This is a genomic window from Streptomyces sp. NPDC090108 (assembly GCF_044747185.1).
In the GTDB taxonomy this organism is placed as follows: Bacteria; Actinomycetota; Actinomycetes; order Streptomycetales; family Streptomycetaceae; genus Streptomyces.
Genome location: NZ_JBIVDQ010000005.1, coordinates 1 through 115,343, shown reverse-complemented (window position 1 = coordinate 115,343; position 115,343 = coordinate 1). Strand labels below are relative to the sequence as shown.

Sequence of the window (115,343 nt, the reverse complement as noted above, 5' to 3'; positions counted from 1 at the left end):
CCGGCAGTGTGCACGGCACGGTGCCCACCCTGCTGTTCGCCACCTTCCAGCTCACCTTCGCGATCATCACGGCGGCCCTGATCAGCGGCGCGGTGGCGGACCGCGCGAAGTTCTCGGCGTGGCTGGTCTTCGTGCCGGTCTGGACCCTGCTGGTATACGTTCCGGTCACCCACTGGGTGTGGGGGCCCGGCGGCTGGATCATGGAGCGGCTGGGCGCGCTGGACTTCGCGGGCGGCCTGCCCGTCGAGATCACCTCGGGCGCCTCGGGCCTGGCCCTGTGCCTGGTCCTGGGCCCGCGTATCGGCTTCAAGCGTGACGCGATGCGGCCGCACAGCCTCCCGATGGTGGTGCTCGGCGCCGGTCTGCTCTGGTTCGGCTGGTTCGGGTTCAACGCGGGTTCCGCGCTCGGCGCGAACGGCCTCGCCGCGGCCGCGTTCCTGAACACCCTGGCCGCCGGCTGCACCGGCCTGCTCGGCTGGCTCTTCGTCGAGCAGCGGCGCGACGGCCACCCGACCACCCTGGGCGCCGCCTCCGGCGCGGTGGCCGGCCTGGTCGCGATCACCCCGTCCTGCGGCACGGTCTCCCTGCTCGGCGCGCTGGTCGTGGGCCTGGCCGCGGGTGTCGTCTGCTCCTACGCCGTGGGCTGGAAGTTCCGGCTGGACTACGACGACTCCCTGGACGTCGTGGGCGTCCACCTGGTCGGCGGTGTCATCGGCACCCTGCTGATCGGGCTGTTCGCCGAGAAGGCGATGACCGGCGGCGCGCAGGGCCTCTTCTACGGCGGCGGGCTCGCCCCGCTGGGCAGGCAGCTGGTCGCGGTGCTCGCGGTGGGCGGATACGCGTTCGCGGTGACGTACGGGCTCGGCAGGCTGCTGCACCGGGTGATGGGCTTCCGGGCGAGCGAGGAGCAGGAGTACACCGGCCTGGACCTTACGGTGCACGCCGAGTCCGCTTACGATCACGGGGTCCTGGGCCATGGCGCCCCGGTCGGCCACTCCCTCGCCCACTCCGTCGCCCAGAAGGTCGAGCGCCAGGCATGAAGCTCATCACCGCGATCGTCAAGCCCCACCGTCTGGACGAGGTCAAGACCGCGCTCCAGGAGCTCGGCGTGCACGGCCTGACCGTGACCGAGGCCAGCGGCTACGGCCGCCAGCGCGGCCACACCGAGGTCTACCGGGGCGCCGAGTACCGTGTCGACCTGGTCCCGAAGGTCCGCATCGAGACCGTGGTGGAGGACGCGGTGGCCGACGAGGCGATCGACGCGATCGTGGCCGCCGCCCATACCGGCAAGATCGGCGACGGCAAGGTGTGGTCGGTCCCGGTGGAAACGGTCGTCCGCGTCCGCACAGGAGAACGCGGCCCGGACGCCCTGTAGCCCGGGCCCCCGTCCCCTCATCGACCGCCCGGGCCCCGGCCCGGTCCCCTCTCGGCCGACCGAGTCACCATCCGGGCCGGTCCCCTCACAACCGACCGCGTCGCCGTCCCGGCCCGGCAGCTGCCCGGCCGGGGCCGTCATCCTCCCCGGGCACTCTCGGCCGACCGGGCCGCCACCCCGCCCGGGCACTCCCGGCCGGCCAGGCCGCCACCCCGCCCGGGCGCCTCTCGGCCGGCCGGGACGGGGGGTGTGGTGGGTGAGAGACCCGGGGGTCCCGGGGGCGGAGCCCCCTGGCCGCCTCAGCCCGCGGAGACGGTCCCCCGCACCACCCCGTCCGGCGAAGCCACCAGCACCCGCGTCCCCGCACCCCCGAGATCGGCCACCGCCGCCAGATCCTCCGCCGCGACCCCCTCCACCTCACTGACCACGGCCGCCGCCTCCAGCGACTTCGCCCCGGACGCCACCGCCATCGCGACAGCCGTCCGCAGGGCACTCAGCTCCAGCGACGCCAGCGAGACCGACCCCGCGACATACGTGCGCCCGGTCTCGTCCCGTACGGCCGCCCCCTCGGGCACCCCGTTGCGGGCCCGCGCCGAACGCGCCAGCGTGACGATCTTGCGGTCCTCGGGATCAAGTTCGTTGCTCTCGCTCATGCCCAGAGCATACGAACCCGCGCCAGGTCCTCAACCGGCCACGGGATACATGGCCCCCCGCCGCCCCTCCGCGGACGCCAGCCACTCCAGCTTCGCCGCCGTGTTCGCCTCCTCCAGCGGCGTGTGCAGCACGATGGACAGATCGGGCCGCGCCGGTATCCGCATCGCCGTCGACTCCACCACCAGCAGCCCGGCGAGCGGATGCTCCAGCTCCTTGCGGATCTGCCCCGGGTCCTCGATGTCCCGCTCGGCCCAGATCCTGCCGAACTCGGGGCTGAGCGCCGTCACTTCGGCGAGCACCGCCCGGAAGCCCTCGTCGTCGGGGTTCGCCGCGCACGCGGCCCGGAACTGGGCGACGACCGTCCGGGCGTTGCGCTCCCAGCTCGCGCTGCGCGACCGGTACAGCGGGTCGGCGAAGAAGTCGACGAGGCAGTTCTGCGTGCCGTCGCGCCGCATGCCCAGGACCACCGCGGCGGCCTCGTTGTACATCACGCAGTTGTAGTACCGGTCCATGATGTGGGCCGGATACGGCATCCAGGTGTCGATCAGCCGTCGCAGCCCGTCGCACATGTCCCGCCTGCCGGGCGCCACTTCGGGCGCGGGCGGGTTCAGCCCGGCCAGTACGTACAGATGCCGGCGCTCGGCGTCGCTCAGCCGCAGCACCCGGCCGACGGCGTCCAGGACCTGCGGGGAGACGGAGATGTCCCGGCCCTGCTCCAGCCACTGGTACCAGGAGGCGCCGACCCCCGCGAGCACGGCGACCTCCTCCCTGCGCAGTCCGGGCGTACGCCGCCGCGCCCCGCCCAGCGGCAGACCGGCCTCCTCCGGTGCGACCCGGGCGCGCCTGCTCATCAGGAACTCCCGCAGTTCGCTGCGCCGTTCGCTCCTCGCCGTCCCCGGCGTCCCCGCAGCGCTCACGTCCCGACTCCCCCTCGTCGCCTGTCTGGTGGTGCCACCACCACCATAAGTTCCGACTCCCCACGCTTGTTCCGGCCGCACGAGGCTGTTGCCATGGCGATCGAGACCACCACCCGGCCAGGCGTCCGCCAGGACGCGTCACCCGACACCTCCCGGCTGTCGACGCGCGACAAGCTCGTGCTGATCGTGCTGTGCGCGGCCCAGTTCATGGTCGCGCTGGACTTCTCGGTGCTGAACGTGGCACTGCCCCGGCTCGGCGCCGACCTCGGCATGAGCCCCTCGGCCCTGCAGTGGGCCGTCACCGCGTTCGCACTCCCCTCCGGCGGCTTCCTGCTGCTCTTCGGCCGCGTCGGCGACCTGTACGGCCGCCGCGGGCTGTTCCTCACCGGTCTGGCCCTGTTCGGCGCGGCCTCGCTGCTGGCGACGCTCGCCTGGGACCCGGCGACCTTCCTCACGGGCCGCGCGCTGCAGGGGCTCGGCGCGGCGGCGATCGTGCCGTCCGGCATGTCCCTGCTGACCACGACCTTCCCCGAGGGTCCGGCCCGCGAGCGCGCCCTCGGCATCTCCGGCACGCTGCTGTCGCTGGGCTTCACGACCGGCATGGTCGCGGGCGGTGTGCTGACCGAAGCGCTCGGCTGGCGTTCCACGATGGCTCTGCTCACGGTGTTCGCCCTGCTCGTGCTGCCGCTCGCGCCGGGCCTGCTGCCGAAGTCCCTCCCCCGGGGCCGCGAGGACGGCGGAGGCGCCTCTGCCCAGGACCGCCCCCGTCTGGACGTGCCCGGCGCGGTCACCGTCACCGCGGGCCTGCTGTCCCTGATCTACGGCCTGTCCACGGCCGCCGACCACGGCTTCGGCCGCGCGGACGTCATCGCGACGACGGCCGCCGGGCTCGTGCTGCTGGCCGCGTTCACCCTGGTCGAGTCCCGTACGGCGACCCCGCTGGTCTCCCTGTCCATGCTGCGCCGCCGCACGGTGGCGTGGGGCAACCTGGGCGGACTGGTCACCTTCTCGATGATGTCGACGGTGGTCTTCGCCCTGACCCTGTACCTGCAGGAGATCCTGCGTCTGTCGGCCTTCGAGACGGGTCTGGTCTTCGGCCTCCAGGGCGTGCTGTCCGCGTTCGCCGGCACCCGTGCCGCGAGGGTCATCGGCCGGTTCGGCGCCCGCCGCACCCTGGTCGGCTCGCTGGCCGGGCAGGGCGCGCTGGTGGCGTCCCTGCTCCTGCTGGACGACGGCGCCTGGTCGGTGTGGCTCGCCGCGGGTGCGGTGTCGCTGGCGAGCATGTGCCACCTGGGTGCGATCGTCTCGTACGGCGTCACCGTCACCTCGGGTGTCCCGGACGCGGAGCAGGGTCTGGCCACCGGTCTGGTGACGTCCACCCAGCAGGTCGGCATCACCGTCGGCATCCCGCTGCTGGGGGTGCTCGCCACGACCTCCCGCGACCTGCTGTCCGGCGTCCACACCGTTCTCGCCCTGGACGCGGCGCTCACCCTCGTCGCGGCCGCCGCGATCGGGCTGGGGCTGCGCCGGGGCCGGCCGGAGGTCTGAACGGTCCCGCGCCGCACGGCCGGACGCCCCACGGGCGGTCCGGCCCCGCGGCGCGTCCGGACGTGTCCAGGAGCCTCAGGGCCGGTCCAGCCGCAGCCGCTCCGCCCTCGGCAGGCCGGCGACGACGAGGTCGTAGGAGTCCTCGACCAGTTCGCGGACGAGCCGGCCGGGCAGGGCGCCGTCGACCGTCACGGTGTTCCAGTGCCGCTTGTTCATGTGCCGGCCAGGGACGATCAGGCCCGCGTGCTCGGCGCGGAGCCGGACCGCGTCCTCGGGGTCGCACTTGAGGTTGGCCGTCAGGGGCCGCGCGCCCAGGTTCGTGAGGGCGAACATCTTGCCCAGGACCTTGAAGACGGAGGTCTCCGGGTTGAACGGGAAGTCCTCCACCACCGCCTCGAAGGACAGGCACAGGGCGCGCAGCTCCTGGGGGGTCACTCGCCGTCCCGCTTCTCCGCGGGGCCGCCGGACGGCTCCACCAGCACGGTGACGATCTTGTTCCGGCGTCCCGCCGCCGCTTCCGCCGTCAGCTTCAGGCGGCGCTCGTCGGGCAGTTCGACCTCGGCGTACGCGCCCGCGATGGGCACGCGGCCGAGCGCCTTGGCGAGCAGACCGCCGACGGTCTCCACGTCCTCGTCGTCGTACTCGTCGAGGCCGTACAGCTCGCCGAGGTCGGTGATGTCCAGGCGGGCGTTGACCCGGAAGCGGTCGTCGCCGAGGTCCTCCACGGGCGGAATCTCCCGGTCGTACTCGTCGGTGATCTCGCCGACGATCTCCTCCAGGATGTCCTCGATGGTGACGATGCCCGCGGTGCCGCCGTACTCGTCGATGACGACGGCGACGTGGTTGCGTTCCTTCTGCATCTCGCGCAGCAGGTCGCCGGCGTTCTTGGTGTCGGGCACGAAGACGGCCGGGCGCATCGCGGTGGAGACCAGGTCGCTCTCGGACTCCCGGTTGATGTGCGTCTTGCGGACCAGGTCCTTGAGATACACGATCCCGACGATGTCGTCCTCGCTCTCGCCCGTCACCGGGATCCGGGAGAACCCGGAGCGCAGCGCGAGGGTGAGGGCCTGCCGGATGGTCTTGTACCGCTCGATGACGATCAGGTCGGTGCGCGGCACCATCACCTCGCGCACCAGGGTGTCGCCGAGTTCGAAGACCGAGTGCACCATGCGGCGCTCCTCGTCCTCGATCAGCGACTCCTGCTCGGCGAGGTCGACCAGCGCGCGCAGCTCCGCCTCGGAGGCGAACGGGCCGCGCCGGAAGCCCTTGCCGGGGGTGAGCGCGTTGCCGATGAGGATCAGCAGCGAGGGCACCGGGCCCATGATCCGGGCGAGCGGCAGCAGCACGTACGCCGCCACGGTCGCCGTGTTGAGGGGGTGCTGGCGGCCGATGGTGCGCGGGGAGACGCCGACGGCGACGTAGGACACCAGGACCATGACGCCGATGGCGACCAGGAGCGCTTCCCAGGTCTGCGAGAACGCGCGCAGGCAGCCGTACGTCACCAGGGCCGCCGCCGCCATCTCGCAGGCGACCCGGACGAGCAGGGCGACGTTGACGTAACGGGTGGGGTCGGCGGCGACCTGGGCCAGCTTGGCGCTGCCGCGCCGGCCCGACTTCACGGCCTCGTCGGCCCGGAAGCTGGAGACGCGCGCGATGCCCGCCTCCGCGCAGGCGGCGAGCCAGGCGACGACGACCAGCGCGATCGCCCCGAGAACGATCTGCGGACTCATACGCCCCTCTTACGAGACGGTCGGCGCCGGGGAGGGCCCGGTCATGCCGCGCTCGGCCCGCCACCCGTCGACGATGGCGGCCTGGAGACCGAACATCTCGGCCTTCTCGTCGGGCTCCTCGTGGTCGTACCCGAGCAGGTGCAGCACGCCGTGGACGGTGAGCAGCTGGAGCTCCTCGTCCATGGAGTGCTGCGTGGGCGCCTCGGCCCCCTGCCGGGTGGCGACCTCCGGGCACAGCACGATGTCGCCGAGGAGTCCCTGCGGGGGCTCCTCCTCGTCCTTGGTGGGCGGCCGCAGCTCGTCCATCGGGAACGACATGACATCCGTGGGGCCGGGCAGGTCCATCCACTGGATGTGCAGCTGCTCCATGGCGTCGGCGTCCACGACGATCACCGAGAGCTCGGAGAGCGGGTGGATGCGCATCCGCGCGAGCGCGTAGCGGGCGATGTCGAGGATCGCCTGCTCGTCGACCTCGGTTCCGGACTCGTTGTTGACGTCGATCGACATGGTGGTGCCGTGTCTCTACTTCCCCTTGTGCCCGGTCCGGCCCCGGCCGCCCTTGTGGGAGCCGTTCTCCGTACCGTGCGTGCTGTCGTACTGCTCGTACGCGTCGACGATACGTCCCACCAGCTTGTGCCGTACGACGTCCTGGGACGACAGGCGGGAGAAGTGCACGTCGTCGACGCCCTCCAGGATCTCCTGCACCTGGCGCAGACCGCTCTTGGTGCCGTTCGGCAGGTCGACCTGCGTCACGTCACCGGTGATCACGATCTTCGAGTCGAAGCCGAGCCGGGTGAGGAACATCTTCATCTGCTCGGGGCTGGTGTTCTGGGCCTCGTCCAGGATGATGAAGGCGTCATTGAGGGTTCTGCCGCGCATATATGCCAGCGGGGCGACCTCGATGGTGCCCGCCGCCATGAGGCGCGGGATCGAGTCCGGGTCCAGCATGTCGTGCAGCGCGTCGTACAGCGGGCGCAGGTAGGGGTCGATCTTCTCGTAGAGCGTGCCGGGCAGGAAGCCGAGGCGCTCGCCGGCCTCCACCGCGGGGCGGGTGAGGATGATCCGGTTGACCTGCTTGGACTGCAGGGCCTGCACGGCCTTGGCCATGGCCAGGTAGGTCTTGCCGGTACCGGCGGGGCCGATGCCGAAGACGATCGTGTGCTTGTCGATCGCGTCGACGTAACGCTTCTGGTTGAGCGTCTTGGGACGGATCGTGCGGCCGCGCGAGGAGAGGATGTTCTGCGTGAGCACCTCGGCCGGGGTCTCCGGACCGTCGCTCGTCCCTTCCTCGCTCGCCTTCAGCATGGCGATCGAGCGTTCCACTGCGTCCTCCGTCATCGGCTGACCGGTGCGGAGCACCAGCATCATCTGGTCGAAAACACGCTGGATCAGGGCGACTTCCGCCGGACCGCCGACCGCGCTGATCTCGTTGCCCCGGACATGGATGTCGGCCCCCGGGAAGGCCTTCTCGATCACACGCAGGAGGGAGTCGCCGGACCCGAGGACCGTGACCATGGGGTGCTGGGCGGGGACCGTGAACTGTGCTCTCGCCTGCTCCTGCGCGGAGGTACGAGCTGTGGGTGTCTGAGTCATGGGCCGGCGCTGTAGGCCTGCGGTTCCTCCTCGTCACGGCCGCGTAGCTGAGGGCGGCCTCGCACTGTCCAGGGTACGACGGGGCACGGGCGGGACCGTAGGAGTTTTCGACAGCCCCGCACGCCCCGCGCGGCACGGTCCGCGAGGGGTCAGGAGGACCGCCGGAAGCCGATGGTCGGGACCGCCCGCCGCAGCGGCCACGGCCGGTCCAGCTCCCGGGGGACGAGGGTCTCCAGGAACGCGTACCGCCGCAGGGCGGCGGGGTCCTGCCCCTCCACCTCCTGCACCCTGCGCCACCACGCGCCGATCTCGGACCAGCCCGGCGCCGACAGCGATCCGCCGAACTCCTGCACCGACAGGGCCGCCGTGAGACCGGCGAAGGCCAGCCGGTCGGCGAGCGGCCAGCCGGCCAGGGTCCCGGTGACGAATCCGGCCACGAAGACGTCCCCGGCCCCGGTCGGATCGAGCGCCTCGACGGCGATCGCGGGCACCTCGGCGGCCTCCCCGGTCCGCCGGTCCACCGCGTACGCCCCGTCGGAACCGAGCGTGACGACGGCCACCGGGACGTGCGCGGTCAGGGCGTGCGCGGCGGCCCGGGGGCAGTCCGACCGGGTGTAGCGCATGGCTTCCTCGGCGTTGGGCAGGAACGCCTCGCAGTGCTCCAGGTCGGCGAGTCCGGCCAGGTCCCAGCGCCCGGTCTCGTCCCAGCCGACGTCGGCGAAGATCCGGGTGCCCTCCCGTGCGGCCTGGGCGATCCAGGGGGCCCGCGACCCCGGGGTGAGCGAGGCGACGGCGGCCCGTGCCGGGGGCGGGCAGTGCGGCACCGTCTCCTCCGGCGGCGGCTCGTGGCCGTGGGAGACCATCGTCCGCTCGCCCTCGTAGGCCATGGAGACCGTGACCGGCGAGTGCCAGCCGGGCACCGTCCGCGAGGGCGTCAGATCGATGCCCTCGCCCTGTTCGAGCGCGTCCCAGCAGTACTCGCCGTAGTGGTCGTCCCCGAAGGCGGCCGCGAGGGAGGTCCGCAGGCCGAGCCGGGCGAGGGCGGCGGCCATGTTGGCGACCCCGCCGGGGCTGGAGCCCATCCCGCGCGCCCAGGACTCGGTGCCGCGCACGGGCGCCGACTCCAGGCCGGTGAAGATGATGTCGAGGAAGACCGGGCCGGTGAGGTAGACGTCCCAGGGCGGATCGCCGGGCGCGCGCAGGGCGGCCAGCGGATCGAGCTGGGCCTCGCGGCGTGCTGCCTGGGTGAGGTGTTCCGGTTCCTCTCCGGCGATCGCGTGGGACGGGGTCACGGTGCGCTCCCTGACGTGGTGCGGATCCGGCCAGTGTGCACCACCGTCCGCCCCGCGTCCGGGCTCGCGCACCGGGAGTTGTCGCCCCCGCGGGCCCGCGCGGCTACCAGCGCGGCATCGCGGGGGTGCGCCAGCGGGGGTCGGCCGCCCGCATGGCCGCGGCGTCGTCGCGGTCGCGCATCGTCCCGTCGTCCTCGGCCCAGCGCCGGTGGAGCCGGGCCAGTTCGTCCCGGTCGAGTTCGACGCCGAGTCCGGGCGCGTCGGACACGGCGACCCGGCCGCCGGTGAATTCGATCCGTTCGGTGAGGACGTCCTCGGACTGCCAGGGGTAGTGGGAGTCGCAGGCGTGGTGGAGGTCCGGCACGGTGGCCGCGACCTGGGTCATGGCGGCGAGGCTGATGCCGAGATGGGTGTTGGAGTGCATGGACACCCCGACGCCGAACGCGGCGCAGATCGCGGCGAGCCGGCCGGTGTTGCGCAGTCCGCCCCAGTAGTGGTGGTCGGAGAGCACCACCTGGACGGCGTCCGCGGTGAAGGCCTCCCTGATCTCGCCGAAGGTGGTCACGCACATGTTGGTGGCGAGGGGCACGGAGGTGCCGGCGGACACCTCGGCCATGGCGGCGGTGCCCAGGGCCGGGTCCTCCAGGTACTCGAGGACTCCGGCGAGTTCGGCGGCGACCTTCAGCGAGGTCGGCACCGACCAGGCGCCGTTGGGGTCGAGCCGCAGGGGGTGCCCGGGGAATGCCTCGGCGAGGGCGCGTACGGCCGCAATCTCCTCGTCGGGCGGGAAGACGCCGCCCTTGAGCTTGAAGGAGGTGAATCCGTACCGCTCGGTGAACTCCTGTGCCTGGGCGACGATTCCGGCCGGGTCCAGGGCGGCGCCCCACTCGTCGGGCTCGCAGGGGACGCCCTCGGGGTGGCCGGCCCACTTGTAGAAGAGGTAGGCGCTGTACTCGACCGAGTCGCGGACCTTGCCGCCGAGCAGGGCGTGCACGGGCAGTCCGAGCGCCTTGCCCTGGGCGTCGAGGCAGGCGACCTCGAAGGCGGACAGCACGGACAGCCGCAGCTTGTCGGCGTTCTGGACGCCCCGCAGTCCGCCCGCGTCGAGGGTGTCCGCGACCCGGCTCTCGTCCACGGCGAGGTCGAGCGCGAACAGGCCGTTCACATCCATGACCGACCGTCCGGGCAGCAGGGCGGCCAGGGAGCGGGCCGGCTCCAGGTACCTGGCGTCGCCGTAGGTCTCGCCGAGTCCGGTGACCCCGTCGGCCGTCACGACCTCGACGATCAGTCGCGGGGTGTAAGGCTGGTGCACGCCCTGGGTGTTGAGCAGGGGCGCGTCGGCGACCAGGATCGGGGTCAGCCGTACCTCGGTGATGGTCAGGTCGCGGGTCACGGGGCGGCTCCTCTGCGGTCATGTATGAGAACCGAGGCTAGATACGCGAACGACGAGCCGTCAATGGGGCGCCGGGCGCGCGGCAGGGGCGGACGTGAGGGCCGGGAGCGGGAGACCGGGAGCGGGAGGCCGGGAGCGGGAGGCCGGGAGCCGGGGAAACGCGAAGAACCCCACCCCGCACGGAGCGGGATGGGGTTCTGCTGGAGCGCCGGGCAGGCCTTGCACCTGCATTTCCCCGCAGGAAGCGGGGCGTCTTTCCTTGGACCACCAACGCATTGTCAGGTTCCGGGAGTTCCGGCGACCTCGACGTGGTCAACCATAGCGCATCCGGAGCCCGATGTGATCATCCGACGGGGAGGCCGACCGGTACGCCGAGCGGTCGGGCGTGCTCTTCTACCCGGACTTCCGCACCACAAACCACATGTGACCCACATCACTGCCGTCCGGCTTCTTCTCGAACCGCGTGCTTGATACAACTTGCTCGCGCGTTCCCGTCGTTCGACGGCCGACGCCCTTCCCCCACCTCTTCCGAGCCGCTCCCTGCGAGCGCTCCTTCGCCTGCCCCGGGAACGCCCGTGTCCGCCCCCCGCTCCCTCCCCTGGCCCCTCGTCGCCCTGTTCACGGCCGGATATCTGGCCTCCTACCTGCTGCCCACCACGGTCGGCAGGCTCGACGCGGGACTTCCCCTCTCCGCCACCCAGGCCGGCGCCATCGGCAGTGCCCTGCTGCTGAGTTCGGCGACGGCCGGCTTCCTGCTGGCCTCGCGTGTCGACCGGACCGGGGCGCGCACCCTGGCCCGGCTGGGGCTGACCCTCGCGGCCGCCGGCTACGGCGGCGCGGCCCTCACCGGGTCCGTGCCCGCCGTCGTCGCGGGCGCGGTGATCGGCGGCCTGGGGTCCGGCACGGTCAACGCGGTCGCCGTGAGCGGCATCGCGGGCCGGCCCGACCCGCACCGGATCACCACGCTCGGCCTGCTCTGCGTCTCCGCGCTCGCGGGCGCCCTGTACCTGACGATCCCCCGGCTCGGTCCCGGACACGGGCTGCCGCTCGCCGCGATCGCGCTGACCGCGCTCGCCGTCTGGCCGCTCACCGGCCGGCTGCCCGCCCGGACCGTTCCGGCCCGCGCGACGGACGCGGCGGGGGGCCGGCTGCCGCATCCGCGGGCCGGACTGCTGCTCGCCTGCGCGATGCCCCTGTGGTCCCTGGGACAGAACTCCCTGTGGGGGGTCAGCGGCCGCATCGGCCTCGTCCAGGCGCACCTCACGGAGGTCACCGTCGGCGCGGTGTTCGCGGTCGCGCTCGGCGCCGGGCTGCTCGGGGTCGTGGGCGCCGGCGTGGCCGGACCGCGCCTCGGCCGGGCGCTGCCGATCGGCCTCGGCACGGCGCTCATCGCGGTCTGCGTGTGGGTCAGCGCGTCGGCCACCGGTCTGCGGTCCTTCGCGGCCGGCGAGATCGCCTGGAACCTGCTCTACCCGGTCGTGCTCTCGTACGTCATCGGGCTCGCGGCCTCCCTGGACCCGCGCGGCCGGTGGGCGGTGCTGGTGGGCGCGGCGTCCTCGCTGGGGACCGCGGCGGGCCCGCTGACCGGGAGCCTGCTCGCGGCACGGGCCGGCTTCCCGGTCATGGGCGAGGTGCTGGCCGCCGTACTGGTGGCGGTCGCGGTGCCCATGACCGCGGTGGCGCTCCGGACGCGCAGGCGGCCGCTGCCTGCCGTGGAGGTCGTGGAGGTCACCCTCCAGCCCGCCGCGGCGCCCTCCCCCGCCGGCTACGGCACCGCGGACGCCGGCGTGAGGACGGCGGCGACGGCCGCGCCGGCCGGCCGGGGCGCCTACGAGGCAGCCGGTCCGAACGTGTACGCGTCGACCTCGGCGAGGTAGCGGGCCCGGCGCTCCTCGTCGTCCTCCAGGAAGGAGGCGAGGAAGGAGTTGCGGGCCAGCTCGCGCAGCCGGTCCTCGCTCAGGCCGAGGGTCTCGCGGACGGCGTCGAAGTTGTCCCCCGCGTAACCGCCGAAGTAGGCCGGGTCGTCGGAGTTGACCGTGCAGAGCAGGCCGGCGTCCAGCATCGCGGGCAGCGGGTGGTCGGCGAGCACGTCGACGGTGCGCAGCCGGACGTTGGACAGCGGGCACAGGGTCAGCGGGATCCGCTCCCGGACCAGCCGCTCGACCAGCGCCGGGTCCTCCATGCAGCGCAGGCCGTGGTCGACGCGCTCCACGCCGAGCACGTCCAGGGCCTCGGTGATGTACTCCGGCGGGCCCTCCTCACCGGCGTGCGCGACACGGCGCAGGCCGAGGGCGGCGGCGGCCTCGTACACCTCGCGGAACTTCACCGGCGGGTGCCCGACCTCGGCCGAGTCCAGGCCGATGCCGGTGATCCGGTCGAGGTGGGGCTTGGCCAGGTCCAGGGTGCGCAGCGCCGACTCGGCGGACTCGTCGCGCAGGAAGCAGAGGATCAGCCGGGTGGAGACGCCGTGGTTCTCCTCGCTGCTGCCGAGCGCCCGCCACAGCCCGTCCACGACCGTGCCCATGTCCACGCCGCGGGCGAGGTGCGCCTGCGGGTCGAAGAAGATCTCCGCGTGCCGTACGCCCTGCGCGGCGGCGCGGGCGAGGTAGGCGTCGGCGAGGTCCTCGAAGTCCTGCTCGGTGCGCAGGACGGCCATCAGCTCGTAGTACAGGTTCAGGAAGGACTGGAGGTCCTCGAACCGGTAGGCCTCGCGCAGTTCTTCGGTGTCCGCGTAGGGCAGCGTGACGCCGTTGCGCTCGGCGAGCCGGAAAGCCAGCTCGGGCTCGAGGGTGCCTTCGATGTGGAGGTGCAGTTCTGCTTTCGGGAGGGGCATCAAAGCATCGTACGACCCTGTACCTGGGCTTTCATCCACGCTTGGGCAGCGGCACGCGCTGGAGGTCGTGCGCCACGGTCAGCTCGCCCTCGAACCCGGCCGCGCGGGCCTGCCGTTCGAACTCGGCCGGGTCGGAGTAGCGCTGGCTGAAGTGGGTCAGCACGAGGTGCCGCACCCCGGCGTCGCGGGCCACCGCCGCGGCCTGCCCGGCGGTCAGGTGGCCGTGATCGGCGGCGAGGCGGGCGTCCTCGTCGAGGAAGGTGGACTCGATGACGAGCAGGTCGCAGCCCTCGGCGAGCGCGTGGACGCCGTCGCAGAGCCGGGTGTCCATGACGAACGCGAACCGCTGTCCGCGCCGCACCTCGCTCACCTCGTCGAGGGTCACGTCCCCGAGCCGGCCCTCGCGCTGGAGGCGGCCCACGTCCGGCCCGCCGATGCCGTGCGCGGCGAGCCGTCCGGGCAGCATGCGGCGGCCGTCGGGCTCGGTGAGCCGGTAGCCGTAGGACTCGACGGGGTGGGACAGCCTGCGGGCCTCCAGCGTGTACGACGGGGTCGCCGCGAGGGTGCCGTCCGCGTCGACCGGCGCCTCGGTGAGCGCGACCGTCTCCCGGTAGGCGGTGGCGTACCGCAGCCGGTCGAAGAAGCGCTGCCCGGAGCGCGGGTAGTGCGCGGTGACCTCGTGCGGGACCTGGTCGAGGTTGATCCGCTGGATGACCCCGGCGAGGCCGAGCGAGTGGTCGCCGTGGAAGTGCGTGACGCAGATCCGGTTCAGGTCGTGGGCGGCGACCCCGGCGCGCAGCATCTGCCGCTGGGTCCCCTCACCGGGGTCGAAGAGGATGCCCTCGCCGTCCCAGCGCAGCAGGTAGCCGTTGTGGTTGCGGTGCCGGGTCGGGACCTGGCTCGCGGTGCCGAGGACCACCAGTTCACGTACGGACACGGCGACCTACCCGGGGGGCCATTCGAGGCCGCGGCCGCCGAGGACGTGCGCGTGGGCGTGCCAGACGGTCTGTCCGGCGCCGCTGCCGGTGTTGAAGACGGTGCGGTAGCTGTCGAGCTTCTCGCCCGCGGCGACCTCACCGGCCTCGCGCAGCACGTCTCCCGCGATCGCCGGCTCGGCCGCGGCGAGGGAGGCGGCGTCCCGGTAGTGGACCTTGGGGATCACCAGGATGTGCGTGGGCGCCTGGGGGTTTATGTCCCGGAAGGCGACGGTGGTGTCCGTCTCGCGGACGATCGTCGCCGGGATCGTACCCGCGACGATCTTGCAGAACAGGCAGTCGTCCTGCGGTTCTCCCGCCATTGCGCTGCGCTCGCTTTCGCCGGTGATCGTGTACGGGGCATGGTAGTCGGTCGGGTACGGGCGGGCGGGGGGCCGGTCGCGCCCACGCGGCGGAGCCGCGGACCGGTACAGCCCCGCGCCCCCCCCTTTTCAGGTGGGGAGCGTGGGCGGTGTCTTCGGGGGCCGCTCCTCCAGTGCTTCCAGGGCGAGCCTGATCGCTTCGTCGAGTTGGGGGTCGTCGCCCGCGGCCCAGTCCTGCGGGGTCTGGGGGACCTCCACGTCCGGGTCGACGCCGTGGTTCTCCACGTCCCAGCCGTACCCCTCCAGCCAGAAGGCGTACTTGGGCTGAGTGACCAGGGTGCCGTCGACCAGGCGGTAGCGGCTGTCGATGCCGATGACGCCGCCCCAGGTGCGGGTGCCGACGACCGGTCCGATGCCGAGGGCGCGGATCGCGGCGTTGACGATGTCGCCGTCGGAGCCGGAGAACTCGTTGGCGACGGCGACGACGGGACCGCGCGGGGCGTCCTGCGGATAGCTGTAGGGCCGTCTGCCGCGGGGCAGGTCCCAGCCGACGATGCGGCGGGCCAGCTTCTCCACGACGAGCTGCGAGGTGTGGCCGCCGCGGTTCTCGCGCACGTCGACGACGAGCCCCTCGCGGGCCACCTCCACGCGCAGGTCGCGGTGGATCTGGGCCCAGCCGGGCGCCTGCATGTCCGGCACGTGCAGATAGCCGAGACGGCCGCCGGACCTCTCGTGGACGTGGGCCCGCCGCCCGGCCACCCAGTCGTGGTAGCGCAGGGGTTCCTCGTCGGCGAGGGGGACCACCACCGCGTGCCGGGGCTCGCCCCCGCCCGCGGGCGAGACGGTCAGCTCGACGGGCTTGCCCGCGGTGCCGGTCAGCAGCGGCCCCGGCCCCGTGACCGGGTCGACGGGCTGCCCGCCGACCGCGATGACCGCGTCCCCGGGGCGTACGGCGACGCCGGGCGCGGCCAGCGGGGAGCGGGCGTCCGGGTCGGAGGTCTCGGAGGGGAGGATGCGGTCGACGCGCCAGTGGCCGTCGCCGTGCCGGGAGATGTCGGCGCCGAGCAGGCCCTGCCGGGGGCCGTTGCCGTAGGCGCCGTAGGGGACGACGTAGGCGTGCGAGGTGCCGAGTTCGCCCTGCACCTCCCACAGCAGGTCCACGAGGTCGTCGTGGGTGGCGAGGCGGGCCAGCAGCGGCCGGTAGCGCTCCAGGACGCCGTCCCAGTCGACGCCGCCCATGTCCGGGCGCCAGAAGTTGTCCCGCATGACGCGGCCCGTCTCGTCGTACATCTGCCGCCATTCGGCGGCCGGGTCGACGGTCTGCCGGATCCGGGACAGGTCGACGGTGATGTTCGAGTCGCTGTCCTCGTCGTCGGAGCCGCGCCGGTCGGCGGGGACGACCTTGAGCCGGCCGTCGGTTCGCAGCAGCACCCGCTTGCCGTCGCCGCTGACCTCGAAGTGGTCGGCGTCGGCGGCGAGATGCTCCAGGCGCTGCTGGGCGAGGTCGTAGCGCTCCAGCTCGGTCTTGGGGTCGGGGGCGTCGGGCGTGGCCCGGGTGGCGCCGAGCACGCCGCGCACGGGGTGACGCAGCCACAGGACGCCGTCCTTGGCGGCGCGCAGGTTGGTGTAGCGGGCGGCCTCGACCGGGAAGGGCACGATGCGGTCGGCGAGCCCGTCGAGGTCGACGCGGGTCGCCGGGGCGCCCTCGGCGTCGGGGGTCTCGTCCTTGTCCGGGGTGCCGAAGGGCCGGCCGTGCCGCTGCGGCCCGAACGGGGACGGCGTGGTCGCGGCGAGGGTGATCAGGTGGGGGCGGACGCCCTCCACGAAGGCCAGGTCGAAGACGTGCTCGTCGTAGACGGGGTCGAAGGCGCGGCTGGAGAGGAACGCGAGGTGCTTGCCGTCCAGGGTGAAGGCGGGCGCGTAGTCCTGGAAGCGCAGCGGGGTCGCCTCGGTGACCGACAGGTCGGTGGTGCGGGCGATGCGGAGCTGGGAGAGCGGGCGGGGGCCGGGGTGGGCCCAGGCGAGCCACGCGGAGTCGGGCGAGAACGCCAGGCCGGTGATGTCGCCGTGTTCGCTGCGGTCGGCCTCGCGGACCTCGCCGGTCTCGCGTTCGACCAGCAGCAGCCGTCCGTCGTGCGAGGCGACGGCGGCCCGGCTGCCGTCGGGGGCCATGGCGAGCGCCAGCACCCGGCCGAGCTGTCCGGCGGCCAGGCGGCGCGGGACGGCGCCGGGGAGCAGGCCGGTGGCGGGGGCGAACTCCAGGGCGTCGTCGCCCTCGGCGTCCGTCACCCACACCACCCATTCCTCGCCGTCGGCGCGGAAGACGCGCGGCAGCCGGGCCCGGACGCCGGGCTGCGCGGCGAGCGCGCGGGCCGGGCCGGAGCGGTGGGTGACCCAGTGGACGGCGCCGCGCACGGCGACCGCGCTGCCGCGCCCGGTGTGGTCGGGGGCGGCGGCGCCGAACCAGCGGGCCGCGGCGACGGGATGGGGCTGGAGGTCCACGCGCGGGCCGCCGAGCCTGATGTCGAGCCGGCGCGGCCGGGCGTCCGTCAGGTCGTCCAGGATCCACAGGTCGCCGGCGCTGGCCCAGACGACGCGGCTGCCGTCCCCGGCGGCGTGCCGGGCGTAGAAGCCGCCGCCGCTCCCGGCGCCCGGGGTGTCCCCGAGGGGGGTGTGGCGGCGCAGGCCGGTGCCGTCGGCGAGGGAGGAGTACAGGGCGCCGGTGCCCTCGTGGTCGGAGAGGAAGGCGATGCGGTCGCCGACCCAGAGGGGGTTCTCGATGTTGCCGTCGAGGTCCGGGTGCAGCCGGGTGAACGTGCCGTCGCCGTCCCGGTCGATCCAGAGCCTGCCCGCGGTGCCGCCCCGGTACCGCTTCCACGCGGCGGCCTCGCGGCCCATGGTGGCGGACAGCAGCACGGTGTGCGGACCGTGGGCGACGTCGCCGACCGGGCCGTAGGGCAGGGTGGTGGCCGGTCCGCCGTCCAGAGGGACGGCGCGGGCCCAGGTGCGGCGCGAACTGGGCTGGCCCTGGGTGCTGATGGCGAGGACCCGGCCGTCCGGGGTCCAGCCGCGCACCTGGGTCCGCGCGCTCCCCCAGTACGTGAGGCGCCGGGCGGGTCCGCCGGCGACGGGGGCGATGTGCACCTCGGGGGCGCCGTCGCGGGTGGAGGTCCAGGCGAGGGTGGTGCCGTCGGGGGATATCCGGGGGTGGTCCACCGGCACGTTGTCGGCGCCGGCCCGCCAGGCACGGCCGCCGTCCAGCGGCGCCAGCCATACGTCGTCCTCGGCGACGAAGGTCACCAACTCGCCGTGCACGTGCGGGAATCGGAGGTAAGCGGAACTCTCAACGCCGTGCGTGGAAGCGCCCTTGGTCACTCGGTCACCTTACGCGCGGGGCCCTTCGCGGGGGGCCCGGTTGCCGGATCACTTGCCTTCGACGGGCCAGCAGGTCGGATCGCCCTTGCACCACAGGGTGCGGGTGACGGTGACCGTCACGGTGGGCTCGGGTCCCGCCGGGGGCCGGTAGGTGGCGGGCGGGGTGAACGCGGGCGCGGGGGTGGCGTCGCAGTCGCCGAGACCGTTCACGTGGAAGACCCGGCGGCCGCCGACCGTGGCCGTGAGACTGCCGCGCACGCAGGCCCCGTCGACGGCCCGGGTGACCCTGCCGGTGACGGTGATCTTCTTGCCGTCCCGGGTCTGCCCCAGGCAGTCGACGGAGACGGTGGTGCTCTCCGTCGGCGTGGGCGACCCGCCGATGGTGCGGCCCTTGTCGCCGTAGCCGCCGGTGCAGTTCAGCCAGTCCACGTCGACGTGCTGCCGTTTCAGCGCGTCGGTCGCGGTCCTGTCGGTGGTGTACGCCACCGAGGCCGAGCCGAGCCCGCCCGGCTCGCAGGCCACCGCCCCGCCCGCGGCCAGGGCCGCGAGTCCCGCCGCGGCCGCCGCTCGCGCGGGCCGCCTCCGACACCAGATCCGCCTCAATGCCCCCATGGACGGCAGAGTGCCACCGGCACACGCGCGGCGGAAGGCCACATATGGCCACTCACCCGTTCGAAATACCACCCACAAGGGCGCACCCGATGATCTAGCGTCGCCCCATGCGCGACACACGGAGACTCAGACGTCTGGTCGGCCCGGACGGTGTGCTGTACCGCTGGCGGGTGCGGCACCGGCACACCGCGGGATCGGACTGCCGCGAGGTGCTGACGCTGTACCGCGACGGCGTCCCGCTGCGGATCGTGTTCCGCGCGGGCCCCGGACGGGTCGCGGGCGGCGGCTACCCGGGCCACACGGGGCTGGTGTTCGACGCTTCGGACCACCAGGCCAACCTGTACGAGCCCGGCGTCGTCAGGGCGTTCCTCGACGAGGCGCTCCGGCGCGGTGTCCCAGCCGGCCGGGCTGCCGAGCTGGACGGGTGGGAGCTGCTGCCCGCCGTCGCGGTCAGCCGCGCAGCAGGAGCCACTCCTGGAGCTCCACCAGATTGCCCTCCGGGTCCTTGAGGTGGGCCACGCGCATGCGGTCGGTCATGAGAGCCGGGCCGCGGAGCAGGGTCGCGCCGCGGGAGGTGATCTGCTCGCAGTAGGCGTCGAGGTCGTCGACGCGCAGCACGACCAGGGAGCGGTGTCCGGTCGCGGTCCCGCCCAGTTCGTCCAGGACCTCGCTCATCATCGCGCGGTCCTGCAGCGCGATCCCGGCGGACCCGGCGTGCGGGCTGAGCTTGTCGTACGGCCCCTCGGCCGCCCCCGACTGGGGCGTGAGGCCGAGGACCTCGGCGTAGAAGCGGTAGCAGGCGGCGAAGTCGGTGACGAGGAGCCGCACTTGGGCGAGTTCCATCGCGTGCCCCCTCAAGGCCGGGACCACCGGCCGGTGCGGCCGAGCAGCAGGGCCGCGGCGGCGGTGCCGGCGGTGGAGGTGCGCAGGACGGAGGGGCCGAGCACGTGGGCGCGGGCGCCCGCCTCCTCGAAGAGGGCCAACTCGTCGCGGGACACGCCGCCTTCGGGACCGACGACCAGCACGATCTCGCCCTTGGCGGGGAGTTCGGCGGTGGCCAGCGGGCTGCTCTCGTGCTCGAAGTCGGAGTGCAGCACGGCGGCGAAGTCGGCCCGGGCGAGAAGTGCCGCCACCTGCTTGGTCGTCGCGGTGTCCGCGACCTCGGGGAAGCGGACCCGGCGCGACTGCTTGCCGGCCTCCCGTGCGGTGGCCCGCCACTTGCCGAGGGCCTTCAGTCCGCGGTCGCCCTTCCACTGGGTGATGCAGCGGGCGGCCTGCCAGGGCACGATCGCGTCGACGCCGACCTCGGTCATCGTCTCGACGGCGAGTTCGCCCCGGTCGCCCTTGGGCAGCGCCTGGACGACGGTGATGCGCGGGGCGGGCTCGGGCTCCTCGGCGACGGACGTGGGGCGCACGACCAGCCGGTCCTTGCCCTCGGCGGCGACCACCTCGCACACCGCGTAGCGCCCGGCGCCGTCGGTGAGGACGACCTCCTCCCCGGGCTGGAGCCGCTTCACCGAGACGGCGTGCCGCCCCTCGGGTCCGTCCAGTACGAACTCGGGCCCGACGACGTCGAGTCGGTCCACCACGAACACAGGCGCGGTCATCGCGCTTCACCTCCGGCCGGCAACACTGTCCTGGCGTCGGCCAGTTCGGCCGCCAGTACCCTCACAAGTTCTCCGGCCGGCAGCGCGCGGGCCATCCGGTGCCCCTGTCCCGCGAACAGCGACATGGCCTGCGCGTCCCCGGCCTCGGCGGCGGCCTTGCGCAGCGGGCCGGTCAGGTGGCCGACCTCGGGGTAGGCCGCGGGGGCGTACGGGCCGTGCTCGCGCAGGAAGCGGTTGACCAGGGCGCGGGCCGGGCGTCCGGTGAAGGCGCGGGTCAGCTCGGTGCGCGCGTACAGGGGGTCGGTGAGCGCCTGCTTGTGCAGGGCGTGCGCGCCGGACTCCGGGGTGGGGACGAAGGCGGTGCCCAGCTGGGCCGCGCAGGCGCCGGCGGCGAGGACGGCGGCGATCTGGGCGCCCCGCATGATGCCTCCGGCCGCCACGACCGGGATGTCCACGCTCTCCCTGATCTGGGCGACGAGGGACAGCAGGCCGATGCCGGCGCCGTCGTTCTCCGGGGTGTCCCGGTGGGTGCCCTGGTGGCCGCCCGCCTCGATCCCCTGGGCGATCACCGCGTCCGCCCCGGCCCGCCGCACGGCGAGGGCCTCCTCGACGGTGGTGGCGGTGACCAGGGTGAAGGTGCCGGCCCGGCGCAGCGCGTCCAGCGTCTCCGGGCTCGGCACACCGAAGTGGAAGGAGACGGCGGGCACCGGGCTGTCCAGCAGCACGGCGAGCTTGACCTCGTAGCCGTCGTCCCGGCCGCTGTCGGGATCGCCCAGCCCGGTTCCGTACCAGGCGGCCTCGCCGGCCAGCTGCTCGGCGTAGAGCTCGACCGCGCCGGACTCGGCGTGCTCCGGCTGCGGCATGAACACGTTCACGCCGAAGGGGCGGTCGGTGAGGCCGCGCAGCTGCTTGATCTCCTGGTACATCCCGTCGGCCGTCTTGTAGCCGGCGGCGAGGAAGCCCAGTCCCCCGGCGTCGGACACCGCGGCGGCCAGCCGGGGTACCGAGACACCGCCCGCCATGGGCGCCTGCACGATCGGCAGGGGGAGGAGACCGGACGGAACGGAGGACATGACCGCATGGTGTCATGTCCTCCGGACAAGTCCGAATCGGGCACCGGGTGCCTTACGGCACCCGCCGCCCCTCGGTGTCAGCGCCCGTTGAAGGCGTCCTTCAGCCGGGAGAACAGTCCCTGCTGACCGGGCTGGAACTGCCCGGTGGGCCGCTCCTCGCCGCGCAGCTGGGCCAGCTCCCGCAGCAGCCGCTCCTGCTCGGGGTCGAGCTTGGTCGGCGTGGTGACCTCGACGTGCACGATGAGATCGCCCCGGCCGCCGCCCCGCAGATGCGTGACGCCCCGGTTGTGCAGCGGGATCGACTGCCCCGACTGGGTACCGGGCCGGATGTCGACCTCCTCCATGCCGTCCAGCGTCTCCAGCGGCACCTTCGTGCCGAGAGCCGCCGCGGTCATCGGGATGGTCACCGTGCAGTGCAGGTCGTCGCCGCGCCGCTGGAAGGTCTGGTGCGGCAGCTCGTGGATCTCGACGTACAGATCACCGGCGGGACCGCCGCCGGGGCCGACCTCGCCCTCGCCGGCCAGCTGGATCCGGGTGCCGTTGTCGACACCGGCCGGGATCTTGACCGTGAGGGTGCGCCGGGAGCGGACCCGCCCGTCGCCCGCGCACTCGGGGCACGGGGTGGGGACCACGGTTCCGAATCCCTGGCACTGCGGGCAGGGCCGGGAGGTCATGACCTGGCCCAGGAAGGACCGGGTGACCTGCGAGACCTCACCGCGGCCGCGGCACATGTCGCAGGTCTGGGCGGAGGTGCCCGGAGCCGCGCCCTCACCGTTGCAGGTGTTGCAGACGATGGCCGTGTCGACCTGGATGTCCTTGGTGGTGCCGAAGGCCGCCTCGTCCAGCTCGATCTCGAGCCGGATCATGGCGTCCTGGCCGCGGCGCGTGCGCGAGCGCGGGCCGCGCTGCGACGCCGTGCCGAAGAACGCGTCCATGATGTCGGAGAAGTTGCCGAAGCCACCCGCTCCGAAGCCGCCCGCCGCGCCGGCGCCGCCGGACTGCGAGAGGGGGTCGCCGCCGAGGTCGTAGACCTGCTTCTTCTGCGGGTCCGACAACACCTCGTAGGCGGCGTTGATCTCCTTGAACCGCTCCTGCGTCTTCGGATCGGGATTGACGTCCGGGTGCAGCTCGCGCGCGAGCCGGCGGAACGCCTTCTTGATCTCATCCTGCGACGCGTCGCGGCGCACGCCGAGAACGGCGTAGTAATCCGTGGCCACTTACGACTCCGCCAGGATCTGTCCGACGTACCGTGCCACTGCGCGTACCGCTCCCATCGTTCCCGGGTAGTCCATGCGGGTCGGTCCGACCACGCCGAGCTTGGCAACCGCCTCGCCGCCCGAACCGTAGCCGACCGAGACGACGGACGTGGAGTTGAGTCCCTCATGGGCGATCTCGTGCCCGATGCGCACGGTCATGCCCGGATCCTTCGCCTCGCCGAGGAGCTTGAGGAGCACTACCTGCTCCTCCAGCGCCTCCAGGACGGGCCGGATCGTGAGGGGGAAGTCATGTCCGAAACGGGTGAGATTGGCGGTGCCGCCGATCATCAACCGCTCCTCGTTCTCTTCGACCAGTGTCTCCAGCAGAGTGGAGAGCACTGTGGAGACCGTACCGCGATCCTCGGCCTCGAAGGACTCGGGGAGGTCCTCGACCAGTTGCGGCACGTCCGCGAACCGGCGCCCCGCGACCCGGCTGTTGAGCCGTGCCCGCAGGTCGGCGAGGGACGCCTCACCGAACGGCGCCGGGCAGTCGACCATCCGCTGCTCGACCCGGCCGGTGTCCGTGATCAGCACGAGCATCACGCGCGCCGGGGCGAGCGAGAGCAGTTCCACGTGCCGCACGGTGGACCGGGTCAGCGACGGGTACTGCACGACGGCGACCTGCCGGGTCAGCTGCGCCAGCAGCCGCACGGTCCGGGCCACCACGTCGTCGAGGTCGACGGCGCCTTCGAGGAAGTTCTGGATGGCGCGCCGCTCGGGCGCGGTCATCGGCTTCACCCCGGCGAGCTTGTCGACGAACAGGCGGTAGCCCTTGTCCGTCGGGATCCGCCCGGCACTGGTGTGCGGCTGGGCGATGAACCCCTCGTCCTCCAGGGCCGCCATGTCGTTGCGCACCGTGGCCGGGGACACGCCGAGGTTGTGCCGCTCGGTGAGGGCCTTGGACCCCACCGGCTCCTCGGTGCCCACGTAGTCCTGGACGATGGCGCGCAGCACCTGGAGTCTGCGTTCACTCAGCATCCGCGCGCACCTCCCTCAAGTCGTCCCACGGCCCACATCGCTCTCGCGCCTGGCACTCTGGACATACGAGTGCCAGCCTTCACCGGCCCAGTGTACGGCCGCCGGGTGCTCACCGGGCAAGGCCGGTCCCGCCGCGACGGCCCGCGCGGATCTCGCTTACGGATAGCGTCGCGGTATGACGGTGACTTGGGAAGACCTGGGGTGGGAGCGGCTGGCCCCAGGGGTCGGCCGGTGCCGGCTGCCCGGCTGGGACTGCACGACGGGGCTGGTTCTCGGCGAGGGTACGGCACTGTTGGTGGACGCGGGGTCCAGCCTGGCGGAGGGCTCCCGGCTGGCGGCGGCGGTCCGGGGTCTGACCGGCCGCGATGTGACCCATCTCGCGCTGACCCACCCTCACTTCGACCATGTCTTCGGTGCGGCCGCGCTGCCCGCGGCCGACGTGTACGCCGCGGTGGGCATGGAGGCGGTGCTCGCGCACGAGGGCGCGGAACTGCGCCTGGACGCGATCAGGAACGGCCTGCCGGTGGCCGACGCGGACGCGGCGGCGGCCGTGCTGCCCCGGCCGGTCCGGCCGGTCTCGGGCGAGTGGACGCTCGACCTCGGCGGCGGCCGTCAGGCGCTGCTGGCCAACGTCGGCCCGGGGCACACCGCCCACGATCTCGCGGTCCTGGTCCCCGGCACCCCGGAGGTCGTCTTCTGCGGCGACCTGGTCGAGGAGTCGGGCGAACCCCAGGCCGGCCCGGACGCCGTGCCCTCGCGGTGGCCCGCCGCGCTGGACCGGCTGCTCGCGCTGGGCGGCGAGGACGCGGTGTACGTCCCCGGGCACGGCGCGGTGGTCGACGCGGCGTTCGTACGACGGCAACGCGACGAGCTGGCGGCACGTTTCGGCGTGTCGTGAGTACGTGCCCCGCGCTTCTCCTATCGTCATCCGAATGCTCCCTCCCGTCTCCCGCCACCGCCCCTCCGACGAGAGCCCTCCGGGCTCGCGGTCCCGCGTGTACTCCCCCGACCTGACCCCGCCCTGGAAGAAGCAGAAGGCGGTTCCCGAGGTGCCGGCCGATGCCGGCCTGGTGGTGGAGGAGCCCGGAACCGGGTTCTGCGGCGCGGTGATCCGCTGCGAGGCGGGCACGGTGACGCTGGAGGACCGGTTCGGCAAGCACCGGGTGTTCCCGCTGGAGCCCCGCGGCTTCCTGCTGGAGGGCAGGGTGGTGACGCTCGTACGGCCGTCCTCGTCCGCTCCCGCGCGGCCCGCCCGCACGGCGTCCGGTTCGGTCGCCGTGCCCGGCGCACGCGCGCGCGTGGCCCGCGCCGGCCGCATCTACGTCGAGGGCCGGCACGACGCCGAGCTGGTCGAGAAGGTCTGGGGCGACGACCTGCGCGTCGAGGGCGTGGTCGTGGAGTACCTGGAGGGCGTGGACGATCTGCCCGCGATCGTCGCCGAGTTCGCGCCCGGCCCGGACGCGCGGCTCGGTGTGCTCGTCGACCATCTCCTGCCCGGCACCAAGGAGTGGCGCATCGCCGGGTCGGTGACCGGCGAGCACGTGCTCGTGGCCGGCCACCCGTACATCGACGTCTGGGAGGCGGTGAAGCCGTCGTCCCTGGGCATCCCCGGGTGGCCGAAAATCCCCCACGGCCAGGACTGGAAGACGGGCGTGTGCCGGGCGCTGGGCTGGCCGTCGGACAACACGGGCGCCGTGTGGCAGGCGATCCTGGCCCGGGTGGGGTCGTACAAGGACCTGGAGCCGGAACTGCTGGGCAGGGTCGAGGAACTGATCGACTTCGTCACGGCACAGCCGTGAGCGCGGCGGGCGGGGTGCCGTCGCGGCGCGGCTGAGCGGGCCGGGCAGGGTGCCGTCGCGGCGCGGCTGAGCATGCCGGGCAGGGTGCCGTCACAGTGCGGCTGAGCGGGCCGGGCGGGGTGCCGTCGCGGCGTGGCTGAGCATGCCGGGCAGGGTGCCGTCACAGTGCGGGCTGAGCGGGCCGGGCGGGGTGGCCGGCAGCCGCACCCACCCCGGGGGCTCCCGCTGGACGTTCCGCCCGCCGGTCCGGTCAGTCGACCAGGTCCCTGACCACCGCGTCCGCCAGCAGCCGCCCGCGCAGCGTGAGCACCGCGCGCCCCTCTCCGTACGGGGCGGGGTCCAGCAGGCCGTCCGCCAGCGCCCGGCGTGAGGCCGCGAGGCCGTCCGGCCGCAGCAGGTCCAGGGGGACGCCCTCGCGCAGCCGCAGCTCCAGCAGGATCCGCTCGACGCGCCGGTCCTCGTCCGAGAGCAGCTCGCGGCCCGCTCCCGGGGAGCGGCCGGCGGCCAGCGCCGCCGCGTAGGCGCCCGGGTGTTTGACGTTCCACCAGCGCACGCCGCCCACGTGGCTGTGGGCGCCCGGTCCGGCGCCCCACCAGTCGGCGCCGCGCCAGTACAGCTCGTTGTGCAGGCAGCGGCCCGCCTCGGAGGTGGCCCAGTTGGAGACCTCGTACCAGTCGAAACCGGCCCGGGACAGGGCCTCCTCGGCGATCAGGTAGCGGTCGGCGTGCACGTCGTCGTCGGTCATCGGGACCTCGCCGCGGCGGATCCGGCGGGCCAGCTGGGTGCCCTCCTCGACGATGAGGGCATAGGCGCTGACGTGGTCGGGTCCGGCGCCGAGCGCGGCGTCCAGGGAGGCGCGCCAGTCGTCGTCGGACTCGCCGGGGGTGCCGTAGATCAGGTCGAGGTTGACGTGCTCGAACCCGGCCGCCCGCGCCTCGGCCACACAGGCCTCGGGGCGCCCCGGGGTGTGGGTGCGGTCGAGGATCTTCAGCACGTGCTGCCGGGCGCTCTGCATGCCGAAGGAGATCCGGTTGAAGCCGCCTTCGCGCAGGGTGGCGAGGTACTCCGGGCCGACCGACTCGGGGTTGGCCTCGGTCGTGATCTCCGCGTCCGGCGCGAGACCGAACTCGTCCCGGATCGCCGCCAGCATCCGGACGAGGTCGTCCGCCGCCAGCAGGGTCGGCGTCCCGCCGCCGACGAAGACCGTACGGACCTCGCGCGGGTCGTCGCCGAGCACCTTGCGGGCGAGGCGGACCTCGTCGGTCAGCGTGTCCGCGTAGTTGTCCCGGGAGGCGAGCACGCCTCCGGTGCCGCGCAGCTCGGTGGCGGTGTAGGTGTTGAAGTCGCAGTAGCCGCAGCGGGTCGCGCAGTAGGGGACGTGGAGATAGAACCCGAGGGGCCGGTCGGCGGCACCGGTGAGCGCGGAGGCGGGCAGCGCGCCGTCGTCCGGGACGGCCTCGCCGTCGGGAAGTGCGGAAGGCATGTCCCCCATTGTCCCGTACGGCCACCGGTGACGACGACGGACGCCGGGCGCCTCCTGGTGTCACCTGAGCCACAAGGATCGCAGGGGGCTCGCGGAGCGCGGGAGGCTCGGGAAGCGCGGGAGGCTCGGGGAGCACGAGGCTGTGACGGGCCGTAGGGCCGCGAGGAGCCTCGCAGGCCGCCTGAGCCCCGCCGGGGGGCGCGGGGGCGCGCCGGGCCGCTGTCCGCGGGTGTGGGGCGCCCCGCGCGTCGGTGGCGGACGGCGGACGGCGGACGGCGGGCGGCGGGCGGCAGGCGGCAGGCGGCAGGCGACGGGCGGCAGGCGGCGGACCGGCCAGGGGGCCTCCTGTCGTACGGTCACTCCGCCTGGAGCACCAGCAGGGCGAGGTCGTCCTCGGGCACGCCGCCGCCGAAGTCGTGGACGAGACGGCGGATGCGCCCCGCGATCCGCTCGGCGCTCAGGCCCGCGCACCCGGACAGGGCACGCGCGAGACCGTCGCCGTCGTCGAACTGGCTGGAGCCCGAGCGCCGCTCGGTGACCCCGTCCGTGACGCACAGCAGGCTGTCGCCGGGCCGCAGCTCGATGGTCTCGCTGACGTAGGCCTCGTCCTCCACGACGCCGAGCAGGGTCTGCGGACACGCGGCGGTGCGCACCTCGCCGTCGGGGCGCAGCAGCAGCGGCAGCGGATGCCCGGCGGAGGCGAGCGTGCAGCGGACGCCGCCCTCGAACGGGGTCAGCTCGCCGAACAGGAGGGACAGGAAACGGGTCTGCGGGCCGTCCCCCGGAGCCACGGGCCGCCCGCCCGCGGCGACCAGCGCGCGGGCGGCGGCGTCGGCCGCCTCGGTGGCGTCGTCGAGCAGGAGCTGGTTGAGGCGGTCCAGGACGTCCGCGACCCGGTAGCCCTCGCGCGCGAGGAGCCTGAGCCACGGCCGGGCCAGCCCGATGACGACCGCCGCCTCGGGGCCCTTGCCCTGCACGTCCCCGATGGCGAAGCACCAGCGGCCGTCGCCCGCCGGGAACAGGTCGTAGAAGTCCCCGCTGGGGCCGCCCGAGTCGCAGGGCTCGTAGACGAGCGCGCTGCGCATCCCGGGGATCTCGGCGACCGCGCCGGGGAGCAGGCCGCGCTGGAGGACGGCGCTGATGGTGACCTGGCGGGCGTACTGGCGGGCGGCGCCGATGGCCAGCGCCACCCGGCGGCCGAGGTCCTCGACGAGACCGGTGACCTCGTCGGGGAACCCGGCGGGCCCGCACCGGCCGATCACCAGGGTGCCGAGCGGCCGGCCGCCCGCGACCAGCCGGTAGGCGAGCGCGCTGCCGCGCACCCCGGCCGGGCCGAGCGCCTCGCCGGGCCAGGGATAGGGCTCCGGACCGGACCGGATGCCGTCGCGCGGGCGGGGCGGATCCTTCTCCAGGGCGCGGTGCAGTTCCTCGATGCGGTTCTCGCTGGCGTGCCAGACCCGGGCGGGCCCGCCGCCGTCGCCGCCGCGCGCGCTGGCCTCGTCCTCCAGCCACACCGCGCACCAGTCGGCGAGCCGGGGCACGATCAGCTGGCCGGTGAGCGCGGTGACCAGGTTCTCGTCGAGCTGTCCGGCGAGCAGGTCGGAGGCCTCGGCCAGGAAGGACAGCGCGCCCCGGCCGAGCCAGTCCCGTTCGACGCCGGGCCGCTGCGGCTGCGGGGCGAGCGCCTCGGCGGCGTCCAGGGTGTGGGACGTGCCCGGCCGGACCGGTTCCGGCCTGCCGCCCGCGGGCAGCCGCGCCCACACGGTCTTGGCGCCGGTGCGGTAGGTGACCCCCCAGGAGTCGGCGAAGGTGGCCACCAGCCGCAGGCCGCGCCCGTACTCGGGGACGTCGCACGGGCCGTCACCGCCGGCGGGGTCGCGCGGGGGCCGCGCCGGGTGGTGGTCGCTCACCTCCACGACGAACGCCCCGGACTCCTCCAGCCGCCACGCGACCTCCACCTCCGTACCGGCGTGGACGACGGCGTTGGTGACCAGTTCGCTGACGACCGCCATGGCGTCGTCCCTGAGCCGTGCCGCCGCGTCGGGCGTGATCAGCCCGCGCCCGGTCCACTCGCCGAACGCGGACCGCACCAGGGAGCGCGCCGACCCGGGCGCCATAGGGCTGCCGGGCAGCGTGGCACGCCCCTGTGCCGCGCGGGCGTAGGTATCGCTCTCCCGCTGCGTAGGTATGGCCGCCATGTCCATGCGGCCAGCGTGACAGACAGCCCGCACGCATGAGCGCTGAGTTACCGAAGTGGCCGGTCATGACCGCGCGCCACGGCCGGAGACCGTCGAAAGCCGGTCACTTTCGGACGGCCACGAACGCGAGCCGCCTCCCGCGGCCCGGACCCGCGGTACGGACGGACTCGGGCCCGGCACGGACGCCGCCGGAAGCGGCACGCCCGCCGCGAAGGGCGCGGCCGACACCGCCGCGAGGGGTGCGGCCGACACCGCCGCGAGGGGTGCGGCCGACACCGCCGCGAGGGGTGCGGCCGACACCGCCGCGAGGGGTGCGCGGGGCTGGCGCCCCGCGCTCCCGCGGGACGGGTCAGGCCTCCCGCGTCCCGGCGTACATCTCGTCGATGAGCTGCTTGTACGTCCGCTCCACCACCGGCCGCTTCAGCTTCAGGCTCGGCGTGATCTCGCCGTGCTCGACGTCGAGATCACGCGGCAGCAGCCGGAACTTCTTGATGGTCTGCCAGCGCTGGAGCCCCTCGTTGAGGCGCTTCACATAGCCGTCGATCAGCTCGACCGTCTGCGGGGCGGCCACGACCTCGGCGTACGCCTTGCCCTCCAGGCCGTTCTCCTTGGCCCAGCCGAGGATCGTGGGCTCGTCGAGCGCGATCAGGGCGGTGCAGTAGTTCCGGTCGGCGCCGTGCACCAGGATGTTGGAGACGAACGGGCACACCGCCTTGAACTGCCCCTCGACCTCGGCCGGCGCGACGTACTTGCCGCCGGAGGTCTTGATGAGGTCCTTCTTGCGGTCGGTGATGCGCAGGTAGCCGTCGGGCGACAGCTCGCCGATGTCACCGGTGTGGAACCAGCCGTCGGACTCCAGCACCTCGGCGGTCTTCTCGGCCTGCTGGTGGTAGCCCTCCATCACGCCGGGGCCGCGCAGCAGGATCTCGCCGTCGTCGGCGATGCGGACCTCGGTGCCGGGCAGCGGCTTGCCGACCGTGCCGGTGCGGTAGGCCTCGCCCGGGTTCACGAAGGAGGCGGCGGAGGTCTCGGTCAGGCCGTAGCCCTCAAGGATGTGGATGCCGGCGCCGGCGAAGAAGTAGCCGATCTCCGGGGAGAGTGCGGAGGCGCCCGAGACACAGGCGCGCAGCCGGCCGCCGAAGGCCTCACGGAGCTTGGTGTAGACGAGGGCGTCGGCCGCCTTGTGCTTGGCGGCGAGTCCGAACGGCACGGACGCGCTCCCGGTGTGCCGGAAGTTGTCCTGGCTCACCTTGGCGTACTCGCGGGCGACCTCGGCGGCCCACTTGAAGATCCGGTACTTGGCCGGGCCGCCCTCGCGGGCCTTGGCGGCGACCCCGTTGTAGACCTTCTCGAAGATGCGCGGCACGGCGGCCATGTAGGTCGGCCGTACCACCGGCAGGTTCTCGATGATCTTGTCGACGCGTCCGTCGACGGCCGTGACGTGGCCGACCTCGATCTGGCCGGAGGTGAGGACCTTGCCGAAGACGTGGGCGAGCGGCAGCCACAGATACTGCACGTCGTCGCCGGTGATCAGGCCGGTCGCCGTGGTGGCCTTCGCCATGTACGACCAGTTGCCGTGCGGCAGGCGCACGCCCTTGGGGCGGCCGGTGGTGCCGGAGGTGTAGATGAGGGTGGCGAGCTGGTCGGCGGTGATCGCGCCGACCCGCTCCTTGATCAGCTCGGGGTGCTGCTGGAGATAGGCCGCGCCGCGCTCCTCCAGCTCGGCGAGCGTGATGACCCAGTCACCGGTCTCGGCGCCGGCCGGGTCGACGACGACGACCTTGGTCAGCTGCGGCAGGTCGGCACGCTTCTCCAGCGCCTTGGCCACCTGGGCCGCGTCCTCGGCGATCAGCACCCGGCTCTCGGAGTCGGAGAGGATGAACGCCGACTCGTCCGCGTTGGTCTGCGGGTAGACGGTCGTGGTGGCGCCGCCCGCGCACATGATGCCGAGGTCCGCGAGGATCCACTCGACCCGGGTCGAGGAGGCGAGCGCCACGCGCTGCTCCGGCTCGATGCCCAGCTCGATGAGGCCGGCCGCGATCGCGTGCACCCGCCCCGCCGCCTCGCCCCAGGTCAGCGACTTCCACTCGTCGGGGCCCGCGCCACCGGCCGACGGCACCGGATAGCGGTACGCCTCGGCGTCCGGCGTGGCCGCCACGCGCTCCAGGAAGAGGGCCGCCACGGACGGCGGGCGATTCTCGATCAGGGTCTGTGTGTCGCTCACGACATCCTCCGGGGCCCGCGGCAGCGCGGCTGACTCGGTGCGGCTGGATTAACTCACGGTGAGGTTTCGGGCTGTTGTTTAACTCGCGAGTAACTATCGAGCAGGGATCAGCGTAAGGGGCGACCGGCTGCGGCGTAAGGGGCTTCGGCCTGTCACTTTCCACTCGGAGCGACGCTACGCATACGAAAGGGCCCGCCGCACTTTCGTGCGGCGGGCCCCTGCGTGTCCTTTTTGCGGACCCGACGGATGGTTGCTCCCGGCTACTTCTTGCCCTTGCCCGATCCCGCCGCGTCATCGCTGGAGAGAACCGCGATGAAGGCCTCCTGCGGAACCTCCACGGAACCCACCATCTTCATCCGCTTCTTGCCTTCCTTCTGCTTCTCCAGCAGCTTCCGCTTACGGGAGATGTCACCGCCGTAGCACTTGGCGAGGACGTCCTTGCGGATGGCGCGGATGGTCTCGCGGGCGATGACCCGCGAGCCGATGGCGGCCTGGATCGGCACCTCGAAGGCCTGCCGCGGGATGAGCTCGCGCAGCTTGGCCACGAGCCGCACGCCGTACGCGTACGCCGCGTCCTTGTGGGTGATCGCGGAGAAGGCGTCGACCTTGTCTCCGTGCAGCAGGATGTCGACCTTCACCAGGCTGGAGGTCTGCTCGCCGGTGGGCTCGTAGTCGAGCGAGGCGTAGCCGCGGGTCTTGGACTTCAGCTGGTCGAAGAAGTCGAAGACGATCTCCGCGAGCGGCAGCGTGTAGCGGATCTCGACCCGGTCCTCGGAGAGGTAGTCCATGCCGAGCAGGGTGCCGCGCCGGGTCTGGCACAGCTCCATGATCGAGCCGATGAACTCCGTGGGCGCCAGGATGGTGGCGCGCACGACCGGCTCGTACACCTCGTCGATCTTGCCCTCGGGGAACTCGCTCGGGTTGGTGACGACATGCTCGCTGCCGTCCTCCATGACCACGCGGTAGACCACGTTCGGGGCGGTGGCGATCAGGTCGAGGCCGAACTCGCGCTCCAGGCGCTCCCGGATCACGTCCAGGTGCAGCAGGCCGAGGAAGCCGACGCGGAATCCGAAGCCGAGGGCCGCGGAGGTCTCCGGCTCGTAGACCAGCGCGGCGTCGTTCAGCTGGAGCTTGTCCAGGGCCTCGCGCAGCTCGGGGTAGTCCGAACCGTCGAGCGGGTACAGGCCCGAGAAGACCATCGGCTTCGGGTCCTTGTAACCGCCGAGCGCCTCGGTGGCGCCCTTCGACTGGCTGGTGACGGTGTCACCGACCTTGGACTGCCGGACGTCCTTCACGCCGGTGATGAGGTAGCCCACCTCACCGACGCCGAGGCCGTCCGCCGGGAGCATCTCGGGCGAGCTGACGCCGATCTCCAGCAGCTCGTGGGTCGCGCCGGTCGACATCATCCTGATGCGCTCGCGCTTGTTGAGCTGGCCGTCGATGACACGGACGTAGGTCACGACACCGCGGTACGAGTCGTAGACCGAGTCGAAGATCATCGCGCGGGCGGGCGCGTCGGCGACACCGACCGGGGCCGGGATCTCCTCGACGACCCTGTTCAGCAGCGCGTCGACGCCGAGGCCGGTCTTGGCCGAGACCTTCAGCACGTCGGACGGGTCGCAGCCGACCAGGTTCGCCAGCTCCTCGGCGAACTTCTCCGGCTGGGCGGCCGGCAGGTCGATCTTGTTCAGCACGGGGATGATCTTGAGGTCGTTCTCCATCGCCAGGTAGAGGTTGGCGAGGGTCTGGGCCTCGATGCCCTGGGCGGCGTCGACGAGGAGGACGGTTCCCTCGCAGGCGGCCAGCGACCGCGAGACCTCGTACGTGAAGTCGACGTGCCCCGGGGTGTCGATCATGTTGAGGATGTGCGTCGCACCCTGGTCGGGGCCCTCGGTGGGGGCCCAGGGCAGACGCACCGCCTGGGACTTGATCGTGATGCCGCGCTCGCGCTCGATGTCCATCCGGTCGAGGTACTGAGCACGCATCTGCCGCTGCTCGACCACACCGGTCAGCTGGAGCATCCGGTCGGCGAGCGTGGACTTGCCGTGGTCGATGTGCGCGATGATGCAGAAATTGCGGATCAGCGCCGGGGCGGTACGGCTCGGCTCGGGCACATGCTTAGGGGTCGCGGGCACGCAGGGTCCTGTCTCTTGAGGCGCCTTATGCCTCGGGTCGGATCGTTACGTAGCCTCCATGGTCCCACGGGGAAGGGCTGGGGGCCGTTTTGGGCCGTCGGCGCAGCCACTGGTAGTGTAGGCGGCTGTGCCTCATGCCCTCTCAGCGCGAGGCACGACAGGAAATTTTGGATATCGGTCCGGGACCCGAGCGGTTCCGTACCAGAACCTGAAAAGGCTCCTTCGTGGCGAACATCAAGTCCCAGATCAAGCGGATCAAGACCAACGAGAAGGCCCGGCTGCGCAACAAGGCCGTCAAGTCTTCCCTGAAGACCGCCATCCGCAAGGCCCGCGAGGCCGCTGCCGCGGGTGACGTCGAGAAGGCCACCGAGTACCAGCGCGCTGCCGCGCGTCAGCTCGACAAGGCCGTCTCCAAGGGCGTCATCCACAAGAACCAGGCCGCCAACAAGAAGTCGGCGCTTGCTTCCAAGGTCGTCGCGCTCAAGGGCTGAAACTCCCTTCTGATCTGATCGCCGGAAGGACCCAGAGCGGGCCCTCTCTCATCCGCTCCCGTCCGGCACCCCGGAGTCATACGCGGCCTGCGTTCGCCACGCGGGTGTGACTCCAGCAGCTTGGCCCAAGGCCCCGATGCCCACCCTCCCCGGGAGGGCGCCGGGGCCTTCGGCATGCCCGGAGGCAGGGTGTGGGGTGGCTGGGGGACGGGTGCCGAGGGAGAGCGTTGGAGGTGGGGGCGCTGGGGGGGGGACGCCGGCGGCGGGGTTGGGGGCCCGGTTTGGGGGCCCGGGTCGGGTGAACGGCCCGGGCTGCTCCCCCTCCCCCGGAGGGGTCTGGCTACCCGCGCCCTCGTGACCTGGCCGCTCGCGCGATCGTCACGACGGCCTTCTCCAGCGCGTACCCCGGGTCGTCTCCGCCGCCCTTGACGCCGGCGTCGGCCTCGGCGACCGCGCGCAGCGCCACGGCCACGCCGTCCGGGGTCCACCCCCGCATCTGCTGGCGGACCCGGTCGATCTTCCAGGGGGGCATGCCCAGTTCACGGGCCAGGTCGGCGGGGCGGCCGCCCCGCGCCGACGAGAGCTTTCCGATCGCGCGCACCCCTTGGGCCAGCGCGCTGGTGATCAGCACCGGCGCCACCCCGGTGGAGAGCGACCATCGCAGCGCTTCCAGCGCCTCGGCCGTCCGCCCCTCGACCGCCCGGTCGGCGACCGTGAAGCTGGACGCCTCGGCCCGCCCGGTGTAGTAGCGGCCGACCACGGCCTCGTCGATCGTCCCCTCGACGTCGGCGACGAGCTGAGTCGCCGCGGAGGCCAGCTCGCGCAGGTCGCTGCCGATCGAGTCGACGAGCGCCTGGCACGCCTCGGGGGTCGCCGACCGCCCGAGGCCCCGGAACTCCCCTCTCACGAACGCCAGCCGGTCGGCCGGCTTGGTCATCTTCGGACAGGCCACCTCCCGCGCGCCCGCCTTGCGCGCGGCGTCCAGCAGCCCCTTGCCCTTCACCCCGCCCGCGTGCAGCAGCACGAGCGTGATCTCCTCCGCGGGCGCACCCAGGTACGCCTTCACGTCCTTGACGGTGTCGGCCGACAGATCCTGTGCGTTGCGTACGACCACGACTTTGCGCTCGGCGAAGAGCGAGGGACTGGTCAGCTCGGCAAGGGTGCCGGGCTGGAGCTGGTCCGGGGTGAGGTCGCGTACGTCCGTGTCGGCGTCGGCGGCCCTGGCGGCGGCCACCACCTCCCGCACGGCACGGTCGAGCAGGAGGTCCTCCTGGCCCACGGCAAGGGTCACCGGGGCGAGAGGGTCGTCATTCGCAGTCTTTCTGGCCATCACTGACAGCATCCCACGCGGCACCGACAACGAACCGGCCCGCGCACTCTGACCGGCCCCCGAAACGACCCGGAGACCGTCTCGGGGTCACGGCTCCTCGCGCCAGCCGTCCCACTCCCGCGCCAGCGCGTCCAGCTCGGCGGGGTCCAGGCGTTCGCTCTCGTCGTGCAGGACGACCAGCCACTGGGCGTCCTCGGCGTCGTCCTCGCCGGCCAGGGCGTCCCGGACGAGCTGGGGTTCCTCGTCGATGCCGAAGCGCTCCCCGAGCGCCTCGGCCGCCTCCTCGGCGGCATCACGGTCGGGCAGCACCAGCACATGTCTCACTTCACTCACCCAGCCATTCTCCGGCACGCCGGCGGAGCCGAAGCACCAGGTCAGGACGAGGCCGAAGCGCCAGGTGAGGGAGGGAGGCGGAACGGGCCGTACCGGAGTCCGGGCCGTGGGCGGCGTGGGCGGCGTGGGCGGCGCGGGTGGCGCGGGTGGCGCGGGTGGCGTGGGCGGCGTGGGGCCGGCACGGCCGGACCGCCCGCGCGCCGGACCGTACGCCGGGCCGATGGCGCGCGGAGCCGATGGCGCGCCGGGCCGCAGGCGGACCGCCCGCCCGGCGGTCCGCGGAAGTCAGCCGGCCTGGACGATCTGCACGTCCAGTTCGACGCGGATGCTCGGGCCCACCACCGCGATGCCCCGGGCCAGCATGGTCTGCCAGCTGACGGTGTAGTCGTCGCGGTGGAGTTCGGTGGTGGCCCGGCAGGCCGCCCGGACCTCGCCCTCCATGCCGTTGCCGAGGCCCAGGTACTCGGTGTCGAGCGTGACGGTGCGCGTCACGCCGTGCAGCGACAGCGCGCCGGTGACGGCCCAGCGGGTGCCGCCCCGGTGCACGAAGCGCTCGCTGTAGAACTCAAGGGTCGGAAACCGCTGCACGTCCAGGAAGTCGGGCGAGCGCAGGTGGTCGTCGCGCATCCCGACGCTCGTGTCGATGGACGCCGCGTCGATCACGACGTGCATCGCCGAGTGCTCCATCCGGTCGGCGATCCGCACGGCTCCAGCGAAGGAGTTGAACCGTCCGTGGATACGGGCCAGTCCGATGTGCCGCGCGGTGAACGCGATCGAGGAGTGGGCCGGCTCGATCGTCCAGTCGCCCGGCGCGGGCGGCGCGGGCGGCTGCGCGACCTGGAGGGTCACATCGCCCAGCGAGGCGAGCGAGTTCTCCCCGACCAGTGCCGTGGCCCGGTAGGGCCGGTATCCCTCGGCCGACACCGCGAGCCGGTACTCCCCCGCCGGCACGTTCGCCATGAACGACCCGTAGGGATCCGTGCCGCCGCCGACCACCTTGCGGCCCATGCTGTCGCTGACCGTGAACTCCGCATGGCTCACCGGCTCGTTGACCGGGTCGAGTACACGGCAGCTCAGGACGCCCGCGTCGGCGGGCGTGCGCACCGCCGCCAGGGGATTCGCCCGATGGACCCGGCTCGCCCGATTCTCCAGCCAGCGACCGAACATGTACGACACCCCTGTGCACCTCGACATCATCTGTTGCCGAAGGGTTATTCGATCACCGATGTGAATTTCGAGCAACACAGGCCTACATCAGCGGAAACAGTCGCATGCGCCGGAACTCGTCCGAATTAGCCGTTCCCGCTTGGGTTCCGCACGGTCGGCACCTCGCTCAGGCCGATCCCGAACACGTCCTGGTATGTGGCCAACACCTCCTCCTCCCGGTCCAGTTCCCGTACCTCCTTCCTCCCGCCCGGGGCGGTCGCCGTCAACGTCCGTCCGCTCAGGGTGATCCGGCCGCCCTCGTCCGTGACCCGCGAGCACACCAGGGACCGGGTGAAGTGGGACCGCGGCGACGTGGCCTGCCACCACGCCCCGGCCGTGAAGTCCCCCAGCGCCCGGGGCCGTGTCTCCAGCCGGTACTGCCGCGCACCGTCCCGGACGACGTCCAGGTCCACCGGTCCGGACGGGCCCGCGTCGCCGGGCACCCCGGGCGATTCCGGCCCGGCCTCCACCACCCTGAACGTCCCGCCGGGGTCCGTCTGGTCCCCGCGCACGCCGACGGCCAGCGGATGGTGGCTGTGCGCGCCGAACCCGACATCCACCAGCCAGTCGTCGCCCTCCACCGTCCCCACCCGCAGCGCGAGATGGCCGTACGGGATGCCCAGCCGCTCCCCCTCCCCGTACACCCGCGCCGCGAGCAACCGGACCTCGTAGCCGAGGGCGGTGAGCAACGCGCCGAAGGCTCCGTTGAGTTCGTAGCAGAAGCCGCCGCGCCGCGACCCGACCAGCTTGCCCAGGAGGGACTTCTCCTCCAGCACGATCTCCTCGCCGAGATGGATCGACAGGTTCTCGAACGGGACGGTCCGCAGATGGCGCAGGTGCAGCTCGCGCAGGGCCTCGCCGGTGGGCCGTCCGGGACGCGCGGCACCCAGGCGCCGCAGGTAGGCGTCTGCCTGTGCTGAGTTCATGCGCCCAGTCTGGCCGCTCCAGGGCCGCCGTTCACTGCCTGCTCACGTACAGCCGGCCCTTCGCCCCGCCCGTGCCGCCGACCGCCAGGGATCCGTCCCGGTCCGTGCGCAGCACCGTCGCACCGCCCGCCTCCAGCGCGGCCACGGTCACCGGTGCCGGGTGGCCGTAGGGGTTTCCGGCGCCCGCGGAGACGAGGGCCGCCCGCGGGGACACCAGCCGTATCAGCTCGGGGTCCTGGTACGCCGAGCCATGGTGGGCGACCTTGAGCACGTCGACACCGGCCAGGTCGGCCGCCGCCGCCGAGTGGAGCAGCTCGCGCTGTGCCGGTGGCTCCAGGTCCCCGAGGAGCAGCAGCCGCAGTCCGCCGGTGCGGGCGAGGAGCACGACGGACGCGTCGTTCGGGCCGTCCGGCTCCGGCGCCGGTGCCGGGGCCGGCTCGGGCCACAGCACCCGCCAGGTGAGTTCTCCGGTACGCCGTTCCTCGCCCGCGGCGGCCCGGCCGACCGGGATGTGCCGTTCGGCGGCCTCCTTCCTCACCGACGCGGCCTGGTCGGCCGGTTCGTCAAAGTCCGTGGTCTCGATCGCGGCCACCGAGCGGCCTCTGAGCACTCCGGGCAGTCCCGCGACGTGGTCGGCGTGGAAGTGGGTCAGGATGACGAGGGGGATGCGTGTGATGCCCAGCTCCCGCAGGCAGCGGTCCACGAGCACGGGGTCGGGTCCGGCGTCCACGACCACTCCCGCTCCGTCGCCCGCCGCCAGCACGGTGGCGTCCCCCTGCCCGACGTCGCACATCGCGAACCGCCACCCCGGCGGCGGCCAGCCCGTGGCCACCCGGGTGAGCGGAGGCGGCCGTACGACCGCCAGAAGCAGCATCAAGCCGAGCGCGCCGCACCACCACGGATGCCCCAGCAGGCGCCGTCCGGCCAGGACCACGGCCACGGTGACGGCCGCGAGCAGCAGCGCTCCGGCCCAGGTCCCGGGCCAGTCCACTCCCCCGCCGGGCAGCCCCGCACCGGCCCTGGCGACCCCGGCGATCCATGCGGCCGGGTGGCCGGCGCACCAGGCGAGCGCCCGGGCCACGGGCATCGCGACGGTCGCCGCCGCGAGCGACGCGAAGCCCAGCACGGTGGCCGGCGCGACCGCCGCCTCGGCCAGCAGGTTGCAGGGCACCGCCACCAGGCTCACCCGGGCCGACAGCATCGCCACGACCGGCGCGCACACCGCCTGCGCCGCCGCTGCAGAGGCCAGCGCCTCGGCGGCGCGTCCGGGAACGCGGCGTCCGCGCAGCGCCTCGCTCCAGCGGGGTGCCAGCAGGAGCAGCGAGCCGGTGGCCAGCACCGAGAGCAGGAAGCCGTAACTGCGGGCCAGCCAGGGGTCGTAGAGGACCAGCAGCAGGACGGTCGTGGCGAGCGCGGGGAGCAGGGATCTGCGGCGCCCGGTCGCGAGGGCCAGCAGGGCGACCGTGCCGCAGGCAGCCGCCCGCAGCACGCTGGGGTCGGGACGGCACACGATCACGAAGCCGAGCGTCAGCGCGCCCGCGAACAGCGCGGTGGCCCGCAGGGAGAGACCCAGGCGTGGGGCGAGTCCGCGGCGCTCGGTCCGCTGGGCCAGGCCGGGCGGGCCGATGAGCAGGGCGAGCAGGATCGTGAGGTTGCTGCCGGAGACCGCGAGGGTGTGCGTCAGGTCGGTCGCCTTGAAGGCGGCGTCCAGTTCGGGCGTGATCCGTGAGGTGTCCCCGACGACCAGGCCCGGAAGCAGCGCCCGCGCGTCCGCCGGGAGTCCCTCGGTCGCCTCCCGCAGACCGGCTCTGAGCCGGCCGGCCAGCCGCTGCGACGTGCTGGGGCCGCCCACCAGTTCGGGGGCGGGCCACTTCCGCACCCGGAGCACGGCCGCGGTCCGGTCACCGCTCGTCAGGGCCGGCGCGAGCCGGCCGCTCACCCTCAGCCGGGTGGACGGCAGCAGGCCGAGCCAGCCGGCTTGCTCGTCCCCGGCACCGTCGCCCCGTGCCACAGCGGGAGTTCCGCTCACCGGCGGCCCCGGACCTGAGCCTCCGTCTCGTCCGGCGGGGACCGGGACGTCCGTGTCCACGACGAGGAGGACAGGGCTGCGCGTCCGCACCTCTCGCCCTCCCTCTCCCCCGGCCTCGTCCGCGTCCCCGTCCGTCCTCCCTTTCGCCGGGTCCGTCGCTCCCGCCTTCCCCGGTACTCCGTCGTCGAGAGTGCGCACCTCGGCCCGCACCAGCACCGCCACCGGCGCCGCGTGGTCACCCCGCACCCGGGGTCTGCTCAGCCAGGGGTCGCCGCTCAGCTCGACCTCGGCGGTCACGCTCGCGAACCGCCGGGCCGCCTCGGGCACCGGCCCCCGCCGCACGTCCTCTCCGTGCAGTCCGGCGGAGACCGCGGCAGCGGCGGCACAGAGCATGACGGCCGCCGCCGCGGCCCGTGTCCCGGCGCGACCGGAACGCGCGGGGCGTCGGGGAGCCGTGGCGCCCCGGGCCGCGAGCAGGAGGACACCGAGGACCAGACAGCCGAGCGAGACGGCGAGACTCCAGCTCAGCGGGGCGGTCAGGCACAGGGCCGCCGTCGCCCAGGCCGCGAGCGCGGGCGGGACGAGTCTGAGGTCCATCTCCATCGGGTCCGGCGGCCGGGACCGGGCCTCCCTGGTCCGGGCGCCGTCCGTGCCGTCCCCGCCGCTCAGGACAGCCCCGTCTTCCCGTCGCCCCCTCACAGCCGCACCAGTGTCCGCAGATCCGAGAAGCGCCTGTCGCCGATGCCGTCGACCTGACGCAGTTCGTCCACCGAGCGGAAACCGGCGTGCCGGGTGCGGTAGTCGACGATGTGCCGGGCCAGTACCGGACCGACCCCGGGCAGCGTGTCGAACTGGTCCGCGGTCGCCGTGTTGAGGGAGACCGGGGTCGTGGGGCCCGCCCCCGCCGGGGCCGCGCCGGCAGCGGTGCCGGGTGCCGGAGGGGGCAGCGCCGTCGCAGGAACCCCGACAGCGATCTGTTCGCCGTCCACCAGGAACCGGGCGCGGTTGATCCCCTCGGTGTTCGTGCCCGGTCGCACCCCGCCGGCCGCCTTGAGCGCGTCGGCCACCCGCGAGCCGCCCGGCAGCCGCTGGAGTCCGGGCTCGCGCACCTTGCCGCTGACGTCCACCACGATCACTCCGCCCGGCGAGGCGGACGCTCGGGCGGGAGCGCCGGACGCCGTGCCGTCACCTCCCTCGGCGTAAGGCACCTGCGCACGCGTGACCCGTGGAGCGCTCACGGTCTGTGTACGGCCCGACCAGAAGTGCTGGGCGGCGAGAGCGGCGGCGGCCACGAGCACCACGGCCAGCGCGATCACTCCCCGGCGCTCCACCCCGCACCGTGCCTGCACCCATACCGGCAGCCGCTCCCGCAGTGCGGACCCGGCCCGCTCCCGCCAATGCGTCCTCCCGGCCCCGGGCTCCTCCAGCCACCCTTCGGAATCGGCAGGTTGGGCGCTGTCGGCCGGTCGCCACGCGGACACGGCACCGGGCCCCGCGGCCGTTCCCGTACCGGGCCCACCACTCCCATCACCGGGCGGCCCGACGGATGACCCCACGGCCGGTACCGCACTCGCCTCCGCGATCGACCCCCCGGAAGAGGCGCCACCCGCCACCGCGATCGACCCCAAGGCCGACACGCCACCCGCCCCCGCGATCCTCCCCGCCGCCGGCCCGGCTTCCGGCACCGCATCGCCCGTGGGCTCCAGGGTCCGTGCCGTCGCCACTCGTGCCCGCGTCCCGTGCCCGGGCACACCCTCGGCCGGTTCCGCGGGCGCGAAGGCGCGTTCGCCGAAGAGGCGTTCCGCACGTCGGCGCAGTTCCTCCCCGGGCTCGGGCGGGCGGCCTCGTGGGCGGCCTTTCCCAGGCGCCGGCCGCCGGTGCGTGCGGCCGTCGGAGGCGGGGCCTCGGCCCGGGCCGCTGGTGACGGAGGGTGCGCGTGTACGTGATCGGAGTGCCATGTGACGAGGATGGAACATCCCGCCGATCCCTGGTGATCTTGCTCTGTTTCCGTGGATCCAGCCCCAGTTGTGGACAACTCCACCACCCGGACGAGTGAGGGCGGCCCCCGGATACGCGGGCTCAGCGCGGTGAGACGACCACTCCGAGCAGTCCCGGCCCGGTGTGCGCGCCGATGACCGCTCCGACCTCACTGACGTGCAGGTCGGTCAGCCCGGGGAGCCGGTCGCGCAGCCGGTCGGCGAGCGCGGCGGCGCGTTCGGGAGCCGCGAGGTGGTGCACGGCGATGTCGACCTCGGCTCCGGCCGCCCGGTCGGCGGCGATCTCCTCGAGGCGGGCGATGGCCTTGGACGCCGTACGGACCTTTTCGAGGAGTTCGATGCGCCCGTCGTCCAGCTGGAGCAGGGGCTTGACGGCGAGCGCGGAGCCGAGCAGTGCCTGCGCGGTGCCGATGCGGCCGCCCCGGCGCAGGTAGTCGAGGGTGTCGACGTAGAAGTAGGCGGTGGTGCCCGCGGCGCGCTTCTCGGCCGCGGTGACGGCCTCGTCCATGGTGCCGCCCGCTTCCGTCACGGCGGCGGCGGCCAGCGCGCAGAAGCCGAGCGCCATCGCGACCATGCCCGTGTCCACGACCCTTACCGGTACCGGTGCTTCCCGGGCGGCCAGGACGGCCGCGTCGTAGGTGCCGGAGAGTTCGGCGGACAGGTGCAGGGAGACGATGCCGGTCGCGCCCGACTCCGCGACCCTGCGGTAGGTTTCCGCGAACTCCTGCGGGCTGGGGCGGGAGGTGGTGACGGACCGCCGCTTCTGCAACGCCTGGGCCAGGGCGCGGGTGGAGATCTCCGTGCCCTCTTCGAGGGCCTCGTCGCCGAGGACGACGGTCAGGGGAACCGCTGTGATGCCGTGTCGCTCCATCGACCGGGGCGGCAGGTAGGCCGTTGAATCGGTGACGATCGCGACATGGCGGGACATGAGCTGGAGGTTACCTGCCGTAGCCGCCGCCCGGCAGTCCGGCCCCCGCCCGGCGGAGGCGGGGAGCCCCGTGGGTCCGTATCGGGGCGTGCTCCCGGGGCGGGAACGGGCGGTGCTGAAGGGGCTGGTTCAGGTGGTGCTCTCGGGGCGCGGCTTCTTCTGCCAGGGGGCGTACCCGCGCGCGGCGGGCGGGGTGATCGAGCGGGCGGCGGGCCGCTCGGCCGGGGCGGGTCCGGCCGCGGCCTCCTCGGCTCGTGTCCAGTGGCGCAGGGCGCCCGCCTCGACGTCGATCTGGGTGCTGAGCGTGTCCAGGTCGTCGTCGGCGAACCGGCGGGCCCGGTCGCGGGCGGCCCAGCGCAGGGAGTCCGCGGACCGGGTGATGCGTTCGGCGCGGCCGCGCAGTTCGGGCAGGAGGGCGGCGAGCGCGGCGCGGTCGGGCTCCGACTCCAGGCGCCTGAGGTCGGCGTCCAGTTCCTGTCCGTGCGCGCTGAGGCGCGCGAAGAGGCCGAGGGACTCCTTCAGCGACTCGTCCTCGGCCGCGCCCGCGTGCAGCGCGTCCTGGGTGGCGCGCATCGATGTGCGCAGGGTGAGCCGGAGTTGGGCGATCTGGCCGGCGGGGCCGGGCTGGGCGAGGGACTTGGCGCGCAGGGTGTGGTCCTCGACCGTGCGGCGGGCCTGCGCGAGGGTGCGGTCCACCCCGCGTCTGGCGGCGCCGACCGCTTTGACCGTGGCGTAGACGCCCAGGCCGACGAGGAGCAGGAAGAGGACTGCGAACACGGTGAGCACTGTTTCCATGACGCTCCTCCTCCGGCCGGCGCGGCGCGGGCCGCCGCGTTCTCCACGGTAAACGCAGCGGGCAGGCCCGAGGTTCCAGCTGGACCCCGAACCTGCCCTTAAGGGACTACCCCGATGCCTGCGGCGCCGGGCGTCCGGTCATCACGCGGGAACGATGTTGACCAGCTTGGGCGCGCGCACGATCACCTTGCGGATACCGGCGCCGTCCAGTGCCGCGACGACCTTCTCGTCGGCCAGCGCCACCTTCTCCAGCTCCTCGTCGGAGATGGACGGCGACACCTCCAGGCGGGCCTTGACCTTGCCCTTGATCTGCACGACGCAGGTCACCGTGTCGTCGACCACGTAGGCGGGGTCGGCGACCGGGAAGTCCTGGTGGACGACCGACTCGGTGTGGCCCAGGCGGCGCCACAGCTCCTCGGCGATGTGCGGGGCCAGCGGCGCCGCCATCAGCACCAGGGACTCGGCCACGGAGCGCGGCAGCACGCCGCCGGACTTGGTCAGGTGGTTGTTCAGCTCGGTGAGCTTGGCGATGGCGGTGTTGAAGCGCATGCCCTCCAGGTCCTGGCGGACGCCGTCGATCGCCTTGTGCAGGGCACGCAGCGTGTCCTCGTCGGCCTCGGCACCGGTGACGGTGACCTCGCCGGTGTTCTCGTCGACGATGTTGCGCCACAGCCGCTGCAGCAGCCGGAACTGGCCGACCACCGCGCGCGTGTCCCACGGGCGGGAGACGTCCAGGGGGCCCATGGCCATCTCGTACAGGCGCAGGGTGTCGGCACCGTACTCGGCGGCGATCTCGTCCGGCGTGACCGCGTTCTTCAGGGACTTGCCCATCTTGCCCAGCAGGCGGCTGACCTGCTCGCCCTCGAAGTAGTAGGCGCCGTCGCGCTCCTCCACCTCGGCGGCGGGCACCGCGATGCCACGGCTGTCGCGGTAGACGTAGGCCTGGATCATGCCCTGGTTGTACAGCTTGTGGAACGGCTCCGCGGAGGAGACGTGACCCAGGTCGAACAGCACCTTGGACCAGAAGCGGGCGTACAGCAGGTGCAGCACCGCGTGCTCGGCGCCGCCGACGTACAGGTCGACACCGCCGTGCGGGGTGCCCTCGCGCGGTCCCATCCAGTACTGCTCGATCGCGGGGTCGACCAGCGCGCGCTCGTTGTGCGGGTCCAGGTAGCGGAACTCGTACCAGCAGGAACCGGCCCAGTTGGGCATGGTGTTGGTCTCGCGGCGGTACTTCTTCGGCCCGTCGCCCAGGTCCAGGGTGACGTTGACCCACTCCGCGTTGCGCGACAGGGGGGTCTCGGGCCGGGTGTCGGCGTCGTCGGGCTCGAAGGTGCGCGGGCTGTAGTCCTCGACCTCGGGCAGCTCCAGCGGCAGCATCGACTCGGGCAGCGCGTGGGCGACACCGTCCTCGTCGTAGACGATCGGGAAGGGCTCGCCCCAGTAGCGCTGGCGGCTGAACAGCCAGTCACGCAGACGGAAGTTGACGGTGCCCCGGCCGACGCCCTCGCGCTCCAGCCACTCGATGATGCGCGCCTTGGCCTCGGCGACGCCCAGGCCGTCCAGGCTGATGCGGTCGTTCGCCGAGTTGACGATCTTCGCGTCGTAGGAGCTGAAGGCGTCCTCCCACGTGGAGGTGTCCGTGCCGCGGCCGTCGGTCGGCTCGACGATGCAGTGGACGGGCAGCTCGAAGGCGCGCGCGAACTCGAAGTCACGCTGGTCGCCCGCCGGGACGGCCATGATCGCGCCGGTGCCGTAGCCCATCAGGACGTAGTCGGCGATGAAGACCGGGACCTGCTCGCCGTTGACCGGGTTGGTCGCGAACGCGCCGGTGAAGACGCCGGTCTTGTCCTTGGCCTCGGCCTGGCGCTCCACGTCGGACTTGGAGGCGGCCTGCGCGCGGTAGGCGGCGACGGCCTCGGCCGGGGTGGCGTGACCGCCGGTCCACACGTCGTGCGTGCCCTCGGGCCATGCCCCGGGGGTGAACTTCTCGACCAGCGGGTGCTCGGGGGCCAGCACCATGTAGGTCGCGCCGAACAGGGTGTCCGGGCGGGTGGTGAAGACCGTGATGTGCTCGCCGTCGATCGGGAAGTCGACGCGGGCGCCTTCGCTGCGGCCGATCCAGTTGCGCTGCTGCAGCTTGATGGCCTCGGGCCAGTCCAGCTCGTCCAGGTCCTCCAGCAGGCGGTCGCCGTAGGCGGTGATGCGCATGTTCCACTGGCGCAGCTTGGACTTGAAGACCGGGTAGTTCCCGCGCTCGGAGCGGCCGTCCGCGGTGACCTCCTCGTTGGCCAGCACGGTGCCCAGGCCGGGGCACCAGTTGACCGGCGACTCGGAGGCGTAGGCCAGGCGGTACTCGCCCAGGACGTCGGCGCGCTCGATCTCGCTCAGCTCGCTCCACGCGCGCGTGGTGCCCGGGACCGGGCGCTCACCGGACTCGAAGCGCGCGATCAGCTCGGCGATCGGGCGGGCCTGCTTCGCCTCCTCGTCGTACCAGGAGTTGAAGATCTGCAGGAAGATCCACTGGGTCCACTTGTAGTAGTCCGGGTCGATCGTGGCGAACGAGCGGCGCCGGTCGTGGCCCAGGCCCAGCCGGCGCAGCTGGGCCTTCATGTTCTCGATGTTGGCCTCGGTGGACACGCGCGGGTGCGTGCCGGTCTGCACGGCGTACTGCTCGGCGGGCAGGCCGAAGGCGTCGAAGCCCAGGGTGTGCAGGACGTTGTGGCCGGTCATGCGCTGGAAGCGCGCGAAGACGTCGGTGGCGATGTACCCGAGGGGGTGGCCGACGTGCAGGCCGGCGCCCGAGGGGTAGGGGAACATGTCCATGATGAACTTCTTGGGCCGCGCGACCAGCTCGGGGTCGCCCGCCAGGTCGCCCGTGGGGTTCGGCGCCGCGTAGGTGCCCTCGGCGTCCCAGAAGTCCTGCCAGCGTGCCTCGATGTCGGCTGCCATGGCGGCCGTGTAGCGGTGCGGCGCTACCTCCGCCGACGTGGCAGTGGCAGCGGGGTTCGTCTCGCTCATGATCCTCAAAGCTCCATCGATCGTCTCTGCCTGCGGCTGTGACATCCAAAGAAACGAAAAAGCCCCTCGCACAGGAGGGGACGCCGCGCCGATGCCGACCACGGATTCGACCGGTGGTCGGGACTGATCAGCGCGGCCCGCTAAGCAGAAGGCGTACGGCACGCATGGCGCTAGGGTACCGCAGCGCTTGAGCAAGCGGCCACGCGCTTGCGTATGGCATGGGGACAGGCCACGAAACCCGACCAGAGCTGAACGAAGGTCAAGGATTACTTCGCGTAACACCCGCTAAGGGACATCGTCCCCAGTGGGATTGTCCTTTGATAACCACGCAACAACTGAAACCTCGTACTGATCGGTATGGCGCCACCTAGAGTTCGGCAGCGGGACCGCTTTCCCGAAACTGCTCGGAGTTGCCCCCATGAACCCTCGTCGTAGTAACAGCTCGCTCCCCAAGCCCGGCCGGTCGGCCTATGGGGTGGCTTCGGCTGTCGTCCTGTTGCTGATACCCGTGATCGTGCTGGTCGGAGGCAGCCAGTTCCAAGAGTTCCTGAACTTCGGCGCGGGCGTACTGTCCCTCGTCTCGCTCAGCTGCTCGGTGATCTGGGGCCTGTTCGCACAGGACCGGATCTTCCTGAACACACGCCAGCGGATCGTCGGCCAGGCGGTGCACCGGACGACCGCGGTCGCCTCGATCGCCTTCCTCCTGCTGCACATCACCACCAAGATCGCCCTGGACCACACCCAGGTGATCGCCGCGCTCATCCCCTTCTCCCTCGGCTTCACCGGAAGCGGCGGCCTGATCGGACTGGGCTCGCTCGCGGGCCTGCTGATGATCTTCGTCGGCGTCACCGGCGCGCTGCGCAGCAACTTCGCGGCCCCGGCCCCCGTCGCGGCCCGCTGGCGGGCCATGCACATGCTGGCCTACCCGGCCTGGTGCGCCGCCCTGGTGCACGGGCTCTACGCGGGTCGCCAGGCGAAGCCGGTCTTCGTGATCCTCTACAGCATCTCCCTGCTGGGCGTGATGGCCGCCCTGGCGCTGCGTTCCGCCCCGCGCCCCGTGAAGCGCCGCCTCGCCGACCGCCTCGTCCGGGTCTTCGGCAGCTCCGAGATGTCCGGCATGGACGAGCTCGAGGCGAGCCGCTCCCGGGCCGGTGAGGGACGCGGGCAGGGCTTCGAGGGCCGGCGCGAGCAGCGCAGGGCGGGCGCCGACGCGCCGGGGCGCGGCTCCGCGCCGCTGTACCAGACGCCCGCCGCTCCCGCCCCGGAGCCCGGCTTCGCCGCCGCCTACCGGACGGCGAACATCCCGGGCGGCCCGCAGGGCCCCTTCCAGAGCGGCCAGGGCCCGCGCACGGACCTGCCGCTCGACCTGCAGCCGATGCAGGCCATGCCGCTCGCGGACGGTCCGTCCAGCACCTCGGGCAGCTGGCCGATCCCCTCCCCGCCGCCGGTCGGCGAGGCCCCGCCGTCGGCGTACGACCCGTTGCAGGACACCGGGTACAACATCCCCGCATACGGCAATCCGGGCGCCGCCGGGTACCCCGGAGGTGATGTGCGCAACACCGGTGAGACGAACCAGCGCTACGCGACGTACAACTCGGGTGACACGTTCAACAGCGGTCCCGCCACTGAACCAACCCCCGGTGCGTCCTTCGACGCCCCGGGTTCGGGCGAACCTTGGAACATGCCCTCCGGAGGCTATAGGTGAACGAGGCCCTGCCCGACGTACCCGAAGTCCGCGTGGTCGGACTTCCCCAGCTCACGTCGGGCTTCGACCTTGTGGAGAGGCTCGATCTGCCCATGCACCTGAAGGTGCACGGGCCGCTCGAGCCTCTGGGCGGCGAACAGCTGGCCCAGCTCTCCGAGCGCATCAATCTCAGGGGCCGCGGCGGCGCGGGCTTCCCCTTCCACAAGAAGCTGCGCACGGTCGCCGAGGCGGCGATCAAACGCGGCGTACGGCCGGTCGTCGTCGTCAACGGCAGTGAGGACGAGCCGGCCTGCCGCAAGGACACGGTGCTCATCAACCGTGCCCCGCACCTCATCCTGGACGGCGCCCTGCTGTGCGCCGAGGCCATGGGCGCCCGCACGCTGGTCATCGGCGTGACCCGGGAGTCCACGCAGCGCTCCATGGAGGCCGCGCTCGCCGAGCGCGGCCTGAGCAACACCCGCAAGTCCGCGCTGCGCGCCTGGGTGCAGCGCAACCCGGTGCGCATGGTCACCGGTGCCGCCGCCTCGCTGATCCGCTCGGTGGACGGCGGCCCGGCGATCCCGCCCGGCCGCAAGGTCAGCGCCTCCAAGAGCGGCGTCGGCGGCGCGCCCACCCTGCTGTCGAACGCGGAGACCTTCGCGCAACTGGCCATCGCCGCCCGTATCGGCCCGGAGCGCTACGGCAACACCGGCCTGTACGACGAGCCGGGAACCGTCATGCTCACGGTCTCCGGCGCGGTCGCCCGCCCCATGGTGATCGAGGTGCCCACGGGCGTCCCGCTGCGTTACGTGCTGCAGCTGGCCGGCGCCCCGCCGATGCCGCAGGGCGTGCTCACCGGCGGCTACCACGGCAAGTGGATCGACGCGGCGACCGTGAACGAGGCGGTCGTCTCCCGCAACTCGCTGGACGCGGTGGGCGGGGCGCTCGGCGCCGGCGCGATCCTGCCGATCAGTCAGGAGACCTGCCCGCTGGGCGAGTCGCTGCGGGTGGCCCAGTGGCTGGCCGAGGAGAGCGCCGGCCAGTGCGGCCCCTGCTACCTCGGTCTGCCCGCGGCGGCACGCGGCCTGGAGGACATCATCAACGGGGGCGGTCCGGCCGCCCTGGAGGCGCTGAAGCAGGTCGCCAAGAGCGTGAAGCGACGCGGCGCGTGCTCGCACCCGGACGGCTCGGCGATGTTCCTGGAATCGACGATCAAGGCCTTCACCGACGACCTCGCCGCCCACGTCCTCGGAGACGGCTGCGGAAGGCCCGTGGAGGGCGTTCTGCCGCTCTTCGAGGGAGGCAGGGCCCCGACGGGCGTCCCGGGCGGCGGGGAGCCGCAGGACACCGGCGGCAGCCGCCAGAAGATCCACGTCGACTGGACGCTGTGCCGGGGCCACGGACTGTGCGCGGACATCCTGCCGGAGGTCTTCGAGCTGGGCGCGGACGGCTTCCCGACCGTCGCCCAGGCTCAGGTGCCGCGCTACGCGGAGGCGAAGGCGCTCCGCGCGGTGCGCCGCTGCCCGGCCCTGGCGCTGCGTCTTGAGGAGGACACGCGCGGGCAGGCGCCGGCGCGCAATCTGCCGGTCGTCTCCCAGGGGCGCGGCCGCCGGGCACTCGGGCGCTGACCAACCTCCCCCTCGACCGTGCGGCGGGCCATCCGGACCGGGTGGCCCGCCGCGGTCGTGAGCGGCCGGGAACGCCGGACGGCACGCGCGCGTGGCGGGCGAGAACGCATGGAGCGAGAAAACGCGTAAGGCCGCGCGAAAACGCCGAAGGCGGACCATCTTTGAGGATGATCCGCCTTCGGTTTCTGTGGAGCTAAGGAGAATTGAACTCCTGACCTCCTGCATGCCATGCAGGCGCTCTACCAACTGAGCTATAGCCCCTTGCGGTGCGCCGCCCGGTCTCCCTGGCGACGACGCCAACATTACACGGTCCCCGGGGTGCAGCACCAAATCAGTTCCCGACCCCGGCCCCCTGCGGGCGTTATGTCCGTTTCCCCTGCCCTGCCCGCGCGTCGAGGGGGCGCGTGCGGGCAGGCCCGGTCAGGCCGTGACGAAGGAGTAGAACCTCTTGAGGGTGCAGTGCTCCTCGAGCAGGCGGCCGTAGATCGGCTCGCCCTCCAGCTCGCGGTAGGTCTCGATCGGGTCGCCTTTTATGATCAGCGCCCGCGCGCATTCCTCGCACCAGTACTGGTAGTCGGGATTGATCGGCTCCATGTCGCGGACGATCGGCGTGCCGCTCCCGCACCAGTCGCACTTCCGCCGGTGTGCACCCATCGCTCAGCTCCAGCTGTGGCCGCAGGCCGTGCACACGTAGGAGATCCCGCCGTTGTCGCCGAGGACTTGGGCCACATGCGCGGACCCGCAGGAAGGGCAGCTGAGCCGGGTGGATGTGTCCTGTGCCAACCCCGCACCGAGGAGGTGGCCGACCTCCTCGAGGATGCTCGCAGGCATCACTGCTCCCTCCCGTCGGGCCGCGCCCCCTACCGGCCGTTTGATTCTGCCACGGCCGGACCGGGCCGGTCAGCGACGCCTGAGTACCAGTCCGGACACGACCCCCGCCATCGCCGTCCCGGCCAGCGCCCACGCGGACCACGAGAACGCCTCCGCAGAGGTATACGCCCCCAAGGCACCATGTGACTCAAGCCGGTTGAGGAACAGTGTGCCGAAGGCCGCGACGCCGATCAGCTGCCCGAGCTGGGTCACCGTCGCCAGCAGCCCGCTGGCGTCCGCCGCGTCCTCGGGCCGCACCGTGGCGAGGGCCCCGGTGAGGGTCGGCCCGAAGGCCAGCGCCAGGCCGACACCCACCACGGCGTAGCCCGCCCAGAGGACCGCTCCCCCGTCGCCTCCGCCGCGGAAGGCCAGTCCCACCGCGGCCACGCCCGCCGCGGTGAACGCGAACCCGGCCGGGGCGAGCGCCCGCTGCCAGCCTGTGGGCCACCTGCGCCAGGTCAGCCCGACCGCTCCGAAGACGACCGCGGTCGGCGCGAGACTCAGGCCGGCCCGCAGCGCGCTGTACCCGAGTCCGCCCTGCACGTGCAGGGTCAGGGTGAACAGGAAGCCCGCGTTGACGGACATCACGGCCAGGATCCGCAGCACGGCCGTACCCATACCGGGGTGGCGCAGCACCCGGGGCGCGACCAGGGGCGCGCCGCCCCGCCGGGCCAGCCGGGACTCGTGCCCGCAGAACAGCGCGAACAGTACGACGGCGGCGGCGAGCGACAGCCAGGACCACAGCGGCCAGTCCTGCTCCTGCCCGAGCACGAGCGGCACCGTCAGCAGGGACACGGACGCGCCGAGCAGCAGCAGGCCGGGCACGTCGAGGGTGCGGGACCGCTCCCGCCCGGCACCGGCACCCATCGGCAGCACCCTCCGGCCCAGGACCAGCAGCACGGCACCCACCGGCACGTTGACCAGGAACACCGGGCGCCAGCCGGTGCCGAACAGGTCGGCGCCGACCAGCAGCCCGCCCACGATCTGCCCGGCGGCCGCGGCCACGGCGAGGACGGCCGAGTAGACGCCGAGCGCGCGCACGCGGGCCTCGCCGGTGAAGGTCCGCTGGATGATGCTGAGCACCTGCGGGATCATCAGCGCGGCGCCCGCCCCCTGCACGAGCCGGAAGGCGATCAGCTCGGTGGTCCCCTGCGCCAGGCCGCAGGCGAGCGAGGCGGCCGTGAACACGGCGAGGCCCGTGAGGTGGACGCGGCCGTGACCGAGGCGGTCGCCGAGCCGGGCGCCGGTGATCAGCAGCACGGAGTAGGTGATGGCGTAGCCGGCGATCACCAGTTGCAGTCCGGACCCCGTGGCGTGCAGTTCGGAACCCATGGTGGGGGCCGCCACGTTCACGATGAAGACGTCCAGGACCGCCATGAACAGGGCGGTGAGCAGGGCCGCGAGCAGGAGCCGGGCCCGTTTGTCGGTGGCGGGTGCTTCACTGTGTGTGACGCCCCCTCCGGCTGCGGCGGGGGTGTCGCCGCCGGCGGCGGACACGTCCGGGCCGGCCGGGAGGGCTTCACTGTCAGTGGCGGGTGCTTCACTGTCCGCAGGGTTCGCGACGGGCGCGGAAACCGGCCCGGTTCGGGGTGTCGTCGTCATGCGCCGAGCCTGACGACGTGCCGGTACGGGTGCCGAGTGCCCGCTGATGCTGGTACCGGCAGCACCTGGCAACACCCTGCGCGGGCAGGGACGATGAGGCGGTACGACGGGGGACGGGGGCTTCGGCGATGGGGACGACGGCACAGCGGCGCAGGCCGGAACTGGCGGCTTTCCTGCGCGCCAGGCGGGCCAGGGTGACACCGGCAGACGTGGGGATGCCGCCGGGGCTGCGGCGGCGCACGCCCGGCCTGCGGCGGGAGGAGGTCGCCCAGCTCTCGGGGGTGGGGGTGACCTGGTACACGTGGCTGGAGCAGGGCCGGCCGATCAACGCCTCGGCGCAGGTGCTGGACGCGGTCGCGCGCACGCTGAGACTCGACCCGCCCGAGCGGGAGCACCTGTACCGGCTGGCCGAGGTGCCCTTCGAGCCGACCCCGCAGCGGCTGGCCCGGCAGGTCGGCGCGGAGGTGCAGGGCGTCATCGACGCGCTCGACCCGCTGCCCGCCGTGGTCTACAACTCGCGTTACGACGTCCTGGCCACCAACCCCGCCTACCGCGACCTCTTCGTGGTGCCGGAGACGCTCCGGATCGGCGTGCCGAACGTGCTGTGGACGCTCCTCACGGTGCCGGCGGAGCGCTGCCCCGTGGTCTACCGGGACGCCGAGCTGCCCGTGATGGTCGCGACGCTGCGCTCCTCCTACGGCAGACACGTGGGCGAGCCGGCCTGGGAGGACTACATACGCGGGCTGTCGGAGGTGAGCCCGCGCTTCGCGGAACTGTGGGCGAGTGGTGAGGTCATACCGCCGGGGCCGCGCGTGAAGACGTTCCGTCATCCGGCCGTGGGCGAGCTGCGGATGACCTCGCAGTCCCTGTCGATCGACGGGATGCCCGAGTGCCGGATCGTGGTCTACACGCCGGAGGACGAGGGAGCGCGCGCGAAGGTGGCGGCACTGCGGGAGCGGAGACAGCGGCTGTGGCCGCCGGCGGACGACGAGGCGACCGAGATCATCCGCCGCTGGAACGCGAAAGATCCCGCCCCCTGAGGGGACGGGATCCTCGTCACCGATCCTTGACAACTCCAGAGAGTGTCGATCAGTGGAGCTAAGGAGAATTGAACTCCTGACCTCCTGCATGCCATGCAGGCGCTCTACCAACTGAGCTATAGCCCCTTGCGTTCTTCCCGCTCGGCGCGGTGAACAGGAAGAACTCTACCTGTGACCTGCCGGAAAACGGAAATCGCACGATCCGGAATCGCGAAGCCCGGGAAAGCGGAAGATCCCGCCCCCTGAGGGGACGGGATCCTCATCACCGATCCTTGACAACTCCAGAGAGTGTCGATCAGTGGAGCTAAGGAGAATTGAACTCCTGACCTCCTGCATGCCATGCAGGCGCTCTACCAACTGAGCTATAGCCCCTTGCGTTCTTCCCGCTCGGCGGGGCGAACAAGAAGAACTCTAGCCTGCGACCTGCCGGAAAGTGAAATCCGGGTCCCGGTGCCGGGACGCCGGGCCCGGGACGGGTCAGTCGTCGTCCCCGAGGACGGGCTCGGGAAGGGTGCCGGCGTTGTGCTCCAGCAGCCGCCAGCCGCGGGCGCCCTCACCGAGCACGGACCAGCAGCAGTTGGACAGGCCGCCGAGGCTCTCCCAGTGGTGGGCCTCGATGCCGAGCAGACGGCCGATGGTGGTGCGGATGGTGCCGCCGTGGCTGACGACCACGAGGGTGCCGTCGTCGGGCAGCTTCTCGGCGTGCCGGAGCACGACGGGGGCGGCTCGGTCGGCGACCTCGGTCTCCAGTTCACCGCCGCCGCGGCGGACGGCCTCACCGCGCTTCCAGGCGGTGTACTCCGCTCCGTGGCGGGCGATGATCTCCTCGTGCGTCAGTCCCTGCCAGACGCCCGCGTACGTCTCACGCAGGCCTTCCTCGCGGGTGACGTCGAGGCCGGTGAGGGCGGCCAGCTCGGCGGCCGTGTCCGAGGCCCGCTGGAGGTCCGAGGAGACGATCGCGTCGGGCTTCAGGGAGGCGAGCAGCCGGGCGGCACGGCGGGCCTGCCCGATGCCGGTCTCGGTCAGCTCGACGTCCGTGGTGCCCTGGAAGCGGCGCTCCACGTTCCAGGCCGTCTGGCCGTGCCGCCACAGGATGACGCGGCGTCCGCGCTCCCTGCGGTCGGTCACCTCACCGGTCGATGTCATCGCCAGTCCCCGCCCGGCTCCTCCGCGGCCTCGTCGGCCTGGAGCTTGGCGTGCTCCTCGGCCTTGCCGCGGGTGGCCTTGGCGTCGGAGGGCAGCTCGAGCTCGGGGCAGTCCTTCCACAGCCGCTCCAGAGCGTAGAAGACCCGCTCCTCGCTGTGCTGGACGTGGACGACGATGTCGACGTAGTCGAGAAGGATCCAGCGGGAGTCGCGGTCGCCCTCACGGCGGACCGGCTTGGCGCCGAGCTCCTTCAGCAGGCGCTCTTCGATCTCGTCGACGATCGCCTTGACCTGGCGGTCGTTCGGCGCGGAGGCCAGCAGGAACGCGTCCGTGATCGACAGGACGTCGCTGACGTCGTAGGCGATGACATCGTGGGCGAGCTTGTCGGCGGCCGCCTGGGCGGCGGTGCTGATGAGCTCAAGGGAACGGTCGGTGGCGGTCACTACGAAGCTTTCGGTCGGGGGGCGGGGTAACGGCTGGAGGTGCGGGGGTCGGTCCCCTCACCCGGCACAGCCCGTCGGCGGTCCCTCAAGGGTCTCACGGACCGCCGTGCCCGCCCCACGTGAATACGGCTTCCCGTGGGGCGCCCGCGGCGAGCGGACGCCCCATGGGGCCCTCAGGACGCGGCGGGCCGGTAGTCCTGGCCGAGGACGACCAGGACGTCGGCGCCGGAGGAGACGGTGCCCTTGGCGACGGACCCGGCGGGCAGGCCCAGGGTCTTGGCGACCTCGGAGGCGTTCTCCTTGTCGGCGGCGTCGGCGTAGACCACCTTGGAGACGGTCTGGGCGGCGGACGCCGCGCCGCCGTCCAGGAAGGTGAAGCCGCCGTTGAGCAGCACCACGCGGGCCTTCTCGGTGTCGTCCTTCACGCCGGTGGCGTTCTGGAGCGAGACGCGGACCGCGGAGCCCGCGTCGGGGCTCTTGGCGGTGCCGCCGAGGATGTCCTTGACCACGCTGTCGCTGGTGCCGGCGCTCAGCGTGCCGTCGGTCTGCACGGGCAGCAGGGCCGTCCGGTAGGCGCCGCCCTTGGCGAGGTCGGCGAGCCGGGCGAGGAAGGTCCCGAGGTCCTTGTCGGTCAGCGGCGGGTCGAGGATCTGCGCGAGGGTCTGCACGGTCGTCGTGGCGCCCGTGGGGTCGGAGGACATCTTGCGCAGCACGCCCTGCATGACCTGCCCGAACCGCTGCAGCTGCGCGTTCGCGGACTCGCCGGGGGCGCGGTAGGTGGCGTACGCGACGGCCATCTTGCCGCTGAGGGTCTGGTCGCTGCCCCGGTGCACCAGCAGGGTGGTGCCCTTCTTCTTCGTGTCCGGGTCGGGCACGTCGGCGTCGGTGTCGACCTCGATGTTGCCGACCAGTTCGACGAGGTTCTGCAGGTAGGGCGTGTCGAGGCGCCAGGTGCCCTGGATGTCGGTGCCGAGGACGGTGTTGAGCTGGTCGCGGGTGCCGGAGGAGCCGTCGTCGTCGACCGACTTGGCGAGGGTCGTGGTGCTGCCGGAATCGTCGGTCAGCGCCAGGGAGTTGGGCAGCAGGACGGTGGTGCCCCGCTTGGTGGTGGTGTTGTCCACCAGCAGCACCGTGGAGGTGCCGTCCTTGCCGGTGTTGTGCAGGTGGACGACGATCACGTCGCGCTTCTGGGCGCCGGTGACCGTCGCGGCCCCCTTCTTGCCGCCGGGCGCCGACAGGCCGGGCAGCTTGCCGGCGAACCAGAGCCAGCCGACGCCTGCGACGGCGACGAGCGCGAGGACGACGACGAGGGCGACGACCCGGCTGCGGGCACGGCGGCGGGCCTCCTCGCGGCGCTCGGTGCGGTTCTCGGTGAACTTCAGCCAGTCGATGACGTCCTCGGAGTCACCGTCCGGTTCCTCGGCGAAGGCGAACTGCTCGCTGCGGTCGTCCCGTTCGTGCGGTGGTGCCGGTTCGCCGGCCTCGTCCGGAGCCTGGGCGCGTTCCTCCTCGGCGGGCTTGGCCTGCTGCGGGATGTACGCGGTCTGTTCGGCGACCCGGGGCTGCCGCCCGCTCGTCGCCGCCTGCCCGTAGGGGTCGTACGGGGTGCCGCCGTCCTGGTTGCCCGCGCCCTGGGCCCCGTTCCCGGGACCGGTACCGGGACCCGTGCCCACGCCCGTGCCGGTGTCGGAGCCGGCGCCGTAGGGGGCGTACGGGTCGTAGCCGGACCTGTCGGCGCCGTACGGGTCGTACGCCGGGGGGACGGGCGGCTGACGGCCCGTGTCCTGGGCGCCGTAGCCGTATCCCTGGCGGCCGTAGGGGTCGTAACCCTGCTGCGCCGGCGGCTGTGCCGGGACCTGCTGGTAGACAGGCCTGCCGTACTCGTCGTAGCCGACGATCTCGTACTGGTCGCCTTCGTACTGGTCGCCGCCGTACCCAGCGTCGTATCGGTCGTTCACCGGTGCCCCTCTCGGCTCACTCGCCGCGGTACAGCTCGCGCTTGTCGATGTAGCGCACGACTCCGTCCGGCACCATGTACCAGATGGGGTCGCCCTTGGCGACTCTCGCACGGCAGTCCGTGGAGGAGATCGCGAGGGCGGGAACCTCGACCAGCGAGACGCCGCCCTCCGGCAGTCCCGCGTCGGTCAGCTGGTGGCCGGGACGGGTGACGCCGATGAAGTGCGCGAGGGAGAAGAGTTCCTCCGAGTCGCGCCAGGTCAGCAGCTGGGCGAGGGCGTCGGCGCCGGTGATGAAGAACAGGTCGGCGTCCGGGTTGAGCGCGCGCAGGTCCCGCAGGGTGTCCACGGTGTAGGTGGGTCCGCCGCGGTCGATGTCGATACGGCTGACGGAGAACTGCGGGTTCTCGGCGGTCGCGATGACCGTCATCAGGTAGCGGTCCTCGGCCGGGGAGACCTTGCGGTGGGACTTCTGCCACGGCTGGCCGGTGGGCACGAACACCACTTCGTCCAGCTGGAACTGGCTGGCGACCTCGCTGGCCGCCACGAGGTGCCCGTGGTGGACCGGGTCGAACGTTCCGCCCATGACGCCGAGACGGCGCTTGCCCATACGGGCGGGGCCGTGGCCCGGCGGGCACTCCTGAGCCGGCGCCGCGCCGGCGCGCCGGGCGGCGGTGCCGTCGGCCGCGTGCGCGGCCGTGTCGTCCACCGGACCGGTAGGCATGTCCTGCTCTCCCATGCATGCAGACCCTACCGGCCCGGTCTGCGGCTTCCGGCCGGGGACCGGGTCCCGGCTCAGCGGTCGCGGTTGAAGCGCGTGGTGATCCACAGGAGGAGCAGCAGGACGAACAGGGCGCAGCCGCCCGTGACGGCGGGGTTCAGGCTGTTGTGGTGGCCGCCGCGCTCTTCGCCCTCGGCGGCAAGGGTGACCAACTGGACAGCGGTGCTGTGGAGGCTCATCTTCGGCAGGACCTATCGCGTGTGGGCGGTATAAAGACGTGCACTCATGGTAATCGGGTGCCCCCGCGGCGATCACGCCGACTCCACCGTTGGCGGACGAAGGGCGCGGGACCGCGACACCGGAAGGCGCCGGACCGCGACGCCGGAGGTCGCCGGACCGCGACGTGGAGGGAACTTTCCCGCCGCGTCAGTCGTCCTCCCGCTTGTAGCCGCGCAGCAGGAGCCAGGCGGTCAGCGCACAGCCCAGGACCGTCACGACGAGGACGATCCGGAGCAGGTTTCCCGCCCCGTGCTGCGGGACGGCGGTGGCGGCGGCCTCGGTCAGCCAGGCGGCTGCGGGGTGGTGCTCCATGAGGGGACTCCTTCGGCTGTACTGCCCGTCCACGGTATCGCCGCCTAGGCTGGTCCCTGACCCGGGGGCACGGCGGGCACTCACGCACATGGGGGAAGACATGTCCGATGACGGCCACGAGCAGACCGGACGCGAGCGTGTGCCGGGCAGGCAGCGCAGGCGCTTCGCGGGAATCTCGTCGCGCGCCTACGAGCATCCGGCCGACCGCTCGGCCCTGGTGGCTCTGCGCAAGCTGAGCGGGTTCGACACCGTCTTCAAGGCGCTCAGCGGGCTGCTCCCGGAGCGCAGTCTGCGGCTGCTGTTCCTGTCCGACTCGGTGCGCGTCTCCGAACGGCAGTTCTCGCATCTGCACGACATGCTGCTGGACGCCTGCTACATCCTGGACCTGGAGAAGGTCCCGCCGATGTACGTCAACCAGGATCCGACGCCGAACGCGATGTGCATCGGGATGGACGAGCCGATCATCGTGGTCACCACGGGTCTGGTCGAGCTGCTCGACGAGGAGGAGATGCGGGCGGTCGTCGGGCACGAGGTGGGCCACGCGCTGTCCGGGCACGCGGTGTACCGCACGATCCTGCTGTTCCTCACGACCCTGGCGCTGAAGGTCGCCTGGATCCCGCTGGGCAATCTCGCGATCATGGCGCTGGTGGCGGCGCTGCGGGAGTGGTTCCGCAAGTCGGAGCTGTCCGCGGACCGGGCGGGTCTGCTGGTGGGCCAGGATCTGCGGGCCTCGATGCGGGGTCTGATGAAGATCGCGGGCGGCAACCACCTGCACGAGATGAACGTGGACGCGTTCCTGGAGCAGGCCGAGGAGTACGAGGCCGGCGGCGATCTGCGCGACTCGGTGCTGAAGATCCTCAACGTGCTGCCGCGCTCGCATCCGTTCACCACGGTCCGGGCCGCCGAGCTGAAGAAGTGGGCCGGGTCGCGGGACCACCAGCGGATCATGGACGGCCACTACCCGCGGCGCGACGAGGACAAGGACGCCAGGGTCGGCGACTCCTTCCGGGAGTCGGCGGCGAGCTACGCGAGCGATGTGAAGACCTCCAAGGACCCGCTGATGAAGCTGGTCACCGACATCGCGGGCGGCGCGGGCGACCTGGGCGGCCGGGTGCGCCGCGGATTCAACGGCTTCGCGAGCCCGGCTCCGCCGAAGGGATCCGCGACAGGCGGAGCGGGCGGAGCGGACACTCCCCCGCAGGACGAGGACTGAGCCCGGGACGCCCCAGTCACACCTTCGGCTGGGCCTGCGGGGCCAGGGTGCCGCAGAGGGCCGTCGCGCCGTCCGTCGCGTAGGGGTCGGTGCCGGCCGGGCCTCCCGCCCTGGCGGTCTGGCCGGACAGCAGGGGGCGGAGGTAGGCGGCCGAGTCGTCGGCGCAGGACAGGGGCCCCGCCTGCGCGTAGGCGGTGACCAGCCGGGTCTGGCCGATGCGCAGGTCGTCGCGGTCGAAGCGGAAGGTCACCGCGCGGCGCACGGTGAACAGGGAGACCTGGGCACCGGCGCCCGCACCCGCGGCGCGCAGCGCGTAGACGAAGGTGCTGTCGGAGGTGATGTCGAGGGTGCCGGCGTCGCTCTCGGCCGCCACCAGGGTGCCGAGGACACGGATCCTGTCGTCGGCGAGCGCCACCCGGGAGGGGTCGAACCGGACCATCCAGCCGGTGGGGGCGTGCCGGCCGTCCGCGGCCGGGTGCTCGAAGCTCCGGTCGAACTGGTCGAGCTGGTCGCCGTCGATGAGGGCGCGGGCGGGGCGGACCTGGCGGCCGGTGAGCACCTCGGGGTAGAGGGAGGAGTGCACGAGGTAGTTGCGGGCGATGAGCAGAGCTGTCCGGACGTCGCTCTCGGAGAAGTGCGCGGTGCTGCGGGTGGCCGGCATCGGGATGCCCTCGGCGCCGGTCTCGAAGTGGGCCGCGGGGCTGTGGGCGTAGAGGTACTCGGCGTCGGCGGCACCGGGCACCTTGCCCTGCGGGGCGAGCGGGATCATGGTCATCCGCAGGGGTTCGGCGGGCCGCCGGGTGGGCTGGGGGCCGTACGGGTGGCGGACGCCCATGTAGATCGCCGTGCCGAAGGCGACGGTGATGAGCAGGACGAGGATCAGCAGCTGCCGGCTGAGCCCGCGGCGCAGCGGCGGGCGGCGGCGGACGGCGGGCGCGTGGTCGCTCACGCGTTCGTGCGCAGAGGACTCCTGGAGCCGCGCAGCACGGACGAACGACTCGTCGAACACGACGGATCGGTACTCGTCCTCCGCACCTCCGGGGCCGCCCTCGGGTGTCCCCTCCGGTGGGTCTCCAGGCCCGCCCATACTTTCAGGGTAGGTCTCACGGGCCCCGGGTAAACGCGGTGCTCCACCCCAACTTCTGACAGGTGCTCACCAAGTTCGCGCGGGGGCGCTCAGGGGGAGTGCGGAACCGTGGAGACGGCCGGCCGGGAATGGCCGGCGGAGGCGGAGGGAGCCGCCGCGCCGCCCTGTCCGAGGCCGGTGGAGGCGGGCGCCGGCACACGGTCGCGGGTACCGGTGGAGCCGCCCCGGTAGACCGCGGCGAAGGCCAGCGCGACCATGCCGATCCCCATCACGACGGCGAGCACCCAGGCCACGGGGCGGTGCCACCGGACCTGCCTGCCGTAGGACCCGGAAGCGCCGTCGTGGTCGCCGAGGGCGTAGGGGTCGTCCCAGTCGTCGTCGCGGTCGTGGCCGGCGCCGTCCGGGCCGTATCCGTCGTCGTAGCGCTCGCCCCGGGCGTGGGCGCGGCGGGCTTCGGCCTCGGAGGCCTCCGCCCGGGCCTCTGCGGCGGCGAGCAGGCGTTCGACGGCGGTCGGCTCGTGCACCACGGCCGCTCGCACGAAGGCCTCGTCGAAGACCACGGAGGCGAACGCATCGTCCGGCACCCCGTGGTCGTGGTCGTCGTCGGGCTCCCAGCCGTCAGGGAACGGCGTGCCCCCCGCGTCCTCCGGCACGGATCCAGAGTAGACCTGGGGGGTCAATTTGGGCAGACGGTACGGAAATTCGTCCGGCCGCGAGGGCGTCTTCCGGCCGGGCGGTCCGTTGGGCCGTCCGGGTGAACCCCGTGGGCGGACCTCAGGGGCGCACGTGCCCGTCGCCGGTGACGATGTACTTCGTGCTGGTCAGCTCCGGCAGGCCCATCGGGCCGCGGGCGTGCAGCTTCTGGGTGGAGATGCCGATCTCGGCGCCGAAGCCGAACTGGCCGCCGTCGGTGAAGCGGGTGGAGGCGTTCACGGCGACGGTGGTGGAGTCGACCAGCTGGGTGAACCGGCGGGCGGCCGCCTGCGAGGTGGTGACGATCGCCTCGGTGTGGCCGGAGGTCCACAGCCGGATGTGCTCGACGGCCTTGTCGAGGGAGTCGACGACGGCGGCGGCGATGTCGTACGAGAGGTACTCGGTCTCCCAGTCCTCGGGGGTCGCCTCGACCACGGTGGCCTTGGTGCCCTCGGCGTGGGCCAGGACCCGCGGGTCGGCGTGGACGGTGACGCCGGCCTCGGCCAGGGCGTCCAGGGCGCGGGGCAGGAACTCGGCGGCGACGTCCTGGTGGACCAGGAGGGTCTCGGCGGCGTTGCAGACGCTGACCCGCTGGGCCTTGGAGTTGATCAGGATCTCGATCGCCATGTCGATGTCGGTGTCGGCGTCGACGTAGACGTGGCAGTTGCCGGTGCCGGTCTCGATGACGGGGACGGTGGACTCGCTGACCACGGTCCGGATCAGGGAGGCGCCGCCGCGCGGGATGAGGACGTCGACGAGGCCGCGGGCGCGCATCAGCTCCCGCACGCTCTCCCGGCTCTCCCCCGGCACCAGCTGGACGGCGTCCGCGGGCAGCCCGGCGCCGCCGACGGCGTCCCGGACGACCCGGACGAGCGCGCTGTTGGAGGCGTAGGCGGAGGCGGAGCCGCGCAGCAGGACGGCGTTGCCGGACTTCAGGCAGAGGGCGGCGGCGTCGACGGTGACGTTGGGGCGGGCCTCGTAGATGATGCCGACGACGCCGAGCGGGACGCGGACCTGGCGCAGGTCGATGCCGTTGGGCAGGGTGGAGCCGCGGACGACCTCGCCGACGGGGTCGGGCAGCTTGGCGACGTCGCGGACGTCGGAGGCGATGGCGCGGATCCGCTCGGGGGTGAGGGTGAGCCGGTCGACGATGGCCTCGCTGGTGCCGTTCTCGCGGGCTCTGGCCACGTCCTCGGCGTTGGCCTCGAGGATCTCGCCGGTGCGGACCTCCAGGGCGTCGGCGATGGCGAGCAGCACGTCGTCCTTCACCGCGCGCGGGAGCGGCGCGATGGTGGCCGCGGCGGCCTTGGCCCGGTAGGCGGCCTGGGTGACCGGGGACATGGAGTCGTACGGCGAGAGCGTGGTCATGGGGGAAGGGTAGTGCGCGGCCCCGGGGCCACCGGCGTCGTCCCACCCCACGAGACGCGCCGTGCCGCGCCGGTGGTCGGGCGGTTCCGCACGGGCCGGCCGGGGCGTCGTCAGAAGGGGTGAACGCCGACGGGGGTGGCGGGCGCCGGACCGTAGCCCTCGGCCAGGCGCTGGTGGTAGGTCTCGCGGTCGATGACCTCCAGGCCGACGATCTCCCAGGGCGGCAGTCCGGCGGTCTGCCGGTGCTCGCCCCACAGGCGCAGGGCGACGGCGGCCGCGTCGTGCAGGTCGCGAGCCTCTTCCCAATACCGGATCTCCGCGTGGTCGCCCGCGTATCTGCTGGTCAGCAGGAAGGGATGGTCGTGGGCGAGCTGCTCCAGGGCGCGCCGCAGGTCCTGCACGGGCACGTGGGCCCCGGAGACGCTGAGGGTGACGTGCCACAGGCGGGGCAGGTCCCTGGGCTCCTCGTAGGTGTCCCCGGCCGCGACGCTCGTCAGAGCACCACGGGACGCCGCCCCGGTACGGACTCGTCTCACGATGGCCTCCTTCACGCATGGCCCCTTGACGGAACGTGTCCCAGCAACAGTCCCCCGAGACAAAGTTGAGCAGGCCGCAGGGCTTCGCGTGGCGGTTTTACGGAACGTCCCCCACCGGGGGCGTTCCCTACGCCCCGTTTTCACCGGCGCCCGGCGGCGCGCGGGCGCCGCGGCGGCGTCGGCGCGCGCGGGACGGAGGCGGATCGCCCGCGCGGGACCGCGCCGGTCACACCCCGCTCACTGCCCGGTCACACGTGCAGCAGGACCAGGTCGTCCCGGTGCACGACCTCGCGCTCGTACGCGGGACCCAGCTCGCGTGCCAGCTCACGGGTCGAACGGCCGAGCAGCCGGGGGATCTCCCGGGCGTCGAAGTTGACGATCCCGCGGGCCACCGCGGTCCCGCGGGCGTCGCGCAGCTCGACCGGGTCCCCGGCGCTGAAGTCGCCGTCGACGGCGGCGATGCCGGCGGGCAGCAGGGAGGTGCGCCGCTCGGTGACGGCGCTGACGGCGCCGTCGTCCAGGGTGAGGGAGCCCTGCGGGGTGGAGGCGTGCTGGAGCCACAGCAGGCGGTCGGCGGAGCGCCTGCCGGTGGGGTGGAAGTAGGTGCCGGTGTCACCGCCGGAGAGGGCGTCGGCGGCGTGGACGGCACTGGTGAGCACCACGGGGATGCCGGCGGCGGCCGCGATCCGGGCGGCCTCGACCTTGGTGACCATGCCGCCGGTGCCGACGCCCGCCTTGCCCGCGCTGCCGATCTCGATGCCATCGAGGTCGGCGGGGCCGCGCACCTCCGCCATCCGGGAGGTGCCGGGCCTGCTCGGGTCGCCGTCGTAGAGGCCGTCGATGTCGGAGAGGAGGACGAGCAGGTCGGCGTGGACGAGGTGGGCGACGAGCGCGGCGAGGCGGTCGTTGTCGCCGAAGCGGATCTCGTCCGTGGCGACGGTGTCGTTCTCGTTGACGACCGGGAGGGCGCCCATCGCGAGGAGCTTGTCGAGGGTGCGGGAGGCGTTGCGGTGGTGGGCGCGGCGGCTCATGTCGTCGCTGGTGAGCAGGACCTGGCCGACGCGGACGCCGTAGCGGGCGAAGGAGGCCGTGTAGCGGGCGACGAGGAGGCCCTGGCCGACGCTGGCCGCGGCCTGCTGGCGGGCGAGATCCTTCGGCCGGCGGCGCAGTCCGAGCGGGGCGAGGCCGGCGGCGATGGCGCCGGAGGAGACGAGGACGACCTCCCGCTCGCCGCCGCTGCGGCTCTTCGCGAGGACGTCGACCAGCGCGTCGACGCGGTCCGCGTCGAGGCCGCCCGCGGCGGTGGTCAGCGACGAGGAGCCGACCTTGACGACGATCCTGCGGGCCTCGCCCACGGCCTGCCTTGCCCCTGCCACCTTGCCTGGTGTCCCCTCGCGCGTGTCCGGCTTCCTGCGCGGCAATCTACGCGAACCGGTGCGGACGCCGTACGGCGGTCCACTCCCCGGACAGGCGTTGAGTGATCATTTGCTCACGGTTCGCATACGGCAAAAAGGTTGCACTGGTTGCGCATAGAAATTAAAACCACTTCAAACATAAGTTGAAGGTTGTGTCATCTCATGCCTCCGCCACGAAGCGCGTTCTTCTCAGATCCGGCAAAAGCCCCTTCGACGTGCTCTCGGTGGAGGATGCCCTCCACCGCGACGTGATCGCCACCAACTCGGGCAACCTGATCTTCAGCGACGCCGCACACAAGATCCTCCAGACTCCGGACACCGAGGTCTTCTCGAACGGCATCGGCACCGATGTGACCGCCGCCGCCCGGATCAACGAGGAGTACGACGCCTTCGTCGTACCGCTGGCCAACGCGTTCCGGCCGTCCTTCGAGGGCCGGCTGAAGCGCATGACGCGGCTGATCCGCAAGCTCCGGATCCCGGTGGTGGTCCTCGGCGTCGGCGCGCAGACCGGCGTGGGCTACGACCCGGCGCGGCTGAAGCCGATGGAGGAGTCGGTGCGCGACTTCTGCTCGGCGGTGCTGGAGCGCAGCGCCTCGATCGGCGTGCGGGGCGAGTTCACCGAGCGGTACCTGCGCGACATGGGCTTCAGCGACGTGGAGGTCATCGGCTGCCCGTCGATGTTCCTGTACGGCCGCCGGCTCGACGTGCGCAAGAGGCGGCCCGAGCTGACCGCCGGGTCACGGATCGCGGTGAACGGCTCGCACGACGCGGTGCGGGCGAACGGCCTCGGCAGGATCCTCGCGCACGCGCACGAGAACTACCCGAACCTGCGCTTCATCGGCCAGAACATCAGCGACGCGCGGCAGCTGCACTGGCGGGACCTGAGCGACCCGAACGCCAGGGTGACCGCGATGCCGACGCACCCGGACCACCCGATGTACCGGGAGGACAAGGTCCGCGTGTACGTCGATCCGGTCACCTGGATCGACGAGCTGCGCCCCTTCGACTTCTCCTTCGGCTCCCGCATCCACGGCAACATCGCGGCGCTCCTCGCGGGGACGCCGGCGACCGTGCTGTGCGGCGACTCGCGCACGCTGGAGCTGTGCCGCTACTTCGAGATCCCGTACCAGCTGCTGGAGAAGGCCGCCAAGGACCCGGCGTCCGCCGACCCGGCGCGGCTGTACGAGCAGGCGGACTTCAGCGGGCTGACGGGCAACCACGCCGAGCGCTTCGACCGGTTCGCCGCCTTCCTGGACAGGAACGGGCTGCGGAACACCTTCACGCACGGCGACAGCGGCGCGGCCTTCGACGCGCGGATGCGGTCGCTCTCGTTCCCGTCGGCCGTGCGCCCCTGGAACGACGCCGATCTCTCCTCGCTCAGCAGCCGGTTCGGCTGGCTGCACACCCGCGTCGGTGAACTGACCAAGGAGAACGTCCAGTTGCAGCGGGATCTGGCCCGGTCCAGGAAGACCGTGGTCGCGGCGCCCGCCGCCCCGTCCGTCTACCGCCGCGCCCGCCGGGTCGTGGGCCGGGCCCTGCACTCCGGACGGAAGTGACCGCCGCCCGCGCACAGTGACCATCCCCCGAGGGAGGATCCGAGAGGACCCTCCCTCACCGGGCCGGGGCCCCAGGGCCACCGCTCACCGGTCCGGACCGTCAGGCCGTCGCCGCTCCGAAGCCGCCCAGAGGAAGCATCCGCCGGATCTTCCGCAGTGCGCGGCGCCGGTAGGAGTTGGCGGCGGCCTCGCGGTATCCCGGGAAGACCCGGGCCTCGCGGGCCTCGGCGCGGTAGATCTCGTCGGGGATGCCGGCCGCCTTGGAGCGGAAGTGCGGGTAGACGAGGTAGACGTGGGTGCCGCGCTTCTCCAGGATCGCGGGCGCCTGCTTCTTCGCCTTGACGAACTTCACGACGTCCAGGAGGAGATCGGGGCGCTGCATGGCCACCAGGTGCAGCCGCAGCCGCTCGTTGACCTTCAGGCTGCGGGCCACACCGGGGTTCCAGTACTCCTTCAGCAGCGGAGCGGCCAGCTCGAACTTGTGCCGGCGCACCTCTTCGCTGTCGGTGAGGAACTTGGGCCCGAACTGCGGAAGCAGGGTGATCAGGAAGGGCCGGACCATGAGGAGGTCCCGCTTGGCGCCGGCCGGGACCATGTCGGAGATGAGCTTCATCAGGGCCCGGGCGGAGTCGAACCGCAGCGTGTAGCTGCCGCTCTTGGTCACGTGCTTGCCGTCGTCGCGGCCGACCAGGTAGTAGCAGGTGTGGTCGGCGACCACGGAGACGCCGTCCGCGCGCAGGTACGCCTCCAGCGTGAACAGCGCGTCCTCACCGGTGAACAGCGACTCGTCGAACCGCATGCCGTGCTTCTCCAGCAGCGCGCGGCGGAACAGCTTCTGCGCGCTGAGCGTGAACTTGATGTTGGAGGAGAAGACGTCGGTACGGGGCAGGGTCTTGCCCCACATCGACTTCGGCGCGGTCCTGTTGACGCCCTCGACGCGGCCGAGGACGACGTCGGTGCCGTTCTCGTCGGCCATGGCGACCATGCGCTCCAGGGCCTCGGGGCCGAGCCGGTCGTCGGCGTCGAGGAAGAAGACGTAACGGCCGGTCGCCTTGCCGATGCCGACGTTGCGCGGACCGCTGGGGCCGCCGGAGTTCTTCTGGCGGACCACGGTGACCGTCATGGGGGCGCGGGCCGCGAACTCCTCCAGGTACTCCCCGGTGCCGTCGGTCGAACCGTCGTCGACGGCGATGAGCTCCACGCGTGCCGGATCCATGGTCTGCGCCTCGACGGACGCCAGGCACTCCACCAGGTACGGCATCGCTTCGTACGCCCCGATGATGACACTCACATCAGGCTGCGCCACGACGGTCACGTTTACCCCTTGTCAACAGAACAATTCCCGCGTATCGACTCAATAGCAAGGTGTTAGACGGGCACACCGGGCAAGAGGTTGCTCTGTGGCGAGCACGACGTGACGCACCTCACGTGAAGATGCGGAGGACGCGGGACGCGGCGGGACACAGCCGACATTACGCCGGGCCGGTAAGAGCCGCCCGACGGCCGCACGCGACACGGGTAAGAGCGCCGGGTGAGAAACCTGAACGCGCCCCGGTGCCGGGCGACGGCGCGCGGAGGAGAGCGGCGCACGCGAGGACCGCGCACGGAGGGGACCACCCACGGAGCGGACCCCGCACGGGAAAAGGGCCGGCCCCCGGGATGCTCCCGGGGGCCGGCCCTTGTCGGCGAGGGCGGTCAGACCGCGCTCACGCCGTCCGTCTCACCCGCGGACGCCCCGCGCTGGCCGGGCAGCACGCCGGTCAGCTCGGCCGTCCCGTCCTCGGCACCCGCACGGGCCTCCTGGCCGACGTTGCGGGCCTCGGACTTCAGGGCCAGGTCGGCGACCGCGGTGTTGAACTGGTCGATCGACTTCGGCTCGTCCGGGCCGAGCAGGTAGCGCTTGAGCTCCTTGCGGTCCTCGGCCAGCGGGTCCCCGGCCGGGTCGCGCACGGCGTCCAGCAGGTCGCCCAGTCCGGCCGCCGTGTTGGTCAGGATCGTCGCGGCGCGCACGGCCGTGTTCTGCCGCTTGAACTCCTCGGCGCCCAGCTCGGCGGAGTCCGTGACCGCGTACGGCTTGCCGCTCGCGATGAAGTCGGAGACCACGGAGGAGATGTCGGAGACCATCGCGTCGGAGACGTTGAAGCAGTCGTACAGGCGCGGCTCGGCACCCGTGATGACGCGGTGCTCGTACGCGGGGGCGGAGCGCCAGTAGGCATCGTTCCACGCGGTGCGCAGCCGGGCGATCTCCTCGTGCCGCGCGACGTCGGCGACGCCGTCGCGGGTGGCCTCGGCCTCGTCGCCCTTCTCGCCGCCGGCCCCGGCCAGCTCGGTCAGCCGTGCCTCGATACGGGCCAGCTCGGTCCTGGCCTGCTCCAGGGCGGCCGCGTCGCCGGTGAAGGCGGAGTCGGCCGCGCGGGCGGCGGCGGCCTTCTCGATCAGGGCGGTGATCCGCGCGTGCGCGGCGCCGGCCGCCTTGCTGACGGTGCCGGTGAAGGGGTGCGGCTTGTACAGGACGCGGACCGGCGGGTCGGCCTTCACGAGCTTCTTCACGATGTTCTCGCCGGCGAGCACGATCGAGGTGTTGCCGGGGTTGCCGTCCCAGCCCTCCCAGGTGGGGGCGTACAGGACGGTCGGGATGCGCCCCGCGGGCACGCCCTGCCAGGTCAGGATGGGGGCCAGCTGCGGACGGCCGACCTCCACGATGTCCTCGTCGCGCACGCCGACGTCGGCGATGGCGTAGCGGTCGCGGCCGGCACGGCCCGCGGTCCACACCTCGTCGTAGGCCTTGCTGTACGGGTTGACGCTGGCGAGCTTGTCGCTGTCGCCGTGGCCGATGAAGACGTGCTTCATGGTGGGCACGCGCAGCATGTGGATGTTCTTGCCGACGTTCGCGGCGTACAGGGCCACCCGCACGGTCGACAGGTCCAGGTTCATCAGGTGCACCCCTCCGGGCACGCAGATGACGGGGACCGTGGTGGGCGCGAGGTTGTTCAGGATGACGCGCTCACGCAGGATGATCAGCGGCCGGCTGTCCAGCTGCTCCATCGTCTCCAGCCACATGTTGACCTGGTACGCGGAGTCCTTGGAGCCGGAGAAGTACAGCACCGTCTCCGGCTTGTAAGCGGCCAGCCAGTCGTCCATGGCGGCGAGCACGTCGTCGGCCTTGGGCGGGGTCTTGCGGCCGCGCACGTACGGCATCAGCACCAGCACGTACAGGCTGCCGAGGCCGACGGTGAGGGCGATGCCCGCGAAGCCCGCGACGGAGGAGTCCGTCAGGGCGGCGGCCAGCAGGCCCACGACGGCGAAGAGGTCCAGGTGGAGCATCTTCTCCGCGGAGCGGTGGAGCAGCCGCTGCGGCGGGGCGTCCGGGATGCGGATCCGGGACTTCAGGTCGATGTTGCGCGTGGCGACCGGCATCCGGCGGCGGTTGCGGATGAGCGTGATCAGCGCACCGTGCGGGGCCTGGAGGCCGTAGAAGGCGATGAAGCAGGCGATCGCGCCGTAGAAGACCAGGTTGTCCGAGAGGGACATCCGGGCCAGCAGCAGGATCAGCAGCAGCTGCCTGATCAGGAAGCGGATCGACAGGCCGGCCCTGACCTTGCTGAGGCGGTTGACCAGGTAGCTGCCCTTGCGGTGCAGATAGTGGTCCGCCAGGTACGTCACGGCGGCCACGGCCGCGAAGGCGTACGCGCTCGGGATGAGCGCGGCCAGCATGAGGCAGGGGAAGCCCAGCATCACGAAGGCCGCCGCGGCCAGCTCGGCCGCGCTGCCCACCCGGGCCACGCGAATAGCGGTGGATATCACGGAGAAACCTGCTCTGGGAGGGGGAGTGCCGGTTTTGTTCGGTAATACCGCGGGACGGCGGTAATTCGCGAGGTGTACGGACTCAGGCCTCTGCGAACGCCCGGTGAATGAGCGACCACAGAGGCCTGAATTCCGAAATCTAATGAGGCGTAATTATTACACGCCGTCCTGACGGTCCAGCACCGAGGCCAGCGCCTGCTCGAAGCCGGAGGCCTGCGCGGCGCCCTTCGTCGGGTCCTGCTGGCGGACGTCGATGACGTGACCGGTCAGCTCGGACAGCAGCACGTCGAGCGAGGTGCGCGCGACGGCCTCGGAGGAGAGCAGCGAACCCGAGGGCTCCTGGCCGAAGGCCTTGGTGCGCATCGGGGTGGCGGTGCGCTCGGGGTTGATGCAGTTGACGCGGATGCCGTCGCCGGCCCACTCGTCCGACAGCGCCTGGGTGAGGTTCACCATGGCGGCCTTGGTGGAGGAGTAGAGGCTGTACTCGGCACGGCCGCGGGTGTAGCTGCTGGAGGTGTAGAGCAGCAGCTGGCCCTTGGTCTCGGACAGGTACTTGTAGGAGGAGCGGGCGATCTGCACCGGCGCCAGGTAGTTGACCTTCAGCGCCTCCTCGATGGTGGCGTTGTCGGTCTCGGCGAGGCGGCCTATGCGCAGCACGCCCGCGGTGTTGACGACGTAGTCGATCCGGCCGGTCTCCGCGTACGCCTTGGACAGCGCGTCGTCGACCTCCTCCGGGTTCTCCACGTGGGTGCCGGTGGTGGAGCGGCCCAGCGCGTAGACGTTCGCGCCGTAGGACCCGGCGAGTGCGGCGATGTCCTGGCCGATGCCGTAGGAGCCGCCGAAGATCACGACGGTCTTGCCGGTGAGGAGCTCGCGGTAGGCCGCCTCGCCGTTCTGCTCCGGGGCCGCGGTGGAGGCGAGCTGGAACAGCTTGTCGGCGATGAAGACGTCGACCGGCTGGGTGACCTTCATGTTGTACTCGTCGCCCGCGACGACGTGGATCGGCACGTCCGGCAGGTACTTGAGCACGACGGAACAGTCGTCCGTGGCCTGGAAGTTGGGGTCACCGGCGGCGACCTCGTAGGCGCGGCGGATCGTGGACAGCTTGAAGGCCTGCGGGGTCTGGCCGCGGCGCAGGCGGGAGCGGTCCGGGATCTCGGTGATGAACTCGCCGTCCTCGCCGTGCGTGCGCGTGACGATGATGGTGTCCGCGGACGGGATGGCCACGTCGACGGCCTGGAAGCGCCCGAGGGCGGTCACGCAGTCGTCGATGACGCGCTCGGAGAGCAGCGGGCGCACGGCGTCGTGGAAGAGGACGTTGAGGTCCTCGCCCTCGGCCAGGCCCTCGCCGAGCGCGGAGATGGCGCGCTCGGTGGTCTCGTTCCGGGTCGAGCCGCCCTCGATGATCTTCTTGACCTTCCGGAACCCGGCCTTGGCGACGATCTTCTCGACGTCGCCGACGTAACCCGGCGTCATCAGCACGATGATGTCGTCGATCGAGTCGGCCTGCTCGAAGGTGGTCAGGGTGTGCTCGATGACTGCCTTGCCGGCGATCTTCAGCAGCTGCTTGGGGATCGACAGACCCACCCGCTGACCGGTGCCACCGGCCAGGACGACAGCGGTGGTACGGGGCTTGGCTATGTGCTGGGACACAGAGGACCTACCTTGGGGCGACAGGGAACCGTGAAATGGTCCCACTTCGGGTTACCGCAGTGCAAGGTGAGTGACGTCCCATGCATATGTGCGCGCAACCTGTCATTCACCTGGCACTCCCGGTGATTGGTCGCGGGTCGTGTGAACGCCCGTGGAATTGCTGTGAGTAAGTCCACAGGTGCCCCGGCACACCCCCGCGACACCCCGCCGCGCCGCGCGCGCGGGCGCTGCCGCACCCCGGTCCGCCCCGTGCGTGACGCCACGTCGCACGCGCCCCGCCACCCCCACGACACCTCGGCCCGCCGGCTTCGCCGCACGCGGGGACAGACGTCCGCGCGGGGCCGCCCCCGGCACCGGACCGCCGCCCGCGCGGAGCGACTCCCCTCACGCGCCGCGGCGCCTGCCGCACGCGTTCTTCATAAAAGGCACCGCACGGCCGCGACCGGACCGGAAACAGGCACGGCCGTTCCGGCTATTGCCGCGGAATTGCACATCACGATTCCGCTGCATTTCGGTTTCGGCCCGGGCCGGAGAGCGATTCGGCGCACCCGACGGCACGGCGCGATCGGAAAACGGACGGAACGGAGCCCGGGGCCATTTCCGCCCCGGGCTCCGCACGGTGGGAATTCCGCGTCATACGACCCGTACGCCGGGATCGTCCGCATCCACCCGCAGGGTCGCCAGCGTGCTCGCGGTCGCCTGCGGGCTGAGGACCGTGTCGACGACGCGGACCCGCGCGTCGATGCCGTCGCGGCGGATGTCGAACAGGTGGTAGCCGCGGTGGGCGTCGATCACCTTCCAGTGCGGGTTGTCCGCCATCAGCGGGTCCCACTGGGCGTGGAAGGCGGCCTGGTCCTGGTCGCCGCTGCTGGAGATGGAGGTGCCGACGAACTCGGCGCCGACGACGTCGGAGTCCGGGTCGGCGAAGTCCTTCTTGAGGTCGCTGATCATCGTCAGGTGCCGGTCGCCGCTGAGCACGACCGGGTTGCGGACGCCGGCGAACTCCTCCAGCAGCGCGTTGCGCTCCCGCTGGTAGCCGTCCCAGGCGTCGTAGTACCAGAGCTTGCCCTCGCCGAGCTGGAGGTCGGTCTCGGCCATCATGATCTGCGAGGCGATCAGGTTCCAGCGGGCCGGCGAGTCGTGCAGGCCGTCCAGCAGCCACGCCTTCTGCTCGGCTCCGAGCATGGTCATCGCCGGGTCCTGCGCGCCGGCCTGGCCGGTGGCCTGGTCGCTGCGGAACTGCCGGGTGTCGAGCACGTTGAACCGGGCCAGCCGGCCGAAGTCCAGTCGGCGGTACATCTGGATGTGCGGCCCGTTCGGGATCGCGGTGGCCCGGACCGGCATGTGCTCGTAGTACGCCTGGAAGGCCGCGGTCAGCCGGGCCACGAACGCGTCGTGCGACTGCTTGTCGGGGTCCTGCGGCACCTCGCCGGCCCAGTCGTTGTCGACCTCGTGGTCGTCGAAGGTGACCACCCAGGGCACGCTCGCCTGGATCGCGGCGAGGTCGGGATCGGTGCGGTACTGGGCGTAACGGTTGCGGTACTGGACGAGGGTGACCGGCTCCCCCTTGCCCTCGTGCCGCCGTACGGCCGTCGAGGACGGCGCGGACTCGTAGATGTAGTCGCCGACGAAGAGGACGACGTCGGGTTCCTGGGCGAGCATGTCCGCGTACGGGGTGAAGTAGCCGTGCTGCCAGTTCTGGCAGGAGGCGAGGGCCACGCGCAGCGAGCCGCCCTTGCGGTGCGGGTGCGGGGCGGTCCGGGTGCGTCCGGTGGGCGAGAGCTGGCCCCCGGCCCGGAAGCGGTACCAGTACCGGCGGTCCGGACGCAGGCCCCGTACGTCCACGTGGACGCTGTGTCCGAGCTCGGGCCGGGCCTCGGCGGTGCCCCGGCGGACGGTTCTGCTGCACCGTTCGTCCTCGGCGATCTCCCACTCGACGGAGAACACCTCGTCGGGCATCCCGCCGCCGGCCAGCGGGTCCGGGGCGAGCCGCGTCCACAGCACGATGCCGTCGGGCAGCGGGTCGCCGGAGCCGACGCCGAGGCTGAACACGCCGTCCGGTAACGGGGTGTCCGCGGCGCGGGCGACGCCGGGAACCCAGAGCTGGGAGGAGGCGGCGGCACCGATGACGGCGGCGCCGGCGGTCAGAAAGCGGCGTCGATCGGGCGTAGTTGCTCCAGGCATTCGCGAACTCCCTCGCCGTATGGGCTTCTTCGGATCGCACACGGACTTCCGGGAAGCCTCCACGGCCGGTCGGCCAGCCCGTTGAACCGGAAGCTTCACGCGCATGACGACCAGGCGGACAACAGAGGACCCGTCACGGCACAGGAACCACATGACGCACGTGATCTCGCCACAACGGGTCGACAGGTCTGCTCAAGTGTCAGGAGGTGTTCACGGTAACGGGTGTTGAGCGGGTGAACGCCGAACCGTTCCGGCCATTCGCGCCGCTGTCCCAGGGGGCGCTCGCCCGGTCCCGGCGCGCTGCCGGTCTCCCGGCAGCACACTCCCCCTCCTCCGGGAGGGCGGAACGCGCCGCGGCCCGGAACGGAGATCCGTTCCGGGCCGCGGCGTCCGGGCTCACCGGGCGGGGGCGCGGGTCGCCCCGCGGGTCACCGCCCGCTTCCCCGGGGCCGGCGGGGCCCCGGGGTCCTGTCTCAGGCGAACGGGTCGAAGTCGTCGTACTCCCGCTGCGCCTCGTCCTTCTCGGCCTGCTTGTCGCGACGGCGCTGCGCGGCGGGGCGCGGCGCCTCCATGCGGTGGTCCTCGCCACGGCGGCCGAGCATCTCGGCGCCCGCCATCATGGTCGGCTCCCAGTCGAAGACGACCGCGTTGTCCTCGGGACCGATGGCGACGCCGTCGCCGGACCGGGCGCCCGCCTTCATCAGCTTCTCCTCGACACCGAGGCGGTTGAGGCGGTCGGCGAGGTAGCCGACGGCCTCGTCGTTGTTGAAGTCGGTCTGGCGCACCCAGCGCTCCGGCTTCTCGCCGCGCACCCGGTACAGCGGCTCGCCCTCGATGTCCTCGCGGGTGACCGTGAAGCCGGCCTCGTCCACGGCCTTCGGGCGGATGACGATCCGGGTCGCCTCCTCCTTCGGCTTGGCGGCGCGCGCCTGCGCGACCATCTCACCGACCGCGAACGTCAGCTCGCGCAGTCCGATGTGGGCCACGGCCGACACCTCGAAGACGCGGTAGCCGCGGGCCTCCAGGTCGGGGCGGACCATCTCGGCGAGGTCCTTGCCGTCCGGCACGTCGATCTTGTTCAGGACGACGATGCGGGGACGGTTGTCGAGGCCGCCGTACTGCCGCAGCTCCTCCTCGATGATGTCGAGGTCGGAGAGCGGGTCGCGGTCGGACTCCAGGGTCGCCGTGTCGAGGACGTGCACCAGCACGCTGCACCGCTCGACGTGGCGCAGGAACTCCAGGCCGAGGCCCTTGCCCTGGCTGGCGCCCGGGATCAGTCCCGGCACGTCGGCCATGGTGTACACGGTGGAGCCGGCCGTCACGACGCCGAGGTTGGGCACGAGCGTGGTGAACGGGTAGTCCGCGATCTTCGGCTTGGCGGCGCTGAGCACGGAGATCAGCGAGGACTTGCCCGCGCTCGGGTAGCCGACCAGGGCCACGTCGGCGACGGTCTTCAGCTCCAGGACGATGTCCTGGAGGTCGCCCGGCTCGCCGAGCAGCGCGAAACCGGGGGCCTTGCGGCGGGCGCTGGCCAGCGCCGCGTTGCCGAGGCCGCCGCGGCCGCCCTGGGCGGCGACGTAGGAGGTGCCGTGGCCGACCAGGTCGGCGAGCACGTTGCCGGCCTTGTCCAGCACGACCGTGCCGTCCGGGACGAACAGGATCAGGTCCTGGCCCTCCTTGCCGGAGCGGTGGCCGCCCTCGCCCGGCTTGCCGTTGGTGGCCTTGCGGTGCGGGGAGTGGTGGTAGTCGAGCAGCGTGGTGACCGACTGGTCGACGGTGAGGATCACATCGCCGCCACGGCCGCCGTTGCCGCCGTCGGGGCCGCCGAGCGGCTTGAACTTCTCACGGTGGACGGAGGCACAGCCGTGGCCCCCGTTACCCGCGGCGACGTGCAGATCGACGCGGTCCACGAAGGTGGTCATGGTTGGTGCCTCCTGGGGGGTACCCCCGGCCGACAGCTGGGGACGTACGGGTATTTCTTATGTCAACACGCGAAAGGCGGACCCGCCTTCCCGAACGGGAAGGTGAGGTCCGCCTCGCGAATCGTTCGGTCGAAGCCGTGAATCAGATGATTCAGGCGACCGGGACGATGTTCACGACCTTGCGGCCACGGTGGGTGCCGAACTCCACGGCACCGGGCAGCAGCGCGAACAGGGTGTCGTCGCCGCCACGGCCGACGCCGGCGCCCGGGTGGAAGTGGGTGCCACGCTGGCGGACCAGGATCTCACCAGCGCTGACGACCTGACCGCCGAAGCGCTTCACGCCGAGCCGCTGGGCATTGGAGTCGCGACCGTTCCGAGTGGACGATGCGCCCTTCTTGTGTGCCATCTGTTCTCAGTCCCTTACTTCGCAGCCGCGGGGATCTCAGTGACCTTGATCGCCGTGTACTGCTGGCGGTGGCCCTGACGACGGCGGTAGCCGGTCTTGTTCTTGTAGCGCAGAATGTCGATCTTCTGGCCCTTGTGGTGGTCCACGACCTCGGCCTGGACCTTGATGCCGGCCAGCACCCACGGGTCGCTGGTCACGGAGTCGCCGTCGACAACGAGCAGGGTCGAGAGCTCGACCGTGTCGCCAACCTGGGCGGTGGAAATCTTGTCAACCTCAACGATGTCGCCGACAGCAACCTTGTGCTGGCGACCACCGCTGCGCACGATGGCGTACACGCGGATCTCTCTTTCGCTCGAAAACAGACGGCACCCCCGCAGGCCAGCCGCCCGGGAAACATCACGGGCAACCTCTCCCGGCCCAACCAGCACCCGGGAGGAAAAGGTTTACGGGGATGTGGCGTGTCCAGTGACACGCCGACGGTCAAGGTTACGGGGCCGCGGCCGAAGGGGTCAAACCGGGCCGGGCCCCAGGGGTGTGCGGCCGGTCACGTCGACCGGCCGCACACCCCGCGAGGGCTTCGTCAGCCCTCGTCGGTGGCCGCGGAGACCGTGGTGGTCTTCTTCGCCGCCGACTTCTTGGCGGCCGTCTTGGCGGTCTTGGTGGCCGCCTTCTTGGCCGTCGTCTTCTTCGCGGCCGTCTTCTTGGCCGCGGTCTTGGTGGCCGCCTTCTTCGCCGGGGCCTTCTTCGCCGGAGCCTTCTTGGCCGCCTTGCGGGCGGTCTTCTTGGCCGGCGCGGCCTCCTCGGCCGTCTCCTCGGCGGCGGGCGCCTCGGCGGGAACCTCGGCGGTCGCCTCGGCGGCGGCCTCCTGGGCGGCCGACGGGACGACCACGACGGCCGCCTCCTCGGACGCGGTCGGCGCGGTGGCCTTGCGCACGGCACGGCGACGCGGGCGGGCCGGGGCCGCGCTCTCGGCGGGTGCCTCCTCGGCCGGAGCGGCCTCGGCAGGCGCCACCGGCGCCTCGGCGGCCGGGACGGCCTCGGTGACGGTCACCGCGGCCTCCTCGGCCCCCGCCGGGGAACCGGCGGGCGCGGACGCCTTCCGGGTGGCGCGGCGACGCGTACGGCCCTTCGGCGCGGCCTCCTCGGCCGCGGGCTCCTGAGCCGCGGCCGGCTCGGCGACGGCCGGCTCGGCCGGTGCCGGGGCGGGCTCCGCGACCGGCGCGGCGGCCTCGGCCTTCGGGGCGCGGGCGGCCTCGGCGGCCTCCGCGGCCTCGGCACGCTCGGCCCGCGCGGCGCGGCGGTTCTCCGCCCTCGGCGCACCGGCCGGAGCCGAGGCCCGGCGGCTCGCGCGGCGCCGCGTACGGCCACGGCCGGCCGCGGCCTCCGCCTCGGCGATGCTGCTGTACAGCTCCTCGTCCGGCACGAACTCGGGCGCGGGCAGCGCGACGGGCTCGGCGACCTCGGCGGAGACCTCGGCGACGGTCTCCGTCTCCGTCTCCGGCTCCGCCGCCTCGCCGGTCTCCACGGCCACGGCGGCCGCCTCGTGCTCGTGCACGTGGCCGTCTCCGCCGCGGGCGCGCTTCTTGCGCTTGCCGCCGCCACCGCCGCCGGGGGCGGTCGGCTGCTCCATGTGCACGATGACGCCGCGGCCGTTGCAGTGGACGCAGTTCTCGGAGAACGACTCCAGCAGACCCTGGCCGACCCGCTTGCGGGTCATCTGGACCAGGCCGAGCGAGGTGACCTCGGCCACCTGGTGCTTGGTCCGGTCACGGCCCAGGCACTCCAGCAGGCGGCGCAGCACCAGATCGCGGTTGGACTCCAGGACCATGTCGATGAAGTCGATGACGATGATGCCGCCGAGGTCGCGCAGCCGCAGCTGGCGCACGATCTCCTCGGCCGCCTCCAGGTTGTTCCTGGTGACCGTCTCCTCGAGGTTGCCGCCCTGGCCGGTGAACTTGCCGGTGTTGACGTCGACGACGACCATCGCCTCGGTCCGGTCGATCACCAGCGAACCGCCGCTGGGCAGCCAGACCTTGCGGTCCAGCGCCTTGGCGAGCTGCTCGTCGATCCGGTAGGTGGCGAAGACGTCGACCTCGGAGGTCCACCGCTGCAGCCGGTCCGCGAGGTCCGGGGCCACGTGGGAGACGTACCCGTGGATCGTCTCCCAGGCCTCGTCACCGCTGACGATGACCTTGGAGAAGTCCTCGTTGAAGATGTCGCGCACGACGCGGACGGTCATGTCCGGCTCGCCGTACAGCAGCGCCGGGGCGTTGCCCGTCTTGGCCTTCTTCTGGATCTCCTCCCACTGCGCCTGCAGACGCTCGACGTCGCGGCGCAGCTCGTCCTCGCTCGCGCCCTCGGCGGCGGTGCGCACGATGACGCCCGCGTCCTCGGGGACGATCTTCTTGAGGATGGTCTTCAGCCGGGCCCGCTCGGTGTCGGGCAGCTTGCGGCTGATGCCGGTCATCGAGCCCTCGGGGACGTACACGAGGTAACGGCCCGGCAGGGAGACCTGGCTGGTCAGGCGGGCGCCCTTGTGGCCGATCGGGTCCTTCGTCACCTGGACGAGGACCGACTGGCCCGACTTCAGGGCGGACTCGATGCGGCGCGGCCCGTTGGCCATGCCGAGCGCCTCGAAGTTGACCTCACCGGCGTACAGGACGGCGTTGCGGCCCTTGCCGATGTCGATGAAGGCGGCCTCCATCGACGGCAGCACGTTCTGGACCTTGCCCAGGTAGACGTTGCCGACGTACGAGGTCGACTGCTCCTTGTTGACGTAGTGCTCGACGAGCACGCCGTCCTCCAGGACGCCGATCTGCGTGCGCTCGCCGTGCTCGCGCACGACCATCACGCGCTCGACGGCCTCGCGGCGGGCGAGGAACTCCGCCTCGGTGATGATCGGGACGCGGCGGCGGCCCTGCTCACGGCCCTCGCGGCGGCGCTGCTTCTTGGCCTCCAGACGGGTCGAGCCCTTGATGGACTGCACCTCGTCGGACGGCTCGGTGGCCTTGCGGGGCTCGCGGACCTTGACGACCGTGCGCTCGGGGTCGTCGGAGGGCGCGTCGGAGTCGAGGCCGCTGTCACCGGCCCGGCGACGGCGGCGACGACGGCGGCGGCTGGAGCTGGAGCCACCGGACTCCTCGCCACGGGCGTCCTCGGCGTCCTCCTCCTCCTGCTCGGCGGTGTCCTCGGCGTCCTGCTCGGCCTGCTCGGCGGCGAAGTCGTCGCCGTCCGCGTCCAGGCCCTCGCCGTCGGCGGCGTCACCGCGGCGACGGCGGCGGCCGCCACGGCGGCGACGGCGGCGCGAGCCGGACTCCTCCGAGCCCTCGGCCTCGTCGCCCTCCTCGTCGTCGGCCTCGGCGGCCTCCTCCGGCTCCTCGGCCTCGGCGGCCTGCGGCTCCTCGACGGGGGCACCGCGGCGGCGACGGCGACGGCGGGCGCCGCTCTCGCCACGCTCCTCCTGGTACGCCGTCTCCTGGACGGTCCCGGCGGCCTCGGTCTCCTCGGCCTCCGAGGTCTCGTCGGTCTCGTCACTGTCGTCGGTCACGGCCGCGGCCTCGGCCGCGGCGCGCTCCGGGGTCTGGAAGCGCGGCTCGGTGAACACCGGCGCCTGGAACACGGCCACGGCGGGACGGCGGGTGCGGCGCTTCTTCTCGCCTTCGGCGGCCTCGGCGGGCGCGGCGGCCTCAGCGGGCGCGACGGGCTCGGCGGCGGGCTTCGTGGTGACGGCCGGCGCGGGCTCGGAGAAGCCGCCCGCGGCCTGGCGCACGACGCGGCGGCGACGGCGCGGCCCCGTGGCCTCGGCGGCCTCGGGCGCCTCGGCGGCGGGGGCCTCCGGTGCCTCGTCCGCGGCGGTACGCCGGGGGGTCTCGGCCTCGGCCTCCGGCGTCGCGGCGGTCTCGGGGGTGCCGGCGGGCGCGGAGACGCGGCGCGTGGCGCGGCGGCGGGCGCGGCGCGGCGCGCCGTCCTCGCCGGCCTCGGCCTCGGGGGCCTCGGCGGCCTTCGGGGTCTCGGCGGGCGCGGGGGTCTCGGAAGCGGCGACCTCGGCGGGGGCGGCGGTCTCGGCGACGGCCGGCGATCCGGCGGGCGCGGCGGCGCGGCGGGTCGCACGGCGGCGGGGCCGGCCGGTGGAGGCGGTCTCGGCCTCGGGCGCGGCGGCCGGAGCGGCCTCGGCCACGGCCGGGGTCTCGACGACGGCGGGGGCCTCGGCGGCGGGCGCGGTCCCGGTCGCCTCGGCGGCCTTCGGGGCACCGGCGGGCGCGGAGGCACGGCGGGTGGCGCGACGGCGCGGACGGGCGGGCGCGGCCTCGGCGGCCGGCTCGGCGGTCCCGGCATCGGCCTGCGCGGAGGGGGTCACCGGCTTCTCGGCCTGGGTCACGGCGGCCACCGCCTTCTGTTCGGTCTCGGTCTCGGTCTCGGTTCCGGCCGGGGAGCCAGCGGGCGCGGCGGCGCGGCGGGTCGCACGGCGGCGGGTACGGCCGGGTGCGGACTCGTCCGCGGACGCGGCGGCCCCGGAAGCGGCGTCGGCGGGCGCGGCGGCCTCGGACGCGGGGGTCTCGACGGCGGCGGGGGCCTGCGCGGCGGGGACGACCGTCTCGGCGGTCCCGTCGGACACGGGCGCTCCGGCCGGCGTGGAGGCACGGCGGGTGGCCCGGCGGCGCGGACGGCCGGCGGGGGCGGACTCCTCGGCGGCGGGCGCGGCCACGGCCTCGTCCTCGGCGGTCGCCTCGGCGACGTCGTCCGTCTGCGCGGCGGCCACGGCCGGGGTGGTGGCCTCGGCGCCCTGGGCGGCGCCCGGCGGGCCCGCCGGGCGTGAGGCGGCACGGCGACGCCTGCGCGGCGGCAGGGTGTCGCTGGGGCTGTTCGGTTCGGAACCCTCGTTGGGTTCGGTCGGCTCGAGCATGCGGGCGGTTCTCCCGTCAGGCTCCCGGGCGCCGCGCCTGGTCCGGCGCCGGTCTCTGGGGACCGATCACCGTTGACGTCCGCGGCCCGCGCGATGCGCGGTGGCCGCCGTCCGGGGCGCGGGCGCCGCACGGGAACTCTGTGTCCTGTCTCGCCGGTTCCGTACGCCTTGTCGGTACGGCCTGGCGAAAGTCTTCTGGTCGGTGCGCCGCCCGACCCAGGTGGCTCCCGAGTCGAGGGCTGCGCTACGACGTCCGTCCCTACGCGGGACCTCCCGGCGCCGTCGCGGCGGCAGCCGGTGTGGCCCTCAGGCCTCGGCTGCCTCGCGGTCGGGCGCGAGCGGGTCGGTCACCGTGCCGGTCTCTTCATCGAACAGCCCCTGCGCCAGCCTGGTCACCGCTGCGGGGACCGGCGGCGCCAGGTCGGCCACGGCGCGGAGACCGGACAGGACGTCGTCGGGTCGTACGGCAGGCGTCACGTGCCGAACAACCAGCCGCAGTATCGCACAGGGGCGGTCGGTCGGCCTATCAGCAGGCGAATCGTGCGTTTCCAGCCGCGCGACGGCCGGGCGGGCGTCGAAGGTGCGGACGCCGTTCTTGGTCATCCGCTGCACCTCGACGGTGGCGGCCTTGTCGAAGGCCTCGACCGCGCGGCGGAGCTCGTCCGGGTCGACGCCGTCCAGCCGCAGTTCCCAGACGGAGGCGGTGAGCCGGTCGGCGAGGCCCGAGGTGCGTGCCTCGACCGCGTCGACGATGTCGAGCCCGGCGGGCAGCGACTCGTCGAGCAGGGCGCGCAGGGTCTCGGGGTCGCGCGACCGGGTCAGCGCGATCTCCAGGTACTCCGCCTCGCTGCCGGTGCCGGTGGGCGCGGCGTTGGCGTACGACACCTTCGGGTGCGGCGTGAACCCCGCCGAGTACGCCATGGGTACCTCGGCGCGGCGCAGCGCACGCTCGAAAGCGCGCTGGAAGTCACGGTGGCTGGTGAACCGGAGGCGGCCGCGCTTGGTGTAGCGCAGTCGGATGCGCTGCACCGCGGGTGCGGGCGGCGGGCCTTCGGGCTGTCGCTTGCCCAGTGTCCTAGTCCTTCGTGAGTGCGGTCGTGCTGCTACCAAGAGTACGTGTCCCGGGGCGCTGAAGTTCCCGTCGGTCCGCGGCGGCGGGCTCCCGGGGACCGCCCAGCAGCATCCTGCGGAAGTCGGCGCGGGCCTCCCGGACGGTGTCTCGGGTGGACTCCAGCGCCTGACGCGCCGTACCGCGCGCGGAGCGCAGCGCCTGACGGACGGCACCGCGAGCGGAGTCCAGCGCCGGGCCGGCCACCCCCCGCACGGAGTGCAGTGCCCGCCGGACGGCCCGGCCGGCCCCGCGCGCGGCCTCGGCGACGGGCCGCAGGACGAGGTCGCGCAGGACGTGCCCGACCGGGGTGAGGACCGCCCTGTACACCCAGCGCAGCGGCTCCGCGACGGCCCGGCGGAGGACCCACCGCAGGAGGGTCCCGAGCGCGCGCCCGACGACGAGCGATATCCGCCCGGCGATCCGCCACGCGTGCCCGAGCGCGTCCGCGGTCTCCCGTACGACGACGGCGAGAACCCGGCCGAGCGGGACGAGGACCCGGCGCCACAGCGCGAGCGCGGGGAGCACGAACAGCACGCGCGCCGTCCAGTACAGGACCGCGCCGGTCCCGGCCGCCACGGCCGCGGCGAACCACGCCAGCCCGCGCCCGGCAGGAGCCAGGACCCGGCGCCACAGCGCCCGCGCGGGCAGCACGAACAGCACGCGCGCCGTCCAGTACAGGACCACGCCAGTCCCGGCCGCGACGGCCGCGGCGAACCACGCCAGCCCGCGCCCGGCGGGAGTCAGGACCCAGGTGTACAGCCGTCGCGCGGGCCACACCGCGGCGGCCCACAAGGCCGCGCCCACGGCGGCGAGCAGGGCGCCCGCGCCGGTCAGCAGCAGGACCACGCCCCGTCCCGCCGGGGCGAGCACGCGCGCGCGGAGCCACGCGAGACCGGCTCCGGCCCCTCGCACGCCCCGGACGAGAGCGTGCCCGAGCGGGGTGAGGACCGCCGTGTACAGCCACCGGACGGGTATGACGACGAGGACGTGTCCCAGCCACCGCAGAGCCCGGCCGGCCGGTACGAGGACGAAGCGCCACAGGGCCACCCACGGCAGCACGAGGACCGCCCGTCCGAGCCACAGCAGCGCACGCCCCGCGGGACGCAGCACGGCGTCCTTCAGCAGCCGGCCGGTGACGGTCAGCGCGTCCCACACCATCCGCACGGGCACCACCAGCACGAGCACGACGATCCGCACCGGGATCCGGATCGCCACGGCGAGGCACCCCTCGGGCCCCTGCTGCGGCGGCGGCTTGTGTGTGTCCATACCGGTGAGGACGCCTGCGGACACGTTCCGGATGCCTCGAAGGAGAAGGAGATCACCCTTTCGGCCCCGTCACGTCCGTGCTCCGGCGCCTCTGCGACCTCAACCGTCCCATCCGTCACACGGTCCGCGGACTCCCGGCCCCGCGCGTGCCGCCGGGGTCTTGTCACCGGGCCACGGCAGTCGTATTCAAGACAGTGACGGGCGCACGCTCACGCCATTGGGGGAGGACGAACCGATGCACTGGTACGTGGACGTACTGAAGAAGTACGCGGTGTTCGACGGCCGCGCACGCCGGCAGGAATTCTGGATGTTCACCCTGTTCAGCCTGATCATCAGCATCGTGCTGGCGATCGTCGACAACGCCATGAACTCGGTGGTGCTCGGCCTCGTCTACAGCCTGGCCGTCCTGCTGCCCTCCCTGGGCGTCACGGTCCGCCGGCTGCACGACACCGGCAAGTCCGGCTGGTTCGTCCTGCTCTGCCTGATCCCGCTGGTCGGCGGGATCATCCTCATCGTCTTCCTCGCCACCGAGGGCAAGCCGGAACAGAACCAGTACGGCGCCAACCCGAAGTACGCCCAAGCCGCCTGACGGAGAAACGGAAAGGCCCGCCGGACGGATCCGACGGGCCTTCACCTCTGGCTCGGCTCAGTGCGTGTGACCGCTCGCCGCCGGGGTCGGGGCCGCGTTCTTGACCGTCAGGGGCAGGAGCTTCTTGCCCGTCGGGCCGATCTGGATGTGGGTGTCCATCTGCGGGCAGACGCCGCAGTCGAAGCACGGGGTCCAGCGGCAGTCCTCGACCTCGGTCTCGTCGAGGGCGTCCTGCCAGTCCTCCCAGAGCCAGTCCTTGTCCAGGCCGGAGTCGAGGTGGTCCCAGGGCAGGACCTCCTCGTAGGTGCGCTCGCGGGTGGTGTACCAGTCGACGTCGACGCCGAAGGGGGCGAGCGCCTTGTCGGCGCAGGCCATCCAGCGGTCGTAGGAGAAGTGCTCGCGCCAGCCGTCGAAGCGGCCGCCGTCCTCGTAGACGGCGCGGATCACGGCGCCGGTGCGGCGGTCGCCGCGCGAGAGCAGGCCCTCGACGATGCCCGGCTTGCCGTCGTGGTACCGGAAACCGATCGAGCGGCCGTACTTCTTGTCGCCGCGGATCTTGTCGCGGAGCTTCTCCAGGCGGGCGTCCGTCTCCTCGGCGGAGAGCTGCGGGGCCCACTGGAAGGGGGTGTGCGGCTTGGGGACGAAGCCGCCGATCGAGACGGTGCAGCGGATGTCGCCCTGGCCGGAGACCTCGCGGCCCTTCTGGATCACGTTCATCGCCATGTCGGCGATCTGGAGGACGTCCTCGTCGGTCTCCGTGGGCAGGCCGCACATGAAGTACAGCTTCACCTGGCGCCAGCCGTTGCCGTAGGCCGTGGCGACCGTACGGATCAGGTCCTCCTCCGAGACCATCTTGTTGATGACCTTGCGCATGCGCTCGGAGCCGCCCTCGGGGGCGAAGGTGAGGCCGGAACGGCGGCCGTTGCGGGTCAGCTCGTTCGCCAGGTCGACGTTGAAGGCGTCGACGCGGGTGGAGGGCAGGGAGAGGCCGATCTTGTCCTCGGTGTAGCGGTCGGCCAGGCCCTTGGCGATCTCGCCGATCTCGCTGTGGTCAGCGGAGGACAGGGAGAGGAGGCCGACCTCCTCGAAGCCGGTCGCCTTCAGGCCCTTCTCGACCATGTCGCCGATGCCGGTGATGGAGCGCTCGCGCACCGGGCGGGTGATCATGCCGGCCTGGCAGAAGCGGCAGCCGCGGGTGCAGCCGCGGAAGATCTCGACCGACATGCGCTCGTGGACGGTCTCCGCGAGGGGGACCAGCGGCTGCTTGGGGTAGGGCCACTCGTCGAGGTCCATGACGGTGTGCTTGGACACGCGCCACGGCACACCGGACTTGTTCGGGACCACGCGGGCGATGCGGCCGTCGGGGAGGTACTCGACGTCGTAGAAGGCCGGGATGTAGACGTTGCCGGTCCTCGCGAGGCGGAAGAGGACCTCCTCGCGGCCGCCGGGGCGGCCCTCCGCCTTCCAGGCGCGGATGATCTCGGTCATGTCGAGCACGGCCTGCTCGCCGTCGCCGATGATCGCCGCGTCGATGAAGTCCGCGATCGGCTCGGGGTTGAAGGCCGCGTGGCCGCCCGCGAGGACGATCGGGTCGTCGATCGTGCGGTCCTTGGACTCCAGCGGGATGCCCGCCAGGTCCAGGGCAGTGAGCATGTTGGTGTAGCCCAGCTCCGTGGAGAAGGACAGGCCGAACACGTCGAAGGCCTTCACCGGGCGGTGGCTGTCGACCGTGAACTGCGGGACCTTGTGCTCGCGCATCAGGGCTTCGAGGTCCGGCCACACGCTGTACGTGCGTTCGGCGAGGACACCCTCCCGCTCGTTGAGCACCTCGTAGAGGATCATGACGCCCTGGTTGGGCAGTCCGACCTCGTAGGCGTCCGGGTACATGAGCGCCCAGCGCACATCGCTGGACTCCCACGGCTTGACCGTGGAGTTGAGCTCGCCGCCGACGTACTGGATCGGCTTCTGCACATGCGGGAGCAGGGCTTCGAGCTGTGGGAAGACCGACTCGACAGACATCGCGGATTACTTTCGTGAGCTGACAGGGGGGTGACCATCAAGCCTAACGCGCCCCGGGGACTCCTCCGTACGCTCGAACGGGGGTACCGGAGGCGATCTCCCGCCACATACCGGGCAGCTCCGCCTCGCTGTCCGCCGCCCGCCGCTCCTCGCGGCCGTACAGCAGCCCGTAGGTGAACGCGCTCTCCCCCGCCGCGTGCGCCACCGCGGCCAGCTCGCGCAGGGTGCGGCGGCCCATGACGCTGTCCTGATGGTCGCCGAGCAGGCTGGTGAGGGACTTCATCGACTTCGCGAGGTCCCGGGCGGGCGTGCCGAGGGCGGGGACGGTGGCCTCGGCGCCGTAGCGGGCGCGCTTGGCCTTCTTGCGGGCCTCGTGGAGCGCGAGGTCGCGGTCCTGGCCGGGCGGCAGGACGAGGGCGCCGGTGACCAGGCGGGAGACCTTCCCGAGGTCCCTCCGCACGGCGCGGGCGAGCACGCGGTCCGGTTTCCTGGCGGCCTTCGGGCGCAGGGGCGGCGCGGCGAGGAGCGCGTCGAGGGTGTCGAGGAGTGCGAGGTAGCGGGCGGAGTCGAGGACGGCGACGAGATGGCCGCGGGTGCTGTGGTGCCGGACGCCCGCCCAGGTGGTGAGGCGTTCGTGTACGGGGCCGAGCACCAGGTCGGAGGGGAGGCCGTCGAGGGCGTCGGTCAGCCGTTCGGCGAGCACCTCCTGGTCGCGGTCCAGGCCGAGTTCTCCGGCGAGCCATTTCAGCTCGGCGGCGGCCGGGCCGGTGACGGCGCGGTCGAGGACGGCGCCGAAGGTGCGGAAGGCCGAGCGCATGCGGCGGGTGGCCACCCTCATCCTGTGCACGGAGTCGGGGATGTCCCGGCGGACGGCGGGGTCGCAGGTGAGGATCATGTCGCGCTGTTCGCGCACGTAGGCGAGGACGTGGTCGCCCGCGGTGACGGGTGCGGCGCGGCCGCCGCGCCGGGGGCCGGGTCCGCCGGTCTCCTCCATGGCCCGGGCGACTTTGGACGGCGACTTCGACGGACGCACGCCGGCCTCGCGCAGCCGCTTCTCCACCTCGTCGAGGAAGGCGGGGTCGCCGTCGTCCGCCAGTTCGACCTCGATCTCGGTCCACCGGGCGGTGCCGCCGTCGCGGTTGAGCCGCTCGGCCGTGACCTCGTCGACGCTCGCCTCGGCCAGCAGCGCGCCGTCGGCGCCGATGAGGTGGCTCACGTCGCGGGCGGAGACGAGCCGGACGACGGGGACGAGCGCGGCGCCGCGGACGCGGGCGCGGACCAGTGCGGCGATCTCGTCGGGGACGGCGTCCGAGAGCGGCGCGCGGATCTCGTCGCGGACCCCGGGGGCGACCGGGAACTTCAGGTGCCAGCCGGCGTCGGATCCCCCGGTGCGGCGGCGCAGGGTGAGGGAGGCGGCGGCCAGCCGTTCGTCGGCGGTGTCGTAGTAGGTGGCGTCGAGTTCGACCAGTCCCTCGTCGCGGACGGCCGCCACGCCGGGGACGCCGGTCAGATCGGGGAGTCCGCCGGCGCCGGCCTCGTACTTGCGCTCGATCTCACGCTTGGTGTCCGCCATGTACCGAATCTAGTGCCGGAGGGGACCTGCGGGGCAACGGTTTTCCGGGTGGACGGCCGGGGCGTGCCCGCCGTCCACCCGGACCGGGACCTCAGGCCGACATCGGGCGCTGTGCCTTGATGGACTGCAGGAGTCCCACCGCGACCCATACGGCGAACATCGACGATCCTCCGTACGACACGAACGGCAGGGGCAGACCGGTGACCGGCATGATGCCGAGGGTCATGCCGATGTTCTCGAACGCCTGGAAGGCGAACCAGGCGACGATCCCGGCGGCGACGATCGTGCCGTACAGCTCGGTCGAGTCGCGGGCGATACGGCAGGCGCGCCACAGGACGACGCCGAGGAGGAGGATTATCAGGCCCGCGCCGAGGAAGCCGAGCTCCTCCCCCGCCACCGTGAAGACGAAGTCCGTCTGCTGTTCGGGGACGAACTGGCCGGTGGTCTGCGAACCGTGGAACAGGCCGGCGCCGGTCAGGCCGCCGGAACCGATGGCGATGCGGGCCTGGTTGGTGTTGTAGCCGACGCCCGCCGGGTCGAGGTCGGGGTTGGCGAAGGCCGCGAAGCGGTTGATCTGGTACTCGTCCAGGATGTGCAGCTGCCAGACGGCGATCGCGCCGAGGGCGCCCGCGGACAGCAGGCCGAAGACCCAGCGGTTGGAGGAGCCGGAGGCGAGCAGCACGCCCAGGATGATGACGACCATGACCATGACCGAGCCGAGGTCGGGCATGAGCAGCACGATCGCGATCGGTACGGCCGCCAGGCCGAGCGACTGCAGGACCGTGCGGTGGTCGGGGTACTTCTTGTCGCCGGCGTCCACCCGCGCCGAGAGCAGCATCGCCATGCCCAGGATGATCGTGATCTTCACGAACTCGGAGGGCTGGAGCGAGAAGCCGCCGCCGAGCACGATCCAGGAGTGGGCGCCGTTGACGGTGGAGCCGAGCGGGGTGAGCACGGCGAGGATGCCGAAGACCGACAGGCCGTAGAGGAGCGGCACGACGTTGCGCAGGGCGCGGTGGCCGATCCAGACGGTGCCGGTCATCAGGGCGAGCCCGATGCCGGTGTTCATGAGGTGGCGGAGCAGGAAGTAGTACGGGTCGCCCTGGTTGATCTCGGTGCGGTTGCGGGTCGCCGAGAACACCAGCAGCGAGCCGATCAGCGACAGCGCGACGGCCGCCAGCAGCATCGGCCAGTCGAGCCGGCGGGCCAGCGAGTCGCGGGCGAAGATCCTGGTCCAGCCGGCCCGCGCGGGGCCGTACCCGGAGACGGAGAAGCTGTTGCCGGTCATGTGCGCGTCCTCCGGCTTCCCCGCCTGTGGGGCCTTCTGCGGGTGTTGCTGTTGCTGGTCGGGGACGGCGAGGTGGCCGGCTGCTGGTCCTCCCCGTTGGTGGTGTTGGTCTTCTGCGAGGCCTCGACGTCCTTGGCCGGGTCGCCGGCGATCTTCGGGGCGGCGATGGTGCCGTCCGTGCGGACCTTCGGCAGGCCCTTCTGCGGCTCGGGGAGCAGCGCCTTCTTGTTGTCGATGGAGCCGTCGCCCTGGACGCCGTAGAGCGCGCTGTAGATGTTGCGCACGGCCTCACCGGAGGCTCCGGAACCCGTACCGGCCTGGGCGATCGTCATGATCACCGTGTAGTCCTTGGAGTAGGTGGCCAGCCATGAGGTCGTCTGCTTGCCGTAGACCTCGGCGGTACCGGTCTTGGCGTGCAGCGGGATCTTGTTCTGCGGCCAGCCGCCGAACTTCCACGCGGCGGTACCGCGGGTGATGACGCCCGCGAAGGCGTCGTTCATGCCCTTGAGGGTGGCCTTGCTGACCGGCAGCCTGCCGTTCTTCGTGGGCTTGATCGGCGTGACGGTCTTGCCGTCGGCGCTGACGATCGCCTTGCCGATGGTCGGCTGGTACAGGGTGCCGCCGTTGGAGACGGCGCCGTAGATCCTGGCCTCCTGGATCGGCGTGACGAGGGTGTCGCCCTGGCCGATGGAGTAGTTGATCGAGTCGCCCTCGCGCATCTTGTTGCCTTCGAGGCAGTTCTCGTACGCGATCTTCTCGACGTAGGAGCCGTCCTTCTTGCCGGACTTGCACCAGGCGTCCTTGTTCGCCTTCCAGTAGTCCAGCTTCCACTGGCGGTCGGGGACGCGGCCGGTGACCTCGTTGGGCAGGTCGACGCCGGTCTCCTTGCCGAGGCCGAACTGGTGGGCGGTCTTGTAGAACCAGTCCTTGGGCTGCCCCTTCTTGGGGTTGATGCCGCCGTCCTTCTTCCACTCGCGGTCCGCGAGACCGTAGAAGACGGTGTCGCAGGAGACCTCCAGGGCGCGGCCGAGGGAGATGGGACCGAAGCTCTCACCCTCGAAGTTCTTGAAGACCTGGCCGCCGACGGAGTAGGAGCTGGTGCAGGGGTAGCCGCCGTTCCACTCGTAGCCCGCCTGGACCGCGGCGGCCGTGGAGACCACCTTGAACGTCGAACCGGGCGCCGCCTGACCCTGTATGGCCCTGTTGAGCAGCGGGTAGTCGGAGTTCTTGCCGGTGAGGTTCTTGTAGTCCTTGGCGGAGATGCCGCCGACCCAGACGTTCGGGTCGTAGGTGGGGGCCGAGGCCATGGCGACGATGCGGCCGGTCTTGGCCTCCATCACCACGACGGCGCCGGAGTCGGCCTTGTAGTTCTCGCCGGTGATCTTGTCGAACTGCTGGCGGGCGACCTTCATCGCCTTGTCGAGTTCGTACTCCGCCACGCGCTGGACGCGGGAGTCGATGCTGGTGACCAGGTTGGAACCGGACTGGGCGGGGTCCGCCTGCGCCTTGCCGATGACCCGGCCGAGGTTGTCGACCTCGTAGCGGGTGACGCCGGCCTTGCCGCGCAGCTCCTTGTCGTACTGCCGCTCGAGACCCGAGCGGCCCACCATGTCGGAGCGCAGGTACGGCGAGTCGGTGTCCTTGGCCTTCTGGATCTCGTCGTCGGTGACGGGCGAGAGATAGCCGAGGACCTGGGCGGTGTTGGACTTGCCGGGGCCCGCGTAGCGGCGGACGGCCTCGGGTTCGGCGGTGATGCCGGGGAAGTCCTCGGCGCGCTCACGGATCTGGAGGGCCTGCTTGGGCGTGGCCTCGTCGGTGATCGGGATCGGCTGGTAGGGCGAGCCGTTCCAGCAGGGCTGGGGGGTCTTGGCGTCGCACAGCCGGACCTTCTGGATGACCTCCTCGGGCTTGAGGCCGAGGATGCCGGCGAGCTTGGTCAGGACGCCCTTGCCGTCGTCGCTCTGCTTGAGCAGGTCGGTGCGGGAGGCGGAGACGACCAGGCGGGTCTCGTTGTCGGCCATCGGCACGCCGCGGGCGTCGAGGATGTCACCGCGCACGGCGGGGTCGACGACCTGCTGGACGTGGTTGCCGGAGGCCTGCTTCTGGTACTCGGCGCCCTCGCGGATCTGCAGGTACCACAGGCGGCCGCCGAGGGTGCCGAGGAGGGAGAGGACGAGAATCTGGATCACGACGAGCCGGATCTGGACGCGTGGGGTCCGTCCGGTCTCGGGAATGTTGGTCACTGCGGCTGCCTCCCCCTCTCAGTGCGCGAACGTGTGTGCGCGTACGAATGATGAACGACGGGCCTGTGAGGCCGCGTTCCGCCGGAACTTCCTCGTTCGGGTGAACTCTGCCCGGGTGGGACCCACCGGGGTGAACCCTGCGCCGTTCACAGCCGCTTGACCCCCTTGATGCGGCCGACCCTGGTCGTGCGGGTGCGGGCCTTGTTCTTCAGGGCGCCGAGGCCGCGCTGGCTCCCGATGCGCAGTCCGGTGCCGGAGGAGAGCCAGCCGGAGGAGATGTTGCCTGCCTTCGCGGCGGGGCCGCTCTCGGTGAGCGGGTCGTTGTCCGAGCGGCGGGCCAGCCACATGACCGCGGGCACCACGAACGGGGCGAGCAGCAGGTCGTACAGGGCGGCCGAGAACAGCAGTCCGGTCAGGCCGACATGACGGGCCGCCGTGTCGCCGACCAGGGCGCCGACGCCCGCGTACAGCAGGGTGGAGCCGACGGCGGCGGCGACCACGACGGCCATCGGGCCGGTCGCCGACTTCAGCCGGCCGGTCTCGGGCTTGATGAGTCCGGCGAAGTAGCCGACGACGCTCAGCACGAGGGCGTAGCGGCCGGCCGCGTGGTCGGCGGGCGGGGCGAGGTCGGCGAGCAGGCCGGCGCCGAAGCCGACGAGGGCGCCGCCCACATGGCCGTACACCATGGCCAGGCCGAGGACGGTGAGCAGCAGCAGGTCGGGGACGGCGCCGGGCAGATGCAGGCGGGCGAGGACGCTCACCTGGATCACCAGGGCGACGACGACCAGCGCGCTGGAGAGCAGGATCCGGTTGACACGCATGGGGATGGGCTCCTACTGCTGCTGCTCGTCGGTGGCGGTCGAGTCGGCGGACGGCGTGACCGTGACGGTCACCGTCGGCGTCGGGACCGGCTTGGGCTTGGACGGCAGGACCTCGTCGCGGGGGTCGTGCTTGGGGGCCGCGACGACCACGCCGACGATGTCGAGCTTGGTGAAACCGACGTACGGGGTGACGTAGACGGTGCGGGTCAGGCCGCCGCCGGAGGGGTCGACGCGGGAGACCACGCCGACCGGGACGCCGGGCACGAAGGGCCGGTCGGCCTGGGAGCCGAAGGTGACCAGACGGTCGCCCTTCTTCACCTCGGACTTGCCGTTGAGGAGTTCCACGCGCAGCGGGCGGTCGCCCTGTCCGGAGGCGAAGCCGAGTTCGTCGCTGTTCTCCATGCGGGTGCCCACGGTGAAGTCGGGGTCGTTGGCGAGCAGCACGGTGGCGGTGTCGGGGCCGACCGTGGTGACGCGGCCGACCAGGCCGTCTCCGTTGAGGACGGTCATGTCCCGCTTGATGCCGTCGTTCGCGCCGGCGTCGATGGTGATGGTCCAGGAGAAGCCCTGCGCCGACCCTATGGCGATGACCTGGGCGCCCTTGATGCCGTACTGGCCCTCACCGGCGATCTTCAGCATCTTGTCGAGCTGGTTCAGGCGGCTGCGGTTGCGGTCGTCGCTGCCGAGCTTCGCCTTGAGGGCCGCGTTCTCCTTCTCCATGACGGCGAGCCGGTCGTGCCGGCTGCCGGAGTCCCGTACGGCGGAGACGGCGTTGCCGACCGGGTCCACCGCCGAGGACAGTCCGTTCTCTACGGGGCCGAACACCGTGGCCGCGCCCTGCCGGGCACCGTCGACAGGTGAGTTCCGCCCTCCTCTGATATCCACCGTGATCAGCGCGAATGCGATGGCGACCAGCAGGACCAGGAGCAGCCGGCTCTCTTTCGTGTCCCTCACGTGCGGCGGCCGTGCCCTTCCTCTATAGGAATTCGGGAGCCCCGGGCGGCGCGATGTGCGAAGCGCGAACCCGCGGGGCCCATTTGTGGGAGCTTATGCCTCTATACCAACGATCCGCCGTACGAGAGGAGATCGTCTCGTACGGCGGAATCGAAGAGTTGTGTCATCTGCGCGGCTGGGCGTCCAGCACCTGCTGGAGCGCCTCGAACTCCTCGACGCACTTGCCGGAGCCGAGGGCGACGCTGTCCAGCGGGTCCTCGGCGATGTGGATCGGCATGCCGGTCTCGCGCCGCAGGCGCTCGTCGAGCCCGCGCAGCAGGGCTCCGCCGCCGGTCAGAACGATTCCTCGGTCCATGATGTCGCCGGACAGCTCCGGCGGGCACTTGTCCAGGGTCGTCTTGACCGCGTCGACGATCGCGTTGACCGGTTCCTCGATCGCCTTGCGCACCTCCGCGGCGGAGATGACGACGGTCTTGGGCAGACCGGAGACCAGGTCCCGGCCACGGACTTCGGTGTGCTCGTCGGAGTCGAGGTCGTACGCCGAACCGATCGTGATCTTGATCTGCTCGGCCGTCCGCTCACCCAGCAGAAGGCTGTACTCCTTCTTGATGTACTGGATGATCGCGTTGTCCAGTTCGTCGCCCGCGACGCGGATGGACTGGGCGGTGACGATGCCGCCGAGGGAGATGACCGCGACCTCCGTGGTGCCGCCGCCGATGTCCACCACCATGTTGCCCGTGGCCTCGTGGACCGGCAGGCCGGAGCCGATGGCGGCCGCCATGGGCTCCTCGATGATGTGCACCTGGCGGGCACCCGCCTGGGAGGACGCCTCGATCACGGCGCGGCGCTCGACGCCCGTGATGCCCGAGGGCACACAGACGACGACCCGCGGCCGGGCGAGATACCGCCGCTTGTGGATCTTCAGGATGAAGTAGCGGAGCATCCGCTCGGTGATCTCGAAGTCGGCGATCACGCCGTCCTTCAGCGGACGCACGGCGACGATGTTGCCCGGCGTGCGGCCGATCATCTTCTTCGCTTCGGCACCGACCGCGAGGATGCCACCGGTGTTGGTGTTGATCGCGACGACGGACGGCTCGTTGAGTACGATCCCACGACCCCTGACGTACACCAGCGTGTTGGCGGTCCCGAGGTCGACAGCCATGTCACGGCCGATGAACGACATTGAGTTCCCCATCAGGATTCGTCTGGCCTTCCCACGAGCTTTTGAGAGCTTTTCAGGTCGGCGAAGTGGGTGCTGTGACGTGCAGGCTTCCATCGTAGACGCGCCTGCACGAACACCGCGCGAGGGTCTCCGCCATTGTCAGCAGATGGCGCCCGGCCTCGCTTGTGGAGACGGCCCATCGGGGGCACAGGTTCCCCCGATCGGCAACGCATATGCCAAAGGACGGCCGAAAACGTACGGCCGTCCCTGGTCGGAACTCCGGGCGGGACTGACGTCCCGTCAGAAAAAATCTCGGAAACTCCGCACGGTGCGGCTCGGCCGCACCTTTCGGCACCGGTCAGACACGGCCCGGGAAGAAGATCTTCACCTCGCGCTCGGCGGACTCCTCCGAGTCCGACGCGTGGATCAGGTTCTCGCGGACGATGACACCGAAGTCGCCGCGGATGGAGCCGGGGGCGGCCGCGATCGGGTCGGTGGGGCCGGCGAGCGCGCGCACGCCCTCGATGACCCGCTCGCCCTCGACGATCAGCGCGACGACCGGACCGGAGGACATGAACTCCACCAGCGGCTCGTAGAACGGCTTGCCCTTGTGCTCGCCGTAGTGCTGCTCCAGCGTGTCCTGGTCCAGGTTGCGCAGCTCCAGCGCGGTGATCTGCCAGCCGGCCTTGCGCTCGATACGGCTGATGATCTCGCCGGTCAGGCCACGACGGACGGCGTCGGGCTTGAGCAGGACGAGGGTGCGCTGGGTCACGGAAGACTCCTTACGACTGACATATGTGCGGTGGGAACAAAACTACAGGGCGTGCCGGTACGCCCGTCACGCAGCGTCAGCCGGGGAGGAGACGGCGGCGAAGCGTGCCTTCGCCTCGTCCACCTTCCTGCCGAAGTGCACCGACGCCCACCACAGGGCGGCGAACACCGCGCCCATGAAGTACATCGTCGGGACGAAGACGCCGGAGACGATCAGGGCGATCTGCAGGGCCCAGCCGAGCACGACGCCGCCGGGGCGGGTCACCATGCCGCACAGCAGCACGCACAGGACCATGGCGATGCCGCTGACCAGCCACACGGTGGACACGGACAGATCCGGGTCCTTCATGGCCACGAGCCCGGCGAACCCGATGATGAAGAACTCGCCGATCAGCGTCGACGAACAGAGCGTACGCACGGCGGAATCCTCAGCCCTTCCCCAGCAGCAGGCGGGCCTCGCCCACCGTGATGACCGAACCGGTGACCAGCACGCCGCCGCCGGCGAACTCGCCCTCCTCCTCGGCCAGCGTGATCGCCGCCTCCAGCGCCTCGGGCAGCCGCGGCTCGACCTGGACGCGGTCCTCGCCGAACACCTCGACGGCGATGGCGGCCAGCTCGTCCGCGCTCATCGCGCGGTGGCTGGAGTTCTGCGTGACGACGACCTCCGCGAAGATCGGCTCGAACGCCTCCAGCACGCCCCGCACGTTCTTGTCGGCGCTCGCCCCGACCACGCCGATCAGCCGGCTGAAGTCGAAGGCCTCCTGGACCGCCTCGGCGGTGACCACGGCGCCCGCAGGGTTGTGCGCGGCGTCCAGCACGACCGTGGGAGAACTCCGGACGACCTCCAGGCGGCCCGGCGAGGTGACGGTGGCGAAGGCCTTGCGCACGGTGTCGATGTCGAGCGGTTCCGGGCGCTCGGCGCCGACCCCGAAGAACGCCTCGACGGCGGCGAGCGCGACGGCCGCGTTGTGCGCCTGGTGGGCGCCGTACAGCGGGAGGTACAGGTCCGGGTACTCGCCGCCGACCCCGCGCAGGGTGAGCAGCTGGCCGCCGACGGCGACCTGGCGGTCCACGACCCCGAACTCCAGACCCTCGCGGGCCACGGTGGCGTTCTCCTCGACGGCCTTCTTCAGCAGCACCTGGGCCGCGTCCACCGGCTGCTGGGCCATGATCACGGTCGAGTCCGGCTTGATGATGCCGGCCTTCTCCGCGGCGATCTCGCCGGTCGTCCCGCCGAGGCGGTCGGTGTGGTCGAGGCCGATGGGGGTGATCACGGCGACGTCGCCGTCGATCACGTTCGTCGCGTCCCAGGTGCCGCCCATGCCGACCTCGACGACGGCGACGTCCACCGGGGCGTCCGCGAAGGCCGCGTACGCCATGCCGGTGAGCACCTCGAAGAAGGACAGGCGGTACTCCTGCGAGGTGTCCACCATGTCGACGTACGGCTTGATGTCCTGGTACGTCTCGATGAACCGCTCGGCGGAGACCGGCGCGCCGTCCAGGCTGATGCGCTCGGTGACCGACTGCACGTGCGGGCTGGTGTAGCGGCCGGTGCGCAGGTCGAAGGCGCCGAGCAGGGCCTCGATCATGCGGGCGGTGGAGGTCTTGCCGTTCGTGCCCGTGATGTGGATCGACGGGTACGCGCGCTGCGGCTCGCCGAGGACGTCCATCAGCGCGGCGATGCGGTCGACGGAGGGCTCCAGCTTGGTCTCGCCCCAGCGGGCGGCCAGCTCCGTCTCGACCTCGCGCAGGGCCCTGTCCAGCTCGGGGTCCTCGGGGCGCGAGGGCACGTCGGGCTGCGGGGGGCCGCCCTGCGTGCGCAGGGTGCGGCTGCCGGCCTCGATCACCGCGAGGTCGGGGTCGCGGTCGGTCTCCGTCTCGATCAGCTCTTCGAAGGCGTCGAGGGGGTCGGGCGTGTCACTGGTACCGGGCGCTTCGCTCACGGGGCCAGTCTACGGAGGGGGTGGGGTGTGCGCTGGCTTGGGCTCTTCGGGAGGGAGTGGGGGGCGGTTCCTCTTCGGCCGCGGGCTGATTCCCGGGGGCGGTCGACCGTCGGGTGCGGGTGGGTCGTGGCCGGTCGCGCGGTTCCCCGCGCCCCTAGGGGGTGCGGGTGGGGCGTGGCTGTGGGGTGTCGCGCCGCGGGTGCGCGAAGGCCCCGGAACTTCGCGGTTCCGGGGCCTTCGGGGTCGTACGGGGTTACGCCTGGGGCAGGCGGTCCAGCTGGGACTGGATGCGGGCGATGTCCTCGTCCGCCTTGGCGAGGCGGCCGCGGATCTTGTCGACCACGTTGTCCGGGGCCTTCGCGAGGAACGCCTCGTTGCCGAGCTTGGCCGTCGCCTGGGCCTTCTCCTTCTCGGCGGCGGCGAGGTCCTTCGCCAGGCGCTTGCGCTCGGCGGCCACGTCGATGGTGCCGGAGAGGTCGAGGGCGACCTCGGCGCCGGCGACCGGCAGGGTGGCCGTCGCCGTGAAGGACTCGCCCTCCGGCTGCAGACGCAGCAGCTGGCGGATGGCCGCCTCGTGCGGGGCGAGGGCGGTGCCGTCCAGCGTCAGGCGGGCCGGGACGCGCTGGCCGGGCTGGAGACCCTGGTCGGCGCGGAAGCGGCGGACCTCGGTGATGACGGACTGCAGGGACTCGATCTCGCGCTCGGCGTCGGCGTCGCGGAAGCCGCTGTCGGCCGGCCACTCGGCGATGACGAGCGACTCACCGCCCGTGAGGGTGGTCCACAGGGTCTCCGTGACGAACGGGACCACCGGGTGCAGCAGCTTCAGCGTGACGTCGAGGACCTCGCCGAGGACCCGCTTGGAGACCTCGGCCGCCTCGCCGCCCGCCTGGAACGTCGTCTTGGACAGCTCGACGTACCAGTCGAAGACCTCGTCCCACGCGAAGTGGAACAGGGTGTCGGACAGCTTGGCGAACTGGTAGTCCTCGTACAGCCCGTCGACCTCGGCGACCACCGCGTTGAGGCGGGAGAGGATCCAGCGGTCCGTGGCCGACATCGCCGACGGCTCGGGCAGCGGGCCCTCGACCGTCGCGCCGTTCATCAGCGCGAAACGGGTCGCGTTCCAGATCTTGTTGGCGAAGTTGCGCGAGCCCTGGACCCAGTCCTCGCCGATCGGCACGTCGACGCCCGGGTTGGCGCCGCGCGCGAGGGTGAAGCGCAGGGCGTCGGAGCCGTACTTGTCCATCCAGTCCAGCGGGTTGACGACGTTCCCGAAGGACTTCGACATCTTCTTGCCGAACTGGTCGCGGACCATGCCGTGCAGGGCGATGGTGTGGAACGGCGGGGTGCCGTCCATCGCGTAGAGGCCGAACATCATCATCCGGGCGACCCAGAAGAAGAGGATGTCGTAGCCGGTGACCAGGACGGAGTTCGGGTAGAACTTCGCGAGCGACTCGGTCTGCTCGGGCCAGCCCAGGGTGGAGAAGGGCCACAGGCCGGAGGAGAACCAGGTGTCGAGGACGTCGCTGTCCTGGTGCCAGCCCTCGCCGGTTGGCGGCTGCTCGTCGGGGCCGACGCAGACGACCTCGCCGTTCGGGCCGTACCAGACGGGGATGCGGTGGCCCCACCACAGCTGGCGCGAGATGCACCAGTCGTGGAGGTTGTCGACCCAGTCGAAGTACCGCTTCTCCATCTCCTGCGGGTGGATCTTGACCTTGCCGTCGCGGACCGCGTCACCGGCGGCCTTCGCGAGCGGACCGACCTTGACCCACCACTGCATCGACAGGCGCGGCTCGATGGTGGTCTTGCAGCGCGAGCAGTGGCCGACGGAGTGGACGTAGGGGCGCTTCTCGGCGACGATCCGGCCCTCGGCGCGCAGCGCGGCGACGATGGCGGAGCGGGCCTCCAGGCGGTCCAGGCCCTGGAAGGGGCCGTGGACCGTGATGACGGCGTGCTCGTCCATGACGGTGATGGACGGCAGGTCGTGGCGCTGGCCGATCTCGAAGTCGTTCGGGTCGTGCGCCGGGGTCACCTTGACGGCGCCGGTGCCGAACTCGGGGTCGACGTGCTCGTCGGCGACGACCGGGATCGAGCGGTCGGTCAGCGGCAGCTTGATGAGCTTGCCGACCAGGTGCTTGTAGCGCTCGTCCTCGGGGTGGACGGCGACGGCCGTGTCACCGAGCATCGTCTCGGCGCGGGTGGTGGCGACGACGATGGTCTCGTCGCCCTCGCCGTACGTCATGGAGACGAGCTCGCCGTCGTCGTCCTGGTACTCGACCTCGATGTCGGAGATCGCGGTCAGGCAGCGCGGGCACCAGTTGATGATGCGCTCGGCGCGGTAGATCAGCTCGTCGTCGTAGAGGCGCTTGAAGATGGTCTGGACGGCCTGGGAGAGGCCCTCGTCCATGGTGAAGCGCTCACGGGACCAGGCGACGCCGTCGCCGAGGCGGCGCATCTGGCCGCTGATCTGGCCGCCGGACTCGGCCTTCCACTGCCAGACGCGCTCGACGAAGTCCTCACGGCCGAGGTCGTGGCGGGACTTGCCCTCCTTGGCGAGCTCGCGCTCGACCACGTTCTGGGTGGCGATGCCGGCGTGGTCCATGCCCGGCTGCCACAGCGTCTCGTAGCCCTGCATGCGCTTGCGGCGGGTGAGGGCGTCGATGAGCGTGTGCTCGAAGGCGTGGCCCAGGTGCAGGCTGCCGGTGACGTTCGGCGGGGGGATGACGACGGTGAACGGGGGCTTGTCGCTCTTGGCGTCCGCCTCGAAGTAGCCGCGCTCCACCCACCGCTCGTACAGCGGCCCCTCTACGTCGGCCGGCGCGTACTGGGTCGGCAGTTCGGTCTCGGGCGCGGTGGGCTGGTGCGATGCGTTCTCGGTCACGGGGGTCAGTTTAGAGGTGTCACCGGGTGGTGCCGAAACGCGTTTGTTCTGTAACGGTGCGGCACCCCGGTGGGCCGCGGTCCCCTGCCCTGGGCAAGGATGTCAGGAACACTTGAACATCTGGAGGGGAACCCAGGAATGAGCAACAACCAGCCGGGCCCGTACGGCCAGCCGCCTCAGACACCGGGTCCCTACGGCCAGCCGGGGCAGCAGCCGGGCCCCTACGGTCAGCAGCCTCAGACACCGGGTCCCTACGCCCAGCAGCCCGGCCCCTACGGTCAGCCCGGTCCCTACGGCCAGCCGCCGCAGGCACCGCAGCCCGGCTACGGCTACCCCCAGCAGACCCCTCCGCCCGCTCCCCCGCAGCCCGGCTACGGCTATTCCCAGCAGCCGGGCGTCCCGCCCCAGCCGGGTCCCTACGGCCAGCAGCCGGGCCCGTACGGGCAGCCTCCGTACGGTGCTCCGCAGCCGCCCGTCGCGGCGGGCGGCAAGAAGAAGACGGGCCTGATCATCGGCGCGGTGGCCGTGGTGGCCGTCGTGGCGGTGGGGGTCTGGCTCATCGCCGGCAGCGGTGGCGGCGCCACCGTCGCGGACGACGGCCCGCACAAGCTGACGGCTCCGGCCACGGTGCTCGGCGGGGCGTACGAGAAGAAGGGCGACGGCAGTTCGGACGGCGCGATGAACGACAGCGACCTGTCCGACTTCGCGAAGTGGGGCGTGAAGAACCCCCAGCACGCCGGTGCCACGTACATGAGCGGGACGGGCGTGACCCAGAAGGGCCTCAGCTTCAGCGGGGTCTACGGCACCATCGACGACCCCGAGGCCGTCGTGGACGCCGCGTTCGCCAAGATCAAGACGGAGTCGGAGAAGGACTCGGGCGGCGCCGGCGCGACCAAGGGCAAGCTGCTGGGCAGCCCGCAGACGGTCCACCCGGACGGCTTCGACGGCATCATGAAGTGCCAGGTGCTCGAGGTGGACAACGCCGCCTCCTCGGGGGCGGCCGCGGGCGCCGCGAAGAAGATGAAGCTGCCGTTCTGCGTCTGGGGCGACCACAGCACCGTCGCGGACGTCTCGGCGTTCAGCGTCGCCGCGCTCGCCGCGGGTGTGGGCGGCTCGCTCGACGAGACGGCGGAGATCGCCGCCAAGCTCCGGAAAGACGTGCGCGTGAAGATCTGACAGCGCGCCTCACGGCGATGCGCGAGAGGGCCCCGGTCGGGTGACCGGGGCCCTCTCGCGTCGTCCTCGCGGGCGGTTACGCCGTCTTCTGCTCGCCCTGGCCGCGGCCGCGGGAGTCGCGCGGGATCAGGGTCGGGTTGACGTTGGAGTGGACGACGTCCGCGGTGATGACGACACGGGCCACGTCCTTGCGGGACGGGACCTCGTACATCACCGACATGAGGACCTCCTCCATGATGGCGCGCAGGCCGCGGGCGCCGGTCTGGCGGAGGATGGCCTGGTCGGCGATGGCCTCCAGGGCCTCACGCTCGAAGTCCAGCTCCACACCGTCGAGTTCGAAGAGGCGCTGGTACTGCTTGACGAGCGCGTTGCGGGGCTCGACGAGGATCTGGAGCAGGGCCTCGCGGTCGAGGTTGTGCACCGAGGTGATGACCGGCAGGCGGCCGATGAACTCGGGGATCATGCCGAACTTGACCAGGTCCTCCGGCATGACGTCCTCGAAGACGTCCTTCTCCTCCAGCTCGCGCTTGGACAGGATCGTCGCTCCGAAGCCGATGCCCTTGGCGCCGGCCCGGGCCTCGATGATCTTCTCCAGGCCCGCGAAGGCGCCGCCCACGATGAACAGGACGTTCGTCGTGTCGATCTGGATGAACTCCTGGTGGGGGTGCTTGCGGCCGCCCTGCGGCGGCACGGAGGCCGTGGTGCCCTCCAGGATCTTCAGCAGGGCCTGCTGGACGCCCTCGCCCGAGACGTCGCGGGTGATGGAGGGGTTCTCGCTCTTCCGCGCGACCTTGTCGATCTCGTCGATGTAGATGATCCCGGTCTCGGCCTTCTTGACGTCGTAGTCGGCCGCCTGGATCAGCTTGAGCAGGATGTTCTCGACGTCCTCGCCCACATAGCCCGCCTCCGTGAGCGCCGTGGCGTCGGCGATGGCGAAGGGGACGTTCAGCATGCGGGCCAGCGTCTGGGCCAGCAGGGTCTTGCCGGAGCCCGTGGGCCCGAGGAGCAGGATGTTGGACTTCGCCAACTCGATGGCGTCCTCGCGGCTTTGGGCGCCGCCGTTCTCACCGGCCTGGACCCGCTTGTAGTGGTTGTACACCGCGACCGACAGGGCCTTCTTGGCGGCCTCCTGGCCGACCACGTAGCCCTCGAGGAACTCGTAGATCTCGCGGGGCTTGGGAAGCTCCTCCCAGCGCACCTCGCTCGTCTCGGCGAGCTCTTCCTCGATGATCTCGTTGCAGAGATCGATGCACTCGTCGCAGATGTACACACCGGGCCCTGCGATGAGCTTCTTGACCTGCTTCTGGCTCTTGCCGCAGAACGAGCACTTGAGCAGATCGCCGCCGTCACCGATGCGTGCCACGGTGTGCTTCCCCTTCGCCTGGGAGCCGCCTGGACACTGAGATCCAGCGGCTCCTGGTGCTGCCTTATGTCCGACGGTACCTTGCCGGGCCCGGTGTTCGGGTCCCCCTTGGCAGGGTTCACTTTGACGTGAATCCTGCCAAGGGGGCCTGCGCCTGCAGTACCCGGGTCAGCGAACCGACGCGTTGTTCATCTTGCGGGTGGAGATGATCTGGTCGACGAGGCCGTACTGGAGCGCCTCATCGGCCGTGAGGATCTTGTCGCGCTCGATGTCCTCGCGGATCTTCTCGAGCGGCTGGTTGGAGTGCTTGGCCAGCATGTCCTCCAGCTGGTCGCGCATCCGGGTGAACTCCTTGGCGATGATCTCCAGGTCGGAGAGCTGACCGCGGCCGGTGGAGCCGGCCGGCTGGTGGATCAGCACGCGGGAGTTCGGCAGCGCCATGCGCTTGCCCGGGGTGCCGGCGGCCAGCAGGATCGCCGCGGCGGAGGCCGCCTGGCCCATGCACACCGTCTGGATGTCGGGCTTGACGAACTGCATGGTGTCGTAGATGGCCGTGAGGGCCGTCATGTCACCACCGGGGCTGTTGATGTAGATCGAGATGTCCCGGTCGGGGTCCATCGACTCCAGGCACAGCAGCTGCGCCATGACGTCGTTGGCGGAGGCGTCGTCGATCTGGACGCCGAGGAAGATCACGCGCTCCTCGAAGAGCTTCGCGTACGGGTCGTACTCGCGGATGCCCTGGGAGGTGCGCTCGACGAAGCGCGGAATGACGTAGCGGCTGTCGGGGCGGGGCCCTTCGTACATGCCGCTGACGGCGCCGGGGAAGTTGCTCATGAGGGTGTTCACCGTCCTGGTGGCGTTCTGGGGGCTGGGGCTTGGCGTGGCGTGGCCGGGCCGGTCAGGCACCGGTGCCGCCGCCTCCCGGGACACCCGAGGCGTGCGTGATGATCTCGTCAATGAGACCGTACTCCTTGGCCTCTTCCGGCGTGAACCAGCGGTCGCGGTCGCCGTCGCGGATGATCGCCTCGACCGTCTGACCCGAGTGCTGGGCGGTCAGCTCGGACATGCGCTTCTTGGTGCGCAGCAGGTACTCGGCCTGGATCTTGATGTCCGAGACCGTACCGCCGAGGCCCGCGGAGCCCTGGTGCATCATGATGTCCGCGTGCGGCAGCGCGAAGCGCTTGCCCGCGGCACCGCCGGTGAGCAGGAACTGGCCCATCGAGGCCGCCATGCCCATGGCGATCGTGACCACGTCGTTCGGGATGTACTGCATGGTGTCGTAGATCGCCATGCCGGCCGTCACCGAGCCACCGGGGCTGTTGATGTACAGGTAGATGTCCTTGTCCGGGTCGGCGGCAAGGAGCAGCAGCTGTGCGGTGATCTTGTTCGCGATGTCGTCGTCGACCTGCTGGCCGAGGAAGATGATCCGCTCGCCCAGCAGCCGGTTGTAGACCTGGTCACCGAGGCCACCACCGATGGAGGGCTCGCCGGCGGCGGAGGGCATCAGATTCGTCACGTATCCACCTGCTCGTCTTACGACGGCGCCGGGCCGTCTCACGTGTTCCTGCCGGGGCTTTGCGGGGACTTCACTCCCCTTGCCCTCGTACTCATGGACCCTAACGCGCGGGTCCCTTCGGGGAATCCCGGAGATGAGGGTGTTCGCCGGGGGCGTAGCGGCGGGCCCGCTCCCGGAACCTCTCCCGGGGCCTCCCACGGGGCTTCCCGCGGGTTCTCCCGCGCATCGTTCGCAGGATTGTTCGCGGGGCTGCCCGCCGGGCCGTCCGCGGTGCCCCCGGGTATGCGACGGGCCCCCGGGAGAGAACTCCCGGGGGCCCGTCGTACGTGCGTCAGAGGCGCCGCAGGGCCGCTCAGCCCTCGGTGGTCTCCTCGGCGGACTCGGTGACCTCGGCGGCGGCCTCGGTCTCGTCGTCCTCGTCGTCCAGGTCGACGACCTCGCCGTTGGTGTCCTTCACCGTGGCGGACTCGACCACGACGGCCAGGGCCTTGCCGCGGGCGACCTCACCGACGAGGAGCGGAACCTGGCCGCCCTCGACGACGGCCTGGGCGAACTGGTCGGGGGACATGCCGGAGGAGGCCGCACGCCGCATGAGGTGCTCGGTGAGCTCCTCCTGGTTGACGTTGAGGTTCTCCTTCTTGACCAGCTCGTCGAGGACGAACTGGGTCTTGATGCCCTTGACCGCGGCCTCGCGGGTCTCGGCGTCGAACTCCTCGGCCGTCTTGCCCTGGATCTCCAGGTACTTGTCGAGGGTCAGGCCCATCTGGCCGAGCTGGTGGTGCTCCAGGTTGTGCTTGCGGGTGTTGACCTCGTCCTCGAGCAGCTTCTCGGGGACGGGGACCTCGACCAGCTCGAGGAGCTTCTCCAGGACGCGCTCCTGCGCCTGGGTGGCCTGGTCGAACTGCTTCATGTTCGTCAGGCGCTTGACGCTGTCGGCCTTCAGCTCGTCCAGCGTGTCGAACTCGGAGGCGAGCTGCGCGAACTCGTCGTCCAGCTCGGGCAGTTCACGCTTGGCGACCTGGGTGACCTTGACGGTGACCTCGGCCTCCTTGCCCGCGGCGGAGCCGCCCTTCAGCTCGGAGGTGAAGGTGCCCTCCTCGCCGGCGGACAGGCCCTTGACGGCCTCGTCGATGCCGTCGAGCAGCTCGCCCGAGCCGATGGTGTAGGACACGCCGTCCGCGACGCCGTCCTCCAGCACCTCGCCGTCGACCTTGGCCACGAGGTCGATGGTGACGACGTCGCCGTCCTCGGCGGCACGCTCGACCGGGGCGGTCGAGGCGAAGCGCTCACGCAGCTGCTCGACCGACTTCTCGACGTCCTCGTCGGTGACCTCGACGGCGTCGACCTCGACCTCGATGCCGGAGTAGTCCGGGATCTCCAGGGCGGGGCGGATGTCGACCTCGGCGGTGAAGTTCAGCGTCTCGCCGTCCTTCAGCTCGGTGATGTCGACCTCGGGCTGGCCCAGCGGGCTCAGCTCGGCCTCGTTGACCGCTTCGGTGTAGAACTTCGGGAGCGCGTCGTTGACGGCCTCTTCGAGCACAGCACCGCGACCGAACCGCTGGTCGATGACTCGGGCAGGGATCTTGCCCTTGCGGAAGCCCTTCACCGTGACCTGCTGGTTGATCTTCTTGTACGCCGCGTCGAGGCTGTCCTTGAGCTCCTCGAAGGGCACCTCGACAGTGAGCCGAACCCGGGTCGGGTTCAGGGTCTCCACGGCGCTCTTCACGGTTCGGTCTCCTTGTGGCTGACTTCTTGGTTTCTGCCGGAGCCAGACAGCTCCGGCGGATTCGCCGCCCGGAGGGATACACAGGCCATGAGGCCGGACACACGGGCGCGCAGCTTGCATAGTAACCGCAGCCGGTCAGCGCCCCAAAAGGCGATCATCACGACACAGTGACCCGCGCTCATCACAACACCGCGATCCGTGATCGCCACGGCGCGGGGATTCGATGGTCGGGGTGGCGGGATTTGAACCCACGGCCTTCCGCTCCCAAAGCGGACGCGCTACCAAGCTGCGCCACACCCCGTCTGGTGCGAGACGTAGGGTACATGCCCGGGCGGGGCGCGTCGGCCGTATCGGCGGACGCCGGGGCCGGTGGCGGCGCCCGGGGCGCTCCGGGGCGGCTCGCGGAGTCCGCCTCGGACCTCACGTTGGCTTCCGCGGCGGCGGACCCGCTACGATGCGTCCAGTGCCGCGGTCACCGACCTGCGGTGCACTCTCGCGGGCGTAGCTCAATGGTAGAGCACTAGTCTTCCAAACTAGCTACGCGGGTTCGATTCCCGTCGCCCGCTCTGTACGTGCCCAGGGGCCCGGTTTCCGTTTCGGCGGAGGCCGGGCCCCTGACGCGTTCCGGCCCCCGGCCGCGGGCCGCCCGCGACCCGTGAGCGGGGTCGCCGCGGGCCGGGACGGCGTCCCGGTACCCCCTGACGGATCCGAGCCGATGGATCCCGGCCCGACCCGAGCCGGATCAGAATCTGATCGAGTTGATGCTGTCGGCTATCGAGTTCAGGAACCGGCTGATGGACGGCGCCATACCGGTCGAGGCGAGGAAGAATCCGAAGAGGATCGCGACGATGGCGGGACCGGCCTTGATGTTCCCCCCTCGGATCAGCACTACCAGGATGATCGCCAACAGCAGCACCACAGACAGTGAAATGGCCACAACTGATCACACCCTCGGTCGGTTCGCTCTCCCGGCCCGGGGGTGCGGCCGTCCGCACCCCCGCCAGAACCATCGTGCCACCAACACGCCCCACCTATGCGGCTCGTGACACATCGTCGGCCGGCCTCCCGGGACGCGCGCGGCCCTTCACGGCAATTCCGCTGATCGGCAGGCCGCGACACCCGGGAGAATTACGCGACTTCGTTTCCCTGCCCACACATCATCTGCCCAGGTAATTGGAATTGATGACACCGGGGCGAGGTATGCCCCAATTAGTCGGCATGAATCGGGACATCAGGGGTGAAAGAGTGGCCGGATGTGCCCGTCATCACTCGCCACCGGCAGGCACATCACGCAATTCCCGGGGCATCCGGAGGTGATAACCAGGAATGACCTCGAGGGTTTTACGGAATCCCGCAGACGACGCTAGGGTGCCCCTGATGTTTGACGCCGCCCCGTCCCCCGGCCAGAACCGCACACCACTCCCCCCGGCGCAGTCGCCGGCGGACGGAGTGCCCAGTCCCCGCACCCCTGCGGGTGCACGGGAGGAGCAGACAAGAACGGACAGACCCGCCAGGCAGCGCGACGCGTTCTTCGACAACGCGAAGTACCTGGCGATCGTCCTCGTCGCCATCGCGCACTCCTGGGAGCCGCTGAAGGGCGACAGCCGGATCCTGGAGGGCGTGTACACGGTCGTGTACTCCTTCCACATGCCGGCGTTCATCATCATCTCCGGCTTCTTCTCGCGCAGTTTCGACATGCGCCCGGACCGGCTGAAGCGGCTGCTCACCGGCGTGGCCGTGCCGTACGTCCTGTTCGAGACGGCCTACCCGCTCTTCAAGAACCTCGTCGTCGACGGCTCCCACGAGCAGATCAGCCTGCTCGACCCCTGGTACCTGACCTGGTTCCTGTGCGCGCTGTTCGTGTGGCGGCTGACCACGCCCGTGTGGAAGCTGGTGCGCTGGCCGCTGCCGCTGGCCATCGGCATCGCGATGCTGGCGTCCGTCACCCCGACCATCGGCGACGACCTGGACCTCCAGCGCATCCTGCAGTTCCTGCCGTACTTCGTGCTCGGCCTGTGCATGAAGCCCGAGCACTTCCACCTGGTGCGCCGCCGCTGGGTGCGCGTCGCCTCGGTGCCGGTGTTCGCCGCCGCGCTGGCGGTGGGCTGGTGGGCCGTGCCGCGCATGAACACGGCCTGGTTCTACCACCGCGACGCGGCGCAGGAGCTGGGTGCCCCGTGGTGGTGCGGCCCGGTGATGGTGCTGGCGATGATGGGCTGCTCGCTGCTGCTGACGGCCTGCTTCTTCGCCTGGGTGCCGGGCCGCAGGACGTGGTTCACGGCGCTCGGCGCGGGCACCCTGTACGGCTACCTGCTGCACGGGTTCCTGGTGAAGCTCGCCGACTACCGCGGCTGGTTCGACCACCCCTGGCTGCACCACCCGCTCGGCGAGATCGCGGTGAGCGTGCTCTTCGCGGCCGTCGTGACCCTGTTCTGCACCGCGCCGGTGCGACGGGTGTTCCGCTTCGCGATGGAGCCGAAGCTGGAGTGGGCGTTCAAGCAGGACGCGGCCCAGCTGGCGCGGGAGCGCAGCCGCGGGGAACAGCGCGAGAAGGCCGGCGTCTGAGGGCCGTCCCCCGGCCCGCCGGACGCACCGGCCCCCGCGCACTCCCCCGGCGCACTCCACGGGCTCGTACGTCCGGCCCGCGCCCCCGGCTCCCGCGGCCGGCGCGCACCGCCGGCCCGCGCGTCCGGGTCATTCCTGCGGCTGACCGAGGAGCGCACGCATCCGCGTGTACTTCTCGGTCAGCCGTTTCCGGGTCGCCCCGTCCAGGACGGCGAGCCGTACCGGGTCGGCGTTGTGCGCGAGGTCGGCCAGCTTCACCAGCAGGGCTCCCGGGGTGGCGAGGACGCGGCCGGCGTACGCCTCCGGCCCCTCGCCGGCCCGTTTGGTCACGGCCCGCACGATGGCCTTGGTGCGGGGCGTCAGGGCGGCTTCAGCGAGCCACCGCTCGCTGAGGGCGTCGTCCTCCACGGCGTCGTGCAGCCAGGCCGCCGCGATCTGCTCGGCGTCCCCGCCCCGGGCCCTGACGCCCTCGGCCACGGCGGCGAGATGCTCGGTGTACGGCCGTCCCGCCTTGTCGGTCTGCCCGGCGTGGGCGGTCCGGGCGAGGCGCTCCACTTCAGCGAGGCTGAGGGGGGTCGTGGTCACCGGACCAGTGTCCCCGGGGCCGGAGCCGCCGTACACACCGGCCGCCGTACGCACCCGTCGTCGTACGCACCGGTCGCTGTACGCCCCGGCCGTCGTGCACACCGGCCGTCGCCTGCGCCGCGTCCGCCGCCGCGCACGCCGCTCAGCGGGCGGTCGCGGACGCCTCGCGGCAGATCAGCAGCAGGGCGCGGTCGTCGTTGACGTCCTTCGCGACCGCCTCGATGAGGTGCCAGGCGGCGCCGTGGAAGCCGCCGGCGACATAGCGGTCGGCCTCGCCGGTGAGCCGGTCGATGCCCTCGACGATGTCCCGGTCGGAGGTCTCCACCAGGCCGTCGGTGAACAGCATCAGCACGTCCCCCGGGCGCAGCGAGCCCTTCACGGGGTCGAACTGGGCGCCGTCGTACACCCCCAGCAGCGGGCCCTCGGCGGCCTTCTCCTTCCAGCGGCCGCTGCCCGCGCTGAGCTGGAGGCCCGGCGGGTGGCCCGCGGTGTACAGCTCGTAGTCCCCGGAGTCGAGGTCCAGCACCAGGTGGATGGAGGTGGCGAAGCCCTCGTCCCAGTCCTGGCGCAGGAGGTAGCCGTTGGCGGCCGGGAGGAAGGCGTGCGGCGGGAGGGAACCGAGCAGCCCGCCGAACGCGCCGGACAGCAGCAGCGCGCGCGATCCGGCGTCCATGCCCTTGCCGGACACGTCCGTGAGGACGACCTCCAGGGTGCGGCCCCCGTTCGTGCGGGCCGCGACGACGAAGTCGCCCGAGAAGGACTGGCCGCCGGCCGGGCGGAGCGCCATCTCGTGGTGCCAGCCCTGCGGGAGCTTGGGCAGCGTGCTCTGCACCCGGATGCGCTCGCGCAGGTCGAAGAGCATGGTGCCGCCGCGCCGCCAGGGCACGCCGACCCGGCTGCGGAACTGCGCGGTCAGCAGGCCGAAGAAACCGCAGGCGGCGACCACGAGGACCACGCCGGGGGTGACCCGGGAGGGCCCCTCGGTGTAGGGGCCGAGCTGTATCGACTCCACGATCAGCGCGCCGGCCGCGGTCGCGTACAGGCCGAGCAGGCTGGCCGGGCGCAGCACCAGGCCGCCGGCGACGATCGGCAGCACCAGCGTGGCCGGGGAGCACCACACCGAGTCGGCGAGGGTCATGGCGGCGAGGACGGGAACGGTCAGCAGCAGGCCCACCAGCGCGATCCAGTCGGAGCCGTTGCCGCGGAAGTAGTCCACGGCGCTTCTGCGCAGGCCGACGCGGGCCCGGTGCCACTGCATACGCCACCGGGCCGTGAACGTCTCGGCCTTCGCGCGCCGCTCTTGTCCTGCCGTCATCAGTTCGGGACCCTATCCATCGGACCGGCCGCTTGGCACGGGAGGTCCCACTTGTCCCCCGTGCGAGGCTCGAATTCGCGGTTCAACTACACAGTGAACGGCACGAACGGCCTCCGCGTCGCCGCCCGGGGGAAATTCGCTGGCCCGCCCTGTGACGCGCTGGTACGCATGGCTCATGGGAACTGATCGCGCCACGGAGTTGACGGTACTGCGCCCCGACGAGTGGGACACCTGGTGGGACGGCCTGGTCCGGGCCTTCGGTGGTGTCCGGGCGGCGGACGAGGAACGTGAACTGGACCGTTCCGTCACCGAGTTCGAGCGGTTCCTGGCCGTCAGGGACGGGGATCTGAACGTCGGCACGGCGGGTTCCTTCAGTTTCCGGACCACGGTGCCCGGCGGCGCCCTGGTGCCCGCGGCGGGCGTGACCATGGTGAGCGTGGCCGCCACGCACCGCCGGCGCGGGGTGCTGACCTCGATGATGCGCCGCCTGCTGGACGACGCGCGGGCCCTGGGCGAGCCGCTGGCGATCCTGACCGCCTCGGAACCGGCGATCTACGGCCGGTACGGGTTCGGCGCCGCGACCTTCCAGCTGAACGCCGAGATCGACACGAGCCGCACGGCGCTCTCGGTGCCCGCCGAGGCCGACGAGGTGCGGCTGCGGTACGCCGATCCGGCCGGCGCGCTCGACGACTGCGAGGCCGTCTACGCGGCCCTGGTGCCGCGCAGGCCCGGGATGCTGGCCCGGCGGGCGGGCTGGGAGCGGGCCGGGCTGCTCGACCCGGAGAGCAGGCGGAAGGGGGGTTCGGCGCTGCAGTGCGTGGTGGCCGAACGGGACGGCGCGGTGACGGGATACGCGCGCTTCCGCACCCGGCCCGGCTGGGGCCGGGACGGTCACGAGGGCACGGTGAGCGTGCTGGAGCACGCGGCCCTCGACCCGGCGACGGACGCGGCGCTGTGGAGGTTCCTGTTCGGCATCGACCTGATGCTGCACGTCGAGGTGTCGGGGCGTCCGCTCGACGACGCCTGGCAGTACCTGGTCTCCGACATCCGGCGGTGCCGCCCCTGGCTGCGGGACTCCTGCTACCTGCGGCCGGTCGACGTCGGCGCGGCGCTGTCGGCGCGCACCTACCGGACGCCGGTGGACGTGGTGTTGGAGGTGGAGGACGCCTTCTGCCCCTGGAACGAGGGGCGTTGGCGGCTGTCCGGGGACACCGAGGGGGCGTCCTGCGAGCGCACCACCGACCCGGCCGAACTCGCCCTGTCGGTACGGGAGCTGGGAGCGGCCTATCTCGGCGGGGTGAGCCTGCTGTCGCTGGCGCGTGCCGGGCGCGTGCGCGAACTGCGCCCGGGGGCCCTGGAGCGGGCGTCGGTGGCCTTCGGCTCGGCCGAGGTGCCGTGGCTGTCGCACGGCTTCTAGGGGATCTCCACCCAGGGGGCGGGCGCGGGCGCCCGGAGCACTCGGGGGCGGGGGCGGGCGCCCGGAGCACTCGGGGGCGGGGGCGGGCGCCCGGAACGGGCCGGTCAGGGCCGATGCCCGGAGCGGGGCGGTCCAGGGCCGATGCCCGGAGCCGGCCGGTCAGGGCCGCTGGCAGGTGGGGCACCAGAAGAGGTTGCGGGCGGCGAGGCCGGCGGTGCGGATCTCGTCGCCGCAGACGTGGCAGGGCAGGGCGGCCCGTCGGTAGACGTAGACCTCGCCGCCGTGGTCGTCCACGCGGGGCGGACGGCCCATGGCCCCGGGGGTGTGCTCGGGGCGGACGGTGTCGATCCGGTTCAGCCGGACGCCTTCGCGCATCAGGGCCGCGAGGTCGGTCCAGATCAGGTCCCACTCGGCGGGGGTGATGTCCCTGCCGGCCCGGTAGGGGTCGATGCCGTGCCGGAAGAGGACCTCGGCGCGGTAGACGTTGCCGACGCCCGCGATGACCTTCTGATCCATCAGCAGCGCGGCGATCGTCGTACGGCTGCGGCGGACGCGGGCGTAGGCGGCCTGCGGGTCGGCGTCCTCGCGCAGCGGGTCGGGGCCGAGCCGGTCGTGCACGGCCCGCTTCTCGCCGTCCGTGATGAGGGCGCAGGTCGTGGGGCCGCGCAGGTCGACGTACGACGTCGCGTTCGCGAGGCGGAGCCGTACGGTGTCCGTCGGCGGTGGCGCGGGGGCCGGGCCGAAGGCGACCTTGCCGAAGAGGCCGAGGTGGATGTGCACCCAGTCGGCGTCCCGGAAGCCCAGGAACAGGTGTTTGCCGTGGGCCTCGGTGCGGGTGAGTTCCGCCCCGTCCAGGAGCGCGGCGGCGTCGGAGAACTTGCCCTGGGGACTGGTGACGCGCGTGGGCGTGCCGGTGAAGCGGCCGGCGTAGTCCGACGCCAGCCGGTGGATCGTGTGCCCCTCCGGCACGGTGCCCGTCTCCTCCAGTCCCCGAGGGGGGTCAGTCCTGCTGCGGGTGGTGCGCCGGGATGGGCGGCAGCTCACCCGTCGCCTCGTAGTCCGCCAGCATGTCGATGCGGCGGATGTGACGCTGGTCGCCCGAGAACGGGGTGCCGAGGAAGATCTCGACGAACTTGGTCGCCTCCTCCTCGGTGTGCATCCGGGCACCCACGGCGACGACGTTGGCGTCGTTGTGCTGGCGGCCGAGCGCGGCGGTCTCCTCGCTCCAGGCCAGCGCGGCCCGCGCGCCCTTCACCTTGTTGGCGGCGATCTGCTCCCCGTTGCCGGAGCCGCCGATCACGATGCCGAGGGAACCGGGGTCCGCCACGGTGCGCTCGGCGGCGCGCAGGCAGAACGGCGGGTAGTCGTCCTGGGCGTCGTAGATGTGGGGCCCGCAGTCGACGGGCTCGTGTCCCGCCTCCTTGAGCCATTCGACGAGGTGGTTCTTGAGTTCGTAGCCCGCATGGTCGGAGCCGAGATACACGCGCATGGGACGAGTGTGACATGCGCCCACTGAGCGGGCAGCTTCGGGTATCACGCCCGGGAATGTGACGCAGGCCATAGAACCCCAGGGAAACCTCAAGTAACAATCCGGAATCAGAGGTTCCCGAATTCGATCCCCTCGGATTCACTGGACCGCCTCGCACACCGCAGTGCGAGGTCTCGTACCGAGCGTTCTCCGCCGTACCCCGACGGGCCCGCTCGTACGAGGTACGCACCACCGGCGCAAAGGAACTCCGTCCCCATGACCCCTGGTACCGGACTTCAAGCAGGCCTCAAGAATCGTCACCTGTCGATGATCGCCATCGGTGGTGTGATCGGTGCCGGACTCTTCGTCGGCTCCAGCTCGGGCATCGCCACGGCGGGTCCCGGCATCCTGCTGTCGTACGCCCTCGTCGGCACCCTCGTCGTCCTCGTCATGCGCATGCTTGGCGAGATGTCGGCTGCCAACCCGACCTCCGGGTCCTTCTCGGCGCACGCCGACCGTGCCCTCGGCCGCTGGGCCGGTTTCTCGATCGGCTGGCTGTACTGGTTCTTCTGGGTCGTCGTGCTCGCCGTGGAGGCGACCGCCGGCGCCAAGATCCTCGAGGGCTGGATACCCGCTGTCCCGCAATGGGGCTGGGCCCTGATCGTGATGGCGGTCCTGACGGCCACGAACCTGGTCTCCGTCGGCTCCTACGGCGAGTTCGAGTTCTGGTTCGCCGGCATCAAGGTCGTCGCGATCGGCGCGTTCATCGTCATCGGCGCGCTGGCCGTCTTCGGTGTCCTGCCGGGCGCGCACAGCGACAAGGCCGGCATCGGCAACCTGACCTCCCACGGCGGCTTCCTGCCGCACGGTCCCGGCGCGATCCTGACCGGTGTGCTGCTGACCGTCTTCTCCTTCATGGGCAGCGAGATCGCCACGCTGGCGGCCGGCGAGTCGGAGAACCCGCAGCGCGCGGTGACGAAGTCCACCAACAGCATCATCTGGCGCATCGGTGTCTTCTACCTGGGCTCGATCCTCGTCGTGGTCTGCCTGCTGCCGTGGAACGACCCGTCGATCATGAAGGACGGCTCGTACGTCGCCGCCCTGGGCTCGCTCGGCATCCCGCACGCCACCGAGATCATGAACTTCATCGTGCTGACCTCGGTGCTGTCCTGCCTCAACTCGGGCCTGTACACCGCCTCGCGGATGGCGTTCTCGCTCGGCCAGCGCGGTGACGCGCCGAAGGCCTTCGCGCGGACCACGTCCCGCGGTGTGCCGATGGCGGCGATCCTCGCGTCCGTGGTCTTCGGCTTCCTCGCCGTCTTCTTCAACTACGAGTTCCCGGACACGGTCTTCCTCTTCCTGGTCAACTCCAGCGGCGCGGTGGCCCTGTTCGTGTGGCTGGTGATCTGCTTCTCGCAGCTGCGCATGCGGCGGATCATCCAGAAGGAGTCCCCGGAGAAGCTCGTCGTGAAGATGTGGCTGTACCCGTACCTGACCTGGGCGACGGCCGCGCTGATCGTCTTCGTCCTCGGCTACATGCTGACCGACACCAAGGGTGAGAGCAGCGGCCGTACGACCGTGCTGCTGTCGCTCGGTGTGGCCGCGGTGGTGATCGTCACCTCCCTGATCAAGCAGAAGGTCACCGGGAACGCCCCGGCGCCCGCGGTCGAGGAGGACCAGGCCGACAAGGTCGCCGTCGGCTGAGCCGGCGCGCCGCGGAGGTCCGCGGCGGCGGACAGCAGAAGGGAGGGAACCCTGACGGGCTCCCTCTCTTCTCGCGTGTGCGGGTGGGCGTCCTGGAACCGGGCCCTCCGGGCATCGCAGCCGCGGCTACGGACGGTTCCGGCGCTGCGGCGCCTGACCGAACTCCATCTTCGAGCCGACCACCGCCCGCTTCTGCCACGCCTTCGCGTAGGCACTCCGGGTCCGTCCGGCCAGCGGGTGATCGGACCCGAACCGCTCGACGCACAGATCCAGGCTCTCCCGGAAAAGGGAGATGGCCTCGTCGAGGTTGCCCGCTTCACGGTGGATGTGGGCGAGGTTGTTGCGGGTGGTGATGGTGCTCGGGTGATCGGGACCGAGGATCCGGACGCTGTCGTCGAGAGTCTGCGCGAGGAGAGGGATGGCCCGGGCAGGGTCACCTGTGTCCTGGTAGGCGCCCGCGAGGTTGTTGCGGGTGGCAAGAGTGTCGGGGTGATCGGCGCCGAGGATGCGGGTCCGGTCGATGAGGTCGGGGGTGCGGTGGGGGTTGGTGGGGTCGGGGGTCCGGGTGAGGGCCTGGACGAGGCGGTGGACGGAGATGGTGCCGGTCGCGGGGTCCGGGGTGATCAGGCTGTAGGCGGTGAGCAGGCCGAGGGCCTGGTTCGTACCGATGCCTGAGGCGTCGGGGAGGACGGCCAGGGCCGCGGGGATGGCGTCGGGGGCGTACCAGGCCAGGCTGCGGAGCAGGTCGACGGCGGCGGGCTGGCGGGTGGTGATGTGGGCGGGGTCGCCGACGTTGTCCAGGACGACCAGCCAGCCGGTGTGGGTGGCCAGCCACTGCAGCCCGAATTCGGCCAGAAGGCCGCCCCCAGTTGCGGCAGCGGATCGGGGCAACACGATCGGGTGGGGGGGGACGGCCCGGACATGGCAGTGGGGGGGGGGGGGGGGGGGCGCCCCCCCCCCCCGGGGGGGCCGGCCCGCCCCGCCCCCCCCCCCCCCCCCCCCCCCCCCCCCCCCCCCCCCCCCCCCCCCCGCCCGCCCCGGC

General features: G+C 72.0%; 93 protein-coding genes, 5 tRNA genes and 1 pseudogene (1 of these 99 running past the window's edge). 19 read left to right on the top strand and 80 right to left on the bottom strand.

The features are described from left to right. Window positions 1-1,040: the 3' portion of an ammonium transporter gene (locus ACIPRD_RS18810; RefSeq protein WP_401564341.1), read on the top strand. Its footprint begins 271 nt before the window's first position; 1,040 of the gene's 1,311 nt are visible here — the last part of the coding sequence; its start codon lies off the left edge, out of view; its stop codon occupies window positions 1,038-1,040. Beyond that, window positions 1,037-1,375: a P-II family nitrogen regulator gene (locus tag ACIPRD_RS18805; RefSeq protein WP_356397579.1), complete on the top strand. Its 339-nt coding sequence runs from the start codon at window positions 1,037-1,039 to the stop codon at window positions 1,373-1,375. Before ACIPRD_RS18810 ends, ACIPRD_RS18805 begins: the two co-directional genes overlap by 4 nt. A gap of 299 nt (window positions 1,376-1,674) precedes the next feature. Here the strand turns inward: ACIPRD_RS18805 and ACIPRD_RS18800 are convergent, their stop codons facing one another. Continuing rightward, window positions 1,675-2,028 carry a cytidine deaminase gene (locus tag ACIPRD_RS18800; protein ID WP_401564338.1) on the bottom strand — a complete coding sequence of 118 codons (354 nt, stop codon included), beginning with the start codon at window positions 2,026-2,028 and terminating at the stop codon, window positions 1,675-1,677. Window positions 2,029-2,058: 30 nt separating this feature from the next. After that, window positions 2,059-2,880 (bottom strand): helix-turn-helix transcriptional regulator, encoded by an 822-nt coding sequence (locus tag ACIPRD_RS18795; protein WP_356399067.1) that lies wholly within the window; start codon window positions 2,878-2,880, stop codon window positions 2,059-2,061. A 159-nt stretch (window positions 2,881-3,039) separates the two neighbouring features. On the opposite strand from ACIPRD_RS18795, the gene ACIPRD_RS18790 reads away from it, so the two are divergent. Then, window positions 3,040-4,494 carry an MFS transporter gene (locus ACIPRD_RS18790; RefSeq protein WP_401564335.1) on the top strand — a complete coding sequence of 485 codons (1,455 nt, stop codon included), beginning with the start codon at window positions 3,040-3,042 and terminating at the stop codon, window positions 4,492-4,494. A gap of 75 nt (window positions 4,495-4,569) precedes the next feature. Here ACIPRD_RS18790 and ACIPRD_RS18785 read toward each other — a convergent pair whose 3' ends face one another. From ACIPRD_RS18785 to ACIPRD_RS18760, 6 genes are all read right to left on the bottom strand, one after another. Beyond that, the gene (locus ACIPRD_RS18785) at window positions 4,570-4,929 is read right to left on the bottom strand and encodes an MmcQ/YjbR family DNA-binding protein (RefSeq protein WP_401564332.1); all 360 of its coding nucleotides are present in this window, start codon (window positions 4,927-4,929) and stop codon (window positions 4,570-4,572) included. Continuing rightward, the gene (locus tag ACIPRD_RS18780) at window positions 4,926-6,224 is read right to left on the bottom strand and encodes a hemolysin family protein (protein WP_356397566.1); all 1,299 of its coding nucleotides are present in this window, start codon (window positions 6,222-6,224) and stop codon (window positions 4,926-4,928) included. The genes ACIPRD_RS18785 and ACIPRD_RS18780 overlap by 4 nt, the downstream gene beginning before the upstream one ends. A gap of 9 nt (window positions 6,225-6,233) precedes the next feature. Beyond that, a complete protein-coding gene (ybeY, locus tag ACIPRD_RS18775; RefSeq protein ID WP_356397564.1) occupies window positions 6,234-6,731 on the bottom strand; it encodes an rRNA maturation RNase YbeY in 498 nt (165 codons plus the stop codon). Between the two features lie 15 nt (window positions 6,732-6,746). Then, a complete protein-coding gene (locus ACIPRD_RS18770; protein ID WP_356397561.1) occupies window positions 6,747-7,817 on the bottom strand; it encodes a PhoH family protein in 1,071 nt (356 codons plus the stop codon). Window positions 7,818-7,966: 149 nt separating this feature from the next. Then, on the bottom strand, window positions 7,967-9,109 hold the full coding sequence (locus ACIPRD_RS18765; protein WP_401564329.1) for a carbohydrate kinase family protein: 1,143 nt from the start codon (window positions 9,107-9,109) through the stop codon (window positions 7,967-7,969). Window positions 9,110-9,212: 103 nt separating this feature from the next. Continuing rightward, window positions 9,213-10,502, bottom strand: coding sequence for a glucarate dehydratase family protein (locus ACIPRD_RS18760; RefSeq protein WP_401564327.1), 1,290 nt, complete (start codon window positions 10,500-10,502; stop codon window positions 9,213-9,215). 575 nt (window positions 10,503-11,077) lie between these two features. Between ACIPRD_RS18760 and ACIPRD_RS18755 the strand changes: the two genes are divergently transcribed. Beyond that, window positions 11,078-12,379 carry an MFS transporter gene (locus ACIPRD_RS18755; protein WP_401564324.1) on the top strand — a complete coding sequence of 434 codons (1,302 nt, stop codon included), beginning with the start codon at window positions 11,078-11,080 and terminating at the stop codon, window positions 12,377-12,379. Here the strand turns inward: ACIPRD_RS18755 and ACIPRD_RS18750 are convergent. The 5 genes from ACIPRD_RS18750 to ACIPRD_RS18730 form a co-directional block, all read right to left on the bottom strand. Next, on the bottom strand, window positions 12,331-13,335 hold the full coding sequence (locus ACIPRD_RS18750; RefSeq protein WP_356397553.1) for an adenosine deaminase: 1,005 nt from the start codon (window positions 13,333-13,335) through the stop codon (window positions 12,331-12,333). The genes ACIPRD_RS18755 and ACIPRD_RS18750 overlap by 49 nt on opposite strands. Window positions 13,336-13,366: 31 nt before the next feature. Continuing rightward, a complete protein-coding gene (locus ACIPRD_RS18745) occupies window positions 13,367-14,272 on the bottom strand; it encodes a ribonuclease Z (protein ID WP_401564322.1) in 906 nt (301 codons plus the stop codon). Window positions 14,273-14,278: 6 nt separating this feature from the next. Continuing rightward, window positions 14,279-14,632 carry a histidine triad nucleotide-binding protein gene (locus tag ACIPRD_RS18740; RefSeq protein ID WP_356397548.1) on the bottom strand — a complete coding sequence of 118 codons (354 nt, stop codon included), beginning with the start codon at window positions 14,630-14,632 and terminating at the stop codon, window positions 14,279-14,281. A gap of 129 nt (window positions 14,633-14,761) precedes the next feature. Continuing rightward, window positions 14,762-17,935: a S41 family peptidase gene (locus ACIPRD_RS18735; protein WP_356399063.1), complete on the bottom strand. Its 3,174-nt coding sequence runs from the start codon at window positions 17,933-17,935 to the stop codon at window positions 14,762-14,764. Between the two features lie 120 nt (window positions 17,936-18,055). Beyond that, complete coding sequence (locus ACIPRD_RS18730; RefSeq protein ID WP_401564320.1) at window positions 18,056-18,619, bottom strand: hypothetical protein; 564 nt, start codon at window positions 18,617-18,619, stop codon at window positions 18,056-18,058. Between the two features lie 107 nt (window positions 18,620-18,726). Between ACIPRD_RS18730 and ACIPRD_RS18725 the strand changes: the two genes are divergently transcribed. Then, complete coding sequence (locus ACIPRD_RS18725; RefSeq protein WP_356397544.1) at window positions 18,727-19,128, top strand: hypothetical protein; 402 nt, start codon at window positions 18,727-18,729, stop codon at window positions 19,126-19,128. On the opposite strand, the gene ACIPRD_RS18720 is transcribed toward ACIPRD_RS18725, so the two are convergent. The 5 genes from ACIPRD_RS18720 to hrcA form a co-directional block, all read right to left on the bottom strand. Continuing rightward, on the bottom strand, window positions 19,070-19,462 hold the full coding sequence (locus ACIPRD_RS18720) for a VOC family protein (protein WP_356397541.1): 393 nt from the start codon (window positions 19,460-19,462) through the stop codon (window positions 19,070-19,072). The two genes, ACIPRD_RS18725 and ACIPRD_RS18720, sit on opposite strands and share 59 nt — an antisense overlap. Window positions 19,463-19,473: 11 nt before the next feature. After that, window positions 19,474-20,226, bottom strand: coding sequence for a 16S rRNA (uracil(1498)-N(3))-methyltransferase (locus tag ACIPRD_RS18715; RefSeq protein WP_356397538.1), 753 nt, complete (start codon window positions 20,224-20,226; stop codon window positions 19,474-19,476). Further along, window positions 20,223-21,299, bottom strand: coding sequence for a nitronate monooxygenase (locus ACIPRD_RS18710; RefSeq protein WP_356397535.1), 1,077 nt, complete (start codon window positions 21,297-21,299; stop codon window positions 20,223-20,225). Before ACIPRD_RS18710 ends, ACIPRD_RS18715 begins: the two co-directional genes overlap by 4 nt. A gap of 77 nt (window positions 21,300-21,376) precedes the next feature. Beyond that, the gene (gene dnaJ / locus ACIPRD_RS18705) at window positions 21,377-22,516 is read right to left on the bottom strand and encodes a molecular chaperone DnaJ (protein WP_356397532.1); all 1,140 of its coding nucleotides are present in this window, start codon (window positions 22,514-22,516) and stop codon (window positions 21,377-21,379) included. Further along, complete coding sequence (hrcA, locus tag ACIPRD_RS18700) at window positions 22,517-23,533, bottom strand: heat-inducible transcriptional repressor HrcA (RefSeq protein ID WP_356397529.1); 1,017 nt, start codon at window positions 23,531-23,533, stop codon at window positions 22,517-22,519. It abuts the gene before it with no gap. Window positions 23,534-23,708: 175 nt separating this feature from the next. Between hrcA and ACIPRD_RS18695 the strand changes: the two genes are divergently transcribed. Then, window positions 23,709-24,431 carry an MBL fold metallo-hydrolase gene (locus ACIPRD_RS18695; RefSeq protein ID WP_401564314.1) on the top strand — a complete coding sequence of 241 codons (723 nt, stop codon included), beginning with the start codon at window positions 23,709-23,711 and terminating at the stop codon, window positions 24,429-24,431. A 34-nt stretch (window positions 24,432-24,465) separates the two neighbouring features. After that, the gene (locus ACIPRD_RS18690) at window positions 24,466-25,332 is read left to right on the top strand and encodes a DUF3097 domain-containing protein (RefSeq protein ID WP_356397523.1); all 867 of its coding nucleotides are present in this window, start codon (window positions 24,466-24,468) and stop codon (window positions 25,330-25,332) included. Window positions 25,333-25,582: 250 nt separating this feature from the next. On the opposite strand, the gene hemW is transcribed toward ACIPRD_RS18690, so the two are convergent. The 4 genes from hemW to lepA form a co-directional block, all read right to left on the bottom strand. Further along, the gene (hemW, locus tag ACIPRD_RS18685; protein WP_401564311.1) at window positions 25,583-26,815 is read right to left on the bottom strand and encodes a radical SAM family heme chaperone HemW; all 1,233 of its coding nucleotides are present in this window, start codon (window positions 26,813-26,815) and stop codon (window positions 25,583-25,585) included. A 356-nt stretch (window positions 26,816-27,171) separates the two neighbouring features. Beyond that, window positions 27,172-29,013: a SpoIIE family protein phosphatase gene (locus ACIPRD_RS18680; RefSeq protein WP_401565141.1), complete on the bottom strand. Its 1,842-nt coding sequence runs from the start codon at window positions 29,011-29,013 to the stop codon at window positions 27,172-27,174. A 349-nt stretch (window positions 29,014-29,362) separates the two neighbouring features. Further along, window positions 29,363-31,237 carry an AMP-dependent synthetase/ligase gene (locus ACIPRD_RS18675; protein WP_401564309.1) on the bottom strand — a complete coding sequence of 625 codons (1,875 nt, stop codon included), beginning with the start codon at window positions 31,235-31,237 and terminating at the stop codon, window positions 29,363-29,365. Between the two features lie 260 nt (window positions 31,238-31,497). Further along, window positions 31,498-33,372, bottom strand: coding sequence for a translation elongation factor 4 (gene lepA, locus ACIPRD_RS18670; protein WP_356397514.1), 1,875 nt, complete (start codon window positions 33,370-33,372; stop codon window positions 31,498-31,500). A gap of 224 nt (window positions 33,373-33,596) precedes the next feature. On the opposite strand from lepA, the gene rpsT reads away from it, so the two are divergent. Next, a complete protein-coding gene (gene rpsT / locus ACIPRD_RS18665) occupies window positions 33,597-33,863 on the top strand; it encodes a 30S ribosomal protein S20 (protein WP_007503526.1) in 267 nt (88 codons plus the stop codon). Window positions 33,864-34,203: 340 nt separating this feature from the next. Here the strand turns inward: rpsT and holA are convergent, their stop codons facing one another. The 9 genes from holA to leuS form a co-directional block, all read right to left on the bottom strand. After that, the gene (holA, locus tag ACIPRD_RS18660) at window positions 34,204-35,193 is read right to left on the bottom strand and encodes a DNA polymerase III subunit delta (RefSeq protein WP_356397510.1); all 990 of its coding nucleotides are present in this window, start codon (window positions 35,191-35,193) and stop codon (window positions 34,204-34,206) included. An 87-nt stretch (window positions 35,194-35,280) separates the two neighbouring features. Next, window positions 35,281-35,526: a hypothetical protein gene (locus tag ACIPRD_RS18655; RefSeq protein ID WP_356397507.1), complete on the bottom strand. Its 246-nt coding sequence runs from the start codon at window positions 35,524-35,526 to the stop codon at window positions 35,281-35,283. 285 nt (window positions 35,527-35,811) lie between these two features. Then, window positions 35,812-36,693, bottom strand: coding sequence for a YceI family protein (locus tag ACIPRD_RS18650; RefSeq protein WP_356399059.1), 882 nt, complete (start codon window positions 36,691-36,693; stop codon window positions 35,812-35,814). 125 nt (window positions 36,694-36,818) lie between these two features. Next, window positions 36,819-37,658: an arylamine N-acetyltransferase gene (locus tag ACIPRD_RS18645; protein WP_401564305.1), complete on the bottom strand. Its 840-nt coding sequence runs from the start codon at window positions 37,656-37,658 to the stop codon at window positions 36,819-36,821. 31 nt (window positions 37,659-37,689) lie between these two features. Next, complete coding sequence (locus ACIPRD_RS18640) at window positions 37,690-40,284, bottom strand: ComEC/Rec2 family competence protein (RefSeq protein ID WP_401564303.1); 2,595 nt, start codon at window positions 40,282-40,284, stop codon at window positions 37,690-37,692. A 98-nt stretch (window positions 40,285-40,382) separates the two neighbouring features. After that, window positions 40,383-41,003: a helix-hairpin-helix domain-containing protein gene (locus tag ACIPRD_RS18635; RefSeq protein WP_401564301.1), complete on the bottom strand. Its 621-nt coding sequence runs from the start codon at window positions 41,001-41,003 to the stop codon at window positions 40,383-40,385. Window positions 41,004-41,766: 763 nt separating this feature from the next. After that, entirely contained in the window at window positions 41,767-42,612 is an 846-nt protein-coding gene (locus tag ACIPRD_RS18630; protein ID WP_401564299.1) for a DegV family protein, read from the bottom strand. A gap of 129 nt (window positions 42,613-42,741) precedes the next feature. Beyond that, window positions 42,742-43,407 carry a hypothetical protein gene (locus ACIPRD_RS18625; protein WP_401564297.1) on the bottom strand — a complete coding sequence of 222 codons (666 nt, stop codon included), beginning with the start codon at window positions 43,405-43,407 and terminating at the stop codon, window positions 42,742-42,744. A gap of 141 nt (window positions 43,408-43,548) precedes the next feature. Beyond that, window positions 43,549-46,428, bottom strand: a complete 2,880-nt coding sequence (gene leuS, locus ACIPRD_RS18620) for a leucine--tRNA ligase (RefSeq protein WP_401564295.1) — start codon at window positions 46,426-46,428, stop codon at window positions 43,549-43,551. A 418-nt stretch (window positions 46,429-46,846) separates the two neighbouring features. On the opposite strand from leuS, the gene ACIPRD_RS18615 reads away from it, so the two are divergent. Beyond that, window positions 46,847-48,133 carry a cytochrome b/b6 domain-containing protein gene (locus tag ACIPRD_RS18615; protein WP_401564293.1) on the top strand — a complete coding sequence of 429 codons (1,287 nt, stop codon included), beginning with the start codon at window positions 46,847-46,849 and terminating at the stop codon, window positions 48,131-48,133. Then, window positions 48,130-49,740: an NADH-ubiquinone oxidoreductase-F iron-sulfur binding region domain-containing protein gene (locus ACIPRD_RS18610; protein WP_401564291.1), complete on the top strand. Its 1,611-nt coding sequence runs from the start codon at window positions 48,130-48,132 to the stop codon at window positions 49,738-49,740. The genes ACIPRD_RS18615 and ACIPRD_RS18610 overlap by 4 nt, the downstream gene beginning before the upstream one ends. A gap of 188 nt (window positions 49,741-49,928) precedes the next feature. On the opposite strand, the gene ACIPRD_RS18605 is transcribed toward ACIPRD_RS18610, so the two are convergent. From ACIPRD_RS18605 to ACIPRD_RS18590, 4 genes are all read right to left on the bottom strand, one after another. Next, a tRNA-Ala gene (locus tag ACIPRD_RS18605) sits at window positions 49,929-50,001 on the bottom strand. Between the two features lie 159 nt (window positions 50,002-50,160). Beyond that, window positions 50,161-50,394 (bottom strand): hypothetical protein, encoded by a 234-nt coding sequence (locus tag ACIPRD_RS18600; protein WP_006136074.1) that lies wholly within the window; start codon window positions 50,392-50,394, stop codon window positions 50,161-50,163. A 3-nt stretch (window positions 50,395-50,397) separates the two neighbouring features. Beyond that, window positions 50,398-50,571, bottom strand: coding sequence for a hypothetical protein (locus ACIPRD_RS18595; protein ID WP_356397481.1), 174 nt, complete (start codon window positions 50,569-50,571; stop codon window positions 50,398-50,400). 69 nt (window positions 50,572-50,640) lie between these two features. After that, window positions 50,641-52,005: an MFS transporter gene (locus tag ACIPRD_RS18590; RefSeq protein WP_401565138.1), complete on the bottom strand. Its 1,365-nt coding sequence runs from the start codon at window positions 52,003-52,005 to the stop codon at window positions 50,641-50,643. 335 nt (window positions 52,006-52,340) lie between these two features. On the opposite strand from ACIPRD_RS18590, the gene ACIPRD_RS18585 reads away from it, so the two are divergent. After that, the gene (locus tag ACIPRD_RS18585; RefSeq protein ID WP_356397478.1) at window positions 52,341-53,252 is read left to right on the top strand and encodes a helix-turn-helix transcriptional regulator; all 912 of its coding nucleotides are present in this window, start codon (window positions 52,341-52,343) and stop codon (window positions 53,250-53,252) included. A gap of 53 nt (window positions 53,253-53,305) precedes the next feature. Here ACIPRD_RS18585 and ACIPRD_RS18580 read toward each other — a convergent pair. From ACIPRD_RS18580 to ACIPRD_RS18545, 8 genes are all read right to left on the bottom strand, one after another. After that, window positions 53,306-53,378 (bottom strand) — tRNA-Ala (locus ACIPRD_RS18580). Window positions 53,379-53,551: 173 nt separating this feature from the next. After that, a tRNA-Ala gene (locus tag ACIPRD_RS18575) sits at window positions 53,552-53,624 on the bottom strand. A 105-nt stretch (window positions 53,625-53,729) separates the two neighbouring features. Then, window positions 53,730-54,398, bottom strand: coding sequence for a histidine phosphatase family protein (locus tag ACIPRD_RS18570; RefSeq protein ID WP_356397475.1), 669 nt, complete (start codon window positions 54,396-54,398; stop codon window positions 53,730-53,732). Further along, window positions 54,395-54,841 carry a ribosome silencing factor gene (rsfS, locus tag ACIPRD_RS18565; protein WP_356397472.1) on the bottom strand — a complete coding sequence of 149 codons (447 nt, stop codon included), beginning with the start codon at window positions 54,839-54,841 and terminating at the stop codon, window positions 54,395-54,397. The genes ACIPRD_RS18570 and rsfS overlap by 4 nt, the downstream gene beginning before the upstream one ends. A 173-nt stretch (window positions 54,842-55,014) precedes the next feature. After that, on the bottom strand, window positions 55,015-56,799 hold the full coding sequence (locus ACIPRD_RS18560) for an LCP family protein (RefSeq protein WP_401564286.1): 1,785 nt from the start codon (window positions 56,797-56,799) through the stop codon (window positions 55,015-55,017). Between the two features lie 16 nt (window positions 56,800-56,815). Further along, on the bottom strand, window positions 56,816-57,535 hold the full coding sequence (gene nadD, locus ACIPRD_RS18555; RefSeq protein WP_401564283.1) for a nicotinate-nucleotide adenylyltransferase: 720 nt from the start codon (window positions 57,533-57,535) through the stop codon (window positions 56,816-56,818). Between the two features lie 56 nt (window positions 57,536-57,591). Next, the gene (locus ACIPRD_RS18550; protein ID WP_356397463.1) at window positions 57,592-57,756 is read right to left on the bottom strand and encodes a hypothetical protein; all 165 of its coding nucleotides are present in this window, start codon (window positions 57,754-57,756) and stop codon (window positions 57,592-57,594) included. Between the two features lie 187 nt (window positions 57,757-57,943). Continuing rightward, on the bottom strand, window positions 57,944-58,108 hold the full coding sequence (locus ACIPRD_RS18545; RefSeq protein ID WP_356397460.1) for a hypothetical protein: 165 nt from the start codon (window positions 58,106-58,108) through the stop codon (window positions 57,944-57,946). A gap of 100 nt (window positions 58,109-58,208) precedes the next feature. On the opposite strand from ACIPRD_RS18545, the gene ACIPRD_RS18540 reads away from it, so the two are divergent. Further along, a complete protein-coding gene (locus tag ACIPRD_RS18540) occupies window positions 58,209-59,321 on the top strand; it encodes a M48 family metallopeptidase (RefSeq protein WP_401564280.1) in 1,113 nt (370 codons plus the stop codon). Window positions 59,322-59,337: 16 nt separating this feature from the next. On the opposite strand, the gene ACIPRD_RS18535 is transcribed toward ACIPRD_RS18540, so the two are convergent. From ACIPRD_RS18535 to proB, 5 genes are all read right to left on the bottom strand, one after another. Beyond that, entirely contained in the window at window positions 59,338-60,408 is a 1,071-nt protein-coding gene (locus ACIPRD_RS18535) for a hypothetical protein (RefSeq protein WP_356397455.1), read from the bottom strand. Window positions 60,409-60,497: 89 nt separating this feature from the next. Beyond that, window positions 60,498-61,061: a hypothetical protein gene (locus ACIPRD_RS18530; RefSeq protein ID WP_401564277.1), complete on the bottom strand. Its 564-nt coding sequence runs from the start codon at window positions 61,059-61,061 to the stop codon at window positions 60,498-60,500. A gap of 121 nt (window positions 61,062-61,182) precedes the next feature. Continuing rightward, on the bottom strand, window positions 61,183-62,469 hold the full coding sequence (locus ACIPRD_RS18525; RefSeq protein WP_401564275.1) for a glutamate-5-semialdehyde dehydrogenase: 1,287 nt from the start codon (window positions 62,467-62,469) through the stop codon (window positions 61,183-61,185). Between the two features lie 110 nt (window positions 62,470-62,579). Beyond that, on the bottom strand, window positions 62,580-63,005 hold the full coding sequence (locus ACIPRD_RS18520; protein ID WP_356397446.1) for a hypothetical protein: 426 nt from the start codon (window positions 63,003-63,005) through the stop codon (window positions 62,580-62,582). A 248-nt stretch (window positions 63,006-63,253) separates the two neighbouring features. Beyond that, complete coding sequence (gene proB / locus ACIPRD_RS18515; RefSeq protein WP_401565135.1) at window positions 63,254-64,360, bottom strand: glutamate 5-kinase; 1,107 nt, start codon at window positions 64,358-64,360, stop codon at window positions 63,254-63,256. A 212-nt stretch (window positions 64,361-64,572) separates the two neighbouring features. Between proB and ACIPRD_RS18510 the strand changes: the two genes are divergently transcribed. After that, on the top strand, window positions 64,573-65,976 hold the full coding sequence (locus ACIPRD_RS18510) for a polysaccharide pyruvyl transferase family protein (protein ID WP_401564271.1): 1,404 nt from the start codon (window positions 64,573-64,575) through the stop codon (window positions 65,974-65,976). A 100-nt stretch (window positions 65,977-66,076) separates the two neighbouring features. On the opposite strand, the gene ACIPRD_RS18505 is transcribed toward ACIPRD_RS18510, so the two are convergent. The 10 genes and pseudogenes from ACIPRD_RS18505 to ACIPRD_RS18460 all read right to left on the bottom strand — a co-directional run bounded on the left by ACIPRD_RS18505 (window position 66,077) and on the right by ACIPRD_RS18460 (window position 83,225). Then, on the bottom strand, window positions 66,077-67,237 hold the full coding sequence (locus ACIPRD_RS18505; RefSeq protein ID WP_356399053.1) for a glycosyltransferase family A protein: 1,161 nt from the start codon (window positions 67,235-67,237) through the stop codon (window positions 66,077-66,079). 434 nt (window positions 67,238-67,671) lie between these two features. Further along, a complete protein-coding gene (locus ACIPRD_RS18500; RefSeq protein WP_401565132.1) occupies window positions 67,672-69,750 on the bottom strand; it encodes a hypothetical protein in 2,079 nt (692 codons plus the stop codon). 186 nt (window positions 69,751-69,936) lie between these two features. Beyond that, a complete protein-coding gene (locus tag ACIPRD_RS18495; RefSeq protein ID WP_401564268.1) occupies window positions 69,937-71,433 on the bottom strand; it encodes an SDR family NAD(P)-dependent oxidoreductase in 1,497 nt (498 codons plus the stop codon). 633 nt (window positions 71,434-72,066) lie between these two features. Next, window positions 72,067-73,617, bottom strand: coding sequence for an alkaline phosphatase D family protein (locus ACIPRD_RS18490; protein ID WP_356397437.1), 1,551 nt, complete (start codon window positions 73,615-73,617; stop codon window positions 72,067-72,069). Between the two features lie 473 nt (window positions 73,618-74,090). Continuing rightward, window positions 74,091-75,539: a GTPase ObgE gene (gene obgE, locus ACIPRD_RS18485; RefSeq protein ID WP_356397434.1), complete on the bottom strand. Its 1,449-nt coding sequence runs from the start codon at window positions 75,537-75,539 to the stop codon at window positions 74,091-74,093. Window positions 75,540-75,690: 151 nt separating this feature from the next. Beyond that, window positions 75,691-75,945, bottom strand: coding sequence for a 50S ribosomal protein L27 (rpmA, locus tag ACIPRD_RS18480; RefSeq protein WP_356397431.1), 255 nt, complete (start codon window positions 75,943-75,945; stop codon window positions 75,691-75,693). Between the two features lie 14 nt (window positions 75,946-75,959). Continuing rightward, window positions 75,960-76,280, bottom strand: coding sequence for a 50S ribosomal protein L21 (rplU, locus tag ACIPRD_RS18475; RefSeq protein ID WP_010041937.1), 321 nt, complete (start codon window positions 76,278-76,280; stop codon window positions 75,960-75,962). 245 nt (window positions 76,281-76,525) lie between these two features. Then, the gene (locus ACIPRD_RS18470; protein ID WP_401564263.1) at window positions 76,526-80,848 is read right to left on the bottom strand and encodes a ribonuclease E/G; all 4,323 of its coding nucleotides are present in this window, start codon (window positions 80,846-80,848) and stop codon (window positions 76,526-76,528) included. A 259-nt stretch (window positions 80,849-81,107) separates the two neighbouring features. Then, a pseudogene (locus ACIPRD_RS18465) lies at window positions 81,108-81,877 on the bottom strand (TIGR03936 family radical SAM-associated protein). A 46-nt stretch (window positions 81,878-81,923) separates the two neighbouring features. Further along, entirely contained in the window at window positions 81,924-83,225 is a 1,302-nt protein-coding gene (locus ACIPRD_RS18460; RefSeq protein ID WP_401564261.1) for a hypothetical protein, read from the bottom strand. 235 nt (window positions 83,226-83,460) lie between these two features. Between ACIPRD_RS18460 and ACIPRD_RS18455 the strand changes: the two genes are divergently transcribed. Continuing rightward, window positions 83,461-83,814, top strand: a complete 354-nt coding sequence (locus ACIPRD_RS18455; protein WP_356399049.1) for a DUF805 domain-containing protein — start codon at window positions 83,461-83,463, stop codon at window positions 83,812-83,814. Between the two features lie 57 nt (window positions 83,815-83,871). Here ACIPRD_RS18455 and ACIPRD_RS18450 read toward each other — a convergent pair whose 3' ends face one another. The 11 genes from ACIPRD_RS18450 to ACIPRD_RS18400 all read right to left on the bottom strand — a co-directional run bounded on the left by ACIPRD_RS18450 (window position 83,872) and on the right by ACIPRD_RS18400 (window position 99,466). Then, window positions 83,872-85,833 (bottom strand): TIGR03960 family B12-binding radical SAM protein, encoded by a 1,962-nt coding sequence (locus ACIPRD_RS18450; RefSeq protein ID WP_401564258.1) that lies wholly within the window; start codon window positions 85,831-85,833, stop codon window positions 83,872-83,874. A gap of 43 nt (window positions 85,834-85,876) precedes the next feature. Beyond that, the gene (locus tag ACIPRD_RS18445; protein WP_401564255.1) at window positions 85,877-87,406 is read right to left on the bottom strand and encodes a CHAD domain-containing protein; all 1,530 of its coding nucleotides are present in this window, start codon (window positions 87,404-87,406) and stop codon (window positions 85,877-85,879) included. Window positions 87,407-87,497: 91 nt separating this feature from the next. Next, window positions 87,498-88,694, bottom strand: coding sequence for a rod shape-determining protein RodA (gene rodA / locus ACIPRD_RS18440; RefSeq protein WP_401564252.1), 1,197 nt, complete (start codon window positions 88,692-88,694; stop codon window positions 87,498-87,500). Further along, a complete protein-coding gene (mrdA, locus tag ACIPRD_RS18435; protein ID WP_401564250.1) occupies window positions 88,691-90,937 on the bottom strand; it encodes a penicillin-binding protein 2 in 2,247 nt (748 codons plus the stop codon). Before mrdA ends, rodA begins: the two co-directional genes overlap by 4 nt. Before the next feature lie 146 nt (window positions 90,938-91,083). Then, on the bottom strand, window positions 91,084-91,758 hold the full coding sequence (gene mreD, locus ACIPRD_RS18430; protein WP_356397407.1) for a rod shape-determining protein MreD: 675 nt from the start codon (window positions 91,756-91,758) through the stop codon (window positions 91,084-91,086). 12 nt (window positions 91,759-91,770) lie between these two features. After that, window positions 91,771-92,712: a rod shape-determining protein MreC gene (gene mreC, locus ACIPRD_RS18425; protein ID WP_356397404.1), complete on the bottom strand. Its 942-nt coding sequence runs from the start codon at window positions 92,710-92,712 to the stop codon at window positions 91,771-91,773. A gap of 163 nt (window positions 92,713-92,875) precedes the next feature. Continuing rightward, the gene (locus ACIPRD_RS18420) at window positions 92,876-93,895 is read right to left on the bottom strand and encodes a rod shape-determining protein (protein ID WP_020940056.1); all 1,020 of its coding nucleotides are present in this window, start codon (window positions 93,893-93,895) and stop codon (window positions 92,876-92,878) included. 337 nt (window positions 93,896-94,232) lie between these two features. After that, window positions 94,233-94,646: a nucleoside-diphosphate kinase gene (ndk, locus tag ACIPRD_RS18415; RefSeq protein ID WP_356397400.1), complete on the bottom strand. Its 414-nt coding sequence runs from the start codon at window positions 94,644-94,646 to the stop codon at window positions 94,233-94,235. Window positions 94,647-94,712: 66 nt separating this feature from the next. Next, window positions 94,713-95,063 (bottom strand): DUF4233 domain-containing protein, encoded by a 351-nt coding sequence (locus tag ACIPRD_RS18410; protein WP_401564246.1) that lies wholly within the window; start codon window positions 95,061-95,063, stop codon window positions 94,713-94,715. A gap of 10 nt (window positions 95,064-95,073) precedes the next feature. Next, window positions 95,074-96,588 carry a bifunctional folylpolyglutamate synthase/dihydrofolate synthase gene (locus ACIPRD_RS18405; RefSeq protein WP_401564244.1) on the bottom strand — a complete coding sequence of 505 codons (1,515 nt, stop codon included), beginning with the start codon at window positions 96,586-96,588 and terminating at the stop codon, window positions 95,074-95,076. Window positions 96,589-96,841: 253 nt separating this feature from the next. Continuing rightward, window positions 96,842-99,466 carry a valine--tRNA ligase gene (locus ACIPRD_RS18400; RefSeq protein WP_356397391.1) on the bottom strand — a complete coding sequence of 875 codons (2,625 nt, stop codon included), beginning with the start codon at window positions 99,464-99,466 and terminating at the stop codon, window positions 96,842-96,844. A gap of 138 nt (window positions 99,467-99,604) precedes the next feature. On the opposite strand from ACIPRD_RS18400, the gene ACIPRD_RS18395 reads away from it, so the two are divergent. Beyond that, window positions 99,605-100,642 carry a hypothetical protein gene (locus ACIPRD_RS18395; protein WP_401564242.1) on the top strand — a complete coding sequence of 346 codons (1,038 nt, stop codon included), beginning with the start codon at window positions 99,605-99,607 and terminating at the stop codon, window positions 100,640-100,642. A 76-nt stretch (window positions 100,643-100,718) separates the two neighbouring features. Here ACIPRD_RS18395 and clpX read toward each other — a convergent pair whose 3' ends face one another. From clpX to ACIPRD_RS18370, 5 genes are all read right to left on the bottom strand, one after another. Further along, window positions 100,719-102,005 carry an ATP-dependent Clp protease ATP-binding subunit ClpX gene (clpX, locus tag ACIPRD_RS18390; protein ID WP_356397387.1) on the bottom strand — a complete coding sequence of 429 codons (1,287 nt, stop codon included), beginning with the start codon at window positions 102,003-102,005 and terminating at the stop codon, window positions 100,719-100,721. Window positions 102,006-102,173: 168 nt separating this feature from the next. Continuing rightward, entirely contained in the window at window positions 102,174-102,839 is a 666-nt protein-coding gene (locus ACIPRD_RS18385; RefSeq protein ID WP_356397385.1) for an ATP-dependent Clp protease proteolytic subunit, read from the bottom strand. A gap of 64 nt (window positions 102,840-102,903) precedes the next feature. Further along, complete coding sequence (locus ACIPRD_RS18380; protein WP_018545112.1) at window positions 102,904-103,509, bottom strand: ATP-dependent Clp protease proteolytic subunit; 606 nt, start codon at window positions 103,507-103,509, stop codon at window positions 102,904-102,906. Between the two features lie 364 nt (window positions 103,510-103,873). Then, on the bottom strand, window positions 103,874-105,247 hold the full coding sequence (gene tig / locus ACIPRD_RS18375; RefSeq protein ID WP_356397384.1) for a trigger factor: 1,374 nt from the start codon (window positions 105,245-105,247) through the stop codon (window positions 103,874-103,876). Window positions 105,248-105,471: 224 nt separating this feature from the next. Beyond that, window positions 105,472-105,548: transfer RNA gene (locus ACIPRD_RS18370), tRNA-Pro, on the bottom strand. A 194-nt stretch (window positions 105,549-105,742) separates the two neighbouring features. On the opposite strand from ACIPRD_RS18370, the gene ACIPRD_RS18365 reads away from it, so the two are divergent. Then, window positions 105,743-105,813, top strand: a tRNA-Gly gene (locus ACIPRD_RS18365). 176 nt (window positions 105,814-105,989) lie between these two features. Here ACIPRD_RS18365 and ACIPRD_RS18360 read toward each other — a convergent pair. Next, window positions 105,990-106,184 (bottom strand): hypothetical protein, encoded by a 195-nt coding sequence (locus ACIPRD_RS18360; protein WP_073894178.1) that lies wholly within the window; start codon window positions 106,182-106,184, stop codon window positions 105,990-105,992. Window positions 106,185-106,696: 512 nt separating this feature from the next. On the opposite strand from ACIPRD_RS18360, the gene ACIPRD_RS18355 reads away from it, so the two are divergent. Further along, window positions 106,697-107,812, top strand: coding sequence for an acyltransferase family protein (locus ACIPRD_RS18355; RefSeq protein WP_401565129.1), 1,116 nt, complete (start codon window positions 106,697-106,699; stop codon window positions 107,810-107,812). Window positions 107,813-107,941: 129 nt separating this feature from the next. On the opposite strand, the gene ACIPRD_RS18350 is transcribed toward ACIPRD_RS18355, so the two are convergent. Together ACIPRD_RS18350 and ACIPRD_RS18345 are read right to left on the bottom strand one after the other, a co-directional pair. Beyond that, window positions 107,942-108,397, bottom strand: coding sequence for an HD domain-containing protein (locus ACIPRD_RS18350; protein WP_356397377.1), 456 nt, complete (start codon window positions 108,395-108,397; stop codon window positions 107,942-107,944). Between the two features lie 142 nt (window positions 108,398-108,539). Further along, complete coding sequence (locus ACIPRD_RS18345) at window positions 108,540-109,712, bottom strand: PP2C family protein-serine/threonine phosphatase (protein WP_356397376.1); 1,173 nt, start codon at window positions 109,710-109,712, stop codon at window positions 108,540-108,542. 175 nt (window positions 109,713-109,887) lie between these two features. On the opposite strand from ACIPRD_RS18345, the gene ACIPRD_RS18340 reads away from it, so the two are divergent. Continuing rightward, entirely contained in the window at window positions 109,888-111,129 is a 1,242-nt protein-coding gene (locus tag ACIPRD_RS18340; RefSeq protein ID WP_401564240.1) for a GNAT family N-acetyltransferase, read from the top strand. A 159-nt stretch (window positions 111,130-111,288) separates the two neighbouring features. On the opposite strand, the gene ACIPRD_RS18335 is transcribed toward ACIPRD_RS18340, so the two are convergent. Then, window positions 111,289-112,098: an Fpg/Nei family DNA glycosylase gene (locus tag ACIPRD_RS18335; RefSeq protein WP_401564238.1), complete on the bottom strand. Its 810-nt coding sequence runs from the start codon at window positions 112,096-112,098 to the stop codon at window positions 111,289-111,291. A gap of 31 nt (window positions 112,099-112,129) precedes the next feature. Continuing rightward, on the bottom strand, window positions 112,130-112,618 hold the full coding sequence (locus ACIPRD_RS18330; RefSeq protein WP_356397368.1) for a ribose-5-phosphate isomerase: 489 nt from the start codon (window positions 112,616-112,618) through the stop codon (window positions 112,130-112,132). Between the two features lie 255 nt (window positions 112,619-112,873). Here ACIPRD_RS18330 and ACIPRD_RS18325 point away from each other — a divergent pair, with 255 nt between their 5' ends. Then, on the top strand, window positions 112,874-114,301 hold the full coding sequence (locus ACIPRD_RS18325) for an amino acid permease (protein ID WP_356397365.1): 1,428 nt from the start codon (window positions 112,874-112,876) through the stop codon (window positions 114,299-114,301). A 126-nt stretch (window positions 114,302-114,427) separates the two neighbouring features. On the opposite strand, the gene ACIPRD_RS18320 is transcribed toward ACIPRD_RS18325, so the two are convergent. Further along, on the bottom strand, window positions 114,428-115,192 hold the full coding sequence (locus ACIPRD_RS18320; protein WP_401564235.1) for a tetratricopeptide repeat protein: 765 nt from the start codon (window positions 115,190-115,192) through the stop codon (window positions 114,428-114,430). Between the last annotated feature and the right edge of the window lie 151 nt (window positions 115,193-115,343).

Coding starts and splice junctions, on each gene's coding strand:
- ACIPRD_RS18805 (WP_356397579.1), top strand. CDS start 1,037: ATGAAGCTCATCACCGCGATCGTCAAGCCCCACCGTCTGGACGAGGTC.
- ACIPRD_RS18800 (WP_401564338.1), bottom strand. CDS start 2,028: ATGAGCGAGAGCAACGAACTTGATCCCGAGGACCGCAAGATCGTCACG.
- ACIPRD_RS18795 (WP_356399067.1), bottom strand. CDS start 2,880: ATGAGCAGGCGCGCCCGGGTCGCACCGGAGGAGGCCGGTCTGCCGCTG.
- ACIPRD_RS18790 (WP_401564335.1), top strand. CDS start 3,040: ATGGCGATCGAGACCACCACCCGGCCAGGCGTCCGCCAGGACGCGTCA.
- ACIPRD_RS18780 (WP_356397566.1), bottom strand. CDS start 6,224: ATGAGTCCGCAGATCGTTCTCGGGGCGATCGCGCTGGTCGTCGTCGCC.
- ybeY (WP_356397564.1), bottom strand. CDS start 6,731: ATGTCGATCGACGTCAACAACGAGTCCGGAACCGAGGTCGACGAGCAG.
- ACIPRD_RS18770 (WP_356397561.1), bottom strand. CDS start 7,817: ATGACTCAGACACCCACAGCTCGTACCTCCGCGCAGGAGCAGGCGAGA.
- ACIPRD_RS18750 (WP_356397553.1), bottom strand. CDS start 13,335: ATGCCCCTCCCGAAAGCAGAACTGCACCTCCACATCGAAGGCACCCTC.
- ACIPRD_RS18740 (WP_356397548.1), bottom strand. CDS start 14,632: ATGGCGGGAGAACCGCAGGACGACTGCCTGTTCTGCAAGATCGTCGCG.
- ACIPRD_RS18730 (WP_401564320.1), bottom strand. CDS start 18,619: ATGGGGGCATTGAGGCGGATCTGGTGTCGGAGGCGGCCCGCGCGAGCG.
- ACIPRD_RS18725 (WP_356397544.1), top strand. CDS start 18,727: ATGCGCGACACACGGAGACTCAGACGTCTGGTCGGCCCGGACGGTGTG.
- ACIPRD_RS18720 (WP_356397541.1), bottom strand. CDS start 19,462: ATGGAACTCGCCCAAGTGCGGCTCCTCGTCACCGACTTCGCCGCCTGC.
- ACIPRD_RS18715 (WP_356397538.1), bottom strand. CDS start 20,226: ATGACCGCGCCTGTGTTCGTGGTGGACCGACTCGACGTCGTCGGGCCC.
- ACIPRD_RS18710 (WP_356397535.1), bottom strand. CDS start 21,299: ATGTCCTCCGTTCCGTCCGGTCTCCTCCCCCTGCCGATCGTGCAGGCG.
- hrcA (WP_356397529.1), bottom strand. CDS start 23,533: ATGCTGAGTGAACGCAGACTCCAGGTGCTGCGCGCCATCGTCCAGGAC.
- ACIPRD_RS18695 (WP_401564314.1), top strand. CDS start 23,709: ATGACGGTGACTTGGGAAGACCTGGGGTGGGAGCGGCTGGCCCCAGGG.
- ACIPRD_RS18690 (WP_356397523.1), top strand. CDS start 24,466: ATGCTCCCTCCCGTCTCCCGCCACCGCCCCTCCGACGAGAGCCCTCCG.
- hemW (WP_401564311.1), bottom strand. CDS start 26,815: ATGCCTTCCGCACTTCCCGACGGCGAGGCCGTCCCGGACGACGGCGCG.
- ACIPRD_RS18680 (WP_401565141.1), bottom strand. CDS start 29,013: ATGGCGGCCATACCTACGCAGCGGGAGAGCGATACCTACGCCCGCGCG.
- holA (WP_356397510.1), bottom strand. CDS start 35,193: ATGGCCAGAAAGACTGCGAATGACGACCCTCTCGCCCCGGTGACCCTT.
- ACIPRD_RS18650 (WP_356399059.1), bottom strand. CDS start 36,693: ATGTTCGGTCGCTGGCTGGAGAATCGGGCGAGCCGGGTCCATCGGGCG.
- ACIPRD_RS18645 (WP_401564305.1), bottom strand. CDS start 37,658: ATGAACTCAGCACAGGCAGACGCCTACCTGCGGCGCCTGGGTGCCGCG.
- ACIPRD_RS18640 (WP_401564303.1), bottom strand. CDS start 40,284: ATGGACCTCAGACTCGTCCCGCCCGCGCTCGCGGCCTGGGCGACGGCG.
- ACIPRD_RS18630 (WP_401564299.1), bottom strand. CDS start 42,612: ATGTCCCGCCATGTCGCGATCGTCACCGATTCAACGGCCTACCTGCCG.
- ACIPRD_RS18625 (WP_401564297.1), bottom strand. CDS start 43,407: ATGGAAACAGTGCTCACCGTGTTCGCAGTCCTCTTCCTGCTCCTCGTC.
- leuS (WP_401564295.1), bottom strand. CDS start 46,428: ATGAGCGAGACGAACCCCGCTGCCACTGCCACGTCGGCGGAGGTAGCG.
- ACIPRD_RS18615 (WP_401564293.1), top strand. CDS start 46,847: ATGAACCCTCGTCGTAGTAACAGCTCGCTCCCCAAGCCCGGCCGGTCG.
- ACIPRD_RS18600 (WP_006136074.1), bottom strand. CDS start 50,394: ATGGGTGCACACCGGCGGAAGTGCGACTGGTGCGGGAGCGGCACGCCG.
- ACIPRD_RS18595 (WP_356397481.1), bottom strand. CDS start 50,571: ATGCCTGCGAGCATCCTCGAGGAGGTCGGCCACCTCCTCGGTGCGGGG.
- ACIPRD_RS18585 (WP_356397478.1), top strand. CDS start 52,341: ATGGGGACGACGGCACAGCGGCGCAGGCCGGAACTGGCGGCTTTCCTG.
- ACIPRD_RS18570 (WP_356397475.1), bottom strand. CDS start 54,398: ATGACATCGACCGGTGAGGTGACCGACCGCAGGGAGCGCGGACGCCGC.
- nadD (WP_401564283.1), bottom strand. CDS start 57,535: ATGGGAGAGCAGGACATGCCTACCGGTCCGGTGGACGACACGGCCGCG.
- ACIPRD_RS18550 (WP_356397463.1), bottom strand. CDS start 57,756: ATGAGCCTCCACAGCACCGCTGTCCAGTTGGTCACCCTTGCCGCCGAG.
- ACIPRD_RS18545 (WP_356397460.1), bottom strand. CDS start 58,108: ATGGAGCACCACCCCGCAGCCGCCTGGCTGACCGAGGCCGCCGCCACC.
- ACIPRD_RS18540 (WP_401564280.1), top strand. CDS start 58,209: ATGTCCGATGACGGCCACGAGCAGACCGGACGCGAGCGTGTGCCGGGC.
- ACIPRD_RS18535 (WP_356397455.1), bottom strand. CDS start 60,408: ATGGGCGGGCCTGGAGACCCACCGGAGGGGACACCCGAGGGCGGCCCC.
- ACIPRD_RS18525 (WP_401564275.1), bottom strand. CDS start 62,469: ATGACCACGCTCTCGCCGTACGACTCCATGTCCCCGGTCACCCAGGCC.
- ACIPRD_RS18505 (WP_356399053.1), bottom strand. CDS start 67,237: ATGCCGTACCTGGTGGAGTGCCTGGCGTCCGTCGAGGCGCAGACCATG.
- ACIPRD_RS18490 (WP_356397437.1), bottom strand. CDS start 73,617: ATGCCTGGAGCAACTACGCCCGATCGACGCCGCTTTCTGACCGCCGGC.
- obgE (WP_356397434.1), bottom strand. CDS start 75,539: ATGACCACCTTCGTGGACCGCGTCGATCTGCACGTCGCCGCGGGTAAC.
- rpmA (WP_356397431.1), bottom strand. CDS start 75,945: ATGGCACACAAGAAGGGCGCATCGTCCACTCGGAACGGTCGCGACTCC.
- ACIPRD_RS18470 (WP_401564263.1), bottom strand. CDS start 80,848: ATGCTCGAGCCGACCGAACCCAACGAGGGTTCCGAACCGAACAGCCCC.
- ACIPRD_RS18460 (WP_401564261.1), bottom strand. CDS start 83,225: ATGGACACACACAAGCCGCCGCCGCAGCAGGGGCCCGAGGGGTGCCTC.
- ACIPRD_RS18455 (WP_356399049.1), top strand. CDS start 83,461: ATGCACTGGTACGTGGACGTACTGAAGAAGTACGCGGTGTTCGACGGC.
- ACIPRD_RS18450 (WP_401564258.1), bottom strand. CDS start 85,833: ATGTCTGTCGAGTCGGTCTTCCCACAGCTCGAAGCCCTGCTCCCGCAT.
- ACIPRD_RS18445 (WP_401564255.1), bottom strand. CDS start 87,406: ATGGCGGACACCAAGCGTGAGATCGAGCGCAAGTACGAGGCCGGCGCC.
- rodA (WP_401564252.1), bottom strand. CDS start 88,694: ATGACCGGCAACAGCTTCTCCGTCTCCGGGTACGGCCCCGCGCGGGCC.
- mreD (WP_356397407.1), bottom strand. CDS start 91,758: ATGCGTGTCAACCGGATCCTGCTCTCCAGCGCGCTGGTCGTCGTCGCC.
- ACIPRD_RS18420 (WP_020940056.1), bottom strand. CDS start 93,895: ATGTCGTTCATCGGCCGTGACATGGCTGTCGACCTCGGGACCGCCAAC.
- ACIPRD_RS18395 (WP_401564242.1), top strand. CDS start 99,605: ATGAGCAACAACCAGCCGGGCCCGTACGGCCAGCCGCCTCAGACACCG.
- ACIPRD_RS18385 (WP_356397385.1), bottom strand. CDS start 102,839: ATGAGCAACTTCCCCGGCGCCGTCAGCGGCATGTACGAAGGGCCCCGC.
- ACIPRD_RS18380 (WP_018545112.1), bottom strand. CDS start 103,509: ATGCCCTCCGCCGCCGGCGAGCCCTCCATCGGTGGTGGCCTCGGTGAC.
- ACIPRD_RS18345 (WP_356397376.1), bottom strand. CDS start 109,712: ATGACGGCAGGACAAGAGCGGCGCGCGAAGGCCGAGACGTTCACGGCC.
- ACIPRD_RS18340 (WP_401564240.1), top strand. CDS start 109,888: ATGGGAACTGATCGCGCCACGGAGTTGACGGTACTGCGCCCCGACGAG.
- ACIPRD_RS18330 (WP_356397368.1), bottom strand. CDS start 112,618: ATGCGCGTGTATCTCGGCTCCGACCATGCGGGCTACGAACTCAAGAAC.
- ACIPRD_RS18325 (WP_356397365.1), top strand. CDS start 112,874: ATGACCCCTGGTACCGGACTTCAAGCAGGCCTCAAGAATCGTCACCTG.